We start from the raw sequence: 115,343 nt of genomic DNA, 5'->3' as shown, positions 1-115,343 counted from the left end.
CCCGCTTGTGCGGCGCGACATCGACCTGCTTATACAGCAGAGCGCCGACGAACAATGGAACCTATGGCGGTTTACAGCCGAACTGCTCCGGCGCGAAAAAGAGAACCGCTCTGAAAACCAGCGCCGTCACCGCATCAAAAACGCAGGGTTCCCGCAACTTCGCTATCTTAACGAAATCGACACCGACGCTCTGCCCGCCGATGCCCGGAAAGCGCTCCCGACACTCGAGACACTCGACTTCATCAAAAACGGACGCAACCTCATTCTATACGGCAATCCCGGAACAGGCAAGACTCATCTGGCGACAGCTCTCGGTATCGCCGCATGTAATGCCGGACACTCGGTGCTGTTCACATCCGTGCCAAGACTGCTCACGCAGATACGCGAGTGCCGCAACGCTTTGACACTCCGGTCGCTGGAAAACAAGTTCGAGAGATACGACATGGTCATCTGTGATGAGTTCGGATACGTCTCCTGCGACAAGGCCGGCGCAGAGATGCTCTTTAACCATCTCTCCCTCCGCACCGACAAGAAGACGACCGTCGTCACAACCAATCTCGCCTTCAACCGCTGGAACGAGATTATTGACGACAAAGTACTGGTCACCGCAATGGTAGACCGCCTGACCCACAAGGCTATACTGCTTAACATGACAGGCAAATCATACCGCATGAAAGAAACTCAGGAAATGATGACTCAACAAATATAATTATCTTTGCATCCCCATCCCGGGTGGTCCCCTTTTCAAATGCTATCCGGGTCCCTTTTCAAATGTTAGATACATTGTATGGTTTTGGCATTCTGAACTTTGCAGGTGTCAAAAATGCCCAGTTCTGATTTGTAGAGTCAGCACATAACGCAATAATATCAGTAAGGGCACTCTTGCCGCTCCCCTTATTACCAATAATTGCGACTAAGCCTGGATTTAATTGAATTCTAATACTATCGAACCACTTTTCAGGCATAGTGGCACCCGAAATACGTCGAATCTCTAAAGACCGAATAAATTTATCTGGATTTCTTTTTATTCTTGCTAAAATTTCAGGTTCTTCAAATGATATTCGTTCCGGTTCAGCAAGAATTTGTCTCAATCCTTCAAATGTCAAATCTGCTTTTATCCAGCATGCATTAGTTCCGACCTCGCTTACTTCATGAGCATCGGAAGTTGTTATAGATGGTTTCCTAAATGTTTTTTGATAAAATCCAGCTTCCTTAGGTTTCGTTAAATCACAAATATCAATATAACCATCCCTAAAAAGCTCTTCTTTTACTGGGCCTAATGAATCTTCAATCGAAACATTTTTTTTAGATTTACCTTCATGCTTCATTTCTTCATCAATACTGTTTGACTTTGAACCTGCATGAACTGTTACGATTCCTCCATATTTATGGATTAGATTGGCTGCGTCCTTAAAGTTCACCTGTACGCGAAACATCCCATCCTTAAAGTAAGATGCCTCTGGCAATCCATCTTGTTTGAGGGATTCTCGACCAATTTGTATTATTCTTGAGCGAGATATACCCAATTGATTAAGAACGTTTTCCTTTAAAAATTCTGATGTAAGAGTTATTCCATTGAACTCATCAGGGAAAAGACCTATCATATGGACAGATGCCCTCCCATATTCAGTCCTAAATTCAACCCCGGAAATTACTGTTACGCCGGCGTCTTTCGCCAGCGTTTTCATCATATCTACATTATCAACTGTATGATGATCTGTTATAGCGATACACTTTATATTTTTTGCTATAGCTTCATCCAATATATCCTGACAGGAACCCTTACCGTCAGAAGCATCAGTATGAAGATGTAGATCCCATTTATTCCATAGTGATCCTATAGGATTATTCATAGTTTTAAGTTGCTTTTTTGTTTGATTCTTCGCTCGTTCTAACTTATCTATATCATTATTAAGAATAGGTCAATATTGACTGAATCCTAAATAATTAATCTCTCAGGCACCCGATTGGTATTATTTTCACACCGTCCTCGCGTGTATATGCCATTTCTCCGCCCGTTAAGACAATAAGCAAGTCCGGTTCACGAAGTTTAATTTGCTTCTCCGCCATATTCTTTTCCGTTATAAGATGTTTGATTTCAATGAGGTGCTTTGCCCCGTCCTCAATCTCGCGACTACCAAGTTTGCATTCGATTAACGCATATCGTCCGTCATCAAGGTGCAATACGGCATCAGCTTCAAGTCCAAGACGGTCATGGTAATATGACAATCGCCCACCCAGTGCCTGCGAATATGCTCGGAGGTCACGAAAACACAGACACTCGAATATGAATCCGAAGGTGTTCAAATCAAGTTCCAGACTTTCTGGTGACGCACCTAACGCGGCCACCGCAATAGAGGGGTCAACAAAACAACGTTTCTTGCCGGTTCGGATAACAGTCTTGGAACGAATAGCAGGGGACCATGCCTCTATATCATCAATTACAAAGAGCTTCTCCAAAGCACATACATAATCATCAAATGTAGGCATGGATATTCCTTCCATTTCTTCAGATACATCAGCAAGCATGGAGGTTTTCTTTGCTAAAGTACAGATATTTCGTGCGTAGGATCGAAGAATGAGCCTTGCCAATGCAGGATTTCTTCGCGTTTTATCAACTCTTGAAATATCCTCATTACATATCACATCAATATAGTCTTTAGCAATCAGTAACTTAGCTTTGGTGCTCATCTCATCGAGAGAAGCGGGCCACCCGCCACGGCAGGCAGCAAAAATCAGTTGCTCAATAGATAATTGTGAAATTTCACCATCAATCTCATAGTCCGCCTCATTAAATAATCGCCCCAAAGAGATAGAGCCATTGGATTCAAGAGACTCGAACAGGCTCATAGGGTACATAGCCATTTTGGTAATGCGACCTGTTCCCGTGTGCATTATTTCCTCATCATCTATTACTGTCGAACCAGTCAGAATAAACTGTCCCTTCTCTCTGCGTTCATCAACCGCATGGCGAACTGCATCCCATATTACTGGGGCAACCTGCCATTCATCAATAAGCCGAGGCGTTGCACCCTTGAGTAATAACGATGGCTTTGTTTGAGCGGCAGCCAAATATCCCGCCCGACGGTCAGGATCCTGCATCTTAATAACACTTCCCGCCCGACGTTCTGCAGTAGTTGTCTTGCCACACCACTTGGGTCCAGCTATCTGTACGGCGCCGAAAGCCTCAAGCCTCAAATCAAGAGTCTTGTCGGCAATTCTATTCAGATACTTCATCTCTTTCATAATCACCTACAAAATTAGGGATTAAATCTGACACCACCAAATTATTTTGTGTTTTTGAATTATTTTGTTTTGTGATTTTGAAATAAATCACTTTGTTAAATTGAATTAACACAAGCCTGATATTTGGTGGAGTGGAAATAAATTCGTAACTTTGCAATCACAGAGAACTTTTAGAATAAGGGAAGATGTTGCGAAGGTGTTAGATTGCCGGAGCAAAACGCCCCAAATCGCTAAAATATAGCAGTGTAGTCAACGGAGTTTTTCTCCTTTAGATAGCCGGTAATTATCTGATAATCAAATTGATACTATATTCAGAACAATTCTGGTGGCACCACCCAAGCAAAGATTAAATCGCTAATTCTCACAGAGTTGGCGATTTTTCTTTTAGTCACCACAGGGCGTAGTCACTATAATAGTCACTATCTAAATCGCTATAAACCACGATAAATCGGCTTGATTAAACTGTATTAAAAAGTAGCGTTTAATTCTAAACCCAATTAAATTCTACATTAAATTCTCTGCAAAATAATAGTGACTATCGGCGTGGTGCGCTGAGATAGTCACTATTTTATTTTACATTGTAAGTCGTGTGCCGGACTGACGGTCATCAATGTCGTCGTAGCGGGAGCTGTTGCCGACTTCGTGCTCGCGCTTGTAGCCGGAGGAGCCGGAACTGACATTGAGGGAAGAGAGTGCGTTGGCAAGATTGACTGTAAAAATCTCCGATATTTCCTGGGAGTAGTCCTGTGGACGGGAAGGGAGAATACGGACTCCGGCTTTGGATTGGGTATTCTGTTTTATCCTGTCTTTAACCGCCTCGGCATCCTTTCGAGTAAGATGCAGCATGGCTATTGACATCAGGAAACCCTGTCGTGCCTGTTCATCGGAATGGAGAGAACGGAACTTGGATTCCTCCTCCAGAGTTAATTCGATCAAAGGCATATAGACGTCTGTCAGTGCCAGGTGGAGGCAATAGTTGCCGTTTCTATGTTTGACAACGGCCATGCCTTTTATTCTCTCTTGATGGTTGTGTATCGGATAGCGCATGAGATATTCGGTCAGTATCTCCTCGGAGAACATCGTGGCCGCTATTGTCAGGCCTACATCTTCGCGCTCGTCATCCTTTACGCCGTTATACCATGCGTACTGCCTCGGTGAGATTGGCTTGCGGTACGTCGGACCGTCTTTGACATTGATGAGCATATAGTTCCCTCTGCTGCCTTTGCCCACCTCGACAGTGAACAGGTCGCGGTACACGTCAAGCGGTGATGGTTTCCTTTGTGGCTTGATGACGAAGTCTATCAGCTCCGACAGTTTCATCACCTTGCTGCCGTCGAAGGCTATCTTTTCAGCATGGTCGATTACACTGTATCCTCTTACCCTGCCGTCCTTGTCCTTCTGGAAACTGATGTCTATGCCAAACTTTGTCTTGAGAACATCAATGAGAGTCTGTATGCGCTGACAATTCTCCTCGCTCAACGGTTTGCCGTGGTTGTCAAGTATTTTGCGGATGTCGGTGTTCAGCTTTGCCTTTACCGGCTTTCGCTTCTTACCTTTTGACACTTTGACATTATCGACACTTTGACATTTTCCCTCGGCTATCTCGCTCTTGTATTTCCGGATTATGGAGCGGAGCTGTGTAGCGCGGTCTTTGCGATTGGGGCTGTTCCTGGTGATTCGATTGAGGATGTCACCGATAGCGATATTCCCGGCGTCGCCTCCACACTTGAACAGTCGGTAGCCGTCGAGCGATTTCTCTATCTTGTAGCCGTGAGTCTTGACGATATTGGCAAACTGACCCTCCGTTTCATAGTCGTAACAGAGAATCCGGTCAATATCTTTTTTGATGTCAGGAGATAGTATGCGGTTGGCGCACTCGTTAAGCCTGCGCCTGTCCTGATGGTCTGATATGGCATAACCGTTTGGCTTTATTCTCGTCGAGAGAATATGCACATGGTTGTTGCCGGTATCATGGTGGGCGTAAACAAAATACGGCTGACGGGCATATCCCATACCCACCATAAGCTCTCGCGCAAAGTCGGTAAGTTCTTCCGGCGACATGGCGCGTCCTTTCACGGAGGCCGACACGTGGAACTGGAAACGTGTTGTCTTTGTATTGCCGTAGGTCTTAGAGTTTTCTTTCATATACCTTTCGACTTCAGCCGAGGCATCAAGGCCGAAGCGGTGCAGCGTCTCGACATTGTGACGCAACGCCTCGCTGACGTTCTCCATCGCCATAAGGGTTGCCACGCCATCAGCAATCTTTTTCTCGTTATATCGAGCGCCGGGGAAACCGCCGCCGGACACATCGTTGAGCTTCTTGACTATCATTTTCCTGATATTATCATGTTATAGAGGTATGTCAGCATCTGTTGGATTTTATCTGTACCCTCGCAAAACTGACCGAAGGGAAGAAGATCTGCCGCCCGCAACGAGTAAGGATTCATTTTCTGCTGCTCATTGATGTGCTTTGCAACCTGATTGGTGTTGGTGCCGGTTCTTTCGATGAGCTTGATAGCGGACTTGATCAAAGCAATCATACGGGGATTGTCTCGGTCAGCCATCGGCTGCTCTTCATATTTGAGTGTGGCACAACGTACAAACGCACTCAGATTACCGTCGGTGTATCGGTCGGCTCTTGACTGCATTTCTGCGTGGGTCTGCGAATCGACACGTATTTTTATAGTGATGGATTTTTTATCCGACATAGAGATTAACTTTTTAAGATATTATGGTTTGATAGATTGGTTGATTGAATATCTGATACAATGAAGACTATATGACTTGGAATCCTGATTGCTTGATGATTTGATGAACTGATACCTTGATGATATAATATCTGGTTGTCTCGATTGTCTGATTATCCAATGCTCCATTACCCGATGACTTATTGTCCAATGGCTCATTATCATATTATCCAATGTATCGATTATCCAATGTGACGATGACCGATTAACCGAAGTATCACGGTTCATGATAAATGTGTTGCTTGATAATATATCAACCGCAGATTTTCAGTTTTTCATCATTCATTTTTCAGTCTATCATCGTTCACGGACAATGTATCATTAGATAAAAGACTGCGAGTTTCGAGCGGGATTGACCCTCACCTCGGGGGAGGCGGGATAGCCGTTGTGGACACAATCGGCATATCTTGCAAAGCAAGGTTTATACTCCAAATCAGGCGTGAGCAACCGGGGTATCTCAGTCAGTTCGACCTCGGTCGAAAATGTCATAATGTCAAAAGTTCATAGTGTCAGCGCATGGGTCATATTTTGCGATAGCAACCGTGTGACTTTTTCTTCACGAATCCTCGGCCTCCGTCTCTCAGGAATCTTTTGACCGAGGATTCCGAGATTCCGAGTTGCAGGGCTTCCCTGACTGCCTCGGCTGTGGTGAACGAATCCCTGAGGTTTCCGAGTAACTCGGTGAACCGGTTGTCAAGGATACCGGTTTCAATCTCCGGTGCAATCCGGCTCTCCATGTTTCTGAAATATTCGGTGAGCCTGATGGCGAGTTCGGCAGTTCCCGGTTCAATTTTATCCATGCCCGATTCTCCACAGATACAGTGCATAATCTGTATGACCAGGCAGAAGCGGACGAGATAAGTTTCCAGTTTGCCGCACAACGCTCTTACAGCATCCGAATCCGTTTCAGCATAAGCCTTGTTATTGACCTCGTCTTTCCACTGAATTATGCGGAGCTTCGACTCTTGGGAAAACAGTAGCTCTATTGAGGTTGCTTTTCCCTCTTGGTCTGTTGAAGGAGTAGCGGCTACCACCTTTCGGATAATTCGCTCCCATTCTTCAAGAACGCTGTCAGGCATGGCGGTGTCGTTCCACGACGGCATCTTGTCAATTTCGGGATAGACTTTCAGGAATCGAGATGAAAAGCCGTTCATCATTCGCTTGCCGCCGAACTGTTCGTCCAGACGACCAGGCTGTGTAGTGCCAATAATAGAACAATAGGGATTGGCGAGGAAGATATGCTCGTTGTTTGACTTTCGGCTGTACTTGAAAGGCGTACCGCTGAACAGACTGAGAAAGTAGCCCTCGTCCGAACCGTTGTAGCGGTTGAAATTGGAAAGAAGGCTGTCTATCTCATCCTTGTAAATCAGCACTCCGCGCGGATTGTCGCGCAACGTTCCGATAAGAGCCTCTACAGTGGAGTCAACCACTACATGGCATTTTCGCTGAGGCATCTCCATTTCTTCAGGGAGAGAATGTCTCTCACGCTGCTTTGCCGACATGCGTTCCCATCGGCGGTATGTTTCCATCTCCTTGCAGTAGATCATGTCATACTCTCCGTCGAGTTTGAGGAGAGGTGCGACCGCCTGTTGCAATGGAGGTGTCTTGCCACAGCTCGGCGAGCCGACAAGCACCATGTAGATTATCGGTCGGCTTACCCATCCTGTCATGAAGCGGACTGACCAAGTGTTGCCCATAGCAGCCGCGAATACTGTAAGGAATGAAGCCGAAGTGAAATCGACATTATAGTTCTCATACTCCTCAAGAGCCTCTATTATGTCGCGGATTGCTTTCGGAAATATCTCCAGAGGGAAAGAAGGAGTTTCGGTAGTTTTACCGGAATCGCTGGTAAAGGCAATGCTATCCTCCTCGATCAATCCACATCCGGCTTCCAACGGAAAGCGTGGATGGTTGTAATAGCCATTCGCTTTCATGATGCTCAGATATTGATGTTACGTTGTCCGAGGGCTTTGCGTACCTCAGGGTACATAATCTTGTTGCCGGTCTTGACAGGTTTGAGGATACCTTTATTTGCCCAGTGCCAGAGTGTGGCATCGCATACGCCAAAGAGTTCCTTTACCTCGGCTTTGGTGAGCATACGTTCTTTTTTGGCTGCCTCGACCATCGAGCCGAGTTCATCCTTTGCGCGGCGGATCAAGTCCTCCGAAAATGCCTTGAGGTCTTCGGCGTTCATCTCCACCTTGACATGGGCCCGACCCTCATTGAGCATATCTAATAAATCCTGCATTTTTGTTTCGATTGCCGACATTGTTCGACGCTTCTACTGGCGGCATAAGACAGAAACGCCACCGCTCCGAAATGGAACGATGGCGCAAAATTATAGCCGAATTTACTGAAATAAGAATAATTATCTGTTCGTTCAGTTCGCGAACTACAGAACGAATCAAACGAATTGAAAAGAGGCTATTTCAGTCTACTCCATCTGGGTCAATTCGTAAAACATCGGTCTTTATAGAGTCAATAGCGAAGCGATGTTCTGGCTCGTCTTTGATAAATCGCTTACGATTGGGAGATAAATCTTGTAGCGTGTTTACGCTCTTCTGCACCTGACGCTCGCCGACGATTTTGCATTCAGGGAATGTGGCGGATAATATCTCGACAAATCGTTTGACAGGTGTTGACGGATCCAGCTCGCCAGACTCGACAAGTGCGACATATAAGTGCGCTATGTCAACGCCACGGATATGTGTTTCTATCCATTTGCCAATGCGCTTAACAATCTCACTGCCGTGAGATGCCAAAAGGGAAAGAAGGTCATGAGATAATTCTGCGTTTTCTGTAATTTTAGCAGTCGGTTTAGACTCATCAATACCCTCCAACGCCCAATCAGCCAAATTGCCGTTATCTACACTCATGCGATAATCAAGATACTCCTTCAAATCCTTGCGCGAGCGTCGTTTATCCTCTACCTCCCTCGCAAGAAATGTCTTCATGAACTTTGCAAGCTGCCACTGGTACTGTTTGTTGTCAATCGACTCTGCCGCTTCCTCAATATTATCTATCATCATTTCAGAAGAGCGTCCATATTTGAGCCATGCGGCAAAGGGCAACCGGTATTTAGCCCATTCGCTCCCTTCTGCCTGTTCGCCAAATATCTTCTCAGCAAAATCCGACTCTTGAAGAATCTTCAAAAGCTCATCCAAGTCCAGATTGTCAAGGTCAATCATATTCTCCAATCGCTTCTGAAACTCCGGCGACGAAAGAAATGCTGCTGCACCCAACAAAAACACCTCCAGCGAGTCCGCTTCGCCCATCGCCGCAGCAAACTCGCCATATTCCTGCGGATGCTCCTCCATCCACATCTTCAAATCAATCTTTCCATCCTGACTGCCTAAGTTATCTTGCTGATTTTTCATAGTGAAATTTCTAATTCATAAACTAATAACGCGCAAAGGTCAAAAAAAGATAATAGTACTTTGAACGATAACAGCGACAACACATAAGTTCCGCCAAGCAGTGCAGTATCTTCAATCCAACCCTCGGACAAGCAACACCCGACCATGAGAACGAGCAACGCTCCCCGCGCAATCCAAAATACATCCAATTTATGTGTCATAGTCGTTTTGAAATAAGCGAATAAATTTTCGTCACAACAATATATGGGATAATTGAGATTAACGAATACATTATCAAAAATAATATCAGGTAATCTGAATGTGTTGTGGATTTATTTAGATTGGGTAAAAGAAAACAGATTGCAACAGATAGGCTGTTAGCTATCCAGACCGACAAAGAAAGTCTGATAATACTTTTCCTAAACCACTTAAATGCAATGAATCCACTCAACAAACTACATAATAGGAATATAAACGTATAGTATATGTCCCATTCCATATACAACATACTATAACCTGTTCCTACTGAAACAAAAGCTTCAAAAGCCACAAATATCCAAAATCGTTTATCGGTCAGTATCATATTTGTTCAAGATAAGCAACAATTCGTGAAAAAGAAGATTTCATCTCGATTGTGAAATCCTCTTTTTTCACTATTCGTTGATACATTCGTTTAATATTTTCGTAATCAGCATTTTTGGAGAGTTTGGCAGAAATTAGTCCAACCATACAATGAGTATCAAGCCCTGAACAATATGGGCTATATTGTTCTATTGGCATAGTATTGAATTGATACTGTCATATTGAGAGATAAAATCCAACGCAATAGGAAGTAATGGCGACAGCCCCATATCAAGCCGGTTATAGTCGTCCGGCTCATCGTCTGAAAGAATAAAGCGGTCTGTTTTGACAATCTGCGTTTTCCATCTTAAATCCGGATTAAATCCTTGCAGTTTTATTCTTTGAAGCAATAAAAGATTGATAAATGCAGAATGGTTCAGAATGAAGCCACAGTCATTGCAGATTGTAGTTATCTCTCCATAGTCCACACTGACATACGGAAATATGTTTACCTCAAAACCCCATGAATGATAAGTGAAAAATATTTCATCAGTACGACTGCCGGCTTTTCGACTCAATGCAAATCGACCCCTGAGGATCTTGAAACCTTTAGCTGCAGCGAATGGCTCCAAGGTGGAGAAAATATGTTTTTTAACGTCCTGTATCTTCATAATCACATCCTGTTTATGGTAGTGTGAGGCATCAGAACCTTTGATAAATCAATACCTCCGCGGAAATCTACGTCAGTAAGACTGGCTTCGGAAAAGTCAACATCCTCCAATCGTCCTTTATTAGACACTAAAAATGATAATTTATTCCCATAATAATAGCTGTCGAACTTCGGCCCGCAAAACACGCATCCATAAATCTTTCCGACAAATTTGCACTTTGAAAATGACGCGGCAATGAATGCGGTATTGAAGTCGCAGTTAATGAACGTACAACCAATGAAATCTGCAATTCCGAGACTTCTTAATTTGACATTTTCAAAAGTGCAACCCATATAGACAGTTTTCCGCAACAAGACAGAAGTCCGTCCACCCATAGAGAAATGTTGTAACTTACCTCCTTTGAAAACACATTCTATAAATCGACACCCTCTTGCAAGGACATCTGAAAAATCACATCCAAGAAATTGGCATCGCTCAAATTTCTTTTTAGTCCACCACACGGCAATGCCTTCGTTACAAAACGAGGTGCGCTTAAAAACCTGATTGCTATATTGTTTATCGGTCAGTTTCATTTAGTTTCATTCCTTTTTTGCGCTTCAAGAAATTCCTGTTTGCCAGGAAAAGTCTGTGCTCCTAAGACACCGGCACTAAACTCGAAAACAGTAGAGTCATTATATACTATCAGGCACGGATCAGCGTTTATGCTGTCCTGCTGGTCATGCGAGAGAGGATGATTATAAAGGCGATATGAGTACATTCCCATATTCATACGTCGGAATCGGATAGTTGAATATTCCGAATCGGGATAATTGTTGACATCTATCCCTATACAACCTAAGTAGTCCAAACGTTCTTTTAGTTGCTTTTTTTCAAATTCGTCCAGTATATCGGATTGGGGCATAGATTGTGGCATATCTCCGTTATCAAATTCAACAACCAGTCGTGTGCTGTCAGGCAGCATATCGCGATAACGACCTACTGTATTCCACATCCAGAAAACAGGCTCTCCGTTGTAACATTCAGCCATAATGAACGCATCGCATCTCATAGGTGGTCTATTAAGTAGAAAAACTATACCCCCAAGGATTAACAGATCGGCGATATGGAACCATAAAAGAATCCTGTCGGCTTTTGAGTGTCGCCTTACGGCCTTTACAAAAGAATAAATCCAAAATCCGATAAGCGGAATTATAAAGAGGAATACGAAAAACAATAACACAATGACGCCGACCGCCCGAAATTCATCTTTATCGGCAGATGCAATCAAAAATACAAGCAACCAAACCGTGACAACTGCCACAGAAAGATACCGCATGAATCGGCTGAATCGTTGTCGTTTATTTATAGGCTTGCTTATCCCGTTATTCTCCATACTCAATGTTGTGGTTTAGTGCGTATTCTTTGGCTTTTTCTTTATCAAACGAATCGTCAAGGGGGAGTATTGCCACGCCATCCTCTGTTGTTTCGCCATTATCGAAATCTCCGTAAATCACAATAGCTCCGATGGTGTCCAACGGGGTAAAGGATTTTGGATGAATAAACTTATATCGCTGTTTCTCTACTTCAAGCAGACCCTTCTTTTCATAAAGAATGGCACTGTCGAAGCCTATTATCTCTGACGGTTCCTTCATGATATATTTGTCCGTTTCGCAATACACGGCATCAAACGTCAGGAATGTAAATATTAAGCCTACAACTGAGAGAAGCATCCAACCAATGGCATATATCCGTGAGATAGTATTATACACCGCTTTTTTACCGCGAATGAAATATACCGCACAACCCGAAAGGGCGGTAATCCAAAATAGTACATAGCCTAACCGCCAACGTAACTGCAAACTGTTCAACACCACAAAGAGGAACAGTACCAGCATCACGGCATGAAAAGCCACCAACAATATCTTTTGCCAACGCTTCATGGCTGTTGTTTTATTGGAGCCGGTCTAACAGCTTCGTTTGGTATAACGTTTTCAAGCATATATCTGACGGAAGTAGAATACAAGTCTTGTATAACGACATCAGGCACATAAGAAATAGTGATATAGTCATTCGAGGGTGCGTCAAGTTGTTTCATCTGGGTTGGAGCGAAAGCCCAATCATTAATTGTCAATAAAATGCAATTATGTTTTACGCGAAATTTTCTAAATTCCATTGAAAGGTCATCGGATTCTCCTTGATACAGCGAAAAGCTGATTACCGGTCTACCTGATGGATCTTTATCTATACAGGCATGTCCGATATGAGCGACAAATTTATAGTCCGATTCGACAATTGCTGCTAAAAGAGCCAGCCCCTGTTTGTCATTTTCAAATAATCCAAACTTCCACTCATATCCGTGTGGTAAATCAATAGATGATAGATTGCTTTTGATTTGCGAGATTTCCTCAAACGAAGTATCCAAATAGTAACATAAAATCCAATTCCCTTGAAATAAAGCTTCTTTTGGAGTGTCTAATAGTGCTTCTACAATCCTGTCAACGTCATTTTGAGGGAATGTAAAGACATTTGCCACCGGGCAGGCAGTCATATCCCAGTGAACTGCATACAGACTTTCATAATCATATTTCAGCGTATCCTGACGGCAATTATCATTGGCTTTCATTGGGATAGCCAATACTGCAAGGAATAATGTAACAATCACTCCAACAAAAAAGTCGCCTATCTTCTTTCGTTGATTCATACCTTCTCTATAATTTTGCAATCCAATATTCCTATCATATTTCGGCACATCTATTTCCATGACGTCTGCAATTATTTTGTTGGAAAAGTCTGCTCCATAACGCTGATTATCTCATCCAGTCGAGGGAAATAGTCCATTATATTTGGTTCGTGCCTTTCAGCCATTTTCAGGACTTGCGCCAAGATCAATGCTTTGACTGCCGGATAATCTTCAGGCGATTCAATACGTGTTAGTGTAAGATACTCAAACGCCCAGTCTGCACCGACATCGGGTAATGCTCGCTTACCATCCAATATGGGTATAATCTCGTGTTCAAACATATCATGCAATGACGTGTATGATTGAAATACTATGCCGGAACAGTCGGTAAGTGTGCCACAGAGCTTTGAGTATTCGCACTCCAGATAGGCTTCTGAAATCGTAAACTTATCCTGTCTGCCAAGCATATTTCCGGTAAATCCGACAGAAGGATTATCCTGTTGGGCTTGCGGTGATTTTACATTATACGGCTCAAACCATTTCAATAGAACATCAAAACGAACCATATAGATAGGATAGATGATAAGCACTCCCTCCTTACTCCAATGGTCTAATTCGATATGCCGTCGCAAACCACCTTCTTGTTTAATAAAAGAAGAATCACGTTTACGGAACTTAAAGCCTTTGAGAAAAGGCTCTGTCTTTAGCCGCTCAACTATGGTTAAAAATAATTCTTTGTTTGTCATATGTCATTGGTAATTTTCAAGTTCAACGGATAAGTCTTCAGCAAAGGTATTTACGCTAATTATTTTGCCATAGTCATTTTCAGTGATCGGAAAAACTCCTATTGATATTCCCGTTTCACAAAGATAATCAACAAGTTTGTCGGAAAACTCTTCGAGATTCAATTTTGAGCAATTACATTTATGTCCGTTGCTCATGCTTGACACAAACTTCTCCGCATACTCCTTAAATGGCCACACAGGAAACAGTCTTATGTCTCCATCCTGAATGCACATATAGCTATCATCAGATGACAGATACCATAGACAACCGCTGTCCGCAATCCTTTTCAGCGAGTAACTGTATCTGACTTCCGGTGATTGAGCAAACATACTGCTTATTTCTTTATCGGTTAGTTTCATGGTGTTCAAGGAATTTATAAGTAGGGAGCTTTATTACTCTGGAGTCAAAGGCGTTCAGGTCAACATTCTTGACTATTCTGCGCTTGTTTGATTCAAATTCAAGAAGTTTCGACAGTGTTGTATCTTTATCGCCGTACCAATAGTTGAATATCTTTGTGTCCCAGCCGGATATTTGATTTGAAATATGTATGTATACATCTTGGGCTATATCTATGTTGTTGAGATAAAGAGCGACACCATATATCAACTCGTATATCTTCATTTGGAGTACAAAGTTGGTTTGTATGGACTTGTCGGTTGCAATAATTTCATATAAAACCCGGACAAAATCCGCGGCTGTGTTGCTTCCGCTTAACAATGGAAATTTCGTGCTGCATCTGTCAATGATATTTGTACTGTCAGACAAATATATGTCAAGACCGTTGTCATCTACTAACGGTTGAAGCAATAAAGGAACATCTATGCAACTTTTCAGGGTAGAACGCCAAAGAGGATATATCGAAAAGAATAGCTTGTAATCCCGATTCGGAACTTTGACAAATGTCAACCCTACCAAGAGACACTCAACCCTATGGACAAAACATTTAGATGTAATGCCCTTTAAGTTGAACACTGCACATAGTTGTTTTGATAATTCCCGATATTCCATATTCTAAACGCTGCATCTAACATTTGAAAAGGGACCCAGGTAGAGCAATTGAAAAGGGACCCACCCCATGGGTAAGTTCAACCGGATATCGTTGATTAGAAAGAACGACATCAACGATTCCACAAAATGCTACACATGGAGGAAAAAACATCCATTATTCTGTCTCATCGCCGCGAGGGGATGAGCATCCGCGAGATAGCGCGCCGCAACGGCATGAGCCGCAAGACCGTGCGCAAGTATCTGCGCGAGTTCGAGAGAGAGGCCGGCCCGTCACCGACAGAGCGGGAGGTTGACGATTATCTGCTGACCAGGCCGAAGTATGACAGCAGCGGACGCGTCAGGCGTGTTGTGACCGATGATGTCCGCCGTCGCATCGATGGTTTTATCGCCCGCAACCGGGAGAACGTCGCTGCCGGATTGCACAAGCAGCAGATGCGCAAGCTCGATATGTGGCGACGTCTTCAGGACGATGGCGTGCGTATCGCCTATTCCACAGTATGTCAGTATGTCCGTGCGCTGGAGGCAGCGCCGAAGTCGCAAGAAAAGCCTGCAAAGGCATATATCCGTCAGGACTATGAGCCTGGATTCCGTTGCGAGTTCGACTGGGGCGTGCTTACCCTGTGGATCGGTGGAGTCAGGACTCGCCTTCACATGGCGGTATTCACCCTCGACCACAGCAATATGCGCAAGGCATATCTGTTTTCGCGCGAAGATACCCTGGCTCTTATGGAAGCCCACCGCAACTGCTTCCGGGAGTTGGGGGGCACCCCGCGCGTGATGGCCTATGACAACATGCGTACCGCCGTAAAGAAGTTCCTCGGGCGCGACCGCGAGCACACGGATGCGCTGCTGCGCATGGAGGTACACTACTGTTTCACACCCCATTTCTGCAACCCTCGCTCGGGATGGGAAAAAGGCAAGGTGGAACGTTCGGTGGAATATATCCGGCGTCGTGCATTCTCGTTCGAGGTCCGGTTTGACTCCCTGGATGCCGCGCAGACGCATCTGGCGGCAGTCTGCGACAGGCTCAACACAGAGGCGTCCAACATGTCGGCGGAAGAAAAACGCCTGCGCATACAGGCCGATCTGGCGGCGCTACGTCCGTTGGACCACGGTGACATCGGCTGCTTCGAGCAGCGGCTGTACCGCGTCGGAAAGTATTCAACGATAACCGTTGACGGAGTGCACTACTCTGTGCCCGACCGTCTGGTGGGCTCGCAGGTGGCGGTAAAGCTGTATTCCGAGCGCATCGTGGTGCTTTACGGACGCGACAAGGTGGCCAATCATGCCCGAAGCCGACGCTCCGGCGACTGGGTCATCGACCTGATGCATTATCTGGGTACATTCCTGCGCAAACCGGCCGCTCTGGGGCGGTCTGTGGCTCTGCAACAGGTACATCCGTCGGTGGCGGCGCTTTACCGCGAACACTTCCGCGAGTCTCCGCGAAGCTTCATAGAACTGCTTGTGTTCACCCGCGACAACAATCTGGCATACACTGACATCGTCCGTGCCGCCACAAGTCTTTCGTCCCGCGGGCTCCAGCGCCTCTCATCTGAACAGATACAGGCTCAGATGATCTCGGCGGAAGGACATATGCAGTCAACCGCCGATATCGCGGCAACGAACGTTCCCGACCCGCAACAGGCTGAAATAGAAAGTTCGGCAAGCCATACCCTTGACATGCTTTCATCATTTATGGAATATACCCGCGCATCGCAGGCAGACTGAATACCCCCCCAAAAAACAACCAATACACTGAATGACAATGACAGACATACATGAAACAGACCGTGACGGACTTCGGGAGCTCATTCGCTCATGCGCTTTCGACCTTAAACTCCCGCTTGTGCGGCGCGACATCGACCTGCTTATACAGCAGAGCGCCGACGAACAATGGAACCTATGGCGGTTTACAGCCGAACTGCTCCGGCGCGAAAAAGAGAACCGCTCTGAAAACCAGCGCCGTCACCGCATCAAAAACGCAGGGTTCCCGCAACTTCGCTATCTTAACGAAATCGACACCGACGCTCTGCCCGCCGATGCCCGGAAAGCGCTCCCGACACTCGAGACACTCGACTTCATCAAAAACGGACGCAACCTCATTCTATACGGCAATCCCGGAACAGGCAAGACTCATCTGGCGACAGCTCTCGGTATCGCCGCATGTAATGCCGGACACTCGGTGCTGTTCACATCCGTGCCAAGACTGCTCACGCAGATACGCGAGTGCCGCAACGCTTTGACACTCCGGTCGCTGGAAAACAAGTTCGAGAGATACGACATGGTCATCTGTGATGAGTTCGGATACGTCTCCTGCGACAAGGCCGGCGCAGAGATGCTCTTTAACCATCTCTCCCTCCGCACCGACAAGAAGACGACCGTCGTCACAACCAATCTCGCCTTCAACCGCTGGAACGAGATTATTGACGACAAAGTACTGGTCACCGCAATGGTAGACCGCCTGACCCACAAGGCTATACTGCTTAACATGACAGGCAAATCATACCGCATGAAAGAAACTCAGGAAATGATGACTCAACAAATATAATTATCTTTGCATCCCCATCCCGGGTGGTCCCCTTTTCAAATGCTATCCGGGTCCCTTTTCAAATGTTAGATACAGCAATGCGTTTGTTGCCGTCGCTGAATGAGTGGTTTTTGGTAACAAGGTACAGGAGCATGGCAGCTTTTTCCTCCACTGAGGGATATAGGTCAACGCCACCGAAGGTCTGGTAAATCTGACCGATGGAGCTTTTGAAGGAATCGTCCTTTTCGTTGCCGAACAATGTGCTGCCACCGAATTTCTCATGTAACTCGCGGATGACTTCCATGGCGTTTTCGTAAGTGGCATGAAACGACTCTTTACCGGTGGTGTCCTCGATCTTCAGTTCCTGATAGTCGTAGCGGTCAAGAGTGTCGAGGGCGTATGTGTAATCGACAACAACATCGAGCAATGAACGGCTGTCCTCCGTAAGCCTTTCCTGATTTTGGATTGTGCGGCCGAGCACTTTTATCAACTGACTAAGCTCGTCATATTTCTGTGCAGCTATCCGCTCGTTTATGGCATAGCCTTGAAGAAGATACTGCTTCAATATCTTATTTGCCCAGATGCGGAATTGAGTACCACGTTTGGATTTAACGCGATAGCCAACAGAGATAATAACATCAAGGCTGTAAACCTGAGTCGGTTTGTACTTCGACAGAGTATTATGCAAAATTTGCATATTACTCTCTTTCTCCAGCTCGCCTTCCTTGAAAACATTAGAGATGTGGCGGGCAATAACTGACTGATCTTTGTCAAAGAGTTCGGCCATCTGCCCTTGGCTCAGCCATACGGTATCATTCTGAACTGTCACATCAATCGACATATTTCCGTCCGGCGCCTGATAGATTACGAGCTGTGAATTATTTGTTTCCATATTCAAAATTACAATTTATATTTTGATTTGTAGCTGTTTCCGAGTAATAATAGTCAAAATACTTCGGATTTCGCGCCATTAGCGATTGCGTCTATCTCGTCGGCGATTTCGTCCGAGGAGAGTTTGATATAGTCCATAAAGGTCTTTTGTGTCTTGTGGCCGCTGACGTGCATCATCTGTACGATGGAGTATTTGTGGGTTAGGTACATGTTGGTGATTCCGCTACGGCGGGCTGTGTGGGTTGTCACGCACTTGTAGCGAGGCATTATCACCTCTCCCTTTTCGTTGTGCTCGACAACGAGCTTGCCGTCCTCCACCAGTTTCTTCTGCTTTTGAGTAAGTTTGGTTACTACCATCTTGGCTAAGTCGGGCACTTTATCGGACAACTCCTTCAGAATCTCCTTTATGTAGCGGTTGAGTATCACGTCAACAACATAAGGGAGATTGTAGTTGTATTTTTCGCATATAGCCTTTAGGTTGGGATTCATTATAGGAATCTTTACCTCGTTGCGGGTTTTCTTCTGAATGAGGCGTATTACCGGTGTTCCTTTGGCAGTAGTGGTGAAACAATCCTTGTCAATGTCGTTGTAATCGCTCACGCGCTGACAGGTGTAGCACCCGACAAGAAATATATCGCGCACCTCTTCCTGCTTGCCTGACAGTGGCATTTCATACAATGCCTGAAGCTCTGCTTCGGTAAGGTATATTTCAATAGCCTTGTCTTTCTCTTCAATTTTCTTTTTTGCGAAATATTGCAGGGCGCGGTCATTGTTGTGTATTCCGTCGGCATAGGCATAGCTGATGATTGCTCGTAGATCGACCAGGTATTTATTCTGCGCAGTCACCATATAATCTTTCTTCTCCATAAAATTCAGGAATTTGGTGACGAACGCACGGTCTACATCATACCACGTGTAGCGATGCTTTCTGTCAAACAAGTCATACAGCTTCCGAAAGCTATTCCATGCCTTCACAGTGCCGGGCGCATATCTATCATGACCATTAAGCCTGGCACCGCTCTTGATTTCATTGCAAAATCGGTCTATGAAGTTCCATATTTTGGCGCGTTCAGCATCGATGCCTTCCTTTATCAGACGTTCCTGCTCTTCCTTTATGCGTTCTTCCTCGCGTTGCCGTTCCTCCTCTTCACGCTTAGCTTTCATTAGGGCTTCTGCTTTCTTCGGATTGGCGATAGAGAGGATCTCGGCCTCAACACGTGACTTATCGAAAGACATGCCCTCTACTTCCGACTTCACTACCAGTTCAATCCTATTGAGTGAGTCGTGTAGATTGAAGTTCGCCCTTTGATGTCGCATCCATTTTTCAGGACACGACAAAGCCTCTTTCCACTCCGCAACATTCACACGTATCTGAGAGGAAAAGAGCGTATCGACTTTGTGTTTCTTGTTCTGCACCCTAAAGAAAAGAGTTGCGATTTCGTTCTTCTCGTCCTGCTTGCGGATGAAGAACCGGGAAAGAGATTTTGCCATAGAATCCTAGGTTCGATTCTCTTGTGAATCGGACACTGCAAAGTTAGTGACTTTTCCTGAATAGTCACTACGATAGTCACTATAATTTCTAAAACAGCCGCTATCTGCCTAAATTGAAAATTGTTTAATTTGGCTTAATATCAGTATATTAGTATATAATTAAATTTAATCCGATTGATAATAATTTAACATTTATATTGCTGGTGGCACCACAAAAGACCGCTAATTCTCAATGAGTTGGCGGTCTTTTATTCAATCATACCTCTCCGAGTCACCACAAAAGTCACCACGCCCACGTTAACGCACTGAAATATTGCCTGTTATGCGTGTCAGAGCAAGCGCATATCTTTTATTACGGTGGTTTAATACGCTGATAATCAGTGTATATTTCAAATTCATCCAAATTCCTTCAGCGTCATTCAACCCCACATCACCGTCTTGCAACCCCAAACTTTAACAGACGTTAACTATATTCCTGCGATAAAAATGTGGTGACCTCAGCCAAATTTTCGCCGGGTCACCACACCTAAATCTAAAAATCTGTTAAATCCTCGGTTCGGGTGGCACGGTTTTATGGCATGAACCAGAACTGTCAGTGCCGCCGAAAAGCGAAGATATTATGAATTGAACGCAGTGTGATGATTTTGTTGGGCTTATATCATCGGATTACGGAATATTATTATTAAATTTGCATTCGGATTGGCATAGCCTCTCCAAGACATACTGAAAAATAAGAAGCGTTATGCTCATCTTGTGATTTGTGAACGTAGGAAATTCAAAGATCAGTGCAAGAGATAGCATAGTGGTTCTCACGCGCATAGCGTGGGCTACTATTGTTACATCTGCACTAATGGTTTCCTACGACCTACAAATCACGACGTGGCATAGTTGGCTCACGTTTTCTTTGTATTAATGCCTTTAGAGCCAACGGGCAAACTATTTTTAAAGGGTACTGCCCCATAATGAACAATGAAGTTTATCCAATATTTACTATTAGTTTCATCATTCCCTGGATTGGCATCCTGTAATCAAAGCAAAATTGATGACCTCGAATACGAGGTTTCAAAATTAGAGACTGAGAATGCAGCTCTAAGATCACATGTAGAGGAACTTGAGAATATAATTTCAAGTTACGAGAGTTATCGTGTGCAATACTCAAATCAGCAACGACATCAGCAACAACAAAGAGAGTGGCATCAACAAAATGCACAGCAACACCTCCAAACTGCTGAATTTTGGAGACAAAATGGAAATGAGTTCTTATACGAGAGTAGTATGCGCAATGCCCAACAAGAACTTGATATGATGCCTTGATGTACTTATATTCATTCAAATAGACTGTTGAAAGGTATGTAATAATATGTCTCCTGAAATTTTGAATCTGCTAAATTATCAGGAAATAGTGAATCAAGCCGAAATAGTACTATGGCAACCAGTTTTATCATTAAAATTAAATACCCTGACATCATGAGATTTTTATACTCCTTGATTTTGTCCTTTACTTCCTTTTCAATTATGGCTCAACAATGGGTCATTGATGAGATTGCAGATGAACAAAAGACATCTGATTCAATCCCGGGTTGGCTTATTGTAAGTAGATGTTGAAAATTAGTTTATATCAATTTTTTTGCGTATCTTTGTGTAAACACATAAAGACACATCGCTATCGCAAAAATCAAAGTTATACAACTGACAGACCAACAACGTCTGCAATTAGAGGAAGGCTTTCGCCAAGGCAAGAGCCACGCATACCGCATGCGCTGTCGCGCAGTGCTTCTGAAATCCACCGGCCTGACTTCGGAACAGGTTGGAGAACAGACCGACATGACCCATATATCAGTCAATTCCTGGGTGAAACGCTTCGAGACCGAAGGAATCAAAGGGCTGGAAACACGTCCCGGACGGGGTCGGAAGCCAATAATGGACTGCTCGGACGAAGAGTCGGTACGCAAAGCCATAGAGAACGACAGGCAGAGCGTGAAGAAAGCGAAAGAGGCATGGCAGCAGGCTTCAGGGAAAGAAGCCTCCGAGAGTACCTTCAGGGCTTTTTTATCCGCCTTGGCGCGGGATATAGACGTATAAGAAAACGTCCAAAGGGGAAACCCTCGCCGCAGCTCTATGCGTATAAGACCGAGAAGCTGCAAGAACTCGTACAACAGGAAAAAGATTGTCTCATCGACATTTATTATGGAGATGAAAGCCACATCTGCACCGAGGGATATGTGCCATACGGATGGCAGTTCCGAGGTGAAGATGTCTATATCCCATCTGAAAGAGGTCTGAGACTCAATATTTTCGGCATGATAGACCGCAACAATCGATATGAAGGATTCTCCACAACTGAGAATATGACCGCTGACAAGATTGCCGACTTTCTTGACCGACTTTCTCTCCGTATCCGTAAAAACACTTTTGTTGTCCTTGACAATGCAAGCGTCCACAGATGCAAACTCATGCGGGAACTCCGTCCAATATGGGAGAAACGTGGGTTGTATCTCTTTTTCCTCCCACCGTATAGTCCACATTTGAATATCGCCGAGACGCTCTGGAGAATCCTCAAGGGCAAATGGCTCAGACCTGCGGATTATTGCTCCACAGACTCCCTGCTCTATGCAACTAACCGTGCGTTGGCTGCGCTTGGATCTGAACTCAATATCAATTTTGCCCATGCGGCTTAGTATAAATTAATTTTTACGACTTACTTATTATTATTAATCATAGGGTATTTTGTGTATAAACATATCCAAAAGAAAGATGATGAAGCAGCTGAGCAACATGCTAAAGAGCGGCGTATGGAAGAAGCACAACGTTTAGAAGAAGAACTCCATGAATATAGAGATCAGCATGAAGACGATATTGATATATCACAATTTGATGATGATATAATTGTTCCATCGTGTCCTAGTCACGTTGACCACCACGCTTCCGTTGAATCTTTATCTACTAAAAGTGAAAAACAATCGTCAAATATCGAAACCAACAATTATATTCTTTCTCCAAATGGCAAAGAATTTATTAAAGCCAAAAACTGTGAATCGCTTATAATTCCTGATGGTGTAGAGGTCATTAAGGCATTTGCTTGCTGCGGTAATATCAAAAATATTACCATACCACATAGTGTAAAAGTTATTGAAGACTTTGCTTTTTCGGGTTGCTCTGTGAATAAAATTGTTATTCCAAATTCGGTGGAAAAATTTGGCGCATGTATATTTAGTGGATGTGAAAGCCTTGTTGAGGTAGTTTTTGAAGAAGGTATTAAAACATTTGGAGAAAGCATGTTCGAGCGTTGCATGTGGTTAAAGACAATAATTTTACCAAAATCACTTTTATCAATTCCAAATTCTGCATTTGATAGTTGTCTGTCTATAGAAACCATTAATTTACCTCCAAATCTTAGACGTATAGGTGATTCTGCATTTTGTTCATGCAGAGAATTGAGAGAAATTATTATTCCTTCTGCTATAAATGATATCGGGAGTTGGGCATTCAGAGACTGTGGTATTTCAAGCATTGTTGTTCCAGATTCTGTATATGGAATACCAGAGTATGCTTTTGCTGAAAACCTTAATTTGAAAGAAGTAATTTTACCTAATACTATTACATGCATAATGTCACATGCCTTTTATGAATGTGAGCATTTACACGTACGAATTCCTCCCAGTGTTACATATATAGCTCCTGATGCATTTACTCAATGTAATGATTATTGTTATGAGAATCTACACATTGAAGTGCCTAAAGGAAAGAAAGGAACTCTTGAAAAAATTTGTGAGCTCTTAAAAGGTAAGGTTACAGAATATGAGGTAACAGAGGATATGACTTTGCCTTCTGATATCGCAACTAAAAAAAAGAGATTTATTGATTTTCAAATTTTTAAAGAAAAAGAAAATTTAAGAAATAGTGAGCCCATGTTTTATAATGGCGCACAGGTTGTGTTTAGGTATACTAATAATTGCACTTATGACAATTTTGAGTAAATATTACTTTTGATTCGTAGCAAAGTCTAATGGCTTAAACAAATTCCATTTTATACAGGCAGATGCATCAGTAGAATCATAAACAATCCCTTTGCGAACAATTCCATCTACTAATGCGCAGTAATACATAGCCCTTCCATCAGCATCGAAATCAACAAATTGTTTATTGACACAATCGGCACACATTTTAAAACCACTATTATCCATATGACTGAATATTATTACATCGAAAAAAGTTATTTCAATGCTAAGATACTGATAAATCTTTTGATTTCAAAAAAAATGAAACCAAAAGATTTACTCAATACCACTAATGGGATCTAAAATTTGGGTCTGTTTCTGCGTTGCTTTGTCTTCTGTTCTTCGCGGTAGCGGTGAAGAGCCTCTTCAATAGTCAGGCCGGGATGGCGGCTTAACCACAATTTGAAATCATCGGTAAGTGCCGAACCATGTGCAAAGCCTTCGTCCTGAATCGGAGCCCCTACGAAAGACGGAGATGACAATGTAATTCCGGCTCTTTGTGAGTTGTTGACGAAGGCAGACTGAGAGGCTGTCATCTGCCGCTTGAAAGCCTCGGGGATATAACGGTCTGCGGGTGGCGGCGTAGGCTCACATCGTGGCTGGGCGGTCTTGAAATCATACCATATCCAGTAATGTTTGCCGACAATCTCATCTGGCTTGCAGATGTAGGCGCAGACGGCATCGCCTTTTTGGTAACGGGCAAGTTCGTGAGGAGCAATCCGCGCTCCCATATACCCATCAGGCAATGGCGGTATGACAATCGGTTTCAGTTGCTCTTGTGGCTTTGGTGCAACAGATGGACGTGTGATCTCGGAAGTTTGAGGCGCACGCTTTGGTGCCGGTTCCCGGACAGGTTGCTGAATGCTTTTGGGGTCGGGCGTTACCGCTTGCTGTTTCTCTCGACGAGCCTTGAATTTCAATTCAAGATTCTCACGGCTGAAAAAGGGATCGAGTTTCTTGTACCAGAATTCATGTCTGCCAGTGCAGTAATACAGGTTCGTTTTCCCTGATTGGCCGGTCTTTTCCTTGACTGTTATACCCTGCCGCTTAAGAGCAATGAGAAACGAGTTCCAGTCCTGAATCTCCGGACGGATGTACACTCCGGCTATATTGTGAACAAGCGGGTAACGGATTTTATCTTTTCCCCGCAGTTTTGAAACATCTGTATTAAGTTTGCTCTTGCCCTGCGTGAGACGGTGTTTCAGATTGAGAGCCTTGCAGACGCGCTCATTCTTTTTGAAGTTGGTGGTCTGCGTCAGAATCTTTCCGTCATAGTCAACTCTGCTGAAAACGATATGACAGTGCGGATGCGCCTTGTCAAAATGTCGTACCACTATGTACGGGGTATTGGTCAGCCCCATCTGCCTCATATATTCCTGCGCCACCTCGGTCATAAGTTCGTCCGTCATCTTAGAAGCATCGTCTGGGTGAAAGTCGAGGGATATATGACCGACCGGGTCTTTTATAGGCTTACGTTGTCGTGACGGTCGGGCGATGTCGTCAGCCATAGCCTTGCGGCCTTCATATATCCTTATTTCGCCGGAGGAAGACAGGAGTTTCCAGTCTTTGGAAAGATGGTCGATTATATCCTCACCTTTGTTGCTCTCATATTTTCTTTCATCGGCTTTCAGCCCTTTCGACTGCTCCTTATGGAGCTTCTCTTCGAGCTTGCTGCGGGTGACATAATCGACACATCCGCCAAAGCCTGAGCCGCTTATTATATATGCTATCATAGGAAATTAAGAACTTAATTTTGCGAAAAGTTCGCGGAAACGATTGAGGTAGTATTGCACATCGCGGGCCATGGCGTCGAGTCCGCGCTGATGGCAGAGACGCAGAAGCTGATTGAAATTGTTGCTCATGCCGGAGAGATTGCGGGCGATTCTCATTTCTGACTCATCGAGTCGTGGAACAATGTGAGGATTGAGCGTCACCGAGCGGATATATTCGCTGACATTTTTCATTCCTGTACGCTTGACATTGGCAAGCAGGAGGGTGTTTTCAGCCTCGTTGTATCGCGTGTGCCGGACGTAGGACTGACGTTCTTCTTCCGGCAAGGCGGGACGGCCGTTGCGGTGTCCTGCCTTGAGATTCGATTTGCGGGTCGGGGATTTCGGTTTCATTGGCGTGGGGGGATTGAGGGTTTGAAAATGGAGGGGCAAAGCGGATTCGGTACACCGGTGTACCGCTCCACCCGGTGTAATGGAGGGTGGCGAGGGGAGCAACATGGTTGCGACGATTTTTGTATCACAAAAATCTAACCTCGCTTAGCCCCTCCATTACCCCTGTGGATGGATACCACCGCACCCTGAATCACATAGATTTCAGATTCTTAATTTCTCACCTGAGAGTTTGCGGTTGATAAGTTCGCGGTTATCGTCAAAGAACGCTTTGAGAATGTTGATGACGATATGTGACGGTGCGAGATTCGGTACACCACTCACCCGTGCGAGTTTCTCCAGAGAGTCGCGAAGTTCGAGAGGAAGAAACACCGGTTTCTTCTCGCCGAGGCTGACTATGCGGAGATAGGCGTGTCTTAACGCATCGAAATCGGCATCCACCATTTTGGCACTGACGCGCGATTCCTTTGACTGTTCCACGGGTTCAGCTTGCTCAGCCTCTACCGGGATGTCAGACTGTTTTCCGGTTGTCAAATCCTCGGATACGGTCTTGTGTTCGCTCTCAGAGTCGCTTGGAGGTATATCTTTCGGCATAGCCTCCGGTCTCTCCTCCGCTTCGTTTTTTGAAGATGACTTTGCTTTTTTCGGCGGTATAACCGTTGTACCGGTACACTGGTGTTCCTGTTCAACCATATCTTTCGGCTTTCGAGTCCCTGATGCCTTGCCTCGCTGAGGCTCTGATTGGTCAGAGTCGCGATTGCCTGACTGATTAGTCTGCATGGCAATTTTGAATTTCTTGAATTCCTCGCCATGCTCGCGGATGAACTCTTCGAGATTTACTGGTTCCCATCTGACCGCACAAGGATTTAATTCCATACCGGGAAACGGAGGCTTGCCATCATCGACGTTCCACGGTAATGAGTATTCGTTCATGAGAATCTCAGTTCTTCTGAGTTGTTCTGCCTCTGCTTTGGAATTTTCCTCTTCTTGTCGGAGAAATTCCTCGGCATCGAACTTCTTAGTTGTTCTTGACTCACTCTTGGGCGCAGTCTGAGTCGCACCCGCCCGATTGACGTATTGACGCGCCTCGGACTCTGTGCCGATAATCGTAGGCTCGGCAAACCTATCTGGATTTGATTTAGCCATATCATTCTGGAATTGTGGTCGCCGAGAGAAAGTCCCGGCGACCGGGTGAGGTGTTGAAATTTGATAAACTGATGAATCAGAGTGTTATCTATGACTATATCAGCATATTATATATTCATCATTGTTTCATCACTATTTTTCGGGCGGTGAGAAGAATGTTTTGGCGATGGAAAAGAGAAATTGCGTTTTCTCTCGGTGCCACACATTTTCTTTTCTCATTGCCTTTCATCCTTTGATGAAGTGTTGATGAATAACCGATGAGAAGAAAATGCACTGAAAAACAGCAGTCTGTCTCCATTTTCATCAGTTCATCAAATTTCAACGAGAAAAAATTATAAATTCTCTAACATCTGCCGGGTGACGGTGTAGTACCGTCCGCATCGGCGTGTCTCGACGTATGTTTCTTCGTTGAGGAACATACCGACGGTGTAGGTCGTATAGCAGAACGAGTTGGAGGCTGGTCTGAGCTTCCAGCAGTCCTGCACCACCTTTCGGAGCTGGCTACGGTCAGCCTTGACCTGACGGTAGCCGAATAGGCTCAGGATGTCGTTGAAGCAGAAGTCTACCTCGTCGATTTTGCGCGAGTCCATTATCTCGGTTAGCAGCTCGGCAAGCTCCAGCTCCACACGGTTGCGGTTGGCGCGGATGATTCTCTGCAATGCCTCGGTGTCGAGCAGTGCGGGATTGAACCACATGCGGCTTTCCTCGGCGGTTATCAGCCGCCGATAGGTCAGGGCATGGAGAAATGCTGGTATCTCGTAGCGGATTTTCTCCAGAAACGTGGTGTCGTCGGTGGTGAGCCTCGGAACCTTCCGCACCCAGTAGCGTGTCTCGCCGGGGTCAATGACCACGGGAAGATACTCGTTGTTGGAGCACAGCACGAACTTGGCGAAGAAACTCACCTCCTCGCGGTCGCGCCCTTTGGCCTCCATCTTGTAGTTATAGGTGGTGCTGAGGTTTTTCAGACGCTCGGAGTCCTCGCGCTTGTTGAGAAGCACCTCGTCCACTACGATTACCAGCTTGCCGTTCCAATCATCGTTGAACTGGCTACGGAAGTTCTCGTTGGTGTTGAACGTGACATTAGCCTCAAAGAGTAGTTTTAGGAAATTGAGGAAGGTGGATTTTCCTGTGTTGCGTTCCTCCGACACCAAGAGCAGAATCGGGAGCTTCTGCAACGGCATGGTGTAGAGGATTTGCAGGTAGTCAAGACCGAGGTCGTACTGTTCGCCGAAGATGTGGCGCACGAGCGATTCGATGCACGGCCATTCTCCCTCGGCGGGGATATGGCTGAGTGGCGAATACTTGTTCTTGAAACTGCCGACTACCGGCTGGTAGTCCAGATGAGAGGGAACACAGCAGAAACCGTCGTATTTTGGCACGTTGGCGAGAAAGTCCTTGCCGTAGTCCTGACGGATAGCCTCGATGGTCCACGGTATGCTGCGCTCGATGAGTTGTCCGGCGGCGTTTGGCTGTCGGACAATCTTGTAGTAGGTGGTGCCGATGCGCTCAAAGCGGTCATCGGCGGGAGGTATAACTGTTACGTCTTCCATAGGCTCAGTCATCGTTAGAGGGGTTGATAATAGAGTTAACTTCCCGCAAGCTGTAGCGGGTGCTTCCGTTCACCTTGAATGGGTGTAGTCTACCGTCTTTGGTCATGTTATAGACCGTGGTCTCGCAGACACCGAGCCGCTCGGCAACCTCTTTCTTGGTGATTGACCTGTCCTGCTCCGCTTCCATGTAGAGGGGGAGCAGACGCTCGCGGGTGGCTTCGATTGTGTCCACCACAAGCTGATGAAGGTCAGAGAGGTGGACGTTGAGGAGGATATTTGGAGAGTCAGGGTCGAGTGCCGACGCCTGAAGGAGGTCGAAAAGATTCAATTTCATCTGAGGGAAATGAATTTGAAGAGTTATATCGCCGAGTAACTTGCATCACACACAGCCCCGGCGACGAAAGAGGCTGCGGTGACGTGTCCCCGAAAGGACATAGGAAGGGCTGTCGGCTATGTTTCGCTAAAGCCGACGGTTGTTGCTGCCGGCCTGTCAGGGTCGGCAAAGGGCGTAGTTCATCCTTTCCCACATCGAGCCGAAAGGCAACGACATGAGGGCATCTGTCCCGGTTACGGGACAGACACGGGGGACGGGATCCTGCTCGGTGGAGTCAGGACACGCGCCATCTTTCTTCTTTTACATTTGATTTTTGTTGACGTCTGGGCACAGTTGTGGCCGTCATCTTCTCGGTATCATAAATTCTTGTGGCATTGACAGGGTTTCAATCGGACACACGTCATGCTGCTCCGCTTCAAAGTCTATGTTTTTCGGTGAGTTACGGGTGTCGCAAAATTCAGCCTGCAATGGCCTGATGACAGCACTTTCGGAGTGCCTCTCTTTCCTTTCTGCCGTTGTACCACGAATTCAATCCGTTGAGCATCGCTTCCTTAGGGCGAGTTGTTGCCGGATTAAGCCGTTGCGGAGCGTTCCGCATTCAACAGCAGGCTCTTCATAGTGATTCCGGATCCTGAGTCCGGTCTTCTGATAAGGGTACCTCTTTATAATTGTTATCGCGTCGGTATCGGGCATGGCATCCGTCGAGGAGCATCGTTCCTGTTCCGGTCTATAAAGCTGAACGTGTCGCTTCGGGCGTGCGCTGCCTTCAATCGTTACATAAAGATAACAAAAATTTTCGAGATTACCAAATTGGCACAATCTCCCGTGGGCGGCTGACATTGTCGGCTATCGTGTGTGTATGGTGTATGTGTGTGCCGATAGCGTCCACAAGTGTCACGCCTGAACATAGGCACCGGTGTCGGTGTAAGGCTCGGGCAAGTACTCGCACACCGATTTGTTCGCAAGGTATTGCGCATTCGGCAACGAAACTCAGGCACACCTTCGGGTGTTGTGCGTCGGTTTGTCCGACCCATCGGGGTCGGCTCATAGAGAGTCAGCCCACTCTTGGGCTGTGGGTTATGTCTGCGGCGGATAATGGCGCAACCGTCACGGCAGAGATGATGTAACGCTCCGCTATGGTCGCAAAATTTGCCACCGCAACTTTCCTAACAAAGCTTTGTTCAAAAAAGTTCACAATTCGATGAAAAAAGTCATCCATAGCCAAAAGTAGTGCATGAGCGGTCATGGCAACCCACGCAGAATCTTCTTTTCAGTTACAAAGATAATACCACCTTATCGGTCTTTCCAAATTATTCCGGGTATGGTTCCCATTCTTCCATTTGGGGTTCCTACTTTTCCCTTCTTAGTACCCCTCGCCCTCTAAAAATATGCTTATAATCCCCCAAATCTATGGTTTTTGACCCGCTTTTGGAGGATTGTAAACTAATTTATTAAAATATCCCCAGTGGCATTATGGTATATACAATTTTCCATAGGTGGCGCGGTTTCTTTTTTAAGGGATACAGCATTATATACCCAGCCAAAAAGAGTTTTTAGGCTACATTCTTTATTGGGGATTCTTTTATTGTCAGAAGAAGAATACACTTTAACTTTTGGATTTGAGAAGTACGTCTTACCCTCGTATACAAGTTTAATGAAGCTTTCAACAAAGCCGATCGTCGTATAATGAACGTAGTCTCCATTACTTACCTTTATCTGGTAATCAGGCTGCCTGATTTGTTGATTCCCAATAATTGTAATCTTTTCAATACTAGAAAGTCGCTCCAGCTCCATTATTAAATTCTCTAATTCTTGACGATAAAATGGAGTTTCAATATCATCATGTGAAAATGGATTCAAAATTAGTCGACGATCATTTTGTAATGACGGCGCAACATCAATCATTTGGCATTGCTCAATAAATCTTTTATAGTTTGTAATAAGTCCATTCAAATCTACCGCAACCTTCTCAGGCTCTCGTTCATTTATTTGTAATTGAAGATTCATTGGGAGAATGCGTTTCATCTGCTGCTCACACAATCTTCTTAATGTATTTGCACATGCCGCTAAATGGAATGTTTTTAAGTAAATCTTAGCTTGCTCTATGTATGTTGGGCTTATTATAAGATGTGATTCTGGGTAATCATTTGCATATGTAGCATATAATTCACATTTTCTCCATTCTTTTGTTGCCTTACGTTGTTCTATTTCAGACCATACAAGATGAAAAAAAGCACGATCATGTGTGAAAAGTATTATTTGATACCGACCCACATAATTGTCAAACAATATACGAATTACATGCTTTCGGAAAGACATATCCAGACTTATAAGCAAGTCATCAATAAATAATACGGAGGCTGATTGAGAAGAGCCTGGCCTACGCTCCAAAATAGACAATCTCAAAGCTAGAGCCATGCATGTAATTTTTGCTTCATTAAAAAATGATTTAGGATGAGTTATGATACTTTTGTCTTGAATATTTTGGTCGTCCATTTTTGCATGTATCAAAATACTAGGAGCATGTAATTGTCCATCTCTTGACCTTTTGCTTTTTGGACAATTGAATGTGGCATCTCTATAATCTAATTTGATACGAGCATCCACATTAAATGCATTTTCAAGCATAGAGTTCGCTACTCCTTCAATAATTACCAATGCATCTTTCATTAATTCATTAAATTGCTTTACTAATTTAATGAACTGCTTATACTCAACCGTTTGTTGATTGAAATTATGATTCTTTTTATTCCGCGGTAATTTTAAATATGTTGTCTTTAAATAAGCCCACCAAGCTCCAGAGTTTAATGACGGGGCAATTCCCTCATCAAATATAGGGATGAATTCAGCATCTAAATCAATAAAAGGAAGTACCTCTTTTTCAAATAAATTAAATACTTCATTATCCTCGCTATTACAAAAATCAAAAAGAGATGAGAGAAACTTATAGTTCATAAAATCACTAGACATCATAGTTAATCTCATGAAATCTCTCATCAAAGGATCATTACAATAATAGTTATACAGAGAATCATTTATAACTAAAGCACTACCACTTTCGTTTTCAAACGTAATTGATATTCCTGAATTATCCTCAGCTGAGGCATAACGATTTCTTAGATTCTCATTGTGCCCATGAAGAAAGTATTTTTTAGCTTGATCTTGAGTTTTCGTATACGCTTGGAAATGCGTGTAAAAACTCCAATACAACGAACTTTTACCAGCCCCATTTTCTCCGTATAATAATAGGTTTTTACAATCTATATTCAACGAAAAATGGGTTCTGAAAAACTTAAAATTCTCGACATCAATAGATTTTATCTTCCAATTAGCCATTGCGTTCACTCATGTATTGTGTAAATTGCGTAATAAAAAGTCGCATCTTATTCATATTCTCCATTAAAGGATTGCCCGATTTAAACAACGATGTGAAAATCTGAGTAATACTATCACTAATATCATCTGGATTAGTTATCAAATTAACTTCTTTAATCCACGGATATATAATTGAGACATCGTTCTTCTCAAATAATTGTGGCATCATTAATTCCATAACAATAAAATTTCTAAGATTCTCAAAGAACCTTTTTATTGTATCAGAATGATTATCCACATTTATTCCATACTTTTCTAAGTATATAGCAAGAAATGATATAATCCTTTCTACTAAGATACAGTATGGCTCAATTTCCGTATTACGTATTATATCAGTGTTTTTTATTAATAATACGTTTGTTTGTCCTTGTCCGTCTTCAAATTTATGTTTAGGTAGGATTGAGACTTTTCCCCAGATAGAATTTAAGAAAAATGACAAATAGCAGAGTGTATTAAAATCACCAGTAATTATATAATCAGATTTTCCGGATTTACCGACTAATGCAATAATATTATTATCTGCTGAAATATTCTTTTTAATTAAAAGAATATCCTCACCTCTATCATCATTTTGTTTAATATAACTTGCATATGTCTTAACTTGGACAAAATCTTTGATCTTAGCAGTATGATTTAACTCTAATATTTTCTTTAATTCTTGTTTCATCTTCACAAAAAATTTTACCAAGTTAGACTATCAACATTCAACAAGAAATCTATTAAACCAATTGTAACGATTCCTTCCTCGTTCCTTTTGGGTTTAATGTAGTCTTTAACGATGATGATTTTTTTGAAAGAATCATCAATGTTAAGAAGGGAGGCGGATTCCTGACGTTCTTTGGCATCAGTAGGCATTATGAACGCGGATTGGATATAGTAGCGTTGACTTCCCTGATTAGCAACGAAATCCACTTCATATTGTTTGCGAACCCTCTTGCCGTTTTTATCCGTTGTCCGATGCTCCACTACACCCACATCGACTTGGAAACCACGAATTTTTAGTTCATTATAAATAACATTCTCCATAATGTGGTTTTCCTCCTGCTGCCTAAAATCAAGTATGGCATTACGCACACCCACATCCGTGAAATAATACTTTGACAGAGTGTTTATGTATTTCTTGCCCTTGATGTCATAACGTATCGCCCTCTCGGCTAAAAACGACTCACAAAGATATGTCAGATAATTATCAATAGTTTTATTAGATAGAGATACGTTTTTAAGGCTCTTGAAAGTGTTTGCCAACTTATTTGGATTGGTTGGGGACCCAATCGCAGAAGCAATTATCTGAATCAACTCTTTCAATTCAGATTCGCCTTTAATCTTATACCTTTCGACTATATCATTGATATAGACTGTTGAGTATAGCCTTTTGATATAGTCAATTTTCTTTTTTGGCGTTTCTAAAGTCAATACATGAGGAAGACCTCCATATGTATAATAGTCACTCCATGCTTCGATAGGGTGCCTATTGTCAACAGACATAAATTCAGCAAAAGAGAGTGGGTACACATGAATCTGGTCACCTCGGCCTCTGAACTCTGTGATTATGTCGGTAGATAAGAATTTGGAGTTGCTTCCAGTAACATACACATCGGCATTCTCTATCTTAAGGTAGCTATTAAGCACATCCTCAAACTCCGGCACATGCTGAACCTCGTCAAGAAGTATGTAATACATATTATCATCAGCCATCTTAGAGTCGATATGTGTAAGCAAAGCATCCGGATATCGAAGGGGTGCATTTCGTCTGTCCTCTAAATCCACTTTAATGATATGATCTTCAGGTATACCCTGCTCTTTAAGATAGTCACCGAATAAATGAAACAATAGATATGACTTACCGGATCGCCTTAACCCAGTAACAATCTTTATAAGCCCGTTGTGCCTACTGGCAATGAGCTGATTTAGATAATAGTCGCGTTTAATAATCATAATCTATTCCAAAAAACTGGTCATTTGACCGGATTTCTGGAATGCAAAAGTAATTATTATATTTTGCCCCTCCAAATATCTGCTCCAAAAAATCGGCCATTTGCCCATTTTTTTGGAGCACAATCTCATATCTACCTTTACCACATATCGCTCTCTTTCTTCGACATGGCGGCAATTTCGTCGGCTATCTCCTCGGAGGATAGCTTAATGTAATCCATGAAGGTCTTTTGCGTCTTGTGGCCGCTGACGTGCATCATCTGGAGGATGGTGTACTTGTGGCTGAGGTACATGTTGGTGATGCCGGTGCGTCGGGCGGTGTGGCTTGTCACACACTCATAGCGCGGCACAATCACGTTGCCGTTGAGGTCGGTCTCCGGTTCCTTCTTCTCTTTTCTCAACGCCTCCTTCTGCTTCATGGTGAGCTTGGTCGGCACTTTCTCTTTCAGTGACGGCAACTGCTCCGACAGGTTGCATCTAACATTTGAAAAGGGACCCAGGTAGAGCAATTGAAAAGGGACCCACCCCATGGGTAAGTTCAACCGGATATCGTTGATTAGAAAGAACGACATCAACGATTCCACAAAATGCTACACATGGAGGAAAAAACATCCATTATTCTGTCTCATCGCCGCGAGGGGATGAGCATCCGCGAGATAGCGCGCCGCAACGGCATGAGCCGCAAGACCGTGCGCAAGTATCTGCGCGAGTTCGATAGAGAGACAGGCCCGTCACCGACAGAGCGGGAGGTTGACGATTATCTGCTGACCAGGCCGAAGTATGACAGCAGCGGACGCGTCAGGCGTGTCGTGACCGATGATGTCCGCCGTCGCATCGATGGTTTTATCGCCCGCAACCGTGAGAACGTCGCTGCCGGATTGCACAAGCAGCAGATGCGCAAGCTCGATATGTGGCGACGTCTTCAGGACGATGGCGTGCGTATCGCCTATTCCACAGTATGTCAGTATGTCCGTGCGCTGGAGGCAGCGCCGAAGTCGCAAGAAAAGCCTGCAAAGGCATATATCCGTCAGGACTATGAGCCTGGATTCCGTTGCGAGTTCGACTGGGGCGTGCTTACCCTGTGGATCGGTGGAGTCAGGACTCGCCTTCACATGGCGGTATTCACCCTCGACCACAGCAATATGCGCAAGGCATATCTGTTTTCGCGCGAAGATACCCTGGCTCTTATGGAAGCCCACCGCAACTGCTTCCGGGAGTTGGGGGGCACCCCGCGCGTGATGGCCTATGACAACATGCGTACCGCCGTAAAGAAGTTCCTCGGGCGCGACCGCGAGCACACGGATGCGCTGCTGCGCATGGAGGTACACTACTGTTTCACACCCCATTTCTGCAACCCTCGCTCGGGATGGGAAAAAGGCAAGGTGGAACGTTCGGTGGAATATATCCGGCGTCGTGCATTCTCGTTCGAGGTCCGGTTTGACTCCCTGGATGCCGCGCAGACGCATCTGGCGGCAGTCTGCGACAGGCTCAACACAGAGGCGTCCAACATGTCGGCGGAAGAAAAACGCCTGCGCATACAGGCCGATCTGGCGGCGCTACGTCCGTTGGACCACGGTGACATCGGCTGCTTCGAGCAGCGGCTGTACCGCGTCGGAAAGTATTCAACGATAACCGTTGACGGAGTGCACTACTCTGTGCCCGACCGTCTGGTGGGCTCGCAGGTGGCGGTAAAGCTGTATTCCGAGCGCATCGTGGTGCTTTACGGACGCGACAAGGTGGCCAATCATGCCCGAAGCCGACGCTCCGGCGACTGGGTCATCGACCTGATGCATTATCTGGGTACATTCCTGCGCAAACCGGCCGCTCTGGGGCGGTCTGTGGCTCTGCAACAGGTACATCCGTCGGTGGCGGCGCTTTACCGCGAACACTTCCGCGAGTCTCCGCGAAGCTTCATAGAACTGCTTGTGTTCACCCGCGACAACAATCTGGCATACACTGACATCGTCCGTGCCGCCACAAGTCTTTCGTCCCGCGGGCTCCAGCGCCTCTCATCTGAACAGATACAGGCTCAGATGATCTCGGCGGAAGGACATATGCAGTCAACCGCCGATATCGCGGCAACGAACGTTCCCGACCCGCAACAGGCTGAAATAGAAAGTTCGGCAAGCCATACCCTTGACATGCTTTCATCATTTATGGAATATACCCGCGCATCGCAGGCAGACTGAATACCCCCCCAAAAAACAACCAATACACTGAATGACAATGACAGACATACATGAAACAGACCGTGACGGACTTCGGGAGCTCATTCGCTCATGCGCTTTCGACCTTAAACTCCCGCTTGTGCGGCGCGACATCGACCTGCTTATACAGCAGAGCGCCGACGAACAATGGAACCTATGGCGGTTTACAGCCGAACTGCTCCGGCGCGAAAAAGAGAACCGCTCTGAAAACCAGCGCCGTCACCGCATCAAAAACGCAGGGTTCCCGCAACTTCGCTATCTTAACGAAATCGACACCGACGCTCTGCCCGCCGATGCCCGGAAAGCGCTCCCGACACTCGAGACACTCGACTTCATCAAAAACGGACGCAACCTCATTCTATACGGCAATCCCGGAACAGGCAAGACTCATCTGGCGACAGCTCTCGGTATCGCCGCATGTAATGCCGGACACTCGGTGCTGTTCACATCCGTGCCAAGACTGCTCACGCAGATACGCGAATGCCGCAACGCTTTGACACTCCGGTCGCTGGAAAACAAGTTCGAGAGATACGACATGGTCATCTGTGATGAGTTCGGTTACGTCTCCTGCGACAAGGCCGGCGCAGAGATGCTCTTCAACCATCTCTCCCTCCGCACCGACAAGAAGACGACAGTCGTCACCACCAATCTCGCATTCAACCGCTGGAACGAGATTATTGACGACAAAGTACTGGTCGCCGCAATGGTAGACCGCCTGACCCACAAGGCTATACTGCTTAACATGACAGGCAAATCATACCGCATGAAAGAAACTCAGGAAATGATGACTCAACAATTATAATTATCTTTGCATCCCCATCCCGGGTGGTCCCCTTTTCAAATGCTATCCGGGTCCCTTTTCAAATGTTAGATACAAACAGGTAAGGCTATTGATATGCCTCTGCCCGCGGGTACATACGAGATGAAGGTTGTTGTCACAACCACTCAGGGTAAATCAACTTCACGCGAAGGCATCATCAATGTCAACCCGCTGGATGGTGATCCATGGGCGTCGGAAGTTTCATTCGAGCGCATTGTCGCTCCCGGACATAGCGCAGTTCTTTATGGTCGCAATCTCAGCTCGGTGAAATCAATCACAATCGGTGCTTCTGAACCGATTCCTGTTGTCTATTCTACCGAAAACGGCAATGATATTCTCACCTATACTGTTCCAGCAAATGCCGTCAATGGTACTTTCAGACTGGAACTCATTGATGCCGAGGGTATGAACTACGGTGCAAATAAAGTGACTGTAAGCTCATCCGCTCTCATCACTTCAGGAGCGGACCGTATTACCTCGGGCGCTGTGACCACGCTTACTGGTATCAATCTCGACAGAGTGGCTTCTATTGAAATCGGAGGAACCAGGATTTCTGAATTCACTGAAAAGACCTCGACTGCAATCAGCTTCTCCACCCCGACCCTTGAAGATGGAGAGTATCCCATGTCGGGTGTTATGAATGATGGTGCTGAAGTACAGTTCTACAAGAACGGTCAGGTTGAGACCACCACAACAGTGGTTATGTCATCTCAGCAGACCCTGTGGTCAGGACACCACTATGTTTCGTGGGATCTTCCCGATGAAAGTCCCAACAAAACATTCAACCTAATCGGCATGGATGTTTTTGCAGGTATTAAACCGGGCGCTGTAATGTCAATTCACTATTCGGTAGAACCTACCGACGAATATCATCAGCTTCGCACCACTACCGTATGGTGGAACGACCTTCCCGGCACAGGAACGATTGAATTCTCAACCGATGGTATCGCAGAAATCACGCTGACAAAAGAAGCTCTTGATATGATTCAGGAGCAGGCCGGATTCATCTGCGTCGGTCATGGTTACTATGTAGATCTCGTAACTCTTCGCTAATATGTTGAAACAAGTAATGACATTTTTGACAGTCACTACAGCAGCCTGTTCAATACAGGCTGCTGTAGCGGCAATCCCCTCCGACCCTGATATTGAGGCAGCTGTAGAAAGTATATTGTCTAAAATGAGCCTTGACGAGAAAATCGGCCAGATGACCGAGCTTTCCATTGATGTGCTTGGCGACTGGAAGGACGGTGAGTTCTTTCTCGATCCTCAGAAACTTCATGAGGCTATCGCTGTCTATAAGGTCGGCTCTGTGTTGAATGCTCCCGGCGGACCGACAGCACAGACTCCTGCGAAATGGGAGAAACTGATCGGTCAGATTCAGGAGGTGTCAATGAAAGAAATCGGCATCCCTTGTATCTATGGACTCGACCAAAATCACGGCACAACCTACACTCTTGGCGGTGTGCTGTTTCCGCAGAACATAAACGTAGGTGCGTCGTTTAACCCGACGTTGGCTCGCAGAGCTGCTGAAATTACGGCATACGAGACTCGCGCCGCCAACTGTCCGTGGACATATTCTCCTACCGTTGACCTCACCCGCGACCCGCGTTGGAGCCGTGTATGGGAAAACTACGGAGAGGATCCATTAGTCAACGCCATCATGGGCGTACAGCAGGTCAAGGGCTTTCAGGGCGACAACCCGAATAAGATAGGCCGACATAATATAGCCACCTCGGTAAAGCATTATCTCGGCTACGGCGCTCCGCGAACAGGCAAAGACCGCACCCCGGCATATATTTCTCCGTCTGATCTCCGTGAGAAGTTTTTTGAGCCTTACCGCGCCTGTATCGAGGCGGGAGCGTTGACCGTAATGGTCAACAGCGGTTCAATCAACGGTCGCCCTGTTCACGCCAATAACGAGTTGCTCACCAAGTGGCTTAAAGAAGACCTTAACTGGGACGGAATGATTGTGACTGACTGGGCCGACATCAACAATCTCTATACCCGCGAATATGTGGCTCACGACAAAAAAGAGGCTATCGAAATGGCTATCAATGCCGGAATCGACATGTCAATGGAGCCATACGACCTCAATTTCTGCACTCTGCTTAAAGAACTCGTAAATGAGGGTCGCGTATCTCAGGAGCGTATTGACGACGCAGCACGTCGTGTCCTGCGCTTGAAATATCGTCTCGGGCTGTTTGACACTCCCAATACATATCCCAAAGACTATGCCGACTTCGCCTGCGACCGTCACGAGCAAGTCGCTCTTCAGGCCGCGGAAGAATCGGAGATACTGCTCAAAAACAACGGCGGCATTCTTCCGTTGAAGAAAGGTACAAAGATTCTGCTGACAGGTCCTAATGCCAACTCGATGCGCTGTCTCAATGGCGGCTGGAGCTATTCATGGCAAGGTCATCTGACTGACCGTTTCGCATCGAAATACAACACCATCTACAAGGCATTGGTCAATAAGTTTGGCAAGAAGAATATAGTTCTTGAACAGGGTGTCACTTATCCTGCCGAAGGAGCCTATCACGAGGAAAACGAACCGGAGATTGAAAAGGCTGTGGCAGCGGCGTCAGATGTTGACGTTATTGTAGCTTGCATAGGTGAGAATTCCTATTGCGAGACACCGGGAAACCTTTCGGATCTAGCTGTTTCTGAAAACCAGCGCAACCTTGTGAAGGCTCTTGCAGCGACAGGCAAGCCAATTATCCTGATTCTCAACGGCGGTCGTCCGCGTATCATTAGTGACATAGAGCCACTGGCGGATGGCATAGTCAACATATTGCTTCCCGGTAATTTCGGTGGTGAAGCACTAGCCAACATTCTTGCAGGTGACACCAATCCAAGTGGCAAAATGCCCTACACTTATCCACGCCATCAGGCTGAGCTCACCACCTACGATTATCGTGTGAGCGAAGAAATGGATAAAATGGAAGGTGCCTATGACTACGATGCCGTTGTATCGGTGCAGTGGCCCTTTGGCTATGGTCTCAGTTACACGACTTTCAAATATGACAATCTCCGCTGCTCACATTCTGAATTCGGTGTCAACGATAATCTCATTTTCACAATCGACGTCACCAACACAGGTAATTGCACCGGTAAGGAAGTCGTTATGCTTTTCAGCCGAGATATGGTAGCATCTCTGACTCCTGACAATCGCCGACTGCGCGCGTTTGAAAAAGTAGAACTCAAACCCGGTGAGACCAAAACAGTAACCCTGCCCATCAAAGCCAGTGACCTCGCATTCGTGGACTACGATGGCAAGTGGGTTCTTGAAAAAGGTAAATTCCGTATGCAAGCCGGCACCAGCGTAATGGACATTGCCTGCAACGACACATATAAATGGACAACCCCCAACAAGTAAAATATTTCCTAAGGTAAAGAAGATTTGAATATGTATGATATAGGCTTGCAGTGATAGCAGGCCTATATTTTTAATGCCAATTTTAAACACTAAAAACTATCCTGTGTAAACCATACGATTCTACGGAATTTGAATTCGTCCATAAATTCGACTAATTGGGGCAAAAACATATGGGTCTTTGTTCATAACAGTCTGATTCAGACTGCAAAAATAAATTCAAATCGATGTGCTTGCAAATCTTGGATAACAATCAGAATATCAATAATTTCAAAGAACTCTCATGTTTTTTTGTGGACACTAATGTCGGAAACACTACAATCAAAAGTTTGGTAAGAGTCTCAGACCTTTTGATGGCGTTGGGATTAGAGTCCATGGTATATTCCCATGTGCTGGGAATGGCTGTAGTTGAGTTTGAATGCTGTTTAAAAGCCTCGGGGATATAACGGTCATCGGGGGGCGGTGTTAATTCACATCGAGGTTGACCAGTCTTAAAGTCATACCATATCCAATGATGCTTGCCGACAATTTCATCGGGCTTGCAGATATAGTGTAAGCGGCATATCATTTCCGGTCGAAACCACTCAGTCCGTTGTATATAGTTCCGTCGGTTATGGCTACATTTTGAGGAGCGATGACCCGGAGTCGGAGTTGTTGAGCGAGCGGCTGCCGCTGCGGAATATCGAGCCGAAGTCGGCCGAATAGCTTACCGACAGAGTCACCATATTGGCGTTGTTACGGATGTAACGGTCAGTAGTATAGGGGTTCGCCGGCGAATAGTTCCACGATGGATACTGCGACCCTTTTTTACTGAATATATACATCCAGGATATGTCGAAATTCCAATGCTTGTCGGGCTTGTAGCTGAAACTCAGCGAATTGTTGTTTTCATCCTTGCTCACGCGGTATCCGGTCAGGAATTTCCCCGGAAATTTCTGCCAGAACGATACCGTAAACGGGCCTTTGTTCCACCACAGGCTCACACTTCCGTCGATGCTTGTAAGTCGGCGTCGGCATCCGTCCATGCGATTCTCGTAGTGGGTGATTCCGGCATATGCCCGTGCTCCAAATCCCTGTATGTCACTGATTTTTATGTTCACTGAGCCTTTGTACATGTGGCGGGAAGGCACATTTACAGGATGCGACAGGAAAAGCATATCGCCGAGATATTCCACATCGGATATCGCACAATTGTTGATGTCGGCCATCAACAGGTTGAGCGACATCGCCAACTTGTCATGCTGATAAGTGGCCTGGATACGGTAGCCGAGCGTCTCCGACACTTTCAGTGAGGGATTTCCGTTGGAGACGAGATAGGGCGATGTCTGCTGCGGATAGTCGGTAAGATCGGCAAGCGACGGTATATCCGGAGTAAATATAAACGATGCGGCCATACTCCACTTCTGCGAGATATTCCACGAAGCGCGTGCGGTGGTGATATTCCTGATGAAGTGGCGCCGGTTCATGTCGTTTTTAACCCAAAACATTTTGACGCCGGTCGATGCCATAAGATACACATTGCCTAAGCGTTGGCCGAGGTCGGCATACACATAATTGTTGTTTTCGGTAAGCAATGGCTTGTACTCGGTGTGCAGATATCGGTTGGTCGAATGCGACATGGTGTTCTGCACACCTCCCGACAGTGAGGTGTTGGCGCCAAATGTATGGGTATAGCTTACTTCGGTTATGAGAGAGCGGCGCCGGTTGTCGGCATCCATCACATATTCCCGCTCATCGTCCCCGTCATATATGAAACGATTCTCGCGCCTATAGTCGCTTGAACTTATAGTGCCTACCACCTGCGCCTCCAGAGAATTGCTCTCATTGAAGTCGCGGCGCAAGAACAGATCGAGCGACGGTGCGAAATCCCGGCTTGTCGACCGGCTGAATTTGTCGCATGCGCCAAGTTGCGAGTCCTCATCATATCCGACCAGACGGTTTTTCGAAGTCATGGGCGTAGCCGAGAACGTGACCGACAGTGTAGTACTTTCGGTGGGGCTGTAGGTATACTTTGTCTGCAACTGATTGTAGAAATAGTTGAACGGATTACGGTCGTGCGACTTGATGTCGACGCGGAAATCATCTCCGATGTAGGCCTCATCGCTATTGTCGTATACCTGCTGATAGTTGCGCCACGACGGAGTCCACGACAGAGAAAACTGCGACGCCCCCTGATGGTACGACGCTTCTACCGACCCGTCGACAAATGCGGTAGCCACCGCACTGCGCCCCCAGACATATATCTGTCCGCCGTCGTTGCGTTTACGAAGGGTGATATTTATAAGCCCGTTCATGCCCCGGTCGGCATATCGGCCGGGGGTGATGCGCGAGTACTCGATCTTCTCGATATCCTTTGGCTGCAAAGTGTTTACATCGGCCATCGTTGACGGCACTCCATTGATTAGAATCATCGGAGCGGCGCCGTCTACCTTTAAGCTGCGGTTTATAGGGTCGGCTTCAAGCCCGGCAAGAGGGAGTTTCTGAAACAGACCTACCGCCGTCGACGAGGCTTTTATATCCGACTTGGATGGAAATACTACGGTACGCCCGCGGGCATCTATCATTGCCTTACCGGTGACAGTGACTTCGTCAAGCGACACTCCTTCCGACAGATATAAATTACCGAGATTTATATTTCCCTGGCCGCGGTCAATGATGACAGTGGCCCCGGTATACCCCGTCATGCCTATCTCAAGCGTTATGTTAGAGGATACATCCGTATCAAATGTGAATGCACCCGATATGTCGGATACTGTGCCCGATATAAACTTATTGTCGGCAAGCAGGCGGCATGTGGCTCCTACTACAGCAGTGGAATCACATTCCGAAAGCACCGTGCCACATATGGTTCTGGCCGAAACTTTACTCGTGGCAACAAGTGCAAATATCATAGCGACGAGTATTCTAAGATGTTGGTTCATGTGGAAAATCTGTTGATGTGTGGCACGAAGTTAATAATAATTGACAAAATAACACCCCCTTATGGGAAAGAAATTACCCCCCCCCCCACAATATGCAGTAGATTAATATCTTACGTCGCGTAGTAAAAATTGCTTTTCGTGCTCCCGTTAAGCAGGATTGGCAAGGTTGGCCTTCAGAGCTCTGGCGAGCTGGTCGGGACACGAGGTGTCCTTGCCGCCGCAGCGTATGCCCCCCAGACGCGCGATTACCTCGTCGGGAGTCATGCCGCATACAAGTGATGAGATACCCTGAAGATTGCCATGGCATCCTCCTGTAAATGACACCGACTTTATTACTCCGTTGTCGAGTTCGATTTCTATAAGGCGCGAACATGTGCCTTGTGTGCTATATTGATATGTCATTCTCCGTATTGTCTTTAATTTCCGCAAAATTAACTAATTTTGCCGGCAAAATAAGAGATTGTCTAAATTTATATGAATCCGACATCACTACAGGAGGAATCCCGCACGGCATTCAGAATACTGTTTGCCATAAGTATAGCCCACCTGCTCAACGACATGGTACAGAGCATCGTACCGTCAATCTATCCGATAATAAAAGAAGAGATGGGGCTGTCATTCATACAGATTGGAGTCATCACTCTGGTGTTTCAGCTCACATCGTCATTGTTGCAGCCCTTTGTGGGTATGTACGCCGACCGGCGCCCCAGCCCTTACGCACTCGCTGCCGGCATGTGCTTCACCCTTACCGGTCTCATATGGCTCGCATTTACCGGCAGCTACGCCGCCATGCTCGGAGCCGTCTCGGTGATAGGCATAGGGTCGTCCATCTTCCATCCCGAGGCGTCGCGTGTGGCACAGCTTGCCGCCGGCGGCAAGAAAGGCCTCGCTCAGTCGATATTCCAGGTTGGCGGCAACGGCGGCACGGCCATAGGCCCATTGCTCGCAGCGCTGATTGTGCTTCCCCACGGTCGTCTTGCGGTGCTATGGTTTGCCTTGGCGGCTATAATGGGCGCTCTAATCCTTACGCGGGTAGGGCGCTGGTATAAACGCGTTGTAAGCAACATATCCGGGCAGCGACGCAAAGTCCGCTCTGTGGTAGACCATCTGAGCAAGCGGCGCATAAACATGGCTCTTGCAGTGCTGGTAGTGCTCACCTTCTCCAAGCAGTTCTATCTCGCAAGCATGACGAGCTACTTCACATTCTTTCTTATCGACAAGTTCGGGGTGTCGATACAATACTCTCAGATAGCCCTTTTCGCGTTTCTTGCCGCATCGGCGGTTGGCATAATCGCCGGAGGATATATTGGCGACAAAATCGGACGCAAATACGTGATATGGGGCTCCATACTTGGTGCGGCGCCGTTTGCAATAGCAATGCCTTACGCCGGACTCACTCTCACCATAATACTCGCCATCATCGTAGGGCTGGTAATATCCTCGGCATTCTCTGCCATACTTGTGTATGCCACCGAGTTGAAACCCGGGAAAGTCGGTATGATTGCCGGTCTGTTCTTCGGCCTTTCGTTCGGTCTCGGAGGCGTCGGGGCCGCATTCTTCGGTTGGCTTGCCGACATACGGGGCATATACTTCGTGTTCGAGATAAGCACTCTGCTCCCTTTGCTTGGCATCGTGGCCGCCTTTCTCCCCGACCTGAAGAAAATCGACAAGGAGTGAACGCCGGCGCCCTCTGCGGAGTTATACATCCATAAGGAAGATGAAATCTGTTTGACTCTCTATCCACGAAAATAAAATCTTATGTTACTCGATATCTTTCTGCTTGTCGCCGGACTGGCGATGATACTCCTTGGGGCCAATTGGCTTACCGACGGAGGGTCCGGAGTGGCCAAACGCTTCGGTATAAGCGAGCTTGTAATAGGCCTTACCATCGTGGCGTTCGGCACATCGGCGCCCGAGCTGGTAATTAGCGTGATGTCGGCGATAAAGGGGAGTGCCGGATTGGCCATAGGCAATGTGGTCGGCAGCAATATCTTCAATGTGCTGATGATTATCGGCATCGTGGCCATGGTGAGGCCCATCAAGGTCGAACATAGTATAATGACCAACGAGATACCGCTTGTCGTGCTCGCCTCCGTGGCATTGCTTGCATGTGGCAACGGACATCTCCTCGATGGAGATATGACCGATATGGTGACACGCGTCGACGGTATCCTGCTGCTGCTCTTCTTCGCCATATTCATGCGCTATACTTTCTCCATCGCAAAAGCCGCGCCATCTCATTCCGAGCCCGAGCCGCGGCAAGAAACCTCACAGTTGGAAGTGCCGGTGCCGATGTGGAAGGCCTGCGGCATGATTGTGCTCGGCCTGGCAGCCCTCGTATGGGGAGGTGATATCTTTGTTGACAGCGCATCGTCGCTTGCCCGGGCCATGGGTGTAAGCGATGCTGTAATCGGCCTTACCATTGTTGCTGCCGGCACATCTCTGCCTGAACTTGCCACTTCAGTAGTGGCGGCCACAAAAGGGCGCCCCGGCCTGGCTGTAGGCAATGTAATAGGCAGCTGTCTGTTCAACATATTCTTCGTGCTTGGCCTGTCGGCGGTGATACGCCCTCTGCCACTCGGCTCGATAGGCAATCTCGACCTGCTCGTGATGACCGGAGCCGCCCTCCTCTTCTGGCTCTTCGGATGGATTATCCGCCATCGCACCATCACCCGCATCGAAGGCATCATACTCGTGTTGCTGTATATAGCCTACACTATAGTACTTATAGTCAATGCCTGAACATCTGTGTAACAGCATCTGACATATACAAGACGAACCACGGTGCTGTGTCCAAGAAAGGGAACACACCGTGGTTCGTCTTGTCTATTGTCAGTATAAGTATACAGTTAGTTGCCGTAGACTACAGAGCCCGAGCTGCTCTCGCTCTTGCTGATGTTTTTTGCCTTCAGGCCCGAGGCATTGATGTCACCGCTGCTGCTGGCATTCAGCTCGGCATTGACACACGTTCCAGAAAGTTTCACGTCACCACTGCTGTTGGCATGGGCTTTCACATTCTGTGCGGTAAGCATCCGTACCACTACATCGCCGCTGCTGCCTGCATGTGCTGTAAAGTTGTCACACGATAGAGTGCCGATTTTCACATCACCGCTGCTCGAGGCCGCTGCCGTAAGATTACGGCACTTCATATTTCCCGCCTTGATGTCGCCGCTGCTCGACGCCGACAAATCAATATTCCCGGTGCAGGATATATTGTCGCCGATTACATCGCTGCTACTGCTTACGCTTATTGTGATATTGCCATTTGATGTCATGCCGTTCTTGAGTATGATATCGCCGCTGCTCGACGCCTCCAGGCTGTTTACCGCCGGAGCCGACACACGCACCTCTCTCTTTGCCGATCCCCATACCTTATGGTTATTATCGCCCTTTATGCCTACGCGGAGTATGCCGTCGCGAGTCTCTACGGTAATCCTGTCAATCTCATTATCCGGAGCATATATTTCGACGCGCGGGCTACCTGTCGACTGTGTGTATACCACATCGACCGAATTGCTTGTGGAGATGCCGTTGAAACTGCCTGTCTCCACCTGGCGCGTTACATAATTGCGACTTGCGGCTACGACCCTTGTGCATGAGCTGGCCCCTGCCATAATACAAACTCCTGTAATTACGGTAAAAATAACTTTCTTCATATCCTATGATGATTTTATGCGACTGGCGTCGGCATGATTGTTTATTATAATGACGTAGCTTTATGCCAAAACGTTGCATTCAATCCCAAAAAAATCCAAAATTCTCTTATTTTTTGCTTGGCGATGCAATTAATGGACCAATTATTCATACTTCTCAAAAATAATTATTACCTTTGCCGCCACAAAAGCACATACATCTACCTGACCATGCCCGGATGGCGGAATCGGTAGACGCGACGGTCTCAAACACCGTTGGAGCAATCCATCCCGGTTCGATCCCGGGTCCGGGTACTGAATGACGGCTGATAATCAAGCGATTATCAGCCGTCATTTCTTTTCGGAAGTGTACTATTTATTCCGGGTCAATAAGGGGTCAGTAGCAAAACCCGGTTGAATTGTTAAAAATTTTGTGTTGGGTTGCAGTTGTAGCCACCGGGTTAGGGTTGTTTTTGGGGTGTGTGGTGGCGGAGTAGAGAGTGTAGTCGGGTCAGTGTATTGGTATCGTTGTAGTGAGAGTGTTTGACAAGGGATTGGTCGGAGGGGTATGTCGGCAATTCCAGAGTGTTGATGATATGGCGCTTCATTGGGTGTTGCGTTTGCGGCTCCACGCGTTAGCGCACAGCCGCTTTAGCGGTGTCAACAACGTTAGCCCCATCCAAGAGCCGCGTTAGCGGTTCGCAGGGTGGGGTATGATGGTATAATATTCACGTTGTGCCCGGCGTGGCCCGGCGACAGGGAGTTGTTTGTTTTTGGGGGATTTTATTAGGGTTTTAGTAAGCCGCCGGGCCTCGCGGGGTTTTGTCCTCTTGACCTATGGCTGCGAACCGCTAACGCGGCTCTTACCATAGGCTAACGTTGTATACGCCGCCAGGGCGGCTATACGCTAACGCGTTGGGTTGTGGATGGGGCAAGGGCAGGTATTAGGTGTCAGTAGCAAAACCCGGTTGAATTGTTAAAAAATGCGTTTGCGGCTCCACGCGTTAGCGCACAGCCGCTTTAGCGGTGTCAACAACGTTAGCCCCATCCAAGAGCCGCGTTAGCGGTTCGCAGGGTGGGGTATGATGGTATAATATTCACGTTGTGCCCGGCGTGGCCCGGCGACAGGGAGTTGTTTGTTTTTGGGGGATTTTATTAGGGTTTTAGTTAGTCGCCGGGCTACGCCGGGCCTCGCGGGGTTTTGTCCTCTTGACCTATGGCTGCAAACCGCTGACGCGGCTTTTGCCATAGGCTAACGTTGTATACGCCGCCAGGTCCGCTGTGCGCTAACGCGTTGGGGTGTGGATGGGCCAGGGCAGGTATTCCTTTATTATCTGCGCAATTAAATTATAGCCCTGCCTCGGAATGCCAAATTTTCAATACATTGTTTGATAGGTCGTGCTATGTCTGTACTCCCTTGTTGTTTATTAGATTACGAAGATATCGCCTTAACCTATACTACCCTGTCCGACAATATTTATAAAAAAACTCTTATTCTCGCTTACTATAGTCTTATCATAACGGAGATTGATAGTATCGGAGTCTGCAACACTGCCGATTATACATCGGAGAGTTCAACTAAAAAAAGGTGAATATTGTTTTAGATTCTAAAAACACGTGAGTTCGATGAAAATAATCAAAAGAGAGTCAGCTGATTATCATACACGCGTTCTAAGTTTATCCTCGGTTTCTTTGGAAACAGGCAATAAGCCGCTATCCCACCAATGAGATTAACGATGAAATTCGGAAATGAACGGTGTCGCGAGTGTTCTATCTGAGCGATGTTTTTGAGTTGGTCGTTTACAGTTTCGATAATAGCCCGTTTTCTCAGAAGTATTCTGTCATACATTGATCTCAGACCGCCTTTCATGTTGTTTTTCAGTTTTGTGATCAATTGGATTCCGTCAATGAACAGCTTGCAGAACAGGTCTTTGCCGATATAACCTTTGTCACCGACCATCTTGCCGTATATGAACTCGACAAACGACTTCACTTTCAGAGGTTCCCGGTCATCAACATCTCCCGGAGTGATCATGAAGTTGAGAATCTCGCCCTTGTCGTTGCATATCAGATGTAGCTTGAATCCGTAGAACCAACCTAACGAACACTTCCCACGTTGCGCTATTCCTTTGAACACCTTGTGCATGTGTATCCGTTGGTTGCGGCACACACGTAGCAGTGTGCTGTCGACAAAACTAATACCGGTACATTTTCCCAGCAGACATTTCTTTACGAATATCACGAACTGAACGACCACTGATTTCTCCAGCTCCGTGAATCTGTTGTATGAGACTGTTTCGGGGAACAGATGCCTGTATCGCTGACATATCTCGTTCAGATAAAAGTGTTTGAGACATTTATGGTTGGAACTGTGGAACATGATCATGATAACAATGACCTCCGCCTGCGACAGACGGCAATCTCGATGATATTCCCGCTTCCTGTCCGTACGAATCTTCGAAAGACCTCTGCGACGGAGCATCGCATTAAAAACTTTGCAGAATTCATCTGCAATCACGAATATTTCAGTAATTTTGTCTTCGGTGAGCATAGCGATAAGAGTATTTGTTTGAAATTGAGTCCTTTAAATTTAATACTTTTATCGCTAATCACCAATTTCTCATCTAATTAATTTTCGTCGAACTCACGTTAAAAACAGTATTGCCGTTTATTTTATGGACGACTTGATTATAATCATTGCATTGATTCTGCTCAATGGAATATTCTCCATGTCAGAAGTCGCACTTATCTCCGCTCGAAAATCAAAACTCACCGCTGATGCCAAAGATGGCAACAGAAACGCAGCCAATGCGTTGAAACTCCAGAGCGAGCCCGACCGTTTTTTGTCTACCGTACAGATAGGCATTACACTTATCGGCATTCTCACCGGCTTGTTTTCCGGGGCCACCATCGCTACCGAGGTCGGAGATTACCTTGTCCGCCTCGGCCTTGCTCCCAAAATGGCAATGAATATATCACGCATATTCATAGTGTCAATAGTCACATATCTCTCGATTGTTGTAGGCGAACTGGTGCCAAAGCGTATAGGAATGGGCCATGCCGACACAATTGCCAAGATTGTTGCCGGCCCGATGAAGATGCTCTCCCTCATCACCTATCCTGTCGTATGGCTCCTGTCCATATCTACTTCTGCCATCGTAAAGATTTTCAGAATCGGAACCGGCTCCACAAAAGTCACAGAGGAAGAGATTAAATCATTGATTCACGAAGGCGCATCTTCAGGCGAAGTCAGGGAAGTCGAACAGGATATCATGGAGAGGGCCCTGATGATGGGCGACTGCCGTATCGAATCCATTATGACCAGCCGCAAGGATGTGGCGGCGCTTACTGTAGATATGGATCAGGAAAGCATCCGCAACGTTCTTTCTGATGATCTCCACTCGGCGTATCCTGTCTTTGACAAAGAGAAAGAAGATATCTGTGGGGTGATTTCCCTGAAGCAGCTTGTACTGTCGCTCGGCAAACCCGACTTCGACATAAGAAAAGCACTGACTCCCGCCATGTGCCTTCCCGAAACCATGACAGTGTATGACGCACTTGAGACATTCAAAACCTCTAACGCCCATTCGGCTCTCGTATATGACGAATATGGCACTTTCCAGGGCATAATAACATTGCGGGATATTCTCGACGGACTTATTGGCAACATCACCCACGATGGAGACGGCCCCATGATAGTAAAACGTCCCGATACTGAAGAGTGGCTCATCGACGGACAATGCCCCATATACGATTTCCTCGCATATTTCGATTGCGAGGATTTATACAGACCGGCCACATATTCCACTATCGCCGGACTTATCCTGGAGCATCTGCGCAGGGTACCTTCCGAAGGCGATACGATAATATGGCATTCCTTCCGCATCGAAGTAGCCGACATGGACCATGTGCGCATCGACAAAGTTGCCGTATCGCTCATCTCCGATTCCGTGAGTGCCAGCAACTGATATAATATTGTCAGCATTTTCTCCACTATGCCTTGTGGAGAAAATGCTGACAATATCAGATAGAATTATACGAAGGGTTGGTTGATGGCGATGACCTACTTCGACGGTGAAGCGGCAGGACATGCGGGCTTGGACTTTGCCGCGCCGCAGCATGAGCCGGAGGATGATGTCGCGCAATGTCCCGTAGCGGCAGAGGGTATGAGACTATCGCCATCCTTGCATTGCTCGGAGCATTGTGTGGCGGCATAACCGATTTTTTTGAATGCCTCGGTCAGTCTCTCGGGTGAGACTTTTGCGGGATTGTAGGTTATGGTTACTGTCTGCTCTTTCAGATTGGTCACAATCGAGCTTACACCTTTCTCAAACCGCAGGTTGCTCTTGATTTTGTTCTCGCAGTTCTGACATGTCATCTTCGGACTTACGGTGAACACTACCGTGGCTTTATTGTTGTCCTTGGCCGACATAAACGCGGGGACCGCCACAAGCATCATCAGAAACGCAAAAATATAATTCTTCATAATAGTGTGGAATATTGTTGGGTGTGATTGGTTATCATAGATATTTGGTGATATTGTAGCGAAATCCCACATATACCATGGCTCCATGCAGTGGACCATAAATCATTGTCGCATCAAAATCGGGACCCCATGGGTCTGACGCTCCGATTATAGGATTGTTCTGACGGAATCCGGTGAGATTTTCGCCTCCGACATATATGGCCCAATGTCGGAAGTTGCGTGTCACCTGAGCGTTAAGCTGTGGGAATGCCTTGTAACGTTCGGGCCACGAAAGGGTACCGTCAGCTTTTTCATATGGCGTCGGCATGCGGCCCGGGCCGTTGAGCACAAATGTGGCATCCACCTGCCATAGCCCCATGTCGGGCGACCATCCTACAGTCAGCAGACCCTTGTGGCGCGATGTCAGAGGCTTTTGCGAGAGTCCGTGTCCGGTATAATCAGCTTTGACATCGGTAAATCGCCATGCTGCCGTTACGCTCAGTTCGCTCAGTGGCTCAAAGGTAGCCTCAATCTGCAGAGAGTGGGAATACGAACGCCCGTTGTCTGAGTAGATATATGCCGCATGGGGGTCACGGTCAAGATTGAGCATCAGCTGGTCGGAAAAATCAGTGTAATAGTACTCGCCTGAAAACTGGAGCCTCTTCCCTGCGGGATACAGTGTCCAGCCGGCGCCGGCACCGAAGTTCCGGGCTGCTTCGCGCCTGAGCCCGGGCGCAATATCAATTTTGCGCGACGAGGCGAGAAGATAGGAATATTCGGCAAGCGGATGAGGCGAGCGGTATCCCTTGCCCGCAGAGGCATGGATAGTGACGGCTTCCGACGGATTGTAGCGCACATGCATGCGCGGTGTCACCATCGCCCCGTATACATCGCTATAATCATAGCGCACTCCGCCCATCACCACAACCTTGTCGTCAAGATTAAGAGTATACTGCGCGTATGCGCCCCCTACGGCCTCCCGGCTCACACTCCTCGAAAGTGGCAGCCCGCCATCGGCCTGCATACGGTAGTGAAATCGGTAGTAGTCGTAGTTGAACGACAGTCCGGCACTTAGGGCATGGACTCCGCGCCATTTGCGCTCGAACATCAGCGATGCATAAGCCTCGCGCTGATCCACATTGCATATGCGGAGGCCATAGGCTGCGTCCTGGTCGTGCCTCGAGCCCGAAAGTATAAGCGCCACATTGCCGTCGTTGTCGCGGTCAAACATATAGGCGTTTTTCGCGAATGCCTCCCAACGGCGTGTATCGATACGGATTTCATACAGTGGCATATCCATCATGCTCGGATGGGCATGATGCGTGTCCTGTCCGCTTATGCGGCGCTCGTCGAGTATTTTTGCCGCCGCCTGAAACACATAGTTACGGCCGAGATAAGCCACACGCGGCATCGCCGACAACTGACGCACACGCGGCATGTCGATAAAGCCGTCGTCGTTGCTGTCATGTCCCGAAAATCCGTTTTCGAAATGTGTGAGGAGCCCGCCACTCCAGTTGCGTCCGAGATGGAGATTTCCGTCGGCGTTCAGTTCAAGTTTGTTCATCATGTCGTAGTAGCCATTTACCGACAGCGACGGGTCGAGTTGGGGCTTTTTCATCTCCACGTTGATTTGTCCGGTTATCGACTCATAGCCGTTCTTTACCGAAGATGCACCTTTCGACACCTGTATCGACTGCATCCACGGCCCCGGGATATAGCCGAGACCGTAGGGCGACGCCGCTCCGCGGAAGTTTGGTATATTCTCGGTAAGCATCTGCACATAAGAGCCCGATAGCCCCAACAGACGTATCTGCCTGGCGCCTGTGGCGGCGTCCGTATAGTTGACGTCGACCGACGGATTGGTGGTGAAGCTCTCGCCGAGATTGCAGCATGCCGCACGCTTAAGCTCCGAAGCGGTGATAAGTTCTGAGTTAGTGACTCCCATAAGTTTCCGTGGCCCTTTCGGAGTAGTCACTACCACCTCGTCGAGTTCGCCAAAGAGCGAATCGGGTTGTTCCTCCAGAGCATACGCGTACAAAGCCGAGCAAACGGCGGCAACAGTAACTAAATGTCTCATGATGGATTATATGACCTGTGTCAGAAACAATGCGTTGGTCACGACATAACGGTTGCCACGATTGAGCGCGCACCGCCGTAGTCGCGAAATTCACACAGATAGATTCCCTGCCATGTGCCGAGATTGAGACGCCCTCTTGTGACCGGGAGCGTCAGCGTCGAGCCCACAATTACCGATTTGGCATGAGAGGGCATATCGTCGGGCCCTTCGTCAGTATGCAGGTAATAGGGCGCGTTCTCCGGCACCATACGGTCGAAAATCGAGCGCAGGTCGCTGCGCACATCCGGGTCGGCGTTCTCGTTGAGCGCCAGCGCCGCCGATGTGTGCTTTATCAGCAGATTGATTATTCCCGCCTCGGGGAGTTGAGGCAATTTATTGAGTATTTCTCCTGTAATCAGATGTATTCCGCGCGGATAAGCACGCAGTGTAAACTCTATCTGTTGTATCATGCCGCAAATTTACCACTTTTCCATTATCTCCGAAATACCTAAAACAAGTGATTTTTAGGGAAACATGGGCAATATATCGAGCGACGTCGCTCGATATATTGCCCATGTCTGTCCGTATATTGTCTTTTTAGCGGTTGGCGTACATCTGCTCGTAGTAGCTCTGATAGTCGCCTGAGGTAACTGAGTCGAGCCACTCCTGGTTGTCAAGATACCAGCGCACCGTGCGCTCTATCCCCTCCTCAAACTGTAGTGTCGGCTCCCAGCCGAGTTCACGCTGTAGCTTGCGCGAGTCGATGGCATAGCGCAGATCGTGGCCCGCACGGTCGGTGACATAGGTGATGAGGCTGTCGGAGTATCCTTCGGGATTGCCGAGCATACGGTCGACTGTGCGTATCAGCACCTTTACGATATCAATGTTGCGCCACTCGTTGAATCCGCCGATATTGTAGGTGTCGGCAATACGCCCCTTGTGGAATATCAGGTCAATGGCTCGGGCATGGTCCTCCACGAAGAGCCAGTCGCGCACGTTGAGGCCCTCGCCATACACCGGCAGGGGCTTGCGGTGACGGATATTGTTGATAAACAGTGGTATCAGCTTTTCCGGGAACTGATACGGACCGTAGTTGTTTGAGCAATTGGTAATAACGACAGGCATGCCGTATGTGTCGTGGTACGAGCGCACGAAATGGTCGCTCGAAGCCTTCGAGGCTGAATATGGAGAGTGGGGATTATACTTGGTGGTCTCAAGGAAAAACTCCTCGCCGTAGGCATGGTGGTTGGTCGACGACGATGCCGCGGTGGTAAACGGCGACGGAAGTCCGTCGGGATGCGTCAGTTCAAGCGCTCCGTATACTTCATCGGTCGAGATATGGTAGAACAGCTTGCCTTCATATCCCTCGGGACGTTCCTCCCAGGCTATTTTGGCAGCCTGCAGAAGCGACAGAGTGCCCATCACATTGGTACGGGCGAATGTAAACGGGTCTTTTATCGACCGGTCGACATGGCTCTCGGCGGCAAGATGGATTATGCCGTCCACCCCATAATCGCGCACAAGCGAGAGCATCTTGTCGAAGTCGCATATGTCGGCCTTTACAAAAAGATAGTTCGGAGCATCCTCGATATCTTTCAGATTGGCCAGATTGCCGGCATATGTAAGTGCATCGACATTGATTATGCGATAGTCGGGATACTTGTTCACAAAAAGGCGCACCACATGGCTCCCTATGAATCCGGCGCCACCGGTGACGATTATGTTACGCTTGAAGCTGTTCATATATTTCTAAAAATGGGAATGTCCGCAAATTTAGGTCAAATCTGCGGACATTTCCTAACTATTATCGTAATTATTTTACTTAACGATACCCTTTTCAAGATATTCGGCGAGGTTGGTGCGCACGCTTTCGCCGGCACGCTCTACAGCCACCTTGGCCATGTCGGCGTCGGTCATTATCTTCACCAGTTCGGCGAACGATGTCTTCTGCGGGTTCCAGCCGAGTTTTGCGCGGGCCTTTGTGGGGTCGCCCCAGAGATTTACCACGTCGGTCGGACGGTAGAAGTCGGGCGATACCTCGATAAGCACCTTGCCGGTAGCCGCGTCGATACCCTTTTCGTTCTCTTCCTCACCTTCCCAGCGCAGTTCGATGCCGACGTTGCGGAAAGCAAGCTCGCAGAATTCGCGCACGGAGTGCTGCTCGCCGGTGGCGATAACGAAGTCCTCGGGAGTCGGATGCTGGAGAATGAGCCACATACACTCCACATAGTCCTTGGCATAGCCCCAGTCGCGCAGCGAAGAGAGGTTGCCGAGATAGAGCTTGTCCTGCTTCCCCTGGGCTATACGGGCGGCGGCAAGGGTTATCTTGCGGGTGACGAAAGTCTCGCCGCGACGCTCGCTCTCATGGTTGAAGAGAATACCCGAGCAGCAATACATGCCGTAGGCTTCGCGATACTCCTTGACAATCCAGAATCCATACTGCTTGGCCACTGCATAAGGGCTGTAGGGATGGAAGGGGGTGTTCTCGTTCTGAGGCACTTCCTCTACCTTTCCATAAAGCTCTGATGTGGATGCCTGATAGATGCGGCAAGTGTCCTTAAGGCCGGTCAGACGCACTGCCTCAAGCACACGAAGCACTCCGGTGGCATCGATGTCGGCTGTAAACTCAGGCGAGTCAAACGACACCTGCACGTGGCTCTGTGCTGCGAGATTGTAGATTTCATCGGGGCGCACCTTGCCTACCACCTGAAGTATCGACATCGAGTCGCCGAGGTCGGCATAGTGGAGATGGAAATTGGGATGACCCTCAAGATGGGCGATACGTTCACGGAAGTCAACCGACGAGCGGCGGATAGTGCCATGCACGTCGTAACCTTTTTCGAGCAGAAGCTCTGCCAGGAACGAGCCGTCCTGACCCGTAACCCCTGTAATGAGTGCTTTCTTCATACTATATGATATATTATATTTACACTACGGGCGTTACGTAATAGCGGACATACCACAAACGCCACTCTTTCCTTTGAGCCTGCAAATTTAGTGATTTTTCGGCATTCCGGCAAAACCATTCCACAAACCGCCAGGGCTGGCGCATGAGATTTAACTATCCTTAAAGACTTTGTACAGATATTCAGTGCTCCACATACATTTTTTGCGTCTTCGTTTAAGGCTGAGTTTATCGTTCTGCTTTTTAAGCATTTCCAATGCATACTTGCGCATCGCTGAAAAATTGACAGCGCCATTCTTGGCGCGTACGCGGCACATATCTTCCCGAAACGTCACGTCGAGATGCCAGTGCAGTTTGTTCTCGATACCCCAGTGCGCACGAATACGCATCGCATAGTAAGAAGCCTCATCTTTCTCCACGCTGCTGAGATAGTAGATTGTTTCACGCGAGCGGGCACCGTTCTCAGTACGCTCACGCTCCATCTTTATGATACGTTTAAGACCGGGCCACTTCTCGTACATTCCCTCCTGTTCCAAAAGTGTCGTATCCATAATTGAACAGGTTCTCTTCTCAACTCTTCCGTGCCCCTTTTCCTCGGTTGTGTATACCGATATTGGAGTAGTGCGACTAAAGATACTTTCCGTCAAGCCCTTGAGTATCGGCTGATTGTCTTTAAGCGCCATCAGATAGTCGCCGCCCTGGAGTATGATCTGTTCTGCGATATTACGGTGGGTCCCCATTGCGTCGACTGAAACCAATGCCCCTGTAAGCCATAAAGAGGACAATACGGACGGCAGAACCGTAAGTTCGTTGGTCTTGCCATCCACCGGCTTTTCGGCAACGCAGATTTCTGTTTCAGATACCCACGCATTGAGGATATACAGTCCGTGGCATCCGGGACTCCTGGGATTTTCACCCCGCAGTTTCTTACCGTCAATGATGACCTGATTGCCGCACAGGGATTCGATTATGTGGCCTCGGCAGCAATCAAGACTTGCCCGGAGCTGAGCGGGATTGACAGACTCTACAACACGAAGTATCGTGTCACCACACGGGACGCCGTTGCTAAGCTTCAGCAATCCGGCGGCCTTGAATTCTTCCTCTCGGTCTGTAACCATATCCGATATGTCGTCACAGTCCTCACAATCACACAACACGCCGATGAGTGCCATTCGGAGCACATCCTCGAGCTCATGTTTAACCTTGCCCAAGTCACGCGGGTCTTTTACTTTGCTGAAAATTTCTATTTGCATACCTCTAATATATCCATTTTCAGCAATATATGCAATATCTGAAAGTTTATTTCACATAATCAGGTGAATTTTTGACTGAATTTGAGTTAAATCTCATGCGCCAGCCCTGACAAACCGCCAATTCCTCAGACACATTTTACGCCAATTCATCAGTTGCCATATTGCTTGTATGGAATAATGGTCGTAATCTATCTTGTCACCGGAATAAATATTAGAGCTTGTTTAATAATAAATGTTGCCGACAGGGTCGTATATCTTGCCGCTTTCTCTGTAACATTAAAAAACTTATGATGATATAATTTCGTTGTAAACGTCAATATGTCAGGATATTTTCGTAACTTTACATTATTGGCATTTGAGCCATGGCTGATATATGAACATGACTATTGAAGACATATTGACCCGTGAGGAAGGTCAGACTTTTGATTGCAAGAGCTTTGCAATCGATCCGAAAGGTCTGGCCGTCACTTTTGTGGCTATGGCTAATGCTGACGGTGGCGAACTCGCAGTAGGTATCTCTGACCGTAAACGGGAGATTGAGGGAGTATGTTCAAGCGAGAAGCATTTGAATGAGCTACTCCGTGTGCCATACGATTACTGCAATCCTACGGTCAAGGCCACGTTTGACTTAATCGACTGTACTAACAGAAATGGTGAGTCTGACAAGGTATTGCTATTTCATATTCAGCCGAGCGTTGATCTCCACGCCACCCAGAATGATGAGTGTTATCTGAGAATAGGTGATAAGTCGCGAAAACTGACTTTTTTGGAGCGTATGCAATTGATGTACGACAAAGGGGTGCAGTCTTTCGAGGATACTCCGGTATCAGATGCCACCATTGATGATTTGGATCTGACTGCTGTAAAGGATTACATGAATGTCCTCGGTTATGGTAAGTCTGCCATGGAGTTCTTGACCGAGAACTACGATTATGTAAAGGATTCCGATTCAGGCCAACGGATAAGTGCGGCTGCTATTCTTTTGTTCGGAAAGAACCCTCAACGATTCTTTCCGCGTGCAAGAATCCGCTTCATAAAATATCGAGGTACAGAGGAGAAAGTCGGAGCTGAGATGAATGTTGTAAAAGACATTATTTTTGAAGGCACCATTCTTAATCAGATAAACAAGATGGTTGAACTGCTTGAATTGCAGATTGATGAGCCAACCTATCTCGGTCAGGACGGACGGTTTGTAACCAAACGGGAATATCCTCATTTTGTACTACAAGAGCTTACGGTCAACTCCGAATGCCACCGTGATTATGCGATTCGCGGCACTGAAATACAAGTAAAGATGTTTGACGACCGTCTTGTATTTGAGAGTCCCGGCACATTGCCCGGCAATGTAAAGCCTGACAACATCCGTCACACACATTTCTCACGTAATCCTCACATCGCACAGTTTCTGAAAGCATACAAGTTTGTAAAGGAATTTGGCGAAGGTGTTGACCGCATGAGCAGAGAAATGGAAGCAGTGGATATGCTGCCGCCTACTTACCATCTCGATGCCTTTATATTAAAGGTTACTGCCCGAGCTTGTCCGCCGGTAAATAAGACATCTAAGGAGAATGATGTCCCTGTAAATGTCCCTGTAAATGTCCCTGTAAATGTCCCTGTAAATCTTTCAGAGACACAAAAAAGAGCCTTAGAAATAATAAAATCCAATCCAAATGTAACTCATAGAGAGCTTGCCTCCCTTATGACTGTCACTGAAAAAACAGCAAGGAGGACAACAAAGGCTCTTCGTGAAATGGATTTAGTAATCAGGATTGGCAGCGACAAAAACGGTCATTGGGAAGTCAAATCCTAAAAGATTCGACCTCCGTATAGTATCACTAAGAGCTTGTTTAATAATAAATGTTACCGTCAGGGAGGTTAGTTACGGATATTGGTAATAGGTACTTTTCAGGGAGAAAGTACTGTGTGGCGTGCAGACTATCTGTCGCACATTTTTCTGTCACATTGCGGTCAGCTCTATTACCGACGAAGAGTTGTGGCGGCGTGTCAGCACCTCAAGGCCGACCTTCATCAGATAGTCGCCGCTGAATGTCTTGCCGTCGAATGCGAATCCCGATTTTGTGCCGGGCATCAGATTGATTTCTTTCACCAGATATTTCCTCTGCGGGTCAAGCCCCTGCAGCTTTACCGCTGTGAGTTTTTCCTGGAATCGCGGCGACAGATTGTAGGCAAACAGCACAGCTTTCTCTTTTGACTTGTCGACATACTCTATGGCTGCATGATTCGTTGCATACGGCGATACGAGCCTGTACTGGTCGCCATCCATCACAGCCGGCTGTAGCCTATTCCAGTTGGCTACAGCCTGGCGGCAGTAGTCCAGCTCGTCGGCGCTGAGTTCGTGAAGGCCGATGTCGAATCCAAGGCGGCACATGGCTGCGACATCCGTGCGGAATTTCACTGAGGTATTCCGGTTCCAGCTTGTGACGTGGGCCGCCATGGCCTTTGCCGGGAAAAACTGTGAGAATCCCCACTGTATATAGATGCGTTCGATAGGGTCGGTATTGTCCGAGCACCAGAATTCCGTAAAGTATTTCAATGCCTCGTAGTCACAGCGTCCGCCACCTCCGGCGCATAGCATCATCGGCAGGTCGGGGTATTTTTCTTTCACACGGCGGAGTATGTTGTACAGACCCCTCACATGGTCGATGTAGAGCTGGCCCTGACGATCTTTGGAATATGGTGAGAATATATTCGTAATAGGGCTGTTGCAGTCCCATTTGAAGTAGGCCACCTCAGGGTTCTCGGTCATGATTCTGTCTACCACACCGAACACATAGTCCTGCACTTTGGGATTGCTGAGGTCGAGCACGAGCTGATGACGGTAGTAGTAGGTGTCGCGGTTGGGCAGTTCGATAGCCCAGTCGGGATGCTTTTCATAGAGCTCGCTTTTCGGATTCACCATTTCAGGCTCTATCCATATGCCGAATTTCACCCCGGCGTCATCCGCCGATTTTACGAGCGCCGCTATCCCTCCGGGCAGCTTTTCCTTGGTCGGCTCCCAGTCGCCGAGGCCGGCGCGGTCGTTGGAGCGGGGATACTTGTTGCCAAACCATCCGTCGTCGAGCAGAAACATGTCAACCCCAAGGTCCTTGGCTTCCTTCATGAGCGAGGCCAGGCGCTCCTGGTCAAAGTTGAATGAGGTGTTCTCCCAGTTGTTGAGGAGGGTCATCCTCTGGCCTTTGCCATCTTTCAGACTATACCTGCGCGCCCAGTCGTGGAGATTGCGGCTACCCTGGCCGGTGCCGTCACAGCTGAGTGTGAATATGAATTCAGGTGTGGTGAATGTCTCGCCGGCCTTAAGCTCGTAGGTAGATGCATAGGGGTTTATGCCGGGTATCACGCGCAGATATCCCACATTGTCCACTTCAAATGTGAAGCGGAAGTTGCCGGTCCATCCGAGAGTGCCCATCAGCACCTCTCCGCTGTGCTCCCTGACAGGACCGTCGAGGCCAATCTCGAAGAATGGCTCGGCATGCATGGCTGCGCGGCTCCCCAGTTTGGTGTCGATTACCTTTTTGCCTGGCTGCAGCTGCTGGCTGCTCAGCTGTCCCTCACGGGCCCAGTCGCTGCTGAATCCAGTGAGCCAGTACTCGGGCTCGTTGAAATACAGCATGGCCGACGCATATTGCCACATGGCAATCGGCTTTTTCTCGTGGTGCGATATGTCGGTCCATGTCTTTATTACATTTTCTTTGGGATATGCCACATAGTTTAGCGTCACCTCTACCGGATATTTGTCATCCTTGAGATTGATGCGTGTGTGGGTGCCGCCCTCTACCGGCTCCTGCGACGAACTTACATAGTAGAGATATGTGGTCATATTGCCGTCGGCATGCGTAATGCCGAGAGCCGGCTCGAAGAAATCCTCGTTGCCCGATGTGGAATATGCCTCCCAGCCGCGGGTCGACACAGCACCGTCGGTACCTGCGTAGTGGTGCCATGACAGATTTTTATGATCTTCCTCATTAAGAAGCCTTGGGCCGAGATAAGTCTGATAGAGCCGATTGTTAGGCCCGGTCTCAAATATCAGATCGGTATTGTCGGTGGAGATGCGGATTATGTTGCGTTCCGGCTCTTGTGAGGCGACGGCAGTCGCGGTTGTCAGTGACAGAAATATGGCGATTGGCAGTTTCATAAATCGGGTATATGAGTGTATATGATATGTATTGATTATCTAACGGATTAACCGGTCGAAAAATTATATCGGCATGATTCGTGAATCAACCTGAGGCTGTGCTGTAGTGTTATATTAATGATAAGAAATCTCCGACTATGCATCAGATAATACGACATTTTACCGACGACGACCTGTATAAGTTCACCATGTGCTGCGCCGTTATCGAGAATTATCCCCGCACACAGGTGAAATACCGGTTTAATGACCGCGACAATACGATATATCCGCCCGGATTTGCCGCGGAGCTTACGCGTCAGATTAAGATGCTCGAAGATGTCGTGATAACCGACCGCGAGATTGACTTCATGCGCCGCCGGTGCCGCTACATACCTTCGTGGTTCTACAGTTTTCTGAAAGGGTTCCGCTACGATTCGAGATGGGTCACTGTGGCGCAGGACCGGGATGGACACCTTTCGGTGGAGTTCGAGGGGAGCTGGAGCAACACCATACTGCTTGAGGTAAAGGTGCTTGCCATCATCTCTGAGCTGTACTACATGATGACCTGTGTGTCGGAGACGCTTGACTATGAAGGGTATTACCGCCGCTCGTGGAATAAAGCTGCGCGGCTCATCTCGGAGGGATGCATGTTCAGCGATTTCGGCACACGCCGACGCGCTTCGTTCAGATCGCAGGATACCGCCGTGCGCGCCATGAAGGATTGCGACTCGGGGAGTGGCGGCCCCGGCCATTTTATCGGCACAAGCAACGTGTATCTTGCCATGAAATACAATCTTACGCCGGTAGGCACCATGGCCCACGAATTCATATGCGCCATAGCTGGCATGTATGGGCCGCAGATGGCCAACTTCCTGGCGATGAAGACATGGGCGAATACCTATCGCGGGGCCTTGGGGACATTTCTTTACGATACCTACGGATGGCGCATATTCAGCCTCAACTTTTCGGAAGATTATGCCAATATGTTCAAGGGGCTGCGTGTCGACAGTGGCGATAACCGCCGTCAGCTCGACATGATAATTGAGAAATACCGCTCGCTCAACATCGACCCGCTTACCAAGCAGATTGTGTTCAGCAATGCGCTCGATGTGGATGCCGCGATAGAATTGCAGCGCTATGCCGCGGGAAAGTGCCAGCCGTCGTATGGCATAGGCACACATTTTACCAACGACTTCCCCGGAGTGAAGCCGATGAACATTGTCATCAAGCTGCTTGCCGTCAAGATTACCGAGTCGTGGCCGTTTTATTTCGAGACATGCAAACTTAGCGAGGACCAGGGCAAGTATTCAGGCAATCCGGCCACTGTGCGTCGTTTCATGGAAGCCCTCCACCTGCGGTAGCCGCCTTTTTATATCCGGGGCCGCGAAATCGGTCGGCAAAACGCTGTCTGGACGGCTGTCGGTTTTCCTTGGTGTATGTAGCATGGCTTAGGCACGACGGGGCGGATGATGTCCTCGGCGCCTGGTTTCTTCCGGCAATTCTGTCGCGTGCTGCTTTGGCGGCACGCATGGCCTTGGATTTTTCGCGCGAAGAGCGGGTCGAGGCGGCTTTGCGCTCAAGCCTGGCAGCCTTGCGGGCATCCTTCTCTGCGGCCTCACGCTCGGCCTGAAGACGGGCGCGGAGCTGACGGCGACGCTCGCGGGCACGCTCGTTGCGTCGGCGTCTACGGTCGATATCGGCGCGGATTATAATCCAGGCGCAGGCAAATCCCTGCTGGTCAAGATAGTGGAAGTTGGGCTGCTTGCCATGCTCGATGTAGTCGCGCACCATTTGCTCGGTGTAGCTGTCATCACAACCCGATGCACTCATGGCTCTACGCCATAGCGGGTCAAATTTGTAGCGCGGAGTTTTCGCTTTCGCACTCTTGCACTTAGTGCGCACAGATGTTGTTTTCATATTTAGAAGAAGATAAAAATAGGTTGTTATTACACCGCAAAATTACAATATTGTATTGTAATTTGCAAATTGTGTGCAAGATTTTTTTGATTGTTTATGGAGCGGTGTGGAATATGATGTCGCCTGTGGAGGTGTCGCCTCCCACTGCGATATAGTCATCGCCGGCAAGCGATGTAAGTTGCTCGGGACTGCTGATGTTTTCGGTGATTATCTGTCGCAGGAGCTGGCCGCGCAGGGTCTTGAGTCGGTTGGAGTTGGGTGTTCGTGTGGCTCCGGCAGGCAGCATCTCGCGGAAGTCGGCCCTCCATACCCGGGCTTTCTGCGCTATCTGCTTCCAGTCGATACAGCGCGCTGCGTCGGCCGGCAGGAGATTGAGCATGTCGGTGTGGTTGGCGTCGGCCAGTTCCTGTAGCAGACGTGAGGTCACGGCCTCTTTCCAGTATGAGGCCAGCGTTGCGCCCTCGGGAGCCAGCGGATTGGTGAAGTCAAAACGGTACTGTCGGATTATATCGTCGGGCTGCAGCCATCCGTAGAGCGATGATATGATTCTTACCCGCCGGCAAGCGGCCATGCGCGCCTCTTCGCTGAGTGTTGTATACCGGAATGCATTGAACACCACTCCGGTAAATGCATTTATGGCCATGTCGCCGTGCGATTTGTCGGGGTATTCATAAATCATCTGTTGCAGGCGTCTCACCATTGGCAAACTGATTTTTACCTTTCCGAGCAGAGTGTCGGCATTCATGTCGCGCAACGAGTCCATTATCATGGACGCCTCTTTTTCAAATACAGGGCGGTGGCTGTTGTATTCGGCGCCGGAGACTGATGAGTCGCACGCCGCCATCTTCTTTGATTCTGCGATTAAGATCAGCATAACGGTAGTTTTCGGTAAAAGTACATAAAAAATCGTATCTTCGCGAATAAAATCCCCACGATATAGCCCAATGACACTTATTGTGGGACTTGGATATACTCTTTAAAGAGAAAGACATGATGATTTCAGAAAAACATATTGAGACTGAACGCCTTATATTGCGGCCATGGTATGAAGACGATGCCCTGGCTCTTTATAAATATGCTTCAGACCCGGATGTCGGAACCTCTGCCGGATGGCCGCCGCATACATCGGTCGAGTTCAGTCGTGAAGTGATAAAGACCGTGTTTTCCGCTCCCGCCACTTTTGCCGTAGTACTGAAAGATACGGGAGAGCCTGTGGGCTGCTGTGGTCTTGTGCCTGACGAGGCATTGCATAGCGAATACATAAAACATCCTGATGCGGAAATAGGCTACTGGATAGGTAAGCCATACTGGGGCCAGGGACTGATACCCGAGGCTGTGAAGGCCATTATGTCATATGCCCGCCGAGTGCTTGGCAAGAAAAACATGTGGATTGCCTTTTATGAAGCCAACCGCAAGTCGCGTCGTGTCGCCGAGAAGTGTGGCTTCGCTTATCACCATGCCGAGCAGTCGGGCCCTGACAGAGAGCTTTTTTATATTGACACTGACATGTAGTAGTGACATGATTATCAGCATAGTCAATGAGTGCGATAAGGAGGGGTACATGCCGTTGCTCCTTGTAGGCGACGAGTCGGAGCCGATGATACGCCGTTATATTGACCGGTCGGAGCTTTATGCCGGATTTATTGACAATCGTGTAGTCGCCGTATGTGCTGTCACATGTGAAGGAGACGGCCGGTATGAAGTGAAAAATCTGGCAGTAGAGGCCGTCTTCCGTCGTAAGGGCATAGGCAGGGCGATGCTTGAATATGTTGAAACCCTTCATCCCGGCTCGGTTATATTACTCGGCACAGGGGAAAATCCTGCTACGCTCGGATTTTACATGAAGTCGGGATATGAGTATTCTCATACTGTCGCTGATTTCTTTGTAGATAATTATCCGTATCCGATAATTGAGAATGGAGTGGTGCTTCGTGATATGATTTATCTGTCGAAGCACACTTAGAGCTTGTTTAATAATAAATGTTGCCGGCAGGGTCGTATAGCTTGATTCGATTTTCGACATGTGCCGAAGGAGTGTACTTTATGTACATGACTGAGGAACAGGGAGAAAAGCGACCAAGATATACGAGACAAAAGGTAGCTTTATAACCATTCAATCTCTTGCCTGCTTTAAAGCAAATGTAAAAATATATTAACAATATGGAACAAATTACATCCCTTCGGTCATTCGCCGGCATCTTTCCGCCCGTTCTTCGGTCGTTATGGAGCCCCATAACTCCCTCATCACAAGCGAAAATCTGCTCGCCGACTGACCGCCCTGACGGTAACATTTATTATTAAACAAGCTCTTAAATACCCTAAGAAACAAGCTCTTATTTTATGAAAGCGTATACTTATATCGACCGCGGGCGCTTCGGATTTGTTGACAAGCCGCGCCCGGTGGTGCTCTCTCCGGGCGACGCCATAGTGCGTGTCACTTTGTCGAGCATCTGCAGTTCCGACCTTCATATAAAGCACGGGAGTGTGCCTCGTGCCGTACCGGGTGTGACCGTCGGCCACGAGATGGTGGGAGTGGTGGAAGAAACGGGGAGCGGCGTCAGAGGCTTCCGTCCGGGCGACCGCGTGGCGGTAAATGTAGAGACATTCTGTGGCGAATGCTTCTATTGCAGGCACGGATGGGTCAACAATTGTACCGACCCCGACGGCGGCTGGGCTCTCGGATGCCGTATCGACGGCGGCCAGGCTGAGTATGTGCGTGTGCCTATGGCCGACAACGGGCTGACCCTCATACCCGACAACGTGACGGACATGCAGGCGCTTTTCACCGGCGACATTCTTGCCACGGGGTTCTGGGCCGCGCGTATCTCGGAGATTTCATCGGGAGATACGGTGCTTATCATTGGAGCCGGACCTACCGGACTGTGCACCCTCCAGTGTGTCATGCTGCACAATCCCCGCCATATCATTGTGTGTGAGACGGATGCCCGTAGGCGTGCGTTTGTCGGCTCAAGATATCCCGGCGTGTATGTCACCGGACCCGAGGAATGTCGCGACACGGTGATGCGCATCAGCGAGCATGGCGGCGCCGACAGGGTGATTGAGGTGGCCGGAAGCGACAGCTCGTTCCGCATGTCCTGGGAGCTTGCCCGCCCCAACGCCATAGTGACCGTCGTGGCCCTTTACGACGGCAACCAGACGTTGCCTCTTCCGCAGATGTACGGCAAGAACCTCACATTCAAGACGGGAGGTGTCGACGGATGCGACTGCGAGGAGATACTTCGTCTGATATCGGAGGGGAGGATTGACACTACTCCGCTTGTCACTCACACATTCCCGCTAAGCCGTATCGAGGAGGCCTATAGCCTGTTTGAGTCGCTGGGCGAGGGGGTAATCAAGATTGCCGTCTGTCCCGACAGTGAGTAGAGCAGGCCTGTTATTTTATGAGTGTCCACACTACCGTGTCGGCGGCCTTCGGCCCTTTGCCGGATGAGTTGGCGGTAATGGTGTTTTCGCCCTCGCGCAGGCTTACATTGTCGAATGTGAATGTGCCGAATCCGTCGGATTTCCTGCGTCCGAGTTCTTTTATTTGTTGGTGCAAATATACTGATTAAAATTTTATTAAACTTTCGTGTTAAAAACATACCGATGCGGAAATTGGTTATCTTTGTACGACTTGGAGCATTTTTTAACATGTTTTTACCGGATACGATATGATTAATAAAAAGATACTTGTTGTCGACGATGAGACCACGTTGTGCGACACGCTGCGGTTTAACCTTGAGCTTGAGGGCTACGAGGTGGATACGGCCTACAGTGCCGAGGAGGCTCTCGCGATGGACCTTTCGGTGTATGCGCTTGTACTCCTTGATGTGATGATGGGGGAGATAAGCGGCTGGCAGATGGCGCGCATCATGAAGGGCAATCCTCGTCTTGCCGGAATACCGATAATATTCTGTACGGCCAAAGACAGCGAGGACGATATGGTGGCGGGTCTTGACCTCGGGGCCGATGACTATATATCCAAGCCATATTCCATACGCAATGTGGTGGCGCGCGTCAGGAGTGTGCTGAGGCGTGCGTCGTCGGGTGCCTCCGTACAGCAGGCCGGCCCGGGTGATGACAACTGCTTGATTACCTACGAGGGGCTGACGCTGAACAGCGCCCTTAAGCGCTGTACGGTCGACGGCACCGAGGTGAGGCTCCCCCGCAAGGAGTTTGAGATGCTTTGGCTGATGCTTTCCCACCGGGGCAAGATTTTTTCGCGCGAAGAGTTTCTGAAAAAGATATGGCCCGAGGAGATTGTCGTGGTCGAGCGGGTGGTCGATGTCAATATCACCCGTCTGCGCTCAAAACTCGGCCAGTATGGCCGCATGATAGTGACCCGTTCGGGCTACGGATATGGCTGGCAGGATTAGGCTTTCATATCATACCAGGCTGTTTTTCATGCTGCTTGGCTTCTCGTGGATGCTTGTGGCGTGTTTTGTGGCGTTTCAGTACCATCGCGAGAAAATCTACAAGGTGGAGAAGCTCGAGGGGCAGCTTCAGCTCTTCAACGCCCATATGATTGATGCGCTGCAGACCGACTCAATCGACTTTCTGGCGACGATAGCGCGCCAGCGTCTTCCGATTGATGGGCTGAGAGTGTCGGTGGTTGGTGTCGACGGGTCGCTTGTGTTTGACAATACGCTTGACTCGCTCCCCGGCGAGAATCATCTCGACCGCCACGAAATCAGCGAGGCGATGCGCATTGGCCACGGTTTTACCATACGGCGCCACTCGCGCAGTACCGACAATGTCTATTTCTATTCGGCGACACGTGGCGATGACCTTATCGTGAGGTCGGCTGTGCCGTATTCCCTGCCCCTGCATGAGGTGCTTGAGGCGGACCGCACGTTTCTGTGGTTTATGGGTGCGGTGACCCTTGCCATGAGTGTGCTCGCATACTTTGCCACGCGCCGCATCGGGCGCACCGTGACGCGCCTGAACCGTTTTGCCGAGAAGGCCGAGAGGGGGGAGAGTGTGTATGATACCGAGGCATTCCCCCACGATGAGCTGGGGAGTATCTCGACCCACATAATAAGGCTTTACGCACGATTGCAGCGCACTATGGAGGAGCGTGACAGCGAGCATCGCCGGGCCATGTACGAGCAGGAGGAGAAGAACCGTATCAAGAAGCAGCTTACCAACAATATCAACCATGAGCTGAAAACCCCTGTGGCGTCGATAAAGGTGTGTCTGGAGACCATCCTCGACCATCGCGACCTGCCGGCGCGGAAGCACTGGGAGTTTGTCGAGCTGTGCTACTCCCACACCCAACGCCTCACCGGGCTGCTCAACGACGTGGCGGCCATAACGCGCATGGATGACGGGGCGGCGAATATCGCCAAGGAGCCTGTCGACATCGGCGAACTGGTGGAGGAGATAGCGCACTCGCTGTCGGGACAGTTGCAGAAGAGCGGGATGTCACTGTCGGTGGATATTCCGGCGGGTAGTGTGGTCGAGGGGAACCGTGCGTTTCTTTGCTCGATATTCCGCAATCTGATAGACAATGCGATAGCCTACAGCGGAGGGAGCGAGATAAGGGTGCGTCGCGACGAGGCGTCGGCCGAGGCGTATACATTCAGTGTGTCGGACAATGGCGCGGGGATACCTGATGAGCATCTTGAGCGCATATTCGAGAGGTTCTACCGTATCGACAAGGGGCGCTCGCGCCTGATGGGTGGCACCGGCCTTGGTCTTGCCATCGTGCGCAACGCCGTGCAGCTCCATGGCGGTACCATCTATGCCGCCAACCGCTACCCTTCGGGTGTCGCCTTCATCTTCACCCTCTCCCGATAGGTCCCGGTCCCCGCACCGGCCTATCGCCGCCGCAAATCTGCCCGGTAAGCCGTACCCCTTTTTATGACTTACCTCAAAATTAGATAGTCACGAGAATGGATAATGTCCGGCTTAGTAACAGATACATATGATGAATGATAAAGTTTCATTTTGGCAGCACTCCTTTCTCCTTCATATAGTCGGTAATATCTTCGATGAGATAGCGCGAACTAAGAGTTTGTTTAACGTGAGTTCGATGAAAATAATCAAAAGAGAGTCATCTGATTATCATACACGCGTTCTAAGTTTATCCTCGGTTTCTTTGGAAACAGGCAATAAGCCGCTATCCCACCAATGAGATTAACGATGAAATTCGGAAATGAACGGTGTCGCGAGTGTTCTATCTGAGCGATGTTTTTGAGTTGGTCGTTTACAGTTTCGATAATAGCCCGTTTTCTCAGAAGTATTCTGTCATACATTGATCTCAGACCGCCTTTCATGTTGTTTTTCAGTTTTGTGATCAATTGGATTCCGTCAATGAACAGCTTGCAGAACAGGTCTTTGCCGATATAACCTTTGTCACCGACCATCTTGCCGTATATGAACTCGACAAACGACTTCACTTTCAGAGGTTCCCGGTCATCAACATCTCCCGGAGTGATCATGAAGTTGAGAATCTCGCCCTTGTCGTTGCATATCAGATGTAGCTTGAATCCGTAGAACCAACCTAACGAACACTTCCCACGTTGCGCTATTCCTTTGAACACCTTGTGCATGTGTATCCGTTGGTTGCGGCACACACGTAGCAGTGTGCTGTCGACAAAACTAATACCGGTACATTTTCCCAGCAGACATTTCTTTACGAATATCACGAACTGAACGACCACTGATTTCTCCAGCTCCGTGAATCTGTTGTATGAGACTGTTTCGGGGAACAGATGCCTGTATCGCTGACATATCTCGTTCAGATAAAAGTGTTTGAGACATTTATGGTTGGAACTGTGGAACATGATCATGATAACAATGACCTCCGCCTGCGACAGACGGCAATCTCGATGATATTCCCGCTTCCTGTCCGTACGAATCTTCGAAAGACCTCTGCGACGGAGCATCGCATTAAAAACTTTGCAGAATTCATCTGCAATCACGAATATTTCAGTAATTTTGTCTTCGGTGAGCATAGCGATAAGAGTATTTGTTTGAAATTGAGTCCTTTAAATTTAATACTTTTATCGCTAATCACCAATTTCTCATCTAATTAATTTTCGTCGAACTCACGTTGTTTAATAATAAATGTTACCGTCAGGGCGGTCAGTCGGCGAGCAGATTTTCGCTTGTGATGAGGGAATTATGGGGTTCCATAACGACCGAAGAACGGGCGGAAAGATGTCGGCGAATGACCGAAGGAAGGTAATTTGTTTCATATCGTTGATATATTTTTGCATTTACCTTACAAGCAGACAAGAGATTGTATCGGTTATAAAGTTACCTTATGTCTCGTATATCTTGGCCGCTTTTCGCCCTGTATCTCAGTCATGTACATAAAGTACAATCCTTCGACACATGTCGAAAATCGACTCAAGCTATACGACCCTGGCGGAAACATTTATTATTAAACAAGCTCTAAAAGTGTGCAGTACGTCATACGACGGCACAATATAGTCGTACAAAATACCTGACTGTTTAAGCCGTCTGTAAACCTCTCGCTGACTCATCTTAAGCACCTGCGCGAGTTTGCTGATGCAATATGTTACAAATTCAAGAGTTTTGTTGTCCATTGTTCATTACGTCTTGCATCCACTCTCAGCCCATATCGGGCCTCTGCGAGAGACATACGACTACAGAATTATAAAATCTCATTTGATGAGCGGTCATTCAAAATGTTAAATTCGCTGCAAATGAATTGGATACGGATAAAAATAAGTGGGTGTTGAAATATCAGGGCCTCCCATGGCGTGGCATTCTGCTATGGGAGGCCGGAGTATGGCAAGGGTGGGGGATGCGTGCAAGGTCAGGCGGCGCCGACGCGGGCCACGGGGTCGTTGCTGCGGAGCTTGGAGGTGGCGCGGAGTAGTTTGCGGAGGCCCGACATCATTTCCTGCGACTCCTGGAGGGTGTTGAGGTATACGTAGGCTACGGTGAGGTTGCCGGTGGCTCCGTTGCGCAGATGGTCGTATATGCCGTGGCACTCTCTTGAGATGGTGTCCTTGATGAGGTCGCACTCTTTTCGGAGTGAGATTATGGCTTTTACGTCGCCGTTTTCGACGAGGATCTGAGCTTGGGCGAGGGCATTGATGATGCTGTCGCGTATGGGGAGGAATGTCTCGCGGTAGCTTTCGGGCAGGGGTCGGAAATTGTTTTCGACATGCTCTTTGCATACTTCGGTGATGCGTCGCAGGTTGTAGTTCATCGACATGCATGAGTTGTTGGCGAGGTGGAACCATGCGCTTTTCTCAATTGCGGTGTCGGCATCTACGCGGCGTAAGCAGAGGGTCTCTTTGCGTCGCTCGTTTTTGAGCAGTTCTTTCTCCTTGTAGAGCGCTCGGTCGGCGCGTCCGAGGTGTTTTACGTCGTCGCGTATGAAGGCGTCGGTGATGTCGGTGTAGGTCGTGGAGGCAAACTGCAGGAAGTGTTTCTGCTGTGTGGCGATGTATATCTTGAGGAGGTCCCAGGTCTGCTCCTTGTCGTCGGAGCTGAGTATTGCCTGGAACATGGCGTCGCCGCGGTCTTCCTGCTTCTTAGCTTTAAAGCGGAGGTTGCTTCTGATAATCAGGGCGATGGCTACGATGGCTACGAGTATCATGACGGGAGCGCCTCCCCAGTGCATGAGGGCTGCGATGATGGCTGCGCCGATGAATGCAACGGCGGCTGTGATAAACCATCCACCGATTACGGATATCACTCCGGTGATGCGGAACACGGCGCTTTCGCGGCTCCATGCGCGGTCGGATAGCGATGTACCCATGGCTACCATGAATGTGACGAAGGTGGTGGAGAGGGGGAGCTTCATGGAGGTGCCGGCGGCGATAAGCATTCCGGCGAGCATGAGATTGACAGAGCCGCGTATGAGGTCGAACGAGGCACCCTGTTCGGCCTGAGTCCTGGTGGTGTCAAAACGCCGGTCGATCCACATTCTTACCTTGCGCGGTATGTGGCGCTGTGCCCATGAGTGTATCGATATGGATGTGCGCACAATGCGTCGGGCGATTCTTGATGAGCCAAACATTTCGTCGCCTCCGTTCTGACTGCCGAGTCCGATTTCGGTTTTCGATACGTTCTGCGCTTTTTTAGATGTGGCGAGGGAGACTACCATTATTACTCCGGCGCCTATCAGGAAGTATAGCGGAGTGTCGGCGGGACCGTTGAGCGCTCCCATCGTATAGTCGTAGGGGTTGCCGCTGCCGTTGGCCATATAGTCCTGATAGGACGCGAATCCGCTGAGAGGCACGCCGATGAAGTTGACGAGGTCGTTGCCGGCAAATGCCATGGCGAGGGAGAATGTGCCGATGAGCACGACTACTTTCAGCACGTTGACTTTAAGCGCGTGGAGCAGCTGCATAATGAGGGTGCAGGCCACAAAGGAGCATCCGAGTATGGCCGCGGTGTGGTCGTTGATATACTGCCGGGCTTCGGGAGTCATCCACGACATGTCCTTTACCCCTTTGAGGAGCATGAAATATATGATTGCTGTGGTGGCCAAGCCTCCGTATATGCCTATTTTCCATTTCAGGCGGCTTTTGTATTCAAAGGAGAATATGGCGCGGGTGATAAACTGCACAATGGTGCCGAATACGAACGCGATGGCTACCGACAAGAATATTCCGAGTATTACCGACAGGGCTTTCTCGGTGTTGAGGAGATCCATCAGCGACAATGCCGAGTCATCGCCCCACATCTTTATCAGGGCTATCACGAATGCTGCGCCGAGTAGCTCGAACACCATCGACACGGTGGTGGATGTGGGCATGCCCAGAGAGTTGAATATGTCTAGGAGTATGATGTCGGTCACAATCACTGCCATGAATATGCATATGAGGTCGTAGAAGGAGAAGTGTTCGGGCCTGAATATGCCGTGGCGTGCTATGTCCATCATGCCGTTGCTCATGGCGGCTCCTGCAAACACTCCGACTGAGGCTATTATAATGATTGTCTTGAATTTGGCGGCTTTGGCGCCTATAGCTGAGTTGAGAAAATTTACAGCGTCGTTGCTCACTCCCACCGAAAGGTCGAATACGGCAAGGACAAACAGGAAAATGATAATACCTAAAAACAGAATATCCATGATATCTAAGAGCTTGTTTAATAATAAATGTTACCGTCAGGGCGGTCAGTCGGCGAGCAGATTTTCGCTTGTGATGAGGGAGTTATGGGGTTCCATAACGACCGAAGAACAGGCGGAAATATGCCGGCGAATGACCGACTGGAGGTAATTTGTTCCATATTGTTAATATATTTTTACATTTGCTTTAAAGCAGGCAAGAGATTGAATGGTTATAAAGCTACCTTTTGTCTCGTATATCTTGGCCGCTTTTCGCCATGACCCTCAGTCATGTACATAAAGTACACTCCTTCGTCACATGTCGAAAATCGACTCAAGCTATACGACCCTGGCGGCAACATTTATTATTAAACAAGCTCTTAAATTGATGATGCAAATGTCAAGAAAAAAGATGTCATAAATATTACATAAAATTTAATAGATTGTTTAATCTGTTTTAGAACAGATACAACACAAGTCTGCTTTTTGATGTTGTAACTGAAAACCGGGAATAATGAACAACGATATGGATACAAGGAGTAAAAATACATCAGAACTCAGTGGCACAGCAGGAGCGAACCGCGAGAGTATCTGTCTGGCAGGAGGATGTTTCTGGGGAACCCAGCATTTTCTGAAACAGATTGACGGAGTGGTTGCGACCGAGGCCGGATATGCCAACAGCGACGAGCCTGACCCGACCTACCGGGAGGTGTGCAGCGGGCGCACCAATGCTGCGGAAGCGGTGATGGTGACATATGACACGTCGAGGGTGGGACTTGACTTTATATTGCGGCTGTTTTTCATGACTATTGACCCGACATCGGTCAACCGGCAGGGTAATGACCACGGCACTCAGTACCGCACGGGGATTTACTATACCTCGCCCGGGCAGGTCGAGGTTATCGACTCGGCTGTAGGGCGGTTGGCTGAGGAGTACGACCGGCCGATTGCCGTGGAGGTGATGCCGCTGCGTAATTTCTATCCTGCGGAGGATTATCATCAGGATTATCTCGACAAGAATCCGGGTGGGTACTGTCATATCGACCCGCGTCTGTTTGAGGTGGCACGCGACAGCAGCCGGAATGCGGCGCACGGGGCCGAGAGTAGCCGCTGGAAGAGACCGTCGGACGATGAACTGAGACGCCGGCTTACGGATATCCAGTATGATGTGACGCAGAACAACGGTACCGAGCCGCCGTTTACCAACGATTACTGGAATGAGCGTCGCGAGGGGATATATGTCGACGTGACGACAGGGGAGCCTCTGTTTGCGTCGAGCGACAAGTTCAGCGCGGGATGCGGGTGGCCGAGTTTCTCGCGTCCGATTCCTGGGGCGTCGATAGTGGAGAGGAGCGACCACACTCATGGTATGGTGCGCACCGAGGTGCGCAGCTATGCCGGCAACGCGCATCTGGGCCATGTGTTCAACGACGGTCCGCGCGCATCTGGAGGTCTGCGCTATTGCATAAACAGTGCGGCCCTACGTTTTATACCTGTCGAGGATATGGATGCGCTCGGCTATGGCGACTATCTGCCGTATGTGAAGTGACTCAAGTGCTTAAATAAAACGGGCGCAGCATCGGAAATTTCCGATGCTGCGCTTTGTTTATGCAGGTTGGGTATATTTTCCTGTAAGTATGTGGTGACGGGTATCAGATGATGCCCTGGGCCATCATGGCGCGAGCTACCTTCATGAATCCGGCAACATTGGCACCCTTCACATAGTTGGTGAATCCGTCCTCTTCCTTGCCGTACTTCTGACACTGCTCGTGGATATTCTTCATGATGCCTTTGAGCTTCTCGTCGACCTCTTCGGAGCTCCATGACAGTTTCTGGGAGTTCTGTGCCATTTCCAGACCGCTTACCGACACGCCGCCGGCGTTGGCAGCCTTGCCGGGAGCGTAGAGTATCTTTGCGTTGAGGAATTCCTTGATTGCATCGGGAGTCGAGGGCATGTTGGCGCCTTCGCTTACGGCAATCACTCCGTTGGCGAGGAGGGTGCGTGCGTCGTCGCCGTCAAGCTCGTTCTGTGTGGCTGAAGGCATGGCGATATCGCACTTGTAGCCCCAGGGACGTCCGCCCTCTACGTATTCGCAGCCGAACTCTTCGGCGAACTCGCGTATGCGGCCACGGTATTCGTTTTTGAGCTTGAAGATGTAATCGAGCTGTTCTTTGGTGATGCCTTCGGGCACGTAGATGCATCCGTCGGAGTCGCTCATGGTGATTACCTTGGCGCCGAGCTCGAGGAGCTTCTTGGCTGTGTATGTGGCGACATTGCCTGAGCCTGAGATGGCTACAACCTTGTCCTTGATGTCGATGCCGCGTGTGGCGAGCATGTTGAGCAGGAAGTATACGTTGCCGTAGCCGGTAGCCTCGGGACGGATGAGTGAGCCGCCGAATTCGAGACCTTTGCCGGTGAATGTGCCGGTGAATTCGCGGGCCATCTTCTTGTACATGCCGTACATGTAGCCTACCTCGCGGCCGCCTACGCCTATGTCGCCGGCGGGGACGTCGGTGTCGGGACCGATGTGGCGCCAGAGCTCGGCGATGAATGCCTGGCAGAAGCGCATCACTTCCATGTCGCTCTTGCCGCGGGGAGAGAAGTCGGAGCCGCCTTTGCCGCCGCCCATAGCGAGGGTGGTGAGTGAGTTCTTAAAAGTCTGTTCGAAAGCGAGGAACTTCAGAATCGACTGGTTGACAGAGGAGTGGAAACGGATACCTCCCTTGTACGGGCCAATGGCGTTGTTGTGCTGGATACGATAGCCCATGTTGTTCTGTACCTTGCCCTTGTCGTCGACCCAGGATACGCGGAACGAGAATATGCGGTCGGGAATGCAGAGGCGCTCGATAAGGTTGTAGCGCTCAAATTCGGGATGTTTGTTGTACTCATCCTCGATAGTGGTTATCACTTCTTCCACGGCCTGCAGGTATTCCGGCTCGTTGGGGAATCTGCGCTGGAGATCCGCTAACACTTCGGTTGCTTTCATACTTAAACTTTCTTTGAAGTAAATTCGGTGAATCTTTTAGTTTTCTTTTCGGCAAATTTACAACAAAATGCCGACATCCTACAAATGTTTAAAGCAAAAATATCGAAAATTATGATTTTTTGCCGCAAAATGTATTGTCGGGGGTCCTCTCTTAGATGCCTAAAGACACGCCAAAGTTGATGCAGCGGGGAAGCATCGGGCCGTACATGTAGCCGGAGTCGCGGAGTGGACCGCGGTCAAAGTCGTTCTGATAGGAGTTGAATATGTTGCTGACACCTGCCGACACGTCGAGGTTGACACGGTTGTAAAGACGGAAGGTGTAGGTGAATTTGAGCGATGCGTCGAAAAATGACTCGGTGCGTACGGCGAGATCCACGTCGGTGCCTGAGCCTGCGAGGTGCTGCACGAGCATCGGTCCGGTGCCTGTGCCGGTAAGACTTGCCTTTAGCGAATGGGTTATCTCCCAGTTGGCGGTGAAGTAGCCGTAGATGTCGGGGGTGCGGAACATTTTCTTTTCGGCGGCCACTTCGGGATTGTCGCTCCATTGCTCGGGCTGCTTGTAGCGGCTGCGTTGCAGTGTGATGCCTCCCTGCATGTCGAAGTGGCTTGAGAAGAATGCTTTAGCCTCGATGTTGAGACCCATCACTCTTGCACCGGAGCCGTTGTATCGTTCAAGCACGGCGTTGCCGGCCTCGTCGGCTTCGTCGAGCTGGCGCAGGGCAAACACGTCGCGCAGGTCGGTGAAGAATCCTTCGACAAGAAGATTGGTCTGCACGTTGCCGAACCGGTGGTAGAGGTCGGCCGATAGGCTTACGCTCTGCGAGCTCTCCTGCTTGAGTCCGGGAGCAAGCACTGTGACCACACGCTCGCCGCCTACGATGGCTACATGGAAATCCTCGTCGTAGGCCTGGGGGGAGCGGAATCCGGTTGAATATGAGGCTCGGAAATTGAGATTGTCCGACGGGTTGAAGCGGACGTTGGCTCGTGGAGAAATCACGGGGTTGTCAATCATCGAGTGTTTGTCGACGCGTGCTCCCACGAGGAATCCCCATTTTTCGTTTTTCCATTCGTTCTGGAGATATCCGCTGTAGATGTTCACGTTCTGCACGATGTCGTGGTTGTAGCCTACGGTTACGTCGTGCAGGCGATTGTAGGAGTATTCGAGGCCGGCTACCAGCTCGGAGGGCATGAACAGGAACCGGTCGATGGGGTGGGTCCATTGTGTGCCGGCGGTGACGACAATGTCGGATGTGCGTCCGTAGGCGTTGGGGTCCATCTCGGAGCCGTAGTAGCTCTGGCGGCGAGTGTTCTGAGTGGCGGCGAATACCGACAGATGGTCGCGGCGGTCGCGCAGCCAGAGGTCGAAATTGGCTTCGCCGGCATGGATATTATGGTCGACCTGCTCGGCTATCATCGCCATATGGGCCGGCTGGTCGAGTTGGTCGCCTCCGCGTCGGTATTCATGTGTGTTGTGGTATTCGAGAGTGAGCTTCGAGTCGTCGGTAGTGCGCAGGAATGTGCGGGCTCCGAGTGTCTGTGTCTTCAGCTGTGCCACTTCGGTGAATCCGTCGTCGTCGTGGTCGTATCCGTCGCGATAGCGGCTCTGGCCATAAATGAATATTCCGGCCTTGTTGTTGTCGGTCACTACAGAGGCGTTGACGGTAGTGTTGTTGTCCATAGCGCCCGAGGGGCCAATCGAAGTGAGAGTATGAGCTACTCTGGCCGAGTTGGACAGGGGGTCCTTGGTAATGATATTTATTGTGCCACCTACGGCCGACGAGCCGAAGAGGGCCGAGCCTCCGCCGCGCATCACCTCGACCCGCTCAATCATGTTGGCCGGTATCTGCTCCAGGCCGTATACTCCGGTGAGGGCTGAGAATACCGGACGAGAGTTCATCAGTATCTGTGAATAATGTCCGTCGAGGCCGTTGATTCTTACTTGGGTGAATCCGCAGTTCTGGCAGTCGTTTTCCACTCTGACTCCGGGCTGGAAGTCGAGTCCGTCGGCAAGAGAGCATGCTCCTACATTGAGGAATGTGTTGCCCGAGAGCACGTTGACGAGCGATGCGCTTTCGCGACGGCGTGTTTCGGTTTTTGAGGATGTCACCACCACCTGGTCGAGCATGAATGCGTCAGGCTCGATTTCGAAGTTCAGTTCTACTGTCTGGTGAGATTTTACGCTTGTGCTCTTTTTCAGGTTGCTATATCCCATGTAGGATACTTCGAGGGTGTAGTCGCCGGGACGCAGGTCGCGGAATACATAGTGGCCCGAAGCATCGGTCATGGTGGCCAGGTTAGACCCGAGAATCTTTACGATACATCCCGTGATGTGTTCTCCATTTTCTTTGTCGATAACATGTCCGCCAATGTTGGCGTCGGTAGGAGTGTTGGCTGCATTTACGCTTGCAGAGATTGCCGCCAATATAACGGCGGCAATCAGAGTAAGTGTCCTGTGAATCATATTGGCTATTTGTTAATTGAAGTCAGGAAGACTACTGTTGAAAAACGCCGCAAAATTACAAATAAGCCAATCTATGCGCAATACCTTATTATAGTGATTGTCGAGAAAAAAGAGGGCTTGGTATAATCTGTTTTTGGTATATCTTTGGTATTCAGTAATTACTGAATTGTAATTACAGGTTCAGTGGCGGAGGGAGGAGAGGATTGCGGAGAAGAGGGCGGGGCGGATGTCGAGGTCGGTCCAGGCGGAGTTGTCGCGGGAGGGGTTGATGCGGTTGGCGAGGAAGATGAAAATAAGGTTGCGGGAGGGGTCGATCCACATGCATGTGCCTGTGAAACCGAGGTGTCCTATGGTGGAGGGATGTGCCTCGGGCGCGGTGGGTGAGGAGTCGGGATTTTTTGTGTCGGGCGCGTCGAATCCGAGACCGCGGCGCGATATGTCGCTGCGTGCGGTGATGAATTCGCTGACGGTGGGGGCGGATATCAGCCGTTCGCCGCCGTATGTGCCTCCGTTGAGCCACATCTGAGCGAGTTTGGCAAGGTCGCCGGCGGTTGAGAACAGGCCGGCATTGCCCTGTACGCCTCCGCTGTAGGAGGCGAGCTCATCGTGGACGTAACCTCGCAGAGTGGCTTTTCTGAGCCAGCGGTCGTGTTCGGTGGCGGCGATTTCCGATGGCTTGAACCGTTGAAGCGGTCGGTATGTGGTGCGCCATGCACCGAGCGGGGCGAATATCTCCCTGTCGACCCATTGCTCGTGGGGCACGCCTGTGGCTCTCTGTTCGGCATCCATAAGCAGAGCGAAGTTGAGGTCGGAATAGCGGTAAGAGTTGTCGCGTAGCTTTACATTGTAGATGCGGTTCATCAGGGTGTCGCGAGTGGCGGGGCCTACCCACAGCGATGGTGCTATCTGCCATGGGGTCGAGGGTGATGCGGCATGTGACGTTATGTCGGAGCGGAGGCGGGCTGTGCGGTTGGCGTAGGCTCGTCGTGCGATTTTTATGGTGTTGTCGCGAGTGGGGCGTGCGCTCACGAGGCGTCCGGTGTATGAGGCAGTGTCGGTGACTACTGCGGCACTGACTATGCCGGCCGGGAATCCGCTTTCGTGGAATAGCATCCGGCGTAGAGTGATATCCTTTTTGTCGGGTTGCCGCAGGCCGGGTATGTAGCGCGAGGCGGGAGCCGAGATGTCGAGCAGTTTTTCGTCGGCGGCTTTCATGACACCCGGGAGTGTGCCGGCAATCTTGCTTACGGATGCGAGGTCGTAGAGTGTAGAGTCGGCGCTTACGCGTCGGGTATGGCCCGAGTCGGTGTATCCGTATGCTTTTTCAAGCACAATGTCGCCATCTTTGGCAACGAGAAGCACTCCACCGGGGAATGCACCTGTGCGCACTCCGAGGCGCATGAGCGAGTCGGTGGCCTTGGCGAGAGCCGGGGTGAATCCGCGGTCTTCGGGGGTGGTGTAGCCCAGTCGGGTCTTGACGAGACCGATGCCCGTGCCGACAGGTGCCACTCCCTTTATGGTGACGGGGAGGGTGGCGTTGACACGTATGCCTCCGAACAGAGCCTGTGCGGCATATTCCTGCGAGAGGCGGGTGTTTTCGCCGCACAGGATTACCGAGCGGCTGTCGAGCGGCGCGAAGCGCGCTACCTTGTAGTGGCCGGTAAGGAACACCTCAATCAGATTGGTGGCTCCCTTGAGTTTTGACAGTGCGGCGCGGCATGCGGCATTGTCGTCGTATACGGCGGCTATAACCACGTCGTGAGAAAGTATCTTGCCGAGTGTGGCGGCGGTGATGCCACTTTCACCGGCCGAAGAGTAGACATCGACCTTGGCATAGCGTGCGCAGAACTGCGAGAAGGTATTGTGGGCGGGGGCACCGATGTTGACCACCGCGATGCTTGTGGTGTCGAGACGGTGGAGCGGGAGGAGTCCGTCGGCATTGTCAAGGCATATTATAGACGCGGCGGTGAGGCGGCGGCGCATATTCTCCGACTCCGGGCCGTTCATCTTTTCCTTCAGTCCGGCGGGAGAGGGGGATGGTCTTTTCGAAAGTCCGAGGGCGTATTTCCAGCGCAGTACGGTGCGGCACCGATTGTCGATAAGCGATTCCGACAGGCGTCCGGTTTTTACGGCCTCGAGTATAGCCGCCATCGCAGTGCGTATCGATGCCGGCTCGACAAGCATGTCGGCACCGGCGAGCAGCGCTCCCACGCAGTTGTCGCCGCCACCCGGGGGTATCGCACCCTTCATGGCGAGTCCGTCGGTGAACACCAGTCCCTCAAAGCCGAGGCGATTGCGGAGCAGTCCCTCCGTAATGGGCTGCGACATAGACGAGGCCGTACCGCTGTTGTCGAGCGCGGGGACATTCAGATGGCCTACCATCACTCCGCCGAATCCGTTGGCTACGTAGTCGGCAAACGGGCGCAGGTCGACATCGCGCAGAGTTTCGGCAGAGTGGTCGACGACAGGGAGCGCCTTGTGGCTGTCGGTGCCGGTGTCGCCGTGGCCCGGGAAATGCTTGGCTACGGAGAGCACTCCTCCCGCTTCGAGCCCGCGCGAGTAGGCCGAGCCGAGGCGGCTTACACGTTCGGGATTCTCGCCGAACGAGCGGCGTCCGATTACCGGATTGTCGGGCCGCGAGTTTACGTCGAGCACCGGAGCAAACACGGCCTGCACGCCAAGCAGCCGGCATTGGCGCGCTACCTCGCGGCCATAGTCGTAGAGGAGGGTGTCGTTGTCGATGCCGCCGAGTGTCATGTTGTAGGGGAAGCGCTCGGCATCCTTCAGGCGCATTGCCGGGCCCCACTCGCCGTCGAGCGTGACGAGAAGCGGCACGGGCGATACCGACTGAGCGTAGTCGATCAGTGCGGCGTGTTGCGCGGTGGTGCCGCCGCTTATCAGTATTCCACCGATGCCATAGCGGTCAATGTCGGTCTTTACGACATTTTTTGCCGCGGGCAGCGAGCGCGGGTCGAGCATGGGGATGAACAGCTGACCTATGCGGTGTCGCAGGTCGAGAATAAGCATCACGCTGTCGACCCATGCCTCGCGGGCCTTCTCCTGCGACGGGGCAAGCATGGCCGGACGCACGGCACCGGCTGCCGCAGGGAGTAAAAGCAGAACGGCGAGGAGCCATCCGGCAAGATTTCTGAATGTCATATCAAACAGTTTTTTACATTCGCGGGGCGGCGCTTTTATACTTTATCGATTTGCCATGGCGCGACTCAATGCGTTCCATCAGGATTTCGTCGAGTTTTCCTTCAGAGCGGTAGAGTTGCGTTGCGTGGGTAAGCGGTTCCATATAGTCGCCGCCATTTGCGAGATAGTCGATGGTGGCGAGCATGTAGGTGCGCCCGGGGTCGATGTTGCGCCAGTCGAATCCGTCGCTCACTCCGTCGCCTCCGCGTCCTTTCATTACCTTGAATGCATTGATGAGGTCGCTACCTTTGATTTCGAGCAATACGAGATGGTTGTCGAACGGGAGCATTGTCATTATCTCCTCTTTTGTGACGGGGCCTTTCGGGAGGCCTCGGCGTATGCCACCCTTGTTTACAATCGAGAGGTCGACGTCGAAGTGTACCATACCGCGGGCTGCGGCGAGCATTTCGTCGGCCACCCAGTTGAGCAGGATGTCGCTTCCGGCGGGCATATCCTGCGAGAGGTTGCCGATGCGGGTTTTCTTCAGAGTGTCGATGCCGTTGCGGTATGGGGCTATGATGGCTTCGAGCGAGGAGTCGGCGCGCGCGTCGAGCCGACTGTCGACCGGAATGAGGCGCGAACGGGCCTGCATAGTCGATAGGTCGAGGGTGATTTCGCCAAGTTCGCGTCCCCGGCTACCGGTCTGGGCAATCAGGACGGTGTCTCCTACTGCATTTGGCACACGGAATGCAGGGGCGTCGGGTGCATCGGGATCGATGAGCGTGTGGCTGTGGCCGCCGATTATGATGTCGATGCCTTCGGTAGCTGCGGCCACCTCGAGGTCGGAGGGTGTGTTGTCGGTGCTCTTGTCGTAGCCGATATGGCTCACCGCCACCACGGCATCGACATGCTCTACATTGCTCAGATACCATGCCAGGGCGTTTGCTGCTTTTATGGCGTCGAGATAACGGAGTCCGACGGTGTTGTGTGCGGCAATCATACCCTCGGGATTGAGGTTGAGGGCTATTATTCCGATTTTTTTGCCATCGTATTCCTTTATGGCATATGGTTTGAAGACAGAGTCGAGCGGGGTGCCGCGAAAGTCGTAGTTGGATGAGAGGCGCTGTGCGTTGAGCTGTCGCCATTGTGCGGCGAGGCGTTCCATGCCGTTGTCAAACTCGTGGTTGCCGAGTATCTGTATGTCGTAGCCGAGCTCGTTCATCAGACGGCGCTCCACCTCTCCGTCGTAGAGTGTAAAATATAGGGTTCCCTGTACGGCATCGCCGGCGTCGACCAGGAGTACGTTGGGCTGTGAGGCTCTTACGCTGTCGATCAGTACTTTGCGGCGCACTATGCCTCCTAGCCCTTTGTCGTCGGGGTCGATGGCGCTGTGGGTGTCGTTGGTATGCAGTATGACCAGGTTGCCGGCGACTGATGCCAGGGCAGTGAGCGAGATTGCAATTGATGTTATCAGTCGTTTCATTAGCGGGAAAATTTAAGCAAGCAATTGTATGCTCCCCCTGCAGTCGTGGTGACGGCAGGGGGAGTTACAAAAAAGAGGACCGCCATGAGCTGAATTGCTCCCCGAGGCGGTCCTGCAAGCTGTGATTCGGGATTATAAGTAACTGTTTTTACTTACGTAAAAGGTGTGTGTGCTCCGCGGAGCCATACCTTTTATCGCATAAGTTATTTTGCGGCGTGCTCGTACTTTAGAGTCATAGAGCACTGGTCGCATACTTCAGCGGGGCCGAAGTACTGGATGGGGCCGGGGTATACGAATTCGGTGTTGATGGCCCAGCTGTCGCGCTGCTCTGCAAACTTGGTGAATGCAGCTCCGTCGAGAGTTACGAGAGCCTTCTGGATAACGGGCTTCATTGCACCGTGGCGGCGCTCCATGTTCATCATCATGGTGATAGGTATACCACCTGCAATCCACTGTACGGAAGGCTTGGTGAGGTTGCGCACGCTCGACATATATCCGGTGACACCGGCACGGATGAGGCATGAAGCGTTGAATCCGAGAGCGTAGCAGTAGTCGGCGTCGAAGTTGGAGGGGTCGGCGCAGCGGCCTTCGTATCCGAAGAAGTGGAACTGTGCGGCAAACTTGCCTACGTAGCGTCCTTCGCTCTTCATCTGGTCGAGGCGGCGAGCCACCATGTGTCCGAGGAGCTTTTCGGTCTCGATGAGCGATACCTGTACGTTGCCGTGGGGGTCGCGGTCGAGGCAGAGCTGGTTGGCCACGCCGTCGGGGAGTGATGTGAAGATGCCGGCGTTCTCGGCAGAGAGACGGTCGGCAACCCAGCTGAGACGGTTGTTGGGCTCGATTGTGGCAAACTCGGCTGCGTTGGCTGCGAGAAGGTCGTTGAGCTCGGCGATGAGCACCTTCATTGCGGGGATAAACTCGATAAGGCCTTCGGGGATGAGGACAGTACCGTAGTTGTTTCCGTTGGCGGCGCGGGCGGCCACGATGTCGGCTATAGAGTTGACAATATCGTTGAGGGTCTGCTTCTTGGCTTCAACCTCTTCGGAGATGATACATACGTTGGGCTGGCACTGGAGGGCGCATTCGAGGGCGATGTGGCTTGCGCTGCGGCCCATGAGCTTGATGAAGTGCCAGTATTTCTTGGCGGAGTTGCAGTCGCGCTGGATGTTGCCGATAACCTCGCTGTAGACCTTGGTAGCGGTGTCGAAACCGAAAGAAGTCTCGATGACTTCGTTCTTGAGGTCGCCGTCGATGGTCTTGGGACAGCCGATTACCTGCACGCCGGCGTTGATCTGCTTGTAGTACTCGGCGAGCACACATGCGTTGGTGTTGGAGTCGTCGCCGCCGATGATGACGAGGGCCTTGATGTCGAGCTGCTTGAGGATTTCAAGACCTTTGTCGAACTGAGCCTTTGTCTCGAGCTTAGTACGGCCTGAACCGATGATGTCGAAACCGCCGGTGTTGCGGAACTGGTCGATGATTTCGGATGTGAGCTCTACATATTTGTGGTCAACAAATCCGCCGGGTCCCATGAGGAAGCCATAGAGGCGGCTGTCGCGGTTGATTTTCTTGATTCCGTCGAAGAGTCCGGAGATTACGTTGTGTCCGCCGGGAGCCTGTCCGCCCGAGAGGATTACACCTACGTTGATTGGTGTCGAGCCTTTAGCGGGGTTGGGGTCTTTCTCAAACTGGATTTCGGGGAGACCGTAGGTGTTTGGGAACAGAGCCTTGATGTCGTCCTGATCGGCTACTGAGTGGGTAGGCTTGCCCTCTACAGCCTTTACGGCGCCGGTGAGCACCACGGGAAGTTTGGGCTGGTAGGCCGCACGGGCCTTCTGAAGTGCACTCTTCTTCATCGGTATATCTATTAATGTTTGAAATATATATTCTTATACTATCCCTGTGAGGGGTAAATGAAAGTTTCGGCAAATTTCGCAAATTTTGGCGGGATATTCAATAAGGCTGAGCAACAATTTACTTAAATTTGCAATTAAAATCAATTATTATGATTCGGAAAATAGGCAATGAATGGTGGACAGCACCTACAGAGAGCGATGAGAACGGACGTACAGTGATAGTGACCGGGCGCCGTGGCGTAGAGGCCGCGATGGAGAGCGGCAAGTACCGCATACGAGTGGAGATTACGTGGCGCTATCAGGGCGATTCGACCGGCATGCCCGACAAGCCGACCTCGATGCTTATGGAGGCTGTGCAGGAGGCTCTGACGAAGGTGTTTGACCGCGACCCGGTTGCAATACTTACGGGAGTGTATACGGGCGACGACCGCCGCGACTGGGTGTTCTATGTTACGTCGACCCATATTTTCGAGCGGAAAATCAATGAGGCTCTGGCTCCGTTTGACCTGCTTCCAATCACCATCTATACTGAGAATGATCCGGACTGGGCCGAGTACCGCGAGATGCGCGAGGCTACGGAGCTTACGGCGACTGATGAATAAGCCTCAACAGAAATAAAAAAACTCACGCAGGAATCAGCCTGCGTGAGTTTTTTATTGTATACGGACGTTGTGTCCGGAGTGGTCATAGAATTTGGTATTCTATGCGGGAATTACTTGTTGTAGAATTTGATGCCTGAATAGTAGGCCTGGTCGTAGTATGAATATGTGCCACCGGTCCAGCGTATGTAGCGGAAGTTGGCAGGCTTTGAGAAGCTGATATAGTAAGTCGGATTGCCATAAATACGTACATCTCCCCATTTGGTCCAAGCATTGCCATCGATACTGGTCTCTACATTCAGCAGGTCGGACAGGCCGTAATACCATGCATAGAAGGATACAGCAATGATATGTACATTCTTGACCGAGCCGAGGTCTACCACAACTTTGCTTCCTGGTTCAGCAAAGAGATAGGTGTCGTTGTTGTCAGGGTCAGCAAGGAGGTTTGCAGCGAAGTCTGTATTGTCACCGTCCAATGTTCCAGTCCAAGAACTCTCATATGCTATCTGTGTGTAGCCCGAAGGCAGCATTGCTGTTTTTGAGAGCGACAGGGGAAGGTTGCTGATAGTGATATATGATACATCGGAGGTCAGTTCTGCGCCTAAGCCAGAAGTTAAGGAGAACTTAACGGGAATTATATATTCGGAGCCGTTGGCAATATCGGTGTAGTCACCAACATTGATGGTGATGGCACCCTTTGACGAGCCTGCGGGGATTACGATGTCGCTATTTGCCAACGATGCCTGAATAGGCTTGTAGGAAGAGGCATTCGCCTGATTATAAGCATCGATAAGGCTGTTGTCGATTACTGCCTTTACAGTGATGGGATCATCAGCATTCCAGTCAGCGTTGAGTATGTCGGAAATAGTGATGGTAGAGTATTCGTTCTGCCATCCATCTTCTTCGGGATCTACTGTCATGGCAGTTTCATGTTTAGCAGTTACCTTATTGGCCTTGTATGTCGAAGAGAAGGTAAGGAATATACGGCTGCTCTTCGAGATGGTCTGGCCGTCGGCGTCGCTTATGACAATCGGGAGCATGAGGTCGGAGGCCTCGGTCTGGAATCCCTTTTTATCGCCGAAAGTGACGGTGATTACCTCGGGCGATACGTACTGTCCTGCGGGAATTGTGAGCACGGGGTTGACAATCGAGGCACCTTCGAGGAATGTGTATTCGGTGTTGTTGGCCTGGTTGTATTCGTCGACAAGAGAAGGATCAATGCCTACTTTAACAGAGAGGTCGCGTGGCGCGGGCTTTGTAAGGCGCACGGGCTTAAGTGCCAGAGGATCGTTGATGTCGATAAGGAATTCACCGTTGGCCTTGTATTCCAGTCGGGCGAATGTGGAATTGGGCTGATATAGATAGCAGTAGTTGATGTCGTAGGGGTCTACTGTATCGTCGTCGTCGCAAGATGTAAGGGGAGCTATTGTAGCCACCACCGCACATACGGCGATATAATGCCAGAATTTTTTCATTGCGTTATGTGTGAATTTTTGAGGTTAACCGACTTATCGCAGATGGTGAAATCTGCGATAAGCCGATATCTGATTGGTGTCAGGGGATTATTCGAATGTATATTCGGTCCAGCCGTAGGCCTGGTTGTTGCCTCCGTTGTCGGCCGAGCCGATGGTCACGTTGTGACCGTTGCCGGTGACGTCGTTGAGCACAGAGCCTTCACCTTCGTTCATGGGGAGGTAGAATACGAGGTTGGGGTCGGTATACTTAACCTCTTTCTTCATGAACTTGGCAATCTGGGCGGCAGAGCGTGTGGTGCGCCACAGACGTACCTGTGCAATCTCGATGTAGTCGCGGAAGTACTGAGAGCCGGAACCGCACATTGTCAGGCCGGTGATTTCAAACTTCTTATCGGCACCTCCGTTATTGCGGTTAACCTCGACGCCGTTGACGTAGAGGATAACCTCACCTGTAGCGCCGTCGAATGTATGGGCGAAGTGAATCCATTCGCCCCATTTGAGCGGCTTCTCGTTGGGGTTGCCTGAGTCGTAGTTGGCATCGATACCCATAGTCTTAATCTGGAGGAAGTTGTAGAGATTGCGACCATTGGCGTCGGCATATACGATATCCCCGAAACGAACGTAGAGTTCGTGGTTGGCCTGGAATGCGAAGAGAGCCTGGTTATTGACAGAGAAACCACCGTTGCCATATCGGTTTTCAACTCGTGCCCACCACTCGAGGGTGAGGTTGGAGAGTGTTTCAGTGCCGTCCCAGTCCATTGTCATGGCGTTGTCGTAGAAGAATTTTGGAGCTTTCTGAGTAAGGGTCTTGCCGAGGGTGATTACAAATGTACCTGAACCCTGCGACACCTGCAGGCCTTCTGCGCCGGTAAGGCGGAGGGGAGCAGCGTAGTCTACACCGGCTTCTCCGGCAAATGAAGTAATCTCTACCTCAACCTCAGCCATTGACGAGCCGGCGGGTATGATAACTTCGGCGGGGAAGGAGACATGCTCGGTGGGGATAACGGCATACTCAGTGTCGTTGCGCTTGTTGAAGGCTTCGAGCACGGCGGGATCGAGGGCGAGCTGTACCTTTGTGTCGGTGGTGGCTTTCTGTGCCATGCGCACATTGATGTTGGCTTTCGATTTTTCACCGACTTTGCCTACTACTACTTCCGAAGCAGGTGAGGTGGCAGCCTCGGAAATGTAGACCATGTTGTCGATTACATCGTTCTTGGCGTCGTCGCAAGCAGTGAAAGCTACAGCTGCGATTCCGAGCGCGAGAACTTTTGATGCTATATTTTTCATCTATGTATTCCTTTGGGTTGATTTGTTAGTTATTGATGGGAGGATTCTGAGTAGCGATACCCTTGCGTACGTAGGGGTAGTCGGGTGTGCCGGGATAGTCATACTCGATGTGGTATGCGCCCTGTCCGGCGTGTTCGAGGCCTCCGCTGTAGTTCCATGTAGACTGTACGGGGAAGAGGTTTTTGTCGGCGGCGCGTTCGAATGTGGCTGTTACAATCGACTTCTTCAGCACTTTCTCAAAGAGGTCGGGCTTGTAGGATTTGACTGAGTTGAAGAACTGGTCGAGTCCGGCGTGGCCGAGTTCGTATGTCTGCCAGCAGATGTAGTCGACACTTTCCACTACGTCATCGTCAAGATAGTCGTAGTAGTGGAGCCATCCCACACCTCCGGGAATGTCGATAACGAGCATGCGTCCCGACTCGTCGAAGCGCTTGCGGAGCTGGCGGAGGAACTCGTTCTGTACCTTGCGTGTCTCTGTACCGCCCATAATGAGAGTACCTGTAGACTCGATGTCCATATCGAAACCGTCGATGTTGTACTTGTCGCAGGTGTCGGCGATAGCGTCGGCATACTTGCGTGCAGCCTCAATCATAGAGGGAACGTCGCCATTGGTGAATCCCCAGAATTCCTCGGCAGCTTCAATAGGAGGCACACCGCTGTAGCCGGGGGTGATGTTCTCGCCGATGTTTGTGGCGAGCCAGCAGAGCACAGCCTTTGAACCGCGGGCCTGGAAAGCCTTGAGGTCGGCCTGCTGAGCCTCGTTGAGGTTGCCCCAGCAGAGCCAGAGGCTTACGAAGTCGGTTGAGTCGGGAAGACCGATGAGGGAGTTGGATTTGGCAGCAGCGGTCCATGAACCGAACCATCCGAACATCACCTTGTGGGGTGATTCGAAGTAATCCTTGAGATTGGTGTAGTAGCTTTCTGTAGGCGGGGTGTAGAAGTCCTCGGCCTCAGGCTCGGTCCAGTCGTCGCAGGAGGTGATTACGGCGGGTCCGGCAATCAGAGCTGCTGCGGCAAATAATATTGATTTAAGTCCTTTCATTGTTGTAGATGATAATTTGAGATAAATTATTAGAGGAGAGTCAAGTCAGGGGCGGGCCTCCGGCGGGGCTTGTGTCGCACGACACAAGAGGGGTGGTGTCTATGTATGTGGGCCGGCGGCCCACATACATATTTATATAGTCATTATATAGTCACCTCTCTACCGGTGATTTAAATCAGTTTTTCTTAGCCCACCAGAGATCGGTAGCGCTGTTGTCGGGGCCATCGAGCATCAGCTGAGCGGCTTTTACATTGGCCTCGTTGGTGTTGAATTCTGACTGCGGGAAGGGGAGTCGGCGCATACCGCGAGCGGATGTCACACCGACGGATGAGAGGTTGTTGACAACCGGGAACCACTTCGGGAAGCCAGTGCGGCGGAAGTCGGCCCAGGATTCCCATCCGTTGGGGAAGTTGCCGAGCCACTTCTGCACGATGATACGCTCGAGGTTGGTATCGAATGAGGCAGATTCGTCGTACTTGGGGCAGATGGTGCTGACAGCGGCTGCACTGTACGAGCTGTTGTCGAGAGCCACGTATGCGGCGGGTACGGCTGTGCTTTCGAGGTAGTTGCCGATTTCGGCGCCACGCTCTTTCATTGACACTCTTACGCCTTCTTCATAGAGTTCCTTGGCAGTGCCGCCCATGTTCCAGCCGCGGAGAGCACCCTCGGCGCGAGAGAACCATGATTCGCTTGCTGAGATTGAGAGGAGCTTGCTCTGTGCTGTAACTTTGGGATAGGAGTAGTTGGTAGTCTCTGATTTCAGGATGTTGTAGTGGAATACACCGCTGCGTGCGCCCACAATCTCGCCTGATGATGAGCCCGGAGCGGGGTCGGCGTAGAGGGGGAGACGGGGGTCGCTGTAGCCGTTCATGTAGGAGGTGAGGTCGGCGCTTACACGGCCTTCGTTCCAGAGAACGTTGACTTTGTGGAAGGAGTTTCCACCGGGGATGAATGTAGACCATGCGGCCTCAGAGGGATCGGAGATTACGCCTGCAGGGTCGTTGACAGCCTCTTCGGCCTTGCGCTGGGCGAGCTGCGGCTCAACGTTGACAAGACGCATGGCCATGCGGAGCTTGAGTGTGTTGGCGAATTTCACCCACTTGTTCATGTCGCCCTGGTAGATGTAGTCGACTTCTTGCAGGAGCGATGATACGGCACCGCCTCCGGCAGCCTCCTTGAGGCCTGCGATAGCGAGGTCGAGCTGCTCGAACATGGCGTTGTAGAGAGTAGGCATGTCGTCGTAGGCTACGGCGAAGTCAGAGCCTGTGCCAATCTTTGAGAACGGAATGGGACCGTAGCAGTCGCTTACGCGGAGCGAGCCGAACACACGGATAAGGTTGGCCCAGTGGTAGGCGAGACCTTCGGTGCCGGAGATGTTTCGGATCATGAAGAAGGGTGTGTAGATCTTCGGCATGTTGGTGTCGAAGGTGTTGCCCGACCATACTACAGAGGGGTTGTAGGTGGCGTAGTACATGTCGGAACCCCACATGTTGGCTGCTGAAGTCATGCGACCATATTCGCAACCGATCATCTGGTCGATCATCTGGTAGTCGTTCTCCTGGCCTAATGCCACAACCGGGATAATTGATGAGATGAGGGTTGCTGTCGATGCGAAGTCACCTTCCATCTCTTCGGGGGTCGGAGCCTTCGGGTCGGTGTTGAAGTCCTCGAACTTGTCGGTACAACCCACTGCGCCCAGAAGGATTGAGCCGCCCACCATCAGGCTTGCTATATTTTTATACATATTGGTATTCATAATAGTTGTGAAGTGGATCAGAATGTAAGTTTAACATTGAAGCCATAAGTGCGCATGCTGGGCTGCTGGAAGTAGTCTACACCCTGATAGAAATTGTTGGTGGTCGACGAGGTGCTTTCGGGGTCGAAAGGAGCCTTGCAGTAGATCATCCAGAGGTTCTTGCCGGTGAGCGAGAGTGTGAGGTCGGCGATGTTCTTGAGCATAGCGCGGGGGAAGGTGTAAGAGAGTGTGAGGTCGGCGAGACGTACGTTGGTAGCGTCGTAGATGTAGTATGTGCCGGGAGCCTGCGAGATTGTCTCGTAGTAGTTCTGAGCATCTACTATACCGTTGCCGGGAACAGGCACACCACCTGCGAGACGAGCGTCGGCAGAAACCTGCGATACACCGTAGCGGTCGATAACGGCCTGGGTGTCGGACACGACATTACCACCGAAGCGGCCGGTCACAGCCCAGCTGAGCACGAGGTCCTTGTAGCCGAGTGTACCGGTCCAACCCATGTTGAACTTGGGCAGGAGCGAGCCTACCTTGAAGTAGTCGACAGTCTCAAGCTGTACCTTGCCTGTCTGAGGATCGGTCCATACGTATCCGTTGGGCGACTGGCGCAGACGGAGGTTGCTGTAGAGGTCGCCCATAGTACCGCCTTCGTAGAGACGTACGGCAGGGCCGCCACCCATACCGAGACATCCTGATGCGGTGAAGTACTGCATCTCGATGGGGCGTCCGGTTTCGGGGTCGATAGCTCCGTTGGCGAGTGAGATAACCTTGTTGCGGTTGAGTGAGTAGGTGACACCTGTGGTGAATCTCCAGTCGCCCCACTGGTTGTTGTAGTTGAGGGCGGCCTCGATACCGCGGTTGCGGATGTTACCTGTCTGGATAAGGTTGGTCTTGTAGCCGGATGAACCGGAAGCGGGGATTTCGAATGTCTGGTTGAAAGTGTTGGCGTTGTAGTATGTGAACTCGAGGCCGATAGTGTTGTTGAGGAACTTGGCGCTCAGACCGATTTCATACGACTTGGTGTTCTCGGGCTTGAGGTTGGGGTTGTAGTGCTTCGAGGGCCATTCGTACTGGTTGGTCTGGTCGTTGTATTCATACTGCATGCGAGTGAGGTAGCGCGAGGGTGAAGAAGCCACTTCGGCCCAAGAGCCGCGAACCTTAAGGAATGATATAGCCTGTGGAAGGATGTCGCGGAGAGTCTCGCTGATAAGCCATGAACCGCCTACCGAGGGGTAGAAGTAGCTCATCTTGTCGGTGAATGCGAGCATCGAGGCCCAGTCGTTACGGCCGGTAACGGTGAGGTAGTACTGGCTGTCCCATCCGATTTCGGCTGATCCGAATACTGACTGTACCTGGTCGTGCCATTCGCTTTCGCCGCGCTTCATCTGTGTGGTGGAGATGTTGCCGTAGGCGAAGAAGTTGGGGATGGTGGCGAGGCCGCCTTCGTAGTGTTCCGACTCTTCGAGCATGTCGTTGAGCGAAGCACCTACCTGAATGTTGACGTTGAGTCGGTTGTCGAAGAAGTTCTTGTTCATCGACGCCATCACGTCGGCGTAGGTCGAGCGGTTCATAGTGCGAGTCTTGCCGTACATACCCTTGTCGGAGCCGGCGAGCACCATGATTGTCGATGCGTTGTATTTTTCTTCATATACAGTGTTGGCGTTGTCGGTACGTACACGACCCATGATGTAGAGCCAGGGGAGGATGTCGTACTTGAGCGATGCGTTGAACATGTAGCGCTGCTTGCGGGCTTCGCGGAGCATACGCTTCTGGGTCCAGTAGGGGTTCTGCATGGTGAATGCGGTGCTGTACTTCTGTTCCCAGTACTGTGTCATGATGTTGCGCGAGGGGTCGAAGCGCTCGAACATGCGCACGTCGTCGAAGTTCTCGCCGCGTGGGAAGAGGTAGAGGGAAGCCAGGGGGTTGAAGTATTCGCCTGAACCTACGAAGTTCTTGTTGTTCTGGATGATGTAGCTGGCACCGAGGTCGAGAGTCAGCTTATCGTTGTAGAACTTGGAGGTGTTGCGGATAGAGAAGTTGTAGCGGTTGTAGTCGGACTCGGGCATGATACCGGGAGCGTTGGTCACGGCGGCAGATGCGTAGGTCTGATTCTTGTCGGTACCCAGTGTGAGGGTAAGTGCGTTGATTTCGGTAGCTCCTGTCTGGAAGAAGTCCATGGGATCGTAGGAAGTAGGCGTTTCGAGACGCTTGCCCCATGATGTGAACTCACCTTCGTTGTTTCCGTAGATGTTCTGGAACTTGGGAGTCATCCATGCAGTGTGGAACTGTGTGGTGTTGCTGTAGGTAAGTTTGGCGCGGCCTTCAGAACCTTTCTTGGTAGTTATAAGAATCACACCGCTTGCGGCAGCCGAACCGTAGAGAGCGGCAGCCGAGGGGCCTGAGAGTACCGACATAGACTCGATGTCGTCGGGGTTGATGTCGGCAACCGAGCTTGAACCGGGCTGCTTGGCCATAGTACCGCCTTTTTCGTCGCCTGTGTTTACATCAAACATAGGTATACCGTCGATTACATACAGGGCGTTGTCGTTGCCTGTGAGCGACTTTGTACCACGCATAACGACACGTGCGGCGGCACCTGCACCGGCTGAACCGGAGCTGATGTTGACACCTGCCACCTTGCCGGCAAGCGAGTTGATGAAGTTGGCGTCCTTGTTGGAGGTGAGAGCGTCGCCGTTGACAGTCTGCACATTGTAGCTGAGCGCCTTCTGAGCGCGTTTGATACCGAGTGCGGTCACTACCACTTCGTCGAGAGCTGTAGCTTCGGTCTCCATGACGAGGTTTACCTTGCCGTTGGCGGGAACTGTGAGTTCTACCGGGCGATAGCCGATGTAAGAGAACTTCAGTACATCGCCTTGCTTGGCATTGACACTGAATTCACCGTCGATGTTGGTCTGTGTGCCTAAGGATGTGCCTTTGACAAGGACCGTAACACCAATCAGGGGTTCGCCACTCGTGTCTGTTACAATACCCTCGACTTGGGATGTCTGTGCCATCACGCTCATCACAGGGAAGAGTAAAAGCATCAATAACAAGCTTGTTATTTTTGACTTCATAATGATTGATTGGTTGGTTTGGTTAATAGAAGGATATATTTGTCTGTTAGTTTTTATGGATAGGAGAGGAAGGAGGGGATGGGAAGAGTGCTGTCCGGTGTATGCCGGGGGATTCCAGGCAACGTCAGACCATAGAGATTTTGATTCCTTAATATATTAAGGAGATGGTGTCGGTGTTTATATCGGATGTCTGATTGTCAGTAGTAGTTTTTTTGTTTTGGGGTTAATGTGGATAATTATTTGTAAGAAAAGCGTGCCGCTTGGTTAAGTATGGGCATGTTTTAGTTACAGATTTATAGCTCAATTTTATTTCGGTTAAGTCAGGTATTAGAGGAGAATATTAAATATTTGTGCAAATGTAGTCAAAAAGGGAGAAAATGCTAAGCATGATTAATTAAAACTTGTTAATACAAAGCGCTTGTTTGTAGTTATTAAATGTCGTTTTGTAATTTTTTGAAAAAACATATGAAATGTACGTGACAAGGCGTATCTTTCTGATTATTTTCAAATAAGCTATTGAAAACGCTGATATGCCCATAAATGTAATCAATACTGACGGTTGGTAGTTAGTATGAAAACAAATGTTAAATTTTAACCTTCATATTGTAAGCATAATCTGTGTATTTCTGTTAACATATGACATTGCCGGGCCTTTGCGGATATGGACGCGATGCGTGGTGTAAAATTCATAGTATGCCGTGTGTCATCAGACATTTAGTCTTCTAATGTTTGCGTGATAGCGGGGGATTGAGTAATTTTGCAGGCCGTCGGCCATACATTATATATAATATGTGTAGTAAATCGTATTCCGGCGGACAACAACGATAAAGATAACGACAAAGAAATGAAAACTGTACGTACAGCCAAAGAGCTGCGCGAAGCTGTCGGGGCTGTAAAGGCCGACGGACGTAGTGTGGGCTTTGTGCCTACAATGGGTGCGCTCCACGCCGGCCATGTGTCATTGATAGAGAGGGCCCGTGCCGACAATGATGTAGTGGTGGTGAGCGTGTTTGTCAACCCTACCCAGTTTAACAATCCTGACGACCTGCGCACATATCCGCGTACCGAGGAGGCCGACAGCGAGAAACTCCAGGCTGCCGGGGTCGATATAGCGTTTTTCCCGTCGGTCGAGGAGATTTATCCCGAGCCCGACACCAGGGTGTTTGAGCTTGGTCCGGTGGCTGAAGTGATGGAGGGCGCCATGCGTCCCGGTCATTTCAACGGTGTGGCCCAGGTGGTGAGTCGTCTTTTCCGTATGGTGCAGCCCGACCGCGCCTATTTCGGAGAGAAGGATTTCCAGCAGATATCGGTGATACGCCGCATGGTAGAAATCGAGGGCTTTGATATTGAGATTGTGGCCTGTCCGATAAAGCGCGAAGCCGACGGACTGGCTCTCAGTTCGCGCAATGTGCGCCTTACCCCCGGGCAACGTGCCGTAGCTCCGGCTATCCACCGTATTCTCGCCGAGAGCGTTGATGGAGCCTCCGGCCGCAGTGTGGACGAAGTGAAGCGCGCTGTCACCGACGCCATAAACGCTGTGGACGGGATGGAGGTAGAGTACTACGAGATTGTCAACCCCGCCGACATGCAGCCCATAGCCGAATGGAGTGAGGCCGAGGGTGGCGCCGTAGGCTGTGTTACTGTATATATGGGCGATGTGCGCCTTATTGATAACATCAAATATCCGGCATAATCATGATGCAGGTAGAAATGGTGAAATCGAAGATTCACCGTGTGACTGTCACAGAAAGCAACCTTGACTATATCGGTAGCATCACTATCGATCAGGATCTGATGGACGCCGCCAATATCCTTCCCGGCGAGCGTGTGTATATCGTCGACAACAATAATGGCGAGCGTTTTGATACATATACCATTGCCGGCAAGCGCGGTTCGGGCATGATATGCCTCAACGGCGCTGCTGCGCGCAAGGTGTTGCCGGGCGATGTGGTGATAATAATGAGTTACGCCACTATGCCCTACGACGAGGCGCGCACATTCAAGCCGGCCGTGATATTCCCCGATACGGCCACCAACCGTCTGGTGTAGGCTCCGGTATCGTACACTCCTCCGCTCCTCGATAATTAACTGATAACACTTACACGACCATATGTTTGAAAATCTAAGCGAACGGCTTGAACGCAGTTTCAAGCTACTCAAAGGCCAAGGTAAGATTACCGAAATCAACGTAGCCGAAACGCTCAAGGATGTGCGCCGCGCGCTTCTTGACGCCGACGTCAACTATAAAGTCGCCAAGCAGTTTACCGATACTGTCAAGGCAAAGGCTCTTGGCCAGAATGTGCTCAACGCCATTCAGCCGGGCCAGCTGATGGTAAAGATTGTACATGACGAGCTTGCCACCCTGATGGGCGGCGACACTGCCCAGGTCAATCTTTCGGGAAATCCTACCGTGATACTCATGTCGGGTCTGCAGGGCTCCGGAAAGACCACCATGAGCGGCAAACTTGCCAAAAAGCTCAAAAGCGAGAAGTCGCGCCGCCCGCTTCTTGTGGCCGGCGACGTATACCGTCCTGCGGCTATCGAGCAGCTTAAGGTGCTTGGCCAGCAGATAGATGTGCCTGTATATACCGAAGAAGGGAATAAGAATCCGGTGGAGATTGCCGAGAATGCTATCCGCTATGCCAAGACCAACCATTACGACCTTGTGATTGTCGATACCGCCGGACGTCTGGCTGTTGACGAGCAGATGATGCAGGAAATCGCTGCCATCAAGAAGGCAGTGAAGCCCAACGAGACTCTTTTCGTGGTCGACTCGATGACCGGTCAGGATGCTGTGAATACAGCACGTGAGTTCAACGAGCGTCTCGACTTCGACGGCGTAGTGCTCACGAAGCTCGACGGCGATACCCGCGGTGGTGCCGCTCTGTCGATACGCACTGTTGTTGACAAGCCTATCAAGTTTGTCGGCACCGGTGAGAAGCTCGACGCGCTCGACTACTTCCACCCGGCACGTATGGCCGACCGTATCCTCGGCATGGGCGATATCGTGTCGCTCGTGGAGAAGGCCCAGCAGCAGTTTGACGAGAAGCAGGCACGCGAACTACAGCGCAAGATTGCCAAGAACCAGTTTAACTTCAACGACTTCCTCGCCCAGATAGAGCAGATAAAGAAGATGGGCAACCTCAAGGACCTTGCCTCGATGATTCCCGGTGTGGGCAAGGCTATCAAGGATGTCGATATCGATGACAACGCTTTCAAGGGCATAGAGTCGATAATCAAGTCGATGACCGCCGCCGAGCGTGCCAATCCCGATATTATCAATGCGAGCCGCCGCCAGCGTATCGCCAAGGGGTCGGGCAACTCGCTACAGGATGTCAACCGTCTGCTCAAGCAGTTTGAGGAGACACGCAAGCTCATGCGTCAGGCCAATGCTATAAAGTCGAACCCGATGAAGATGATGAATGCCATGCGCGCCATGAAGAATATGCGCGGAGGCATGCGATAAACACATACTTACATATAAATAAAATAATAGTAAGAATACGATGTACCGTAGAATGTATCTTCTGATTCTTGCTATAGGTATCGCGACATTGTGTGTGGCACAGAGTGCCACATTCAATGTCGCTACTTATAATCTACGCCAGAAAAACGAAGAAGACAGCATAGCCGGAAACGGCTGGGAACAGCGTTGCCCGTATGTGGCTGGGCTGATACGATTTCATGACTTTGACATATTCGGCACCCAGGAGGGCTTTAAGACACAGCTCGACGACCTTAAGGGACTGTTGCCTGAGTATGAGTATACAGGAGTAGGCCGCGATGACGGCAAGGATAGCGGAGAGCATTCGGCCATCTTTTACCGCAAGGATATGTTTGAGGTGGTCGACAAGGGTGATTTCTGGCTTTCGGAGACTCCCGATACTCCCGGTCTCGGATGGGATGCGGCATGCTTCCGCATATGCTCGTGGGGGCGTTTCCGCCATAAGCCTTCGGGCAAGGAATTTCTGTTTTTCAACCTGCACATGGACCATGTCGGGGTAAAGGCGCGTATAGAGAGCGCAAAGCTCGTAAAGCAGAAAATTGACGAATTCGGTCCGGAACTGCCGGTGTTTCTAACGGGCGATTTCAATGTCGACCAAAGGAGCGACTCATACGCGGTGCTGGTGAGCGACGGAGTGTTTGCCGATGCGTTTCTGAGCGCCGAGTCAGTATTTGCGCCCAACGGCACCATCAACCATTACAATGTGAGCGGATTTACCGACCAGCGCATCGACCATGTGTTTGCGTCGCCGTCGGTAAGGGTGCTCAAATACGGAGTGCTCACCGACACCTATCGTACCGGAAGCCGTGAAAACGGCCTTATAGATACGGAGGGCACCGCTCCTACCGAAGTCGACATATATTCGTATACGGCGCGGATACCCTCCGATCATTTTCCTGTGCGTGTTACCGTAGCTCTGCCATAAGGGCAGACTGTGTTACCAGCCCGGGTTCTGGGTGAGGTTGCGGTTGCGGTCGAGTTCGACGAGCGGTATTGGCCACAGTTCGTGGCGTGGCTGGTAGGTGCGTGTATACATCAGGTCGCCGAATATGTCGGTGGCATCCTTTACCGATGCCTCCAGCATGCCCCAGCGGCGGAGGTCCCAGTAGCGCTGTCCTTCACCGGCGAGTTCGCATGCGCGCTCTTTGCGTATGCGTGCTGCAATCTCGTCGTGTGAGCCTGTCGGTATGTCGGGCATTGACACGCGTGCACGCACCTTGTTGACTTCAGCCACGGCCTTTTCGGGGAATCCCTGCTCGTTGTAGGCCTCGGCAAGCATGAGAAGCACATCGCCAAGTCGTATGAGCGGAAATTCATATGGAGTGCGGGTGTATTCTCCCCAGTATCCGTCGAGATTGCCTGTGGGAATCCATTTGCGCCAGAAGTAGGAATTCCACCCTTCGGAATTGCGGATAAATGCCTGTGCCTCCATGGGCGAGCCCCCTTTGGTAGGGTCGGCGAGCACAAACTGCTTGTCCATCGGGTTGGAGCCGGCGTCGGTGCCGAGATAGTGGGAATAGGGTGTTATTACGTTCCAGCACAGGCGCGGGTCGCGTTTGCGATAGGCGTCGAGCACTTTTACGGTGTCGCATTCGAGTGTGCTTGTGATTTCGGTGCTTGCGTCGTTGATGGCCACGCACATGTAGCGTCGGCGTGTCTGAGGGTCGGCATTGTTGAATCCGGGGAATACGTTGTCCCAGTCAAAGTCGGTTCCGTCGGGGTTTTCATACATGTCGACGAGAGTGACCGAGGGTACGATGCGGTTGGATGCGATAAGGCGCATTGTGGACTTGTTGCCGAAGTACGAAACGATATCGAGCGCGTAGCCCGCGACGTTGCCGTCGATTGACTGAATGGAGAATATCATTTCCGGACTGTGAAGGCCGTTGTACAGTCGGAACAGGCTTTCGTAGTCGGGGTGTAGGGAGTAGCCGTAGTTGTTGGTGCGGTTGTAGACAATCTCTTCGAAGTCAGCTGCCGCGAGGTCCCACTGGCTGTTGAATAGGTATACCTTCCCTCGAAGAGCGTATGCGGCTCCTTTGGTGGCTCGTCCGAGATCCTCGGCACCCCATGCCACGGGGAGTCGGTCGATGGCGTAGGTGAGGTCGTCGAGTATGTGTGTGCGCAGCTCGTCGGCCGATATGCGTGGATTGTCGAGCTTGTCAAACTGCTCGTTGATGTCGCATGTCTCGTCGTAATAAGGCACTCCTCCCCAGCATTGCAGCATGCGGAAATAGGCCATTGCGCGCAGGAATCGGGCTTCGCCGGTGACGCGCTCGATTGTCTCCTGACTGATCTGCATGGCGGATACGTTGCGTATTACAGTGTTGGCACGGTGGACAAGTTCGTAGAGGTACTGCCAGTGGTTCTGTACGCCGCTGCTGTTGGATGCGAACGAGTTGCCGCGCGCCACATCGGCCCATGGCGATGTGCCGTCGGCTATGTCGCTGCACATGTCGAAGGTAAACTCCATGCCGAAGCACCAAGGCTCTTTCATAGCTGAATACATGCCGACAGCGGCCTGGCGTGCGTGGGTCTCTGTTTTCCAGAATGTGTTGCCCGACATCTGGTCGGCCGGATTATAGTCGAGGCTCTCGCATGAGGCGAGGAGTGAGGCTGTGGCTATTGCCACGGTGTATGATATGTGTCGTAGTGTCATTGTATGTTGTGAATCTTAGAATGTCAGATTGATGCCGAGAGAATACTGGCGTACGGCGGGGTAGCCTACGTCGGCTCCTACTTCCGGGTCAAGACCCGGGAATTTTGTGATTGTAAACAGATTGTCGATGCTTGCGTAGATTTTCAGATTGGAGATGTATACTTTCTTTGTAATATTGCGTGGCACGGTGTAGCCGAGCTGGATATTCTTGCAGCGCAGGTATGCAGCGTTGTGTACAAAGGCGTCGCTGGCGATATTATTCTTGGCGTTGGAGTTGTTGCGTAGTATAGGATATTTTGAATTGTAGGGATTCTCCAGAGTCCATGCGTTGTCGGTTATGTCCTTTATAAGCGACTGTCCCATAACTGTCACGAAGCGGAATGCCTGGTTGTTGTAATATACCTGATGGTTGCCTACGCCCTGGAGCAGGAGGCTGAAATCAAAGTCTTTCCATGTGAGACCGAGGCTTGCGCCGTAGGTGAATGTCGGGAGGGTTCCTTTGCCTATCTCCACTCTGTCGTTGTTGTCGAGGGAGCCGTCGCCGTTGGTGTCGGCATAGAGGAAGTCGCCGAGTTCAGGACGCTGGAATGTGGCGAAATAGTCGGGATTGCGGTCGACAAGCGACTGCACATAGTCGAGATCGGCCTGGTCGCGCACGATGCGGTCGACTTTTATGACGTAGAGCTGGTTGATAGGGCGTCCCTCCTGGGTCTTGTATACACCGCTGATTGAGGGCACGTCGCCCTGGAATTTAGTGACCTTATTTCTTACGTATGCCATGTTGAATCCAACGGAGTAGCCTACGTTGCCTATTCGGTCGCTCCAGTTTATGTCAAACTCAAGTCCGCGGTTGTTTACTTCGCCGGCATTCTGGTTGGGTACGGTGCTTGTGCCATGCTCCAGGGGAGCCGGGAGTGAGATAAGTATCCCTTTGGTATTCTTGTCGTATATGTCGAATGAGCCGTTCAGACGGTTGTTGAACAATCCGAAGTCGATACCGAAGTTGGTCATGTAGGTTTTTTCCCATGAAAGATTCTGATTTGACAGGATAGACTGGGCGAAGCCACCTGTGATACTGCCGTTGAGGATGTAGTTGGCCGAGGCAAACAGCGACTGATACATGTAGTAGCTTGTGGTGGCGTTGTTGCCGAGCGAGCCGTAGGAAGCTCTCAGCTTCAGATTGTCGAGCCATGAGCGTGTCGCCTTCATGAATGATTCTTCAGAGATGCGCCATCCTGCCGATACCGAGGGGAAATATCCCCAGCGGTGTCCCGGTGCAAACTTTGATGAACCGTCGGCGCGCAGATTCGCTTCAAGCATGTATTTGTCGTCCCACGACAGGTTGATGCGGCCGAAGTATGAGCGCATGGCCCATTCGGTATAATTTCCGGAGATATTGCCGTTGGTTGTGCCGCCGTCTATTGCGGTCATTGAGTCGTCGATTAGGTCATATTTGAGGAATGACTCATTCTCGTATTTATTGTATTCCTGACTCGCTCCAAGAAGTATGGTTCCTTCGAACTTACCTTTTGTCAGTGTATAGTGGGCTGTAATCTCGGATGAACGGAATGTATTGGCGTAGTTGCGGCGGCGGATGTATGTGCGCACTACGCCTTCGCGTATCAGCACAGGCCCGTCGGCTGTAAAGCGATATAGATTGCGGTCGGTAAGATGGTGCTCCTCGCGGCGTGTCCAGTAATTATATGAGTAAGAGCCTTGTATCACAAGTCCTTTCAATGGCTGGATGCGGGCAAAAAGTTTTGCCACGGTGCGGCGTGTCTTTGTGGGGAATTCATCTTTATAGAACCACTGGCGCCTGTAGGGATTGAAGTTGCTCACATTCTCCTCTTCCGGATTCTGTATGCCTCCGTAGAGCCCGGTCGCCGGGTCGTAGAGAGTCATGCCGGGTACAGTGTTGAACGCTCCCGAGCCGAATATCACATCGCCTCCTTTGGTGGCGTTGTCGGCCGACGGATTGTTGGAGTCGATATATCCGAAGAGGTTGGTGCCTATTGTGAGCCACGGCTTTACGTTGACTTCCAGATTGGTGCGCAGCTGGTAGCGGGAGTAGTCGGTGTGGTATATCATGCCCGGATTGTCGACATATCCGAACGACATGTTGTAGCGTACGCGCTTGCTCCCTCCGGTGAGGGATACATTATGGTTCTGCACCACCGAGGGGTTGCGGTATATGTGGTCGTGCCAGTCGGTGTTGGGATATATGGTGGGATTGCGGCCGGCGTCGTTGCGCCATTCGTCGATTTTGCCTTGTGAGAAACGCGGTGCCTGTCCGTTGGCTATCAGACCGGCATTCTGAATCTCCATGAAATCGGCATAGTCGGTCACGAGGTTGAGGCGTTTGGCTACTGTCTCAAATGAAATGTTGCCGCTGTATGTCACACTTGGACGTGACTCCATGCCTTGTCGTGTGGTTATGAGTATTACGCCGTTGGCTGCTCTTGAGCCGTAGATAGCCGATGATGCGGCATCCTTGAGGATGGATATATTCTCGATATCCTGTGGATTTACATCGCTGATGGCTATGCCGGTCATTCCGTCGACCACCACGAGCGGTGCGGCGTCGTTAAGAGTGCCTTGTCCGCGCACGCGTATTGTCTGCGCCTCGTAGCCGGGAGTATTTCCTCCGGCATTTGTGACAGTAAGGCCTGAAGCCAGTCCGGCAAGTGCGTTGGTGGCGTTAGTGAGCGGCCGGTCGGCGAGTGTAGACGCGCTTATCGATGACACAGAGCCGGTAAGGTTGACTTTTCGCTGTGTCGCGTAGCCGACGACTACGACTTCGTCGAGTGTCGACTTTATCTCGTGCATTACCACAGTGTAGCGCGATGTGCCCTCTTTCAGGCGCATCTCGACCGGATTGAATCCTATGTATGACACTTCAATCTCCGATGGATATTTCACATCAGAGAGTGTGAACTGTCCAGACACATCGGTATCGGTGGCTCCTGTAGAAGCACCGCTTAGCTTTACAATCGCGCCGATTATAGGCTCGCCGGTAGCGTCGGTTACAGTGCCTCGTACGGTTGTCGACACCGTTTGTGCCGCCGATGCATTGATGCTGTCGGCAAGGTTTTCAGAGGCGTAAATGTGTGTTGTTCCTGTGAGGAGGCAGAATACAAATGAAAGACAGACAAATGTTATTCCTTTCATATAAACAGATTAGTGTGTGAGACTCAGCAAATATAGCAAGCATACCAATCCGTTCAAAAAATGTGTTAATGGAAGGCTTAAAAGTGATAATAAAAGTGAGAGAGTGCGAAAAATTCAGTATATCAATTACTGTGACAGCGACTATCAGTCAGTCTGAATCACGAGGTAATTGGTGTGTGACCAAAAATTTTCAGGGTCCTTGATAATAAGCATTTTTGTATTATCATTGTCGATTATCTCATATGAGTAATCGGGATGGTTGCTTAGCAGACGGGCTTTGTCTGACGTCATCTTCAGAGCGCCGAGCGAGCGTTTGTCTCCGGCAATGAATGCGCTGTTGTCGAAGTCGCGGGTAAGTCGGGTAGGCCTAAGGAATCCGCTTTCGATTATGTGCATATCTTTCAATGCGGATTTGCTTTCGACGATGTAGTAGCAGGTGTAGAGTTCTTCCTCAAACCGGGCGGCGTTCCGGCCTATTGAATCGCGCTGATTGTTTGCCTTGTCGATGCTGTGATTCAGCGAGTCAATAGTAGTATTAAGTTCTGCTATGGATGAATTGGCCTTCAATAACCTTGTATTCAGGGTTTTGATTTCTGATGCCTGGATGTCGAGCTGTTTGCGCATGATGTCGATTACATCCTGCAGGTCGTCGGTAAAAAGCCCGGACTGCTGCAGTTGCTCCTCAACTTCGGCGAGTCGCTGTCGGCGCTGGTTGAGCGAGCGCTTCAGGGCAGACATATCGTTGCGAAGCTGAGAATACTCTCTGACATCTGATTCGGCAGATACGGGTGTTACCGATATTATATTTTCCAGTCGTTTCATCTCTTCCATATCGACGGCAATCTCTTTTACAAGGGCGAACAGCATGTCGCGCTCCGAAACTGCCGTGGCAAGTTCCTGTCGGGATGCTTCCATAAGATCCTGTCGGCTTTCAGTCGGTTCTTTGGGAGCGCAGGCGGCAATTGCAGCCGATAATATGAGTATGGCGGTTATGTGTTTCATTAATGAAAATATACTGCTTACGTAACAACTTGTCTACAAAGATACGAAAAACTGTTATTTCTTTTCTCAATTTGTTGCACATTTGAAGAATGTAAATCTTAGAGATTGTCTAAAAATTAGTGCGAAATAATGTTATTAGGCATAACAAACCCTCAATCAGAGTGTTGAAAGAGAAAAGGCTAATATTATGCACGAAATCAATCTCTATCAGACACATCTGACCGAGGGTCAGTGGTCTTATATAAACAAAGAATTCCTTGAAAATGATAGACGCAAGAGAAAATATTCACTACAATCAGTTTTTGAAGCTATCCTCTACCTATTGGCCAGCGGTTGTCAATGGCGAAGGTTGCCTCACGACTATCCCGCGTGGAAAAGTGTCTATTATTACTACCATAAATGGAGACAAGAGGGTCGTGTCGAGCATTTCCTTGAGAAACTCGTCAGAAAGATACGTCGCAAACGCGGCCAGGCATCAAGTCCGAGTGTTGGCGCGATGGATGCCCAAAGTGTCAGATGGGGTAGCAGACAGGGAGATAACGGATATGACGGCAACAAAAAAGTCAAGGGTGTCAAAAGGAATATCATCACCGACCGCAATGGCTTCATCCTTGCGAGGAAAGTCTGTAACGCTGGTATTCACGATTCAAAAATGGCTCATGATCTATGCGGACTGGCGGATGATGTATGGGAAGACCTGCGCAAGGTATTGTCCGACCGAGGGTATCGGGGAGACGTGGACAAAGACATTGAAAAAGACTTCGGCATCGAGCTTGAGGTATCCAATACCCCCAATGGAGTTAAGGGATTCCTGCCAAAGCCGCTCAGATGGGTGGTTGAGAGGACTTTCGCATGGCTTGACTCTTGCCGCAGACTCGCCCGGAACTATGAGATACTGAATGAATCAGCGGAAGAAATGATTGATTTCGCTGCCATAAAATTTTTAATCAATAAAATTTAGACAATCTCTTAGAGATTGTCTAAAATTTATATTACTTTGCTTTTGAAAGTCTTGTCCGCGTCTTTTTGTTTATTCTTCGGTCATGTAGCTACGGCTACACTCCCTCATCACAAGCAAAAATCCATCAGACAATCCTTCTCAAAATCTGTATCATATAAATTTAGACAATCTCTTAGCATAATTTAAATTAAAACATACTTCAAGGATAAAAGTTTAACTTTCATTTAAATTTATTATTAAAACAAGTTCTTAAACATTTCCTGCCATTTTTGGTGCGGTAGACAATATCCGCTAATTTTGCGGAATGAAAATACCGGAAAATAAGACCGCTCTGATATTCGACCTGTTTTTCTGTCTGATATTCATGCCTCTGCTGATATTTCTCGGCCCTGTGCATTATTGGGTAAAAGACAGTCCGGTGTTCTTTTGTCTGGCATGTGTGTTTCTGTATGCATGCTATTTTGTTATAAAGCGCATGGATGTGCCCGCTCTGCTTATAGGGCGGCGCTACAAGCGCATTGCGGTTGTGTCGATGGTCATAATCGGTGTGAATCTGGCTCTTACCTATTATCCCCTCCCTGATGTAGACTTTATTACTCCGGCTATGAGCGAGTATCAGACCAATATGCGCAATTACAGTATCACTATAGGCATGTGGCTGATGCTGTCGCTTGTGGTGGCATATTCGCTTACCGTATCGTTTGTGCTCGAACTGTATGAGCATATACTGCTTAAGGAGAAGATAGAGAATCAGCGCGACAAGGCACAGCTTGCAATGTTCAAGGCTCAGATAAGCCCGCATTTTCTGTTTAATACTCTCAACTCGCTGTACAGTCTGGTAATCGGCACTTCGGAGAAGGCCGAGGATGCATTTATAAAGTTTACAGAGATTCTGAAATACACATACGTTACTATTGACAATGAGTATGTGGCCCTGCGCGACGAACTTACTTATATCCAGAACTATATAGACCTGCAGATGCTCAGACTCAACGAGCATACCAAGGTGCGTTGCGATTATCGTATCGATGACGATGGCATTGAGATTCCACCGATGATACTCCTTACGTTTGTCGAGAATGCTTTTAAGTATGGCTCGTCGACAAGTGCGGACTGTAATATATACATATCCCTTGTCGTGCGCAATGGAGAACTTGAGCTGGTGACACGCAATTGTGTGATGCGGCATGCCGATATGTTTCGCAAGGAGATGCCGGCCGGCATGCAGAACTGTAGAGCGCGTCTGGCCGCTCTTTATCCCGGGAGTCATTCGCTTGTAACGGAAGAACGCGATGGTAATTTCATGGTAAATCTTAACATAAAACTCGGATGATGATATGGAACGTACTGTAAAATGTGTGGCAATCGATGATGAGGTTCTTGCCCTTGATGTCATCGAGAAATTCTGCGAACGGCTCGGAGGGGTGTCGTTGCTTACCTTCACCAATCCTGCCGAGGGGATGCGTGTCATAAACGCCGAGCGCCCCGACATAGTATTCCTTGACATAGAGATGGAAAATATCAACGGCCTGTCGATTGCCTCCAGCCTTCCGAAGGGTACATGTTTCATATTTACCACAGCCTATCTGCAGTATGCGCTCGATGGTTTCAATCTCGATGCTGTCGACTATCTGCACAAACCGTTTGCCTATTCGCGTTTTAAGGCTGCGATGGAAAAGGCATTCAGACGCATAGAGTATGCCGACACAGCCAGAAAGGGACAAAGCCTTGTCGTAAAGCAGGAGTATAATAATGTAAGTATCGCTCTCGACGATATTCTGTATATCGAGGCGATGGAGGGGTATTCGAAAATCTTCAGGGCAAAGGGCACGTGTGTGGTTTCTCGGGGTATTTTGAAGAATATATATGGGATGCTGCCTCAGAAGGATTTTTTGCGTATACACCGTTCCTTTATCATCCCTGTCGGCAAGGTCGAAAGTTTCAACCGTCAGGAGGTCAGGCTCTCCGGCGGCAAGGTTCTCCCTGTCGGGCGGCAGTATGTCGATGCTGTGATGGCTGCTTTGAAGCCATAGCCGCCGTTACATGATATAATAGATGCGCCGTGCCATGAGTTGAGTGGCACGGCGTATTTTCTTGTCATCTTGCGTCCGGACCGGTGGTTATCGGGGCAGTACGTTGACACGTAGAGCCTCATAGGCACGCTCGGCCTTGGCACGTGCGGCGTCGACACTTTCGTCAGTGGCGAGAATCACGCCCATACGGCGGTGGCCTTTTACTTCGGGCTTGCCGAATATGCGTATCTGTACTCCGGGTTCGGCGAGTACCTGCTCGAGGTTGTCAAATTCTACTTTGTCGGTATCACCCTCGACAACCACAGCACGTGATGCCGACGGGCCGTAGAATCGGATTGAAGGCACGGGAAGTCCGAGCAGCGCGCGTGCGTGGAGACCGAATTCACTGAGGTCCTGTGAAATCATAGTCACCATTCCCGTGTCGTGGGGACGGGGCGAAACCTCGGAAAATATTACTTGATCGCCCTTTATGAATAGCTCTACGCCGAATATTCCGTATCCGCCAAGAGCATCGGTTACTTTTTTGGCAATTTCCTGGGCAGACTCGAGCGCTGCTGTGCTCATAGGCTGCGGCTGCCATGAGTAGCGGTAGTCGCCGTCAATCTGGATATGGCCTACCGGCTCACAATATACAGTGCCTGAACAGCTGCGCACGGTTAGCAGGGTTATTTCATAATCGAAGTCTACGAAGCCTTCTACAATAACACGTCCGGCTCCTGCGCGTCCGCCTTCCTGACTTGTGTGCCATGCGCGGTCGATGTCGGCTGCGCTCTTTACGGTGCTCTGCCCGTGGCCCGACGAGCTCATGATGGGTTTTACCACACATGGTATGCCGATTTCCTCAATTGCTTTTTCAAATTCCTCGCGGGTTGAGGCGAAGCGATAGGGTGAGGTGGTGATGCCGAGTTCTTCGGCAGCGAGCCGACGTATGCCTTCACGGTTCATGGTAAGCCATGCGGCGCGGGCGGTAGGGGTCACGTTGTATCCTTCTTTCTCAAGTTCAAGCAGGGTAGGGGTGGCGATGGCCTCGACTTCCGGTATGATATGGTCGGGGCGTTCGAGTTCGATGATTCGGCGCAGCTCGGCACCGTCAAGCATATTGAACACATGGCTGCGGTGGGCCACCTGCATGGCCGGAGCGTTGGCGTAGCGGTCGCAGGCGACTACCTCGACGCCATAACGCATGAGTTCGATAGCGACTTCCTTGCCTAACTCTCCACTGCCCAGCAGTAGCGCCTTGCGCCCTACCGGGGTCATTACTGATCCTATTTTCGACATGTCTATATGGTATAGTGTTGATACTTGGTTGTTGCTGTTTAGAAGCGTACTACGAGTTCAAGCACCAGCTTGTTTTTGTCCTCTATATCCACTTCTGTATCTGAGGGGTAGAAATAGTTTTCGTAGTTGATGCGCACATCGGCTCTGACTTTCGGGTGTATGTAGCTAAGAGTCGCACCGACTGTGGCACGCTGGTGGCGCGGCTGGGTGATATACAGCTCGCCGGCGCTGTCGCGTGTTCCCTGGCTGTTGTCGGTCACTCCGTCGTAGCGGGCCTGGAACGACATGCGGTTGAATGTGTTGGTGCGTATGGGCATACTGTAGTCGGCCATTACGTTCCAGGCGTGGGTGGGTTTGAAACTGTTGTTGGTATAATGCTTGTAGAGGTATTCACCCTCTATCATCCAGTGCCCGGCTCCCCAGTGTACTGCTCCGTCAATCTGGTTGATGCGGATGGAGTCGGGCATCACGGATTCAAAACCACCTTCGACAAACATGTTGCCGAATGTATAGCGGGCCTTGCATGAGGCATCCATTGTGCGCTCCCATACTTTGTGGCGGGTGATGGAGTGGGTATTGAATACGCCGGCCTCAGCTGTCAGACCGGTGCCGGGTAGGACTACGGCTATTTTTCCGCCTACGCCGCGCTGCTGGCCTACTAGTTTGCCCACTGTCGAGTGGTTGGCGAAATAATACTGATGAGGGGAACGGCTTGCGTCGACACTGAATGGTATACGCATTTGTCCCATTGATATCCTGATGTCATTGGTAATGGCCACTCGTCCCCATGCGTCAAGGAATGTGTATGAACCGCGGTCGTTGAAGTCGGTCTGCATGAAGTAATCGATAAACGGGGCTACATTGCCGCTTACGGCGATGCGGGCCGTGCGTACCTGAAACCGCGACATGACATCTTCGGTAGCCATTTCGTAGCGTGTGCGTACAGTGCCGTGTACTTTAGGTATATAGTCAAATGATTTTTCTTGAGTATCAGCCTGGTCGGCGGCTTGCGTGTGTATTGTCGTAACGGATATTGTCGACAACAACAACAGCACTCGTGCAACTACTTTATCCATTATAATGCTAACAGGGTTATTATCTTCCGCAAAGTTACTTCAATTCTTGTGTATGGCAAAATGGCATCGCCAAAAATGGGTGCTACAAACCAAGATTGCATGTATTTGTTATTATTCTGAATCAGAAACAAAAATAATCATATGGCATCATCCGGCTCTGTTTTTACTGAATATCTGAGGGTACTCGGCGTACCGCACACCAACGCATACAGTACGAGACGTTATCGCGCATATCCGCGACATATGGCTCTGACAGCAATGTACGATCTTCTGCGCGAGTACAAGGCGGCTCCGGAGATTGCCGATGTGAAGCCGTCGGCTGAGGCTCTGGCGGGGGTGAAAGTGCCGTTTGTGGCTCAGACTGCCGATGGATGCCGTATTGTGACCGAGGTGTCTCCTAAGTTTGTATCGGTTATCGGACCGCATGATGCCAAAGCTGTCATCATGCCTGTCGGAAAGTTTGTGGATGAATGGAGCGGCAAGGCCATTTCGGCCTCTCCGACGTCAGACAGCGGGGAGACGAATTTCAAGTCTCACCGGTTCAAGGAATTGTCAAGGGGTATAGAGAAGTGGCTGCTTGTAGTGTGTGTTGTATTTCTTGTGGCGGTGTTTGCAGTGTCAGGCCATACGTTCGGCGATTGGTCGACCTGTGCAGTATTTGTGTTGAACGCTGTCGGGATATATGTGTGCTATCTGCTCATACTGAAGGATGCGCATGTCGACAGCCGTGCCGCCGACAGTGTGTGCGGTGTAATCCAGAGTCATGGCTGCTCGACAGTGTTGAGCCACGATGCCTCGGTGTTTCTCGGGCTTTTTCCTTGGTGCCAGATAGGGATTACGTACTTTTCGGTTAGTTTTGTGGCCATGCTTGTTTATCCGCCTTGTCTGCCCTATCTTGCTGTGGCGAGCGCATGCTGTCTGCCTTATACGGTGTGGAGTGTGTGTTACCAGAAATTCAGGATTCACGCCTGGTGTACGCTTTGCCTGTGTGTGCAGACTATCTTCTGGCTTGAGTTTTTGGTATATCTTGCCGGGGGACATTTTCATGGTGTGTTTCCGCTCCGTTTTGATCTTGTCGTGCTGCTGGCATGTTATCTTGCGGTGCTGCTCGCCGTCAACCGTATCATACCGCGCATATTCGGCGCAGAAATGTCGGATGCCGACACTCTGGCCGCCTCTTCGCAGACATCAGTCAAGGATATGGATGACAAATCGGGGCTGCGGAGGCCTTCGGCTGATGATACCGCGGGAATACATGTGACGCTCTCGTGAGCAGATAGAGCGAGGCTATCTGTTGGCCATATTCTATTTGTGAGCGTGCTCGAGCACGTAGGAACGAACTTTCTGAAACAGGTCGTTGGCGAATACGAAGTCGGTGAGGGCTTCGTTGGTGGTGGTGTATATGAGTTCTTTGTTGCCTACCCACTCGCGGTGTCCTTTGTTGATAAACACGATATTCTCACCGATGCCAAGCACGGAGTTCATGTCGTGGGTGTTGATGACAGTGGTTATGCCGTACTCGTGGGTGATGTCATAGAGCAACTCGTCGATAAGTATCGAGGTCTTTGGGTCGAGCCCGGAGTTTGGTTCGTCGCAGAACAGATATTTCGGATTGAGTGCGATGGCGCGTGCTATGGCCACACGCTTCTGCATGCCTCCGGAAATTTCGCTCGGATATTTGTCGTCGGCTCCTTTCAGCCCTACACGCTCAAGGCAGAAGCGTGCGCGCTCGCGTCGCTCGGCCAGGCTCATTCCGGTATACATCATAATCGGGAACTCGACATTGCCGAGCACCGTTTCCGAGTCGAACAGCGCCGAGCCCTGAAACAGCATGCCTATCTCGGTGCGCAGGTGGCGCAACTGTTCGCGTCCCATGGTCATAAGGTCGCGTCTGTCGTAAAGTATCTCGCCATGCTCGGGGCGCACGAGGCCTACGAGTGACTTCATGAGCACGGTTTTGCCCGAGCCGCTCTGGCCGATGATAAGGTTGACCTTGCCTGTCTCGAAGGTCGCGCTTACGCCTTTGAGCACTTTTACTCCGTCGAAAGATTTTTCGATGTCCTTTACCTCTATCATTGCATCAGGAGTTTTGTAAGTATGACGTCAAACAGGAGTATGAGTATGGAGCTTGATACGACCGCATTGGTCGATGCTTTGCCCACCTCGAGGGCTCCGCCTTTCACATAGTATCCGCAGAATGAGGCTACCGATGTAATTATTATCGAGAATACGATGGCCTTGATGATGGTGTACCATACGTACCATTCGATAAACATCGTCTGGATGCCGTAGATATATCTTGATACTGGGATGAGGTCGGTGAAGGCCGCTATAATCCATCCGCCGAATAGTCCGGTGGCGATAGAGAATATGACCAGCACGGGTATGAACACCATGAAAGCCAGAATCTTTGGCAGAACAAGGAAGTTGGCCGAGTTGATGCCCATTATTTCCAGGGCGTCGATCTGCTCGGTGACACGCATGGTTCCTATCTCAGAGGCTATGTTGGAGCCGACTTTTCCCGACAGGATAAGACAGAGCACCGCCGAGCTGAACTCAAGGAGCAGAATGTCGCGGGTAGCCAGTCCGGTAGAGTATGCCGGCATTATGGGGCTGGTCATGTTGAGCTGCATCTGTATGCAGATTACCGCACCGATAAATATACTTATTATTATGGTCAGGGGGATTGAGTCAAGCCCCAGCTTGCCAATCTCCTGTAGGAACTTTCGGCCGAAAACGCGCCACTTCTGGGGCACGCCGAACACACGGCTCATGAATATGCAGTATTGCCCGAAACGGGTCAGTGACGATTCTATTATCATAAGGTATGTCAATATGTGGGTCAAAGTTAAGCAATTTCTTTGGCTCGTAGCATTTTTTTTGTTTACTTTGTGTCGTATAAACTGGCCGATTGTACTGCGCGGTGTATTTGACCGTAGTATCAGTCGGCTCTAAATATAACAGATAATGTTGGTAATAGGCATAGCCGGTGGTACCGGATCGGGAAAAACCACCGTGGTCAATAAGATAATCAACTCTCTGCCCGCGGGTGAGGTAGCGGTGTTGCCGCAGGATTCATATTATCGCGATTCAAGCCATATCGCGCCTGAGTTGCGCTGCAATATCAACTTCGACGAGCCGGCAGCGATAGAGTGGGAACTGCTTGAGCATCATCTGCGTGAGCTGAAGGCGGGGAAGTCAATAGATATGCCTACATACAGCTATCTGACATGCACACGGCAGCCTGAGACAATCACTGTAGAGCCACGCGATGTAGTGATAATCGAGGGAATTCTCATACTTACACAGCCCGAACTGTGCAAGCTGATGGATGTCAAGGTGTTTGTTGATGCCGATGCTGACGACCGCCTGATACGTGTGATTTCACGCGACTGCATTGAGCGCGGTCGAACCCCTCAGATGGTAATCGACAGATACGAGGCGATACTGAAGCCTATGCACCAGATGTATATCGAGCCGTCGAAGCGTAATGCCGACCTGCTTGTGCCACAGGGTGCCGACAATCGTGTGGCCGTGCAATTGCTCACCGACTATATAGAGAGCCGACTTCATCTTAACAGATAATCGCCGTAGAGTATATATAAGGTATGACAGCGAAATACAATGAAAATTCCGCTACCGGGGCTGACTCGGTGATTATAGATACAGAGACGGCTGAAAATACCGGTATTGATGTGGCTGCCGGTGCGTTGCCCGATTCAGTGGAAGTATCCGACCCGGACCAGGGACCTCTTTACGAGGGGAAGATGGTGCTCCGCACGGAGAATCTTGTGAAGAAATACCGTCAGCGTACGGTGGTCAACCATGTGTCGATTAACGTCACGCAGGGTGAGATTGTCGGTCTGCTCGGCCCGAATGGTGCCGGGAAGACGACCACGTTCTACATGACTGTAGGACTTATCACTCCCAATGAGGGACAGATATTTCTCAATGATTTGAATATCACTAAATATCCGGTATACAAGCGTGCGCAGAACGGTATCGGCTATCTTGCCCAGGAGCCGTCGGTGTTTCGTAAACTCTCTGTAGAGAACAATATACGCTCGGTGCTTGAGATGACCAATACCTCGCGTGAATATCAGCGCGATAAGCTGGAGAGCCTTATTTCGGAGTTCCGGTTGCAGAAGGTGCGCAAGAATCTCGGCGACCAATTGTCGGGTGGCGAGCGTCGACGCACGGAGATAGCGCGCTGTCTGGCCATCAATCCAAAGTTTATAATGCTTGACGAGCCGTTTGCCGGAGTCGACCCTATCGCGGTAGAGGATATCCAGGAGGTAGTATACAAGCTCAAGGAGAAGAATATCGGAATCCTTATTACTGACCATAATGCCCAGGAGACTTTGCGTATCACCGACCGTGCATATTTGCTGTTT

The 115,343-nt window shown here is 49.5% G+C and carries 93 protein-coding genes, 1 tRNA gene and 3 pseudogenes (2 of these 97 running past the window's edge); 34 read left to right on the top strand and 63 right to left on the bottom strand.

What is annotated here, in order from left to right; translation table 11 throughout:
- Positions 1–709, top strand: partial view of an IS21-like element helper ATPase IstB gene (gene istB, locus ADH68_RS03015; RefSeq protein WP_068961956.1) — the 3' portion only. Its footprint begins 74 nt before the window's first position; the window shows 709 of its 783 coding nt (coding positions 75–783); its start codon lies beyond the left edge, outside the window; its stop codon occupies positions 707–709.
- 58 nt (positions 710–767) lie between these two features.
- Here the strand turns inward: istB (ADH68_RS03015) and ADH68_RS03010 are convergent, their stop codons facing one another.
- The 16 genes from ADH68_RS03010 to ADH68_RS13880 all read right to left on the bottom strand — a co-directional run bounded on the left by ADH68_RS03010 (position 768) and on the right by ADH68_RS13880 (position 15,034).
- Positions 768–1,853 (bottom strand): PHP domain-containing protein, encoded by a 1,086-nt coding sequence (locus tag ADH68_RS03010; RefSeq protein WP_084273907.1) that lies wholly within the window; start codon positions 1,851–1,853, stop codon positions 768–770.
- A gap of 94 nt (positions 1,854–1,947) precedes the next feature.
- A complete protein-coding gene (locus tag ADH68_RS03005; protein WP_068961957.1) occupies positions 1,948–3,237 on the bottom strand; it encodes an ATP-binding protein in 1,290 nt (429 codons plus the stop codon).
- 582 nt (positions 3,238–3,819) lie between these two features.
- Entirely contained in the window at positions 3,820–5,577 is a 1,758-nt protein-coding gene (locus tag ADH68_RS03000) for a relaxase/mobilization nuclease domain-containing protein (protein WP_068959865.1), read from the bottom strand.
- The gene (locus ADH68_RS02995) at positions 5,574–5,954 is read right to left on the bottom strand and encodes a hypothetical protein (RefSeq protein ID WP_068959866.1); all 381 of its coding nucleotides are present in this window, start codon (positions 5,952–5,954) and stop codon (positions 5,574–5,576) included. The genes ADH68_RS03000 and ADH68_RS02995 overlap by 4 nt, the downstream gene beginning before the upstream one ends.
- A 560-nt stretch (positions 5,955–6,514) precedes the next feature.
- Positions 6,515–7,927, bottom strand: coding sequence for a DUF3987 domain-containing protein (locus ADH68_RS02990; RefSeq protein ID WP_068959867.1), 1,413 nt, complete (start codon positions 7,925–7,927; stop codon positions 6,515–6,517).
- Between the two features lie 5 nt (positions 7,928–7,932).
- A complete protein-coding gene (locus tag ADH68_RS02985) occupies positions 7,933–8,241 on the bottom strand; it encodes a helix-turn-helix domain-containing protein (protein WP_068961958.1) in 309 nt (102 codons plus the stop codon).
- Positions 8,242–8,422: 181 nt separating this feature from the next.
- Positions 8,423–9,370, bottom strand: a complete 948-nt coding sequence (locus tag ADH68_RS02980) for a DUF6043 family protein (protein WP_068959868.1) — start codon at positions 9,368–9,370, stop codon at positions 8,423–8,425.
- A 558-nt stretch (positions 9,371–9,928) separates the two neighbouring features.
- Positions 9,929–10,129: a hypothetical protein gene (locus ADH68_RS13885; RefSeq protein WP_133165744.1), complete on the bottom strand. Its 201-nt coding sequence runs from the start codon at positions 10,127–10,129 to the stop codon at positions 9,929–9,931.
- Positions 10,120–10,581, bottom strand: coding sequence for a hypothetical protein (locus ADH68_RS02965; RefSeq protein WP_068959871.1), 462 nt, complete (start codon positions 10,579–10,581; stop codon positions 10,120–10,122). Before ADH68_RS02965 ends, ADH68_RS13885 begins: the two co-directional genes overlap by 10 nt.
- 2 nt (positions 10,582–10,583) lie before the next feature.
- The gene (locus ADH68_RS02960) at positions 10,584–11,153 is read right to left on the bottom strand and encodes a pentapeptide repeat-containing protein (protein ID WP_068959872.1); all 570 of its coding nucleotides are present in this window, start codon (positions 11,151–11,153) and stop codon (positions 10,584–10,586) included.
- A complete protein-coding gene (locus ADH68_RS02955; protein ID WP_068959873.1) occupies positions 11,150–11,953 on the bottom strand; it encodes a DUF4267 domain-containing protein in 804 nt (267 codons plus the stop codon). The genes ADH68_RS02960 and ADH68_RS02955 overlap by 4 nt, the downstream gene beginning before the upstream one ends.
- Positions 11,943–12,500 carry a hypothetical protein gene (locus ADH68_RS02950; RefSeq protein ID WP_068959874.1) on the bottom strand — a complete coding sequence of 186 codons (558 nt, stop codon included), beginning with the start codon at positions 12,498–12,500 and terminating at the stop codon, positions 11,943–11,945. The genes ADH68_RS02955 and ADH68_RS02950 overlap by 11 nt, the downstream gene beginning before the upstream one ends.
- A complete protein-coding gene (locus ADH68_RS02945; protein ID WP_068959875.1) occupies positions 12,497–13,321 on the bottom strand; it encodes a hypothetical protein in 825 nt (274 codons plus the stop codon). The genes ADH68_RS02950 and ADH68_RS02945 overlap by 4 nt, the downstream gene beginning before the upstream one ends.
- Before the next feature lie 11 nt (positions 13,322–13,332).
- Positions 13,333–13,986, bottom strand: coding sequence for a hypothetical protein (locus ADH68_RS02940; protein WP_068959876.1), 654 nt, complete (start codon positions 13,984–13,986; stop codon positions 13,333–13,335).
- A gap of 3 nt (positions 13,987–13,989) precedes the next feature.
- Positions 13,990–14,385: a DUF2750 domain-containing protein gene (locus ADH68_RS02935; RefSeq protein WP_068959877.1), complete on the bottom strand. Its 396-nt coding sequence runs from the start codon at positions 14,383–14,385 to the stop codon at positions 13,990–13,992.
- Entirely contained in the window at positions 14,369–15,034 is a 666-nt protein-coding gene (locus ADH68_RS13880; RefSeq protein ID WP_133165743.1) for a hypothetical protein, read from the bottom strand. The genes ADH68_RS02935 and ADH68_RS13880 overlap by 17 nt, the downstream gene beginning before the upstream one ends.
- A 126-nt stretch (positions 15,035–15,160) precedes the next feature.
- Here ADH68_RS13880 and istA (ADH68_RS02925) point away from each other — a divergent pair, with 126 nt between their 5' ends.
- Together istA (ADH68_RS02925) and istB (ADH68_RS02920) are read left to right on the top strand one after the other, a co-directional pair.
- Positions 15,161–16,762 carry an IS21 family transposase gene (istA, locus tag ADH68_RS02925; protein WP_068959738.1) on the top strand — a complete coding sequence of 534 codons (1,602 nt, stop codon included), beginning with the start codon at positions 15,161–15,163 and terminating at the stop codon, positions 16,760–16,762.
- Between the two features lie 37 nt (positions 16,763–16,799).
- Entirely contained in the window at positions 16,800–17,582 is a 783-nt protein-coding gene (istB, locus tag ADH68_RS02920; RefSeq protein WP_068961956.1) for an IS21-like element helper ATPase IstB, read from the top strand.
- Positions 17,583–17,649: 67 nt separating this feature from the next.
- On the opposite strand, the pseudogene rhuM reads toward istB (ADH68_RS02920), so the two are convergent.
- Positions 17,650–18,453 (bottom strand): annotated as a pseudogene (gene rhuM / locus ADH68_RS02915) (RhuM family protein); the annotation flags it as partial.
- 53 nt (positions 18,454–18,506) lie between these two features.
- The gene (locus ADH68_RS02910; RefSeq protein ID WP_068959879.1) at positions 18,507–19,943 is read right to left on the bottom strand and encodes a tyrosine-type recombinase/integrase; all 1,437 of its coding nucleotides are present in this window, start codon (positions 19,941–19,943) and stop codon (positions 18,507–18,509) included.
- Positions 19,944–20,912: 969 nt separating this feature from the next.
- Here ADH68_RS02910 and ADH68_RS02900 point away from each other — a divergent pair.
- The 4 genes and pseudogenes from ADH68_RS02900 (at position 20,913) to ADH68_RS02880 (ending at position 23,920) form a co-directional block, all read left to right on the top strand.
- Entirely contained in the window at positions 20,913–21,257 is a 345-nt protein-coding gene (locus ADH68_RS02900) for a coiled-coil domain-containing protein (RefSeq protein ID WP_068959880.1), read from the top strand.
- A gap of 441 nt (positions 21,258–21,698) precedes the next feature.
- A pseudogene (locus tag ADH68_RS14120) lies at positions 21,699–21,935 on the top strand (helix-turn-helix domain-containing protein); the annotation flags it as partial.
- Positions 21,857–22,621: pseudogene (locus ADH68_RS02885) on the top strand (IS630 family transposase); the annotation flags it as partial. The pseudogenes ADH68_RS14120 and ADH68_RS02885, both read left to right, overlap by 79 nt.
- Before the next feature lie 51 nt (positions 22,622–22,672).
- Complete coding sequence (locus tag ADH68_RS02880) at positions 22,673–23,920, top strand: leucine-rich repeat domain-containing protein (RefSeq protein ID WP_068959883.1); 1,248 nt, start codon at positions 22,673–22,675, stop codon at positions 23,918–23,920.
- A 3-nt stretch (positions 23,921–23,923) separates the two neighbouring features.
- Here ADH68_RS02880 and ADH68_RS02875 read toward each other — a convergent pair whose 3' ends face one another.
- From ADH68_RS02875 to ADH68_RS02825, 10 genes are all read right to left on the bottom strand, one after another.
- Positions 23,924–24,127, bottom strand: a complete 204-nt coding sequence (locus ADH68_RS02875) for a hypothetical protein (protein WP_068959884.1) — start codon at positions 24,125–24,127, stop codon at positions 23,924–23,926.
- 113 nt (positions 24,128–24,240) lie between these two features.
- On the bottom strand, positions 24,241–25,674 hold the full coding sequence (locus tag ADH68_RS02870; RefSeq protein WP_068959885.1) for a relaxase/mobilization nuclease domain-containing protein: 1,434 nt from the start codon (positions 25,672–25,674) through the stop codon (positions 24,241–24,243).
- 6 nt (positions 25,675–25,680) lie between these two features.
- Positions 25,681–26,064, bottom strand: a complete 384-nt coding sequence (locus tag ADH68_RS02865; RefSeq protein WP_068959886.1) for a plasmid mobilization protein — start codon at positions 26,062–26,064, stop codon at positions 25,681–25,683.
- A 201-nt stretch (positions 26,065–26,265) separates the two neighbouring features.
- Complete coding sequence (locus ADH68_RS02860) at positions 26,266–27,207, bottom strand: DUF3408 domain-containing protein (RefSeq protein WP_068959887.1); 942 nt, start codon at positions 27,205–27,207, stop codon at positions 26,266–26,268.
- A 332-nt stretch (positions 27,208–27,539) separates the two neighbouring features.
- Positions 27,540–28,757 carry a primase-helicase family protein gene (locus ADH68_RS02855; RefSeq protein ID WP_068961959.1) on the bottom strand — a complete coding sequence of 406 codons (1,218 nt, stop codon included), beginning with the start codon at positions 28,755–28,757 and terminating at the stop codon, positions 27,540–27,542.
- 4 nt (positions 28,758–28,761) lie between these two features.
- The gene (locus ADH68_RS02850; RefSeq protein WP_068959888.1) at positions 28,762–29,091 is read right to left on the bottom strand and encodes a helix-turn-helix transcriptional regulator; all 330 of its coding nucleotides are present in this window, start codon (positions 29,089–29,091) and stop codon (positions 28,762–28,764) included.
- Positions 29,092–30,534: 1,443 nt separating this feature from the next.
- A complete protein-coding gene (locus tag ADH68_RS02840) occupies positions 30,535–32,427 on the bottom strand; it encodes a hypothetical protein (protein ID WP_068959890.1) in 1,893 nt (630 codons plus the stop codon).
- Positions 32,420–33,133, bottom strand: coding sequence for a hypothetical protein (locus ADH68_RS02835; RefSeq protein WP_068959891.1), 714 nt, complete (start codon positions 33,131–33,133; stop codon positions 32,420–32,422). Before ADH68_RS02835 ends, ADH68_RS02840 begins: the two co-directional genes overlap by 8 nt.
- Before the next feature lie 14 nt (positions 33,134–33,147).
- Complete coding sequence (locus ADH68_RS02830; RefSeq protein ID WP_068959892.1) at positions 33,148–34,401, bottom strand: ATP-binding protein; 1,254 nt, start codon at positions 34,399–34,401, stop codon at positions 33,148–33,150.
- A gap of 137 nt (positions 34,402–34,538) precedes the next feature.
- Complete coding sequence (locus ADH68_RS02825) at positions 34,539–34,856, bottom strand: site-specific integrase (protein ID WP_068959893.1); 318 nt, start codon at positions 34,854–34,856, stop codon at positions 34,539–34,541.
- A 129-nt stretch (positions 34,857–34,985) separates the two neighbouring features.
- On the opposite strand from ADH68_RS02825, the gene istA (ADH68_RS02820) reads away from it, so the two are divergent.
- From istA (ADH68_RS02820) to ADH68_RS02805, 4 genes are all read left to right on the top strand, one after another.
- Positions 34,986–36,587, top strand: coding sequence for an IS21 family transposase (gene istA / locus ADH68_RS02820; RefSeq protein WP_068960428.1), 1,602 nt, complete (start codon positions 34,986–34,988; stop codon positions 36,585–36,587).
- A gap of 37 nt (positions 36,588–36,624) precedes the next feature.
- Positions 36,625–37,407 (top strand): IS21-like element helper ATPase IstB, encoded by a 783-nt coding sequence (istB, locus tag ADH68_RS02815; RefSeq protein WP_068961960.1) that lies wholly within the window; start codon positions 36,625–36,627, stop codon positions 37,405–37,407.
- Positions 37,408–37,500: 93 nt separating this feature from the next.
- Positions 37,501–38,478, top strand: a complete 978-nt coding sequence (locus ADH68_RS02810) for a hypothetical protein (RefSeq protein WP_068959895.1) — start codon at positions 37,501–37,503, stop codon at positions 38,476–38,478.
- Between the two features lie 16 nt (positions 38,479–38,494).
- Entirely contained in the window at positions 38,495–40,801 is a 2,307-nt protein-coding gene (locus tag ADH68_RS02805; RefSeq protein ID WP_084274199.1) for a glycoside hydrolase family 3 N-terminal domain-containing protein, read from the top strand.
- A gap of 614 nt (positions 40,802–41,415) precedes the next feature.
- Here the strand turns inward: ADH68_RS02805 and ADH68_RS02800 are convergent.
- The gene (locus ADH68_RS02800; protein WP_133165746.1) at positions 41,416–43,719 is read right to left on the bottom strand and encodes an outer membrane beta-barrel protein; all 2,304 of its coding nucleotides are present in this window, start codon (positions 43,717–43,719) and stop codon (positions 41,416–41,418) included.
- 147 nt (positions 43,720–43,866) lie between these two features.
- Positions 43,867–44,121, bottom strand: a complete 255-nt coding sequence (locus ADH68_RS02795) for a TIGR03905 family TSCPD domain-containing protein (protein ID WP_068959899.1) — start codon at positions 44,119–44,121, stop codon at positions 43,867–43,869.
- A gap of 72 nt (positions 44,122–44,193) precedes the next feature.
- Here ADH68_RS02795 and ADH68_RS02790 point away from each other — a divergent pair, with 72 nt between their 5' ends.
- Both ADH68_RS02790 and ADH68_RS02785 read left to right on the top strand, forming a co-directional pair.
- Positions 44,194–45,396, top strand: coding sequence for an MFS transporter (locus ADH68_RS02790; RefSeq protein ID WP_068959900.1), 1,203 nt, complete (start codon positions 44,194–44,196; stop codon positions 45,394–45,396).
- Positions 45,397–45,477: 81 nt separating this feature from the next.
- Positions 45,478–46,461: a calcium/sodium antiporter gene (locus ADH68_RS02785; RefSeq protein ID WP_068959901.1), complete on the top strand. Its 984-nt coding sequence runs from the start codon at positions 45,478–45,480 to the stop codon at positions 46,459–46,461.
- Between the two features lie 107 nt (positions 46,462–46,568).
- Here the strand turns inward: ADH68_RS02785 and ADH68_RS02780 are convergent, their stop codons facing one another.
- Positions 46,569–47,375 carry a GIN domain-containing protein gene (locus tag ADH68_RS02780; RefSeq protein ID WP_084273909.1) on the bottom strand — a complete coding sequence of 269 codons (807 nt, stop codon included), beginning with the start codon at positions 47,373–47,375 and terminating at the stop codon, positions 46,569–46,571.
- Between the two features lie 209 nt (positions 47,376–47,584).
- Between ADH68_RS02780 and ADH68_RS02775 the strand changes: the two genes are divergently transcribed.
- A tRNA-Leu gene (locus ADH68_RS02775) sits at positions 47,585–47,666 on the top strand.
- Between the two features lie 146 nt (positions 47,667–47,812).
- Here ADH68_RS02775 and ADH68_RS14005 read toward each other — a convergent pair.
- Positions 47,813–47,959 carry a hypothetical protein gene (locus ADH68_RS14005; RefSeq protein WP_157517388.1) on the bottom strand — a complete coding sequence of 49 codons (147 nt, stop codon included), beginning with the start codon at positions 47,957–47,959 and terminating at the stop codon, positions 47,813–47,815.
- Positions 47,960–48,987: 1,028 nt separating this feature from the next.
- Entirely contained in the window at positions 48,988–49,902 is a 915-nt protein-coding gene (locus ADH68_RS02770; protein ID WP_084273910.1) for an IS982 family transposase, read from the bottom strand.
- 124 nt (positions 49,903–50,026) lie between these two features.
- Here ADH68_RS02770 and ADH68_RS02765 point away from each other — a divergent pair, with 124 nt between their 5' ends.
- Positions 50,027–51,319 (top strand): hemolysin family protein, encoded by a 1,293-nt coding sequence (locus tag ADH68_RS02765; RefSeq protein WP_068959903.1) that lies wholly within the window; start codon positions 50,027–50,029, stop codon positions 51,317–51,319.
- 95 nt (positions 51,320–51,414) lie between these two features.
- Here ADH68_RS02765 and ADH68_RS02760 read toward each other — a convergent pair whose 3' ends face one another.
- From ADH68_RS02760 to ADH68_RS02735, 6 genes are all read right to left on the bottom strand, one after another.
- On the bottom strand, positions 51,415–51,837 hold the full coding sequence (locus tag ADH68_RS02760) for a heavy-metal-associated domain-containing protein (RefSeq protein WP_068959904.1): 423 nt from the start codon (positions 51,835–51,837) through the stop codon (positions 51,415–51,417).
- 34 nt (positions 51,838–51,871) lie between these two features.
- Positions 51,872–53,893: a TonB-dependent receptor plug domain-containing protein gene (locus ADH68_RS02755; protein ID WP_084273911.1), complete on the bottom strand. Its 2,022-nt coding sequence runs from the start codon at positions 53,891–53,893 to the stop codon at positions 51,872–51,874.
- Between the two features lie 38 nt (positions 53,894–53,931).
- Positions 53,932–54,342 (bottom strand): secondary thiamine-phosphate synthase enzyme YjbQ, encoded by a 411-nt coding sequence (locus ADH68_RS02750; protein ID WP_068959906.1) that lies wholly within the window; start codon positions 54,340–54,342, stop codon positions 53,932–53,934.
- A 127-nt stretch (positions 54,343–54,469) separates the two neighbouring features.
- Positions 54,470–55,615 carry a dTDP-glucose 4,6-dehydratase gene (gene rfbB, locus ADH68_RS02745; protein WP_068959907.1) on the bottom strand — a complete coding sequence of 382 codons (1,146 nt, stop codon included), beginning with the start codon at positions 55,613–55,615 and terminating at the stop codon, positions 54,470–54,472.
- A gap of 75 nt (positions 55,616–55,690) precedes the next feature.
- Positions 55,691–56,779, bottom strand: a complete 1,089-nt coding sequence (gmd, locus tag ADH68_RS02740; protein WP_068959908.1) for a GDP-mannose 4,6-dehydratase — start codon at positions 56,777–56,779, stop codon at positions 55,691–55,693.
- Between the two features lie 150 nt (positions 56,780–56,929).
- Positions 56,930–58,030 (bottom strand): ISAs1 family transposase, encoded by a 1,101-nt coding sequence (locus ADH68_RS02735; protein WP_068959909.1) that lies wholly within the window; start codon positions 58,028–58,030, stop codon positions 56,930–56,932.
- Positions 58,031–58,409: 379 nt separating this feature from the next.
- Between ADH68_RS02735 and ADH68_RS02730 the strand changes: the two genes are divergently transcribed.
- Entirely contained in the window at positions 58,410–59,840 is a 1,431-nt protein-coding gene (locus ADH68_RS02730) for an ATP-binding protein (protein WP_068961962.1), read from the top strand.
- Between the two features lie 147 nt (positions 59,841–59,987).
- Here ADH68_RS02730 and ADH68_RS02725 read toward each other — a convergent pair whose 3' ends face one another.
- The gene (locus ADH68_RS02725; protein ID WP_068959910.1) at positions 59,988–62,183 is read right to left on the bottom strand and encodes an alpha-galactosidase; all 2,196 of its coding nucleotides are present in this window, start codon (positions 62,181–62,183) and stop codon (positions 59,988–59,990) included.
- 137 nt (positions 62,184–62,320) lie between these two features.
- Between ADH68_RS02725 and pncB the strand changes: the two genes are divergently transcribed.
- The gene (gene pncB / locus ADH68_RS02720) at positions 62,321–63,523 is read left to right on the top strand and encodes a nicotinate phosphoribosyltransferase (protein ID WP_068959911.1); all 1,203 of its coding nucleotides are present in this window, start codon (positions 62,321–62,323) and stop codon (positions 63,521–63,523) included.
- On the opposite strand, the gene ADH68_RS02715 is transcribed toward pncB, so the two are convergent.
- Together ADH68_RS02715 and ADH68_RS02710 are read right to left on the bottom strand one after the other, a co-directional pair.
- A complete protein-coding gene (locus ADH68_RS02715) occupies positions 63,498–64,079 on the bottom strand; it encodes a hypothetical protein (RefSeq protein ID WP_068959912.1) in 582 nt (193 codons plus the stop codon). The two genes, pncB and ADH68_RS02715, sit on opposite strands and share 26 nt — an antisense overlap.
- A gap of 94 nt (positions 64,080–64,173) precedes the next feature.
- Positions 64,174–64,953, bottom strand: a complete 780-nt coding sequence (locus ADH68_RS02710) for a YaaA family protein (protein WP_068959913.1) — start codon at positions 64,951–64,953, stop codon at positions 64,174–64,176.
- Positions 64,954–65,069: 116 nt separating this feature from the next.
- On the opposite strand from ADH68_RS02710, the gene ADH68_RS02705 reads away from it, so the two are divergent.
- From ADH68_RS02705 to ADH68_RS02695, 3 genes are all read left to right on the top strand, one after another.
- Positions 65,070–65,591 carry a GNAT family N-acetyltransferase gene (locus ADH68_RS02705; RefSeq protein ID WP_235606684.1) on the top strand — a complete coding sequence of 174 codons (522 nt, stop codon included), beginning with the start codon at positions 65,070–65,072 and terminating at the stop codon, positions 65,589–65,591.
- A gap of 7 nt (positions 65,592–65,598) precedes the next feature.
- Positions 65,599–66,042 carry a GNAT family N-acetyltransferase gene (locus ADH68_RS02700; RefSeq protein ID WP_068959914.1) on the top strand — a complete coding sequence of 148 codons (444 nt, stop codon included), beginning with the start codon at positions 65,599–65,601 and terminating at the stop codon, positions 66,040–66,042.
- A 377-nt stretch (positions 66,043–66,419) separates the two neighbouring features.
- The gene (locus ADH68_RS02695; RefSeq protein ID WP_068959915.1) at positions 66,420–67,463 is read left to right on the top strand and encodes an alcohol dehydrogenase; all 1,044 of its coding nucleotides are present in this window, start codon (positions 66,420–66,422) and stop codon (positions 67,461–67,463) included.
- A gap of 10 nt (positions 67,464–67,473) precedes the next feature.
- Here the strand turns inward: ADH68_RS02695 and ADH68_RS13875 are convergent, their stop codons facing one another.
- Positions 67,474–67,638, bottom strand: a complete 165-nt coding sequence (locus ADH68_RS13875) for a hypothetical protein (protein ID WP_157517389.1) — start codon at positions 67,636–67,638, stop codon at positions 67,474–67,476.
- A gap of 112 nt (positions 67,639–67,750) precedes the next feature.
- Here ADH68_RS13875 and ADH68_RS02690 point away from each other — a divergent pair, with 112 nt between their 5' ends.
- Entirely contained in the window at positions 67,751–68,455 is a 705-nt protein-coding gene (locus ADH68_RS02690; RefSeq protein WP_068959916.1) for a response regulator transcription factor, read from the top strand.
- Positions 68,439–69,878, top strand: a complete 1,440-nt coding sequence (locus ADH68_RS02685; protein WP_068959917.1) for a sensor histidine kinase — start codon at positions 68,439–68,441, stop codon at positions 69,876–69,878. Before ADH68_RS02690 ends, ADH68_RS02685 begins: the two co-directional genes overlap by 17 nt.
- Before the next feature lie 245 nt (positions 69,879–70,123).
- Here ADH68_RS02685 and ADH68_RS02680 read toward each other — a convergent pair whose 3' ends face one another.
- From ADH68_RS02680 to ADH68_RS02670, 3 genes are all read right to left on the bottom strand, one after another.
- Complete coding sequence (locus ADH68_RS02680) at positions 70,124–71,038, bottom strand: IS982 family transposase (protein ID WP_084273912.1); 915 nt, start codon at positions 71,036–71,038, stop codon at positions 70,124–70,126.
- Between the two features lie 402 nt (positions 71,039–71,440).
- Positions 71,441–71,635, bottom strand: a complete 195-nt coding sequence (locus tag ADH68_RS02675; RefSeq protein ID WP_084273913.1) for a DUF3791 domain-containing protein — start codon at positions 71,633–71,635, stop codon at positions 71,441–71,443.
- Positions 71,636–71,868: 233 nt separating this feature from the next.
- Complete coding sequence (locus ADH68_RS02670) at positions 71,869–74,139, bottom strand: inorganic phosphate transporter (RefSeq protein WP_068959918.1); 2,271 nt, start codon at positions 74,137–74,139, stop codon at positions 71,869–71,871.
- Between the two features lie 502 nt (positions 74,140–74,641).
- Here ADH68_RS02670 and msrB point away from each other — a divergent pair.
- The gene (gene msrB / locus ADH68_RS02665) at positions 74,642–75,664 is read left to right on the top strand and encodes a peptide-methionine (R)-S-oxide reductase MsrB (RefSeq protein ID WP_232321428.1); all 1,023 of its coding nucleotides are present in this window, start codon (positions 74,642–74,644) and stop codon (positions 75,662–75,664) included.
- A 103-nt stretch (positions 75,665–75,767) separates the two neighbouring features.
- On the opposite strand, the gene ADH68_RS02660 is transcribed toward msrB, so the two are convergent.
- The 5 genes from ADH68_RS02660 to ADH68_RS02640 all read right to left on the bottom strand — a co-directional run bounded on the left by ADH68_RS02660 (position 75,768) and on the right by ADH68_RS02640 (position 86,040).
- Positions 75,768–77,102 carry an NADP-specific glutamate dehydrogenase gene (locus ADH68_RS02660; protein ID WP_068959919.1) on the bottom strand — a complete coding sequence of 445 codons (1,335 nt, stop codon included), beginning with the start codon at positions 77,100–77,102 and terminating at the stop codon, positions 75,768–75,770.
- A 151-nt stretch (positions 77,103–77,253) separates the two neighbouring features.
- Positions 77,254–79,560, bottom strand: a complete 2,307-nt coding sequence (locus tag ADH68_RS02655; RefSeq protein WP_394364977.1) for a TonB-dependent receptor — start codon at positions 79,558–79,560, stop codon at positions 77,254–77,256.
- A 183-nt stretch (positions 79,561–79,743) separates the two neighbouring features.
- Positions 79,744–82,722 (bottom strand): glycoside hydrolase family 3 N-terminal domain-containing protein, encoded by a 2,979-nt coding sequence (locus tag ADH68_RS02650; RefSeq protein ID WP_068959921.1) that lies wholly within the window; start codon positions 82,720–82,722, stop codon positions 79,744–79,746.
- A gap of 13 nt (positions 82,723–82,735) precedes the next feature.
- Positions 82,736–84,184: a bifunctional metallophosphatase/5'-nucleotidase gene (locus tag ADH68_RS02645; RefSeq protein WP_068959922.1), complete on the bottom strand. Its 1,449-nt coding sequence runs from the start codon at positions 84,182–84,184 to the stop codon at positions 82,736–82,738.
- A gap of 203 nt (positions 84,185–84,387) precedes the next feature.
- On the bottom strand, positions 84,388–86,040 hold the full coding sequence (locus tag ADH68_RS02640; protein WP_068959923.1) for a diphosphate--fructose-6-phosphate 1-phosphotransferase: 1,653 nt from the start codon (positions 86,038–86,040) through the stop codon (positions 84,388–84,390).
- Between the two features lie 149 nt (positions 86,041–86,189).
- Here ADH68_RS02640 and ADH68_RS02635 point away from each other — a divergent pair, with 149 nt between their 5' ends.
- Positions 86,190–86,642: a DUF695 domain-containing protein gene (locus tag ADH68_RS02635; RefSeq protein ID WP_068959924.1), complete on the top strand. Its 453-nt coding sequence runs from the start codon at positions 86,190–86,192 to the stop codon at positions 86,640–86,642.
- 110 nt (positions 86,643–86,752) lie between these two features.
- Here the strand turns inward: ADH68_RS02635 and ADH68_RS02630 are convergent, their stop codons facing one another.
- The 5 genes from ADH68_RS02630 to ADH68_RS02610 all read right to left on the bottom strand — a co-directional run bounded on the left by ADH68_RS02630 (position 86,753) and on the right by ADH68_RS02610 (position 95,267).
- Positions 86,753–88,114, bottom strand: coding sequence for a BT_3987 domain-containing protein (locus ADH68_RS02630; RefSeq protein WP_068959925.1), 1,362 nt, complete (start codon positions 88,112–88,114; stop codon positions 86,753–86,755).
- Positions 88,115–88,201: 87 nt separating this feature from the next.
- Entirely contained in the window at positions 88,202–89,401 is a 1,200-nt protein-coding gene (locus ADH68_RS02625; protein ID WP_068959926.1) for a BT_3987 domain-containing protein, read from the bottom strand.
- A 25-nt stretch (positions 89,402–89,426) separates the two neighbouring features.
- Complete coding sequence (locus ADH68_RS02620; RefSeq protein ID WP_068959927.1) at positions 89,427–90,443, bottom strand: glycoside hydrolase family 18; 1,017 nt, start codon at positions 90,441–90,443, stop codon at positions 89,427–89,429.
- A 175-nt stretch (positions 90,444–90,618) separates the two neighbouring features.
- On the bottom strand, positions 90,619–92,187 hold the full coding sequence (locus ADH68_RS02615) for a SusD/RagB family nutrient-binding outer membrane lipoprotein (RefSeq protein ID WP_068961965.1): 1,569 nt from the start codon (positions 92,185–92,187) through the stop codon (positions 90,619–90,621).
- 29 nt (positions 92,188–92,216) lie between these two features.
- The gene (locus ADH68_RS02610; RefSeq protein ID WP_232321430.1) at positions 92,217–95,267 is read right to left on the bottom strand and encodes a SusC/RagA family TonB-linked outer membrane protein; all 3,051 of its coding nucleotides are present in this window, start codon (positions 95,265–95,267) and stop codon (positions 92,217–92,219) included.
- An 844-nt stretch (positions 95,268–96,111) separates the two neighbouring features.
- On the opposite strand from ADH68_RS02610, the gene panC reads away from it, so the two are divergent.
- The 4 genes from panC to ADH68_RS02590 all read left to right on the top strand — a co-directional run bounded on the left by panC (position 96,112) and on the right by ADH68_RS02590 (position 99,697).
- Positions 96,112–96,960, top strand: a complete 849-nt coding sequence (panC, locus tag ADH68_RS02605) for a pantoate--beta-alanine ligase (RefSeq protein WP_068961967.1) — start codon at positions 96,112–96,114, stop codon at positions 96,958–96,960.
- A 5-nt stretch (positions 96,961–96,965) separates the two neighbouring features.
- Positions 96,966–97,316 carry an aspartate 1-decarboxylase gene (gene panD / locus ADH68_RS02600; RefSeq protein WP_068961968.1) on the top strand — a complete coding sequence of 117 codons (351 nt, stop codon included), beginning with the start codon at positions 96,966–96,968 and terminating at the stop codon, positions 97,314–97,316.
- Positions 97,317–97,377: 61 nt separating this feature from the next.
- Complete coding sequence (ffh, locus tag ADH68_RS02595) at positions 97,378–98,733, top strand: signal recognition particle protein (protein ID WP_068959928.1); 1,356 nt, start codon at positions 97,378–97,380, stop codon at positions 98,731–98,733.
- A 40-nt stretch (positions 98,734–98,773) separates the two neighbouring features.
- Positions 98,774–99,697 carry an endonuclease/exonuclease/phosphatase family protein gene (locus tag ADH68_RS02590; protein WP_068959929.1) on the top strand — a complete coding sequence of 308 codons (924 nt, stop codon included), beginning with the start codon at positions 98,774–98,776 and terminating at the stop codon, positions 99,695–99,697.
- Between the two features lie 12 nt (positions 99,698–99,709).
- Here the strand turns inward: ADH68_RS02590 and ADH68_RS02585 are convergent, their stop codons facing one another.
- The 3 genes from ADH68_RS02585 to ADH68_RS02575 form a co-directional block, all read right to left on the bottom strand.
- Entirely contained in the window at positions 99,710–101,431 is a 1,722-nt protein-coding gene (locus ADH68_RS02585) for a RagB/SusD family nutrient uptake outer membrane protein (protein WP_068959930.1), read from the bottom strand.
- Positions 101,432–101,446: 15 nt separating this feature from the next.
- The gene (locus tag ADH68_RS02580; protein ID WP_068959931.1) at positions 101,447–104,599 is read right to left on the bottom strand and encodes a SusC/RagA family TonB-linked outer membrane protein; all 3,153 of its coding nucleotides are present in this window, start codon (positions 104,597–104,599) and stop codon (positions 101,447–101,449) included.
- A 144-nt stretch (positions 104,600–104,743) separates the two neighbouring features.
- Positions 104,744–105,601: a Cbp1 family collagen-binding glycoprotein adhesin gene (locus tag ADH68_RS02575; protein ID WP_068959932.1), complete on the bottom strand. Its 858-nt coding sequence runs from the start codon at positions 105,599–105,601 to the stop codon at positions 104,744–104,746.
- 187 nt (positions 105,602–105,788) lie between these two features.
- On the opposite strand from ADH68_RS02575, the gene ADH68_RS02570 reads away from it, so the two are divergent.
- The 3 genes from ADH68_RS02570 to ADH68_RS02560 all read left to right on the top strand — a co-directional run bounded on the left by ADH68_RS02570 (position 105,789) and on the right by ADH68_RS02560 (position 108,595).
- Positions 105,789–106,562, top strand: a complete 774-nt coding sequence (locus tag ADH68_RS02570) for an IS5 family transposase (protein WP_068959933.1) — start codon at positions 105,789–105,791, stop codon at positions 106,560–106,562.
- A 304-nt stretch (positions 106,563–106,866) separates the two neighbouring features.
- Positions 106,867–107,895 (top strand): sensor histidine kinase, encoded by a 1,029-nt coding sequence (locus ADH68_RS02565; protein WP_068959934.1) that lies wholly within the window; start codon positions 106,867–106,869, stop codon positions 107,893–107,895.
- Positions 107,896–107,899: 4 nt separating this feature from the next.
- The gene (locus ADH68_RS02560) at positions 107,900–108,595 is read left to right on the top strand and encodes a LytR/AlgR family response regulator transcription factor (RefSeq protein WP_068959935.1); all 696 of its coding nucleotides are present in this window, start codon (positions 107,900–107,902) and stop codon (positions 108,593–108,595) included.
- Between the two features lie 87 nt (positions 108,596–108,682).
- Here ADH68_RS02560 and purT read toward each other — a convergent pair whose 3' ends face one another.
- Positions 108,683–109,873, bottom strand: a complete 1,191-nt coding sequence (gene purT / locus ADH68_RS02555; RefSeq protein WP_068959936.1) for a formate-dependent phosphoribosylglycinamide formyltransferase — start codon at positions 109,871–109,873, stop codon at positions 108,683–108,685.
- Between the two features lie 38 nt (positions 109,874–109,911).
- Positions 109,912–110,949 (bottom strand): porin, encoded by a 1,038-nt coding sequence (locus tag ADH68_RS02550; protein WP_068959937.1) that lies wholly within the window; start codon positions 110,947–110,949, stop codon positions 109,912–109,914.
- Between the two features lie 141 nt (positions 110,950–111,090).
- Here ADH68_RS02550 and ADH68_RS02545 point away from each other — a divergent pair, with 141 nt between their 5' ends.
- The gene (locus tag ADH68_RS02545; RefSeq protein WP_068959938.1) at positions 111,091–112,221 is read left to right on the top strand and encodes a vitamin K epoxide reductase family protein; all 1,131 of its coding nucleotides are present in this window, start codon (positions 111,091–111,093) and stop codon (positions 112,219–112,221) included.
- 33 nt (positions 112,222–112,254) lie between these two features.
- On the opposite strand, the gene ADH68_RS02540 is transcribed toward ADH68_RS02545, so the two are convergent.
- Together ADH68_RS02540 and ADH68_RS02535 are read right to left on the bottom strand one after the other, a co-directional pair.
- Complete coding sequence (locus ADH68_RS02540; protein WP_068959939.1) at positions 112,255–113,025, bottom strand: ABC transporter ATP-binding protein; 771 nt, start codon at positions 113,023–113,025, stop codon at positions 112,255–112,257.
- Positions 113,022–113,771 carry an MlaE family ABC transporter permease gene (locus ADH68_RS02535; protein ID WP_068959940.1) on the bottom strand — a complete coding sequence of 250 codons (750 nt, stop codon included), beginning with the start codon at positions 113,769–113,771 and terminating at the stop codon, positions 113,022–113,024. Before ADH68_RS02535 ends, ADH68_RS02540 begins: the two co-directional genes overlap by 4 nt.
- Before the next feature lie 145 nt (positions 113,772–113,916).
- Here ADH68_RS02535 and udk point away from each other — a divergent pair, with 145 nt between their 5' ends.
- Positions 113,917–114,534: a uridine kinase gene (udk, locus tag ADH68_RS02530; RefSeq protein WP_068959941.1), complete on the top strand. Its 618-nt coding sequence runs from the start codon at positions 113,917–113,919 to the stop codon at positions 114,532–114,534.
- A gap of 182 nt (positions 114,535–114,716) precedes the next feature.
- Positions 114,717–115,343, top strand: the 5' portion of a protein-coding gene (lptB, locus tag ADH68_RS02525) for an LPS export ABC transporter ATP-binding protein (protein ID WP_068961969.1). The gene runs 111 nt beyond the window's last position; the window shows 627 of its 738 coding nt (coding positions 1–627); it begins with the start codon at positions 114,717–114,719; its stop codon lies beyond the right edge, outside the window.

This window comes from Muribaculum intestinale (assembly GCF_002201515.1).
Classification (GTDB): domain Bacteria; phylum Bacteroidota; class Bacteroidia; order Bacteroidales; family Muribaculaceae; genus Muribaculum; species Muribaculum intestinale.
The sequence above is the reverse complement of the archived record's forward strand: the minus strand, read 5'-3'. Positions and strand labels throughout refer to the sequence as shown.

What these genes read in the sequence shown, in the direction of transcription:
- istB (WP_068961960.1), top strand. Translation starts at nt 36,625, where the DNA reads ATGACAGACATACATGAAACAGACCGTGACGGACTTCGGGAGCTCATT.
- ADH68_RS02540 (WP_068959939.1), bottom strand. Translation starts at nt 113,025, where the DNA reads ATGATAGAGGTAAAGGACATCGAAAAATCTTTCGACGGAGTAAAAGTG.
- rfbB (WP_068959907.1), bottom strand. Translation starts at nt 55,615, where the DNA reads ATGAACAGCTTCAAGCGTAACATAATCGTCACCGGTGGCGCCGGATTC.
- ADH68_RS02560 (WP_068959935.1), top strand. Translation starts at nt 107,900, where the DNA reads ATGGAACGTACTGTAAAATGTGTGGCAATCGATGATGAGGTTCTTGCC.
- ADH68_RS02580 (WP_068959931.1), bottom strand. Translation starts at nt 104,599, where the DNA reads ATGAAAGGAATAACATTTGTCTGTCTTTCATTTGTATTCTGCCTCCTC.
- ADH68_RS03000 (WP_068959865.1), bottom strand. Translation starts at nt 5,577, where the DNA reads ATGATAGTCAAGAAGCTCAACGATGTGTCCGGCGGCGGTTTCCCCGGC.
- ADH68_RS02585 (WP_068959930.1), bottom strand. Translation starts at nt 101,431, where the DNA reads ATGACACTACGACACATATCATACACCGTGGCAATAGCCACAGCCTCA.
- ADH68_RS13880 (WP_133165743.1), bottom strand. Translation starts at nt 15,034, where the DNA reads ATGGAATATCGGGAATTATCAAAACAACTATGTGCAGTGTTCAACTTA.
- ADH68_RS02785 (WP_068959901.1), top strand. Translation starts at nt 45,478, where the DNA reads ATGTTACTCGATATCTTTCTGCTTGTCGCCGGACTGGCGATGATACTC.
- ADH68_RS02660 (WP_068959919.1), bottom strand. Translation starts at nt 77,102, where the DNA reads ATGAAAGCAACCGAAGTGTTAGCGGATCTCCAGCGCAGATTCCCCAAC.
- ADH68_RS02730 (WP_068961962.1), top strand. Translation starts at nt 58,410, where the DNA reads ATGACTATTGAAGACATATTGACCCGTGAGGAAGGTCAGACTTTTGAT.
- ffh (WP_068959928.1), top strand. Translation starts at nt 97,378, where the DNA reads ATGTTTGAAAATCTAAGCGAACGGCTTGAACGCAGTTTCAAGCTACTC.
- ADH68_RS02535 (WP_068959940.1), bottom strand. Translation starts at nt 113,771, where the DNA reads ATGATAATAGAATCGTCACTGACCCGTTTCGGGCAATACTGCATATTC.
- ADH68_RS02780 (WP_084273909.1), bottom strand. Translation starts at nt 47,375, where the DNA reads ATGAAGAAAGTTATTTTTACCGTAATTACAGGAGTTTGTATTATGGCA.
- ADH68_RS02690 (WP_068959916.1), top strand. Translation starts at nt 67,751, where the DNA reads ATGATTAATAAAAAGATACTTGTTGTCGACGATGAGACCACGTTGTGC.
- ADH68_RS02625 (WP_068959926.1), bottom strand. Translation starts at nt 89,401, where the DNA reads ATGAAAAATATAGCATCAAAAGTTCTCGCGCTCGGAATCGCAGCTGTA.
- ADH68_RS02810 (WP_068959895.1), top strand. Translation starts at nt 37,501, where the DNA reads ATGCCTCTGCCCGCGGGTACATACGAGATGAAGGTTGTTGTCACAACC.
- ADH68_RS02840 (WP_068959890.1), bottom strand. Translation starts at nt 32,427, where the DNA reads ATGGCTAATTGGAAGATAAAATCTATTGATGTCGAGAATTTTAAGTTT.
- ADH68_RS02570 (WP_068959933.1), top strand. Translation starts at nt 105,789, where the DNA reads ATGCACGAAATCAATCTCTATCAGACACATCTGACCGAGGGTCAGTGG.
- ADH68_RS02980 (WP_068959868.1), bottom strand. Translation starts at nt 9,370, where the DNA reads ATGAAAAATCAGCAAGATAACTTAGGCAGTCAGGATGGAAAGATTGAT.
- pncB (WP_068959911.1), top strand. Translation starts at nt 62,321, where the DNA reads ATGCATCAGATAATACGACATTTTACCGACGACGACCTGTATAAGTTC.
- panC (WP_068961967.1), top strand. Translation starts at nt 96,112, where the DNA reads ATGAAAACTGTACGTACAGCCAAAGAGCTGCGCGAAGCTGTCGGGGCT.
- ADH68_RS14005 (WP_157517388.1), bottom strand. Translation starts at nt 47,959, where the DNA reads ATGAAGCGCCATATCATCAACACTCTGGAATTGCCGACATACCCCTCC.
- ADH68_RS02985 (WP_068961958.1), bottom strand. Translation starts at nt 8,241, where the DNA reads ATGCAGGATTTATTAGATATGCTCAATGAGGGTCGGGCCCATGTCAAG.
- ADH68_RS02640 (WP_068959923.1), bottom strand. Translation starts at nt 86,040, where the DNA reads ATGAAGAAGAGTGCACTTCAGAAGGCCCGTGCGGCCTACCAGCCCAAA.
- ADH68_RS02615 (WP_068961965.1), bottom strand. Translation starts at nt 92,187, where the DNA reads ATGTATAAAAATATAGCAAGCCTGATGGTGGGCGGCTCAATCCTTCTG.
- istA (WP_068959738.1), top strand. Translation starts at nt 15,161, where the DNA reads ATGCTACACATGGAGGAAAAAACATCCATTATTCTGTCTCATCGCCGC.
- ADH68_RS02835 (WP_068959891.1), bottom strand. Translation starts at nt 33,133, where the DNA reads ATGAAACAAGAATTAAAGAAAATATTAGAGTTAAATCATACTGCTAAG.
- ADH68_RS02755 (WP_084273911.1), bottom strand. Translation starts at nt 53,893, where the DNA reads ATGAGACATTTAGTTACTGTTGCCGCCGTTTGCTCGGCTTTGTACGCG.
- ADH68_RS02795 (WP_068959899.1), bottom strand. Translation starts at nt 44,121, where the DNA reads ATGACATATCAATATAGCACACAAGGCACATGTTCGCGCCTTATAGAA.
- ADH68_RS02635 (WP_068959924.1), top strand. Translation starts at nt 86,190, where the DNA reads ATGATTCGGAAAATAGGCAATGAATGGTGGACAGCACCTACAGAGAGC.
- ADH68_RS02695 (WP_068959915.1), top strand. Translation starts at nt 66,420, where the DNA reads ATGAAAGCGTATACTTATATCGACCGCGGGCGCTTCGGATTTGTTGAC.
- istA (WP_068960428.1), top strand. Translation starts at nt 34,986, where the DNA reads ATGCTACACATGGAGGAAAAAACATCCATTATTCTGTCTCATCGCCGC.
- ADH68_RS02945 (WP_068959875.1), bottom strand. Translation starts at nt 13,321, where the DNA reads ATGGAAATAGATGTGCCGAAATATGATAGGAATATTGGATTGCAAAAT.
- ADH68_RS02670 (WP_068959918.1), bottom strand. Translation starts at nt 74,139, where the DNA reads ATGGATATTCTGTTTTTAGGTATTATCATTTTCCTGTTTGTCCTTGCC.
- ADH68_RS02830 (WP_068959892.1), bottom strand. Translation starts at nt 34,401, where the DNA reads ATGATTATTAAACGCGACTATTATCTAAATCAGCTCATTGCCAGTAGG.
- ADH68_RS02550 (WP_068959937.1), bottom strand. Translation starts at nt 110,949, where the DNA reads ATGGATAAAGTAGTTGCACGAGTGCTGTTGTTGTTGTCGACAATATCC.
- ADH68_RS02650 (WP_068959921.1), bottom strand. Translation starts at nt 82,722, where the DNA reads ATGACATTCAGAAATCTTGCCGGATGGCTCCTCGCCGTTCTGCTTTTA.
- ADH68_RS02735 (WP_068959909.1), bottom strand. Translation starts at nt 58,030, where the DNA reads ATGCAAATAGAAATTTTCAGCAAAGTAAAAGACCCGCGTGACTTGGGC.
- purT (WP_068959936.1), bottom strand. Translation starts at nt 109,873, where the DNA reads ATGTCGAAAATAGGATCAGTAATGACCCCGGTAGGGCGCAAGGCGCTA.
- ADH68_RS02675 (WP_084273913.1), bottom strand. Translation starts at nt 71,635, where the DNA reads ATGGACAACAAAACTCTTGAATTTGTAACATATTGCATCAGCAAACTC.
- udk (WP_068959941.1), top strand. Translation starts at nt 113,917, where the DNA reads ATGTTGGTAATAGGCATAGCCGGTGGTACCGGATCGGGAAAAACCACC.
- ADH68_RS02620 (WP_068959927.1), bottom strand. Translation starts at nt 90,443, where the DNA reads ATGAAAGGACTTAAATCAATATTATTTGCCGCAGCAGCTCTGATTGCC.
- ADH68_RS02630 (WP_068959925.1), bottom strand. Translation starts at nt 88,114, where the DNA reads ATGAAAAAATTCTGGCATTATATCGCCGTATGTGCGGTGGTGGCTACA.
- msrB (WP_232321428.1), top strand. Translation starts at nt 74,642, where the DNA reads ATGGATACAAGGAGTAAAAATACATCAGAACTCAGTGGCACAGCAGGA.
- ADH68_RS02875 (WP_068959884.1), bottom strand. Translation starts at nt 24,127, where the DNA reads ATGGATAATAGTGGTTTTAAAATGTGTGCCGATTGTGTCAATAAACAA.
- ADH68_RS02565 (WP_068959934.1), top strand. Translation starts at nt 106,867, where the DNA reads ATGAAAATACCGGAAAATAAGACCGCTCTGATATTCGACCTGTTTTTC.
- ADH68_RS02855 (WP_068961959.1), bottom strand. Translation starts at nt 28,757, where the DNA reads ATGGAAGACGTAACAGTTATACCTCCCGCCGATGACCGCTTTGAGCGC.
- ADH68_RS03005 (WP_068961957.1), bottom strand. Translation starts at nt 3,237, where the DNA reads ATGAAGTATCTGAATAGAATTGCCGACAAGACTCTTGATTTGAGGCTT.
- ADH68_RS02575 (WP_068959932.1), bottom strand. Translation starts at nt 105,601, where the DNA reads ATGAAACACATAACCGCCATACTCATATTATCGGCTGCAATTGCCGCC.
- ADH68_RS02865 (WP_068959886.1), bottom strand. Translation starts at nt 26,064, where the DNA reads ATGAAACCGAAATCCCCGACCCGCAAATCGAATCTCAAGGCAGGACAC.
- ADH68_RS02765 (WP_068959903.1), top strand. Translation starts at nt 50,027, where the DNA reads ATGGACGACTTGATTATAATCATTGCATTGATTCTGCTCAATGGAATA.
- ADH68_RS02940 (WP_068959876.1), bottom strand. Translation starts at nt 13,986, where the DNA reads ATGACAAACAAAGAATTATTTTTAACCATAGTTGAGCGGCTAAAGACA.
- ADH68_RS02705 (WP_235606684.1), top strand. Translation starts at nt 65,070, where the DNA reads ATGATGATTTCAGAAAAACATATTGAGACTGAACGCCTTATATTGCGG.
- panD (WP_068961968.1), top strand. Translation starts at nt 96,966, where the DNA reads ATGCAGGTAGAAATGGTGAAATCGAAGATTCACCGTGTGACTGTCACA.
- ADH68_RS02545 (WP_068959938.1), top strand. Translation starts at nt 111,091, where the DNA reads ATGGCATCATCCGGCTCTGTTTTTACTGAATATCTGAGGGTACTCGGC.
- ADH68_RS02870 (WP_068959885.1), bottom strand. Translation starts at nt 25,674, where the DNA reads ATGATAGCATATATAATAAGCGGCTCAGGCTTTGGCGGATGTGTCGAT.
- ADH68_RS02685 (WP_068959917.1), top strand. Translation starts at nt 68,439, where the DNA reads ATGGCTGGCAGGATTAGGCTTTCATATCATACCAGGCTGTTTTTCATG.
- ADH68_RS02860 (WP_068959887.1), bottom strand. Translation starts at nt 27,207, where the DNA reads ATGGCTAAATCAAATCCAGATAGGTTTGCCGAGCCTACGATTATCGGC.
- ADH68_RS02715 (WP_068959912.1), bottom strand. Translation starts at nt 64,079, where the DNA reads ATGAAAACAACATCTGTGCGCACTAAGTGCAAGAGTGCGAAAGCGAAA.
- ADH68_RS02790 (WP_068959900.1), top strand. Translation starts at nt 44,194, where the DNA reads ATGAATCCGACATCACTACAGGAGGAATCCCGCACGGCATTCAGAATA.
- ADH68_RS02850 (WP_068959888.1), bottom strand. Translation starts at nt 29,091, where the DNA reads ATGAAATTGAATCTTTTCGACCTCCTTCAGGCGTCGGCACTCGACCCT.
- ADH68_RS02910 (WP_068959879.1), bottom strand. Translation starts at nt 19,943, where the DNA reads ATGGCAAAATCTCTTTCCCGGTTCTTCATCCGCAAGCAGGACGAGAAG.
- ADH68_RS02770 (WP_084273910.1), bottom strand. Translation starts at nt 49,902, where the DNA reads ATGCTCACCGAAGACAAAATTACTGAAATATTCGTGATTGCAGATGAA.
- ADH68_RS02955 (WP_068959873.1), bottom strand. Translation starts at nt 11,953, where the DNA reads ATGGAGAATAACGGGATAAGCAAGCCTATAAATAAACGACAACGATTC.
- ADH68_RS02710 (WP_068959913.1), bottom strand. Translation starts at nt 64,953, where the DNA reads ATGCTGATCTTAATCGCAGAATCAAAGAAGATGGCGGCGTGCGACTCA.
- ADH68_RS02805 (WP_084274199.1), top strand. Translation starts at nt 38,495, where the DNA reads ATGACATTTTTGACAGTCACTACAGCAGCCTGTTCAATACAGGCTGCT.
- istB (WP_068961956.1), top strand. Translation starts at nt 16,800, where the DNA reads ATGACAGACATACATGAAACAGACCGTGACGGACTTCGGGAGCTCATT.
- ADH68_RS02680 (WP_084273912.1), bottom strand. Translation starts at nt 71,038, where the DNA reads ATGCTCACCGAAGACAAAATTACTGAAATATTCGTGATTGCAGATGAA.
- ADH68_RS02990 (WP_068959867.1), bottom strand. Translation starts at nt 7,927, where the DNA reads ATGAAAGCGAATGGCTATTACAACCATCCACGCTTTCCGTTGGAAGCC.
- ADH68_RS03010 (WP_084273907.1), bottom strand. Translation starts at nt 1,853, where the DNA reads ATGAATAATCCTATAGGATCACTATGGAATAAATGGGATCTACATCTT.
- ADH68_RS02995 (WP_068959866.1), bottom strand. Translation starts at nt 5,954, where the DNA reads ATGTCGGATAAAAAATCCATCACTATAAAAATACGTGTCGATTCGCAG.
- ADH68_RS02935 (WP_068959877.1), bottom strand. Translation starts at nt 14,385, where the DNA reads ATGAAACTAACCGATAAAGAAATAAGCAGTATGTTTGCTCAATCACCG.
- ADH68_RS02725 (WP_068959910.1), bottom strand. Translation starts at nt 62,183, where the DNA reads ATGAAACTGCCAATCGCCATATTTCTGTCACTGACAACCGCGACTGCC.
- ADH68_RS02700 (WP_068959914.1), top strand. Translation starts at nt 65,599, where the DNA reads ATGATTATCAGCATAGTCAATGAGTGCGATAAGGAGGGGTACATGCCG.
- ADH68_RS02750 (WP_068959906.1), bottom strand. Translation starts at nt 54,342, where the DNA reads ATGATACAACAGATAGAGTTTACACTGCGTGCTTATCCGCGCGGAATA.
- ADH68_RS02900 (WP_068959880.1), top strand. Translation starts at nt 20,913, where the DNA reads ATGAAGTTTATCCAATATTTACTATTAGTTTCATCATTCCCTGGATTG.
- ADH68_RS02760 (WP_068959904.1), bottom strand. Translation starts at nt 51,837, where the DNA reads ATGAAGAATTATATTTTTGCGTTTCTGATGATGCTTGTGGCGGTCCCC.
- ADH68_RS02950 (WP_068959874.1), bottom strand. Translation starts at nt 12,500, where the DNA reads ATGAAGCGTTGGCAAAAGATATTGTTGGTGGCTTTTCATGCCGTGATG.
- ADH68_RS02965 (WP_068959871.1), bottom strand. Translation starts at nt 10,581, where the DNA reads ATGAAGATACAGGACGTTAAAAAACATATTTTCTCCACCTTGGAGCCA.
- ADH68_RS13885 (WP_133165744.1), bottom strand. Translation starts at nt 10,129, where the DNA reads ATGCCAATAGAACAATATAGCCCATATTGTTCAGGGCTTGATACTCAT.
- ADH68_RS02960 (WP_068959872.1), bottom strand. Translation starts at nt 11,153, where the DNA reads ATGAAACTGACCGATAAACAATATAGCAATCAGGTTTTTAAGCGCACC.
- ADH68_RS02610 (WP_232321430.1), bottom strand. Translation starts at nt 95,267, where the DNA reads ATGAAGTCAAAAATAACAAGCTTGTTATTGATGCTTTTACTCTTCCCT.
- ADH68_RS02800 (WP_133165746.1), bottom strand. Translation starts at nt 43,719, where the DNA reads ATGAACCAACATCTTAGAATACTCGTCGCTATGATATTTGCACTTGTT.
- ADH68_RS02645 (WP_068959922.1), bottom strand. Translation starts at nt 84,184, where the DNA reads ATGAAACGACTGATAACATCAATTGCAATCTCGCTCACTGCCCTGGCA.
- gmd (WP_068959908.1), bottom strand. Translation starts at nt 56,779, where the DNA reads ATGAAGAAAGCACTCATTACAGGGGTTACGGGTCAGGACGGCTCGTTC.
- ADH68_RS02590 (WP_068959929.1), top strand. Translation starts at nt 98,774, where the DNA reads ATGTACCGTAGAATGTATCTTCTGATTCTTGCTATAGGTATCGCGACA.